The 115,343-nt window shown below is 40.4% G+C and carries 113 protein-coding genes, 8 tRNA genes, 1 other RNA gene, 5 pseudogenes and 1 riboswitch (2 of these 128 only partly in view); of the genes and pseudogenes, 64 read left to right on the top strand and 63 right to left on the bottom strand.

The window, feature by feature from the left end; translation table 11 throughout:
* The 3 genes from lysA to MST16_RS05005 form a co-directional block, all read right to left on the bottom strand.
* Positions 1–3: the 5' portion of a diaminopimelate decarboxylase gene (gene lysA / locus MST16_RS05015; RefSeq protein WP_180009987.1), read on the bottom strand. It extends 1,242 nt beyond the left edge of the window; the window shows 3 of its 1,245 coding nt (coding positions 1–3); the start codon lies at positions 1–3; its stop codon lies beyond the left edge, outside the window.
* Positions 4–27: 24 nt separating this feature from the next.
* Positions 28–237: a lipoprotein gene (locus tag MST16_RS05010; protein ID WP_372491094.1), complete on the bottom strand. Its 210-nt coding sequence runs from the start codon at positions 235–237 to the stop codon at positions 28–30.
* Positions 238–579: 342 nt separating this feature from the next.
* On the bottom strand, positions 580–1,983 hold the full coding sequence (locus tag MST16_RS05005) for an amino acid permease (RefSeq protein ID WP_180009988.1): 1,404 nt from the start codon (positions 1,981–1,983) through the stop codon (positions 580–582).
* A gap of 330 nt (positions 1,984–2,313) precedes the next feature.
* On the opposite strand from MST16_RS05005, the gene MST16_RS05000 reads away from it, so the two are divergent.
* Positions 2,314–3,669, top strand: a complete 1,356-nt coding sequence (locus MST16_RS05000; RefSeq protein ID WP_180009989.1) for a sodium:alanine symporter family protein — start codon at positions 2,314–2,316, stop codon at positions 3,667–3,669.
* A 243-nt stretch (positions 3,670–3,912) separates the two neighbouring features.
* Here the strand turns inward: MST16_RS05000 and MST16_RS04995 are convergent.
* Positions 3,913–4,269 (bottom strand): annotated as a pseudogene (locus tag MST16_RS04995) (hypothetical protein); the annotation flags it as partial.
* Between the two features lie 185 nt (positions 4,270–4,454).
* Here MST16_RS04995 and radA point away from each other — a divergent pair.
* The 6 genes from radA to MST16_RS04965 all read left to right on the top strand — a co-directional run bounded on the left by radA (position 4,455) and on the right by MST16_RS04965 (position 10,221).
* On the top strand, positions 4,455–5,843 hold the full coding sequence (gene radA, locus MST16_RS04990) for a DNA repair protein RadA (protein WP_180003350.1): 1,389 nt from the start codon (positions 4,455–4,457) through the stop codon (positions 5,841–5,843).
* 123 nt (positions 5,844–5,966) lie between these two features.
* Positions 5,967–6,968 carry a Tim44 domain-containing protein gene (locus MST16_RS04985; protein WP_180020733.1) on the top strand — a complete coding sequence of 334 codons (1,002 nt, stop codon included), beginning with the start codon at positions 5,967–5,969 and terminating at the stop codon, positions 6,966–6,968.
* A 202-nt stretch (positions 6,969–7,170) separates the two neighbouring features.
* Positions 7,171–7,518, top strand: coding sequence for a hypothetical protein (locus tag MST16_RS04980; RefSeq protein ID WP_180003354.1), 348 nt, complete (start codon positions 7,171–7,173; stop codon positions 7,516–7,518).
* Between the two features lies 1 nt (position 7,519).
* A complete protein-coding gene (locus MST16_RS04975) occupies positions 7,520–9,271 on the top strand; it encodes a PepSY domain-containing protein (protein WP_180009991.1) in 1,752 nt (583 codons plus the stop codon).
* Positions 9,268–9,606 (top strand): DUF3325 domain-containing protein, encoded by a 339-nt coding sequence (locus tag MST16_RS04970; protein ID WP_180009992.1) that lies wholly within the window; start codon positions 9,268–9,270, stop codon positions 9,604–9,606. The genes MST16_RS04975 and MST16_RS04970 overlap by 4 nt, the downstream gene beginning before the upstream one ends.
* A gap of 102 nt (positions 9,607–9,708) precedes the next feature.
* Positions 9,709–10,221, top strand: coding sequence for a tetratricopeptide repeat protein (locus tag MST16_RS04965; protein WP_180008352.1), 513 nt, complete (start codon positions 9,709–9,711; stop codon positions 10,219–10,221).
* A 64-nt stretch (positions 10,222–10,285) separates the two neighbouring features.
* Here the strand turns inward: MST16_RS04965 and MST16_RS04960 are convergent, their stop codons facing one another.
* The 3 genes from MST16_RS04960 to MST16_RS04950 form a co-directional block, all read right to left on the bottom strand.
* The gene (locus MST16_RS04960; RefSeq protein ID WP_180009993.1) at positions 10,286–10,810 is read right to left on the bottom strand and encodes a cysteine peptidase family C39 domain-containing protein; all 525 of its coding nucleotides are present in this window, start codon (positions 10,808–10,810) and stop codon (positions 10,286–10,288) included.
* Between the two features lie 65 nt (positions 10,811–10,875).
* Complete coding sequence (locus MST16_RS04955) at positions 10,876–11,823, bottom strand: DUF4424 family protein (RefSeq protein ID WP_180009994.1); 948 nt, start codon at positions 11,821–11,823, stop codon at positions 10,876–10,878.
* A gap of 34 nt (positions 11,824–11,857) precedes the next feature.
* Positions 11,858–12,160 carry a hypothetical protein gene (locus MST16_RS04950; RefSeq protein ID WP_111883908.1) on the bottom strand — a complete coding sequence of 101 codons (303 nt, stop codon included), beginning with the start codon at positions 12,158–12,160 and terminating at the stop codon, positions 11,858–11,860.
* A gap of 236 nt (positions 12,161–12,396) precedes the next feature.
* Here MST16_RS04950 and ahcY point away from each other — a divergent pair, with 236 nt between their 5' ends.
* From ahcY to MST16_RS04915, 7 genes are all read left to right on the top strand, one after another.
* Positions 12,397–13,779 carry an adenosylhomocysteinase gene (gene ahcY / locus MST16_RS04945; RefSeq protein ID WP_180009995.1) on the top strand — a complete coding sequence of 461 codons (1,383 nt, stop codon included), beginning with the start codon at positions 12,397–12,399 and terminating at the stop codon, positions 13,777–13,779.
* Between the two features lie 231 nt (positions 13,780–14,010).
* Entirely contained in the window at positions 14,011–14,847 is an 837-nt protein-coding gene (gene metF, locus MST16_RS04940; RefSeq protein WP_168378282.1) for a methylenetetrahydrofolate reductase [NAD(P)H], read from the top strand.
* A 32-nt stretch (positions 14,848–14,879) separates the two neighbouring features.
* Positions 14,880–15,593, top strand: a complete 714-nt coding sequence (locus MST16_RS04935) for a 16S rRNA (uracil(1498)-N(3))-methyltransferase (protein ID WP_180009996.1) — start codon at positions 14,880–14,882, stop codon at positions 15,591–15,593.
* A 183-nt stretch (positions 15,594–15,776) separates the two neighbouring features.
* Entirely contained in the window at positions 15,777–18,653 is a 2,877-nt protein-coding gene (locus tag MST16_RS04930; RefSeq protein ID WP_180009997.1) for an EAL domain-containing protein, read from the top strand.
* Positions 18,654–18,793: 140 nt separating this feature from the next.
* Positions 18,794–21,073, top strand: a complete 2,280-nt coding sequence (locus MST16_RS04925; protein ID WP_078192090.1) for an NADP-dependent malic enzyme — start codon at positions 18,794–18,796, stop codon at positions 21,071–21,073.
* Positions 21,074–21,154: 81 nt separating this feature from the next.
* Positions 21,155–22,390, top strand: coding sequence for a multifunctional CCA addition/repair protein (locus MST16_RS04920; protein ID WP_180009998.1), 1,236 nt, complete (start codon positions 21,155–21,157; stop codon positions 22,388–22,390).
* A gap of 170 nt (positions 22,391–22,560) precedes the next feature.
* Positions 22,561–22,767: a hypothetical protein gene (locus MST16_RS04915; protein ID WP_180009999.1), complete on the top strand. Its 207-nt coding sequence runs from the start codon at positions 22,561–22,563 to the stop codon at positions 22,765–22,767.
* A 272-nt stretch (positions 22,768–23,039) separates the two neighbouring features.
* Here MST16_RS04915 and epmA read toward each other — a convergent pair whose 3' ends face one another.
* The 6 genes from epmA to greB all read right to left on the bottom strand — a co-directional run bounded on the left by epmA (position 23,040) and on the right by greB (position 27,105).
* Positions 23,040–24,008, bottom strand: a complete 969-nt coding sequence (gene epmA, locus MST16_RS04910) for an EF-P lysine aminoacylase EpmA (protein ID WP_373683919.1) — start codon at positions 24,006–24,008, stop codon at positions 23,040–23,042.
* A gap of 5 nt (positions 24,009–24,013) precedes the next feature.
* Positions 24,014–25,081 (bottom strand): 4-phosphoerythronate dehydrogenase, encoded by a 1,068-nt coding sequence (locus MST16_RS04905; RefSeq protein ID WP_180010001.1) that lies wholly within the window; start codon positions 25,079–25,081, stop codon positions 24,014–24,016.
* A gap of 115 nt (positions 25,082–25,196) precedes the next feature.
* Positions 25,197–25,949: a class II aldolase/adducin family protein gene (locus MST16_RS04900; RefSeq protein ID WP_180008378.1), complete on the bottom strand. Its 753-nt coding sequence runs from the start codon at positions 25,947–25,949 to the stop codon at positions 25,197–25,199.
* A gap of 166 nt (positions 25,950–26,115) precedes the next feature.
* Positions 26,116–26,205 (bottom strand) — tRNA-Ser (locus MST16_RS04895).
* 229 nt (positions 26,206–26,434) lie between these two features.
* A tRNA-Ser gene (locus MST16_RS04890) sits at positions 26,435–26,524 on the bottom strand.
* Positions 26,525–26,610: 86 nt separating this feature from the next.
* Positions 26,611–27,105 (bottom strand): transcription elongation factor GreB, encoded by a 495-nt coding sequence (greB, locus tag MST16_RS04885; protein WP_180008380.1) that lies wholly within the window; start codon positions 27,103–27,105, stop codon positions 26,611–26,613.
* Between the two features lie 365 nt (positions 27,106–27,470).
* On the opposite strand from greB, the gene MST16_RS04880 reads away from it, so the two are divergent.
* A complete protein-coding gene (locus MST16_RS04880; protein ID WP_180008382.1) occupies positions 27,471–28,583 on the top strand; it encodes a transglycosylase SLT domain-containing protein in 1,113 nt (370 codons plus the stop codon).
* 76 nt (positions 28,584–28,659) lie between these two features.
* Here the strand turns inward: MST16_RS04880 and MST16_RS04875 are convergent, their stop codons facing one another.
* Both MST16_RS04875 and ttcA read right to left on the bottom strand, forming a co-directional pair.
* A complete protein-coding gene (locus MST16_RS04875; RefSeq protein ID WP_078190434.1) occupies positions 28,660–29,043 on the bottom strand; it encodes an SCP2 sterol-binding domain-containing protein in 384 nt (127 codons plus the stop codon).
* A 222-nt stretch (positions 29,044–29,265) separates the two neighbouring features.
* Positions 29,266–30,195: a tRNA 2-thiocytidine(32) synthetase TtcA gene (gene ttcA, locus MST16_RS04870; RefSeq protein WP_168378304.1), complete on the bottom strand. Its 930-nt coding sequence runs from the start codon at positions 30,193–30,195 to the stop codon at positions 29,266–29,268.
* A gap of 500 nt (positions 30,196–30,695) precedes the next feature.
* Between ttcA and MST16_RS04865 the strand changes: the two genes are divergently transcribed.
* Both MST16_RS04865 and htpX read left to right on the top strand, forming a co-directional pair.
* Positions 30,696–31,559 carry a lytic transglycosylase domain-containing protein gene (locus MST16_RS04865; RefSeq protein ID WP_180007505.1) on the top strand — a complete coding sequence of 288 codons (864 nt, stop codon included), beginning with the start codon at positions 30,696–30,698 and terminating at the stop codon, positions 31,557–31,559.
* A 133-nt stretch (positions 31,560–31,692) separates the two neighbouring features.
* Positions 31,693–32,598, top strand: a complete 906-nt coding sequence (gene htpX / locus MST16_RS04860) for a protease HtpX (protein WP_078190437.1) — start codon at positions 31,693–31,695, stop codon at positions 32,596–32,598.
* A gap of 149 nt (positions 32,599–32,747) precedes the next feature.
* Here htpX and MST16_RS04855 read toward each other — a convergent pair whose 3' ends face one another.
* The 3 genes from MST16_RS04855 to MST16_RS04845 form a co-directional block, all read right to left on the bottom strand.
* Positions 32,748–33,338, bottom strand: coding sequence for a DUF4112 domain-containing protein (locus tag MST16_RS04855; RefSeq protein WP_111883898.1), 591 nt, complete (start codon positions 33,336–33,338; stop codon positions 32,748–32,750).
* 80 nt (positions 33,339–33,418) lie between these two features.
* Positions 33,419–34,762 (bottom strand): magnesium transporter, encoded by a 1,344-nt coding sequence (gene mgtE / locus MST16_RS04850; RefSeq protein WP_180010002.1) that lies wholly within the window; start codon positions 34,760–34,762, stop codon positions 33,419–33,421.
* 232 nt (positions 34,763–34,994) lie between these two features.
* Positions 34,995–38,096 carry a multidrug efflux RND transporter permease subunit gene (locus MST16_RS04845; protein ID WP_180010003.1) on the bottom strand — a complete coding sequence of 1,034 codons (3,102 nt, stop codon included), beginning with the start codon at positions 38,094–38,096 and terminating at the stop codon, positions 34,995–34,997.
* Between the two features lie 276 nt (positions 38,097–38,372).
* On the opposite strand from MST16_RS04845, the gene MST16_RS04840 reads away from it, so the two are divergent.
* Positions 38,373–39,560: a glycerophosphodiester phosphodiesterase family protein gene (locus MST16_RS04840; protein ID WP_180010004.1), complete on the top strand. Its 1,188-nt coding sequence runs from the start codon at positions 38,373–38,375 to the stop codon at positions 39,558–39,560.
* A gap of 158 nt (positions 39,561–39,718) precedes the next feature.
* Here MST16_RS04840 and MST16_RS04835 read toward each other — a convergent pair.
* Positions 39,719–39,862: pseudogene (locus tag MST16_RS04835) on the bottom strand (hypothetical protein); the annotation flags it as partial.
* Between the two features lie 138 nt (positions 39,863–40,000).
* Positions 40,001–40,732 (bottom strand): annotated as a pseudogene (locus MST16_RS04830) (MBL fold metallo-hydrolase); the annotation flags it as partial.
* A gap of 372 nt (positions 40,733–41,104) precedes the next feature.
* On the opposite strand from MST16_RS04830, the gene MST16_RS04825 reads away from it, so the two are divergent.
* Positions 41,105–41,479, top strand: coding sequence for a diacylglycerol kinase (locus tag MST16_RS04825; protein WP_078191329.1), 375 nt, complete (start codon positions 41,105–41,107; stop codon positions 41,477–41,479).
* Between the two features lie 140 nt (positions 41,480–41,619).
* On the opposite strand, the gene MST16_RS04820 is transcribed toward MST16_RS04825, so the two are convergent.
* Entirely contained in the window at positions 41,620–43,224 is a 1,605-nt protein-coding gene (locus MST16_RS04820) for an isocitrate lyase (RefSeq protein WP_168378085.1), read from the bottom strand.
* 684 nt (positions 43,225–43,908) lie between these two features.
* On the opposite strand from MST16_RS04820, the gene MST16_RS04815 reads away from it, so the two are divergent.
* From MST16_RS04815 to MST16_RS04800, 4 genes are all read left to right on the top strand, one after another.
* Positions 43,909–44,901: a LysR family transcriptional regulator gene (locus MST16_RS04815; RefSeq protein WP_078191331.1), complete on the top strand. Its 993-nt coding sequence runs from the start codon at positions 43,909–43,911 to the stop codon at positions 44,899–44,901.
* A 129-nt stretch (positions 44,902–45,030) separates the two neighbouring features.
* A complete protein-coding gene (locus tag MST16_RS04810; protein ID WP_078191332.1) occupies positions 45,031–46,359 on the top strand; it encodes a hemolysin family protein in 1,329 nt (442 codons plus the stop codon).
* A gap of 54 nt (positions 46,360–46,413) precedes the next feature.
* Positions 46,414–46,692 carry a hypothetical protein gene (locus MST16_RS04805; protein ID WP_078191333.1) on the top strand — a complete coding sequence of 93 codons (279 nt, stop codon included), beginning with the start codon at positions 46,414–46,416 and terminating at the stop codon, positions 46,690–46,692.
* 267 nt (positions 46,693–46,959) lie between these two features.
* On the top strand, positions 46,960–48,294 hold the full coding sequence (locus MST16_RS04800) for a CitMHS family transporter (RefSeq protein ID WP_180010005.1): 1,335 nt from the start codon (positions 46,960–46,962) through the stop codon (positions 48,292–48,294).
* 102 nt (positions 48,295–48,396) lie between these two features.
* Here MST16_RS04800 and MST16_RS04795 read toward each other — a convergent pair whose 3' ends face one another.
* A complete protein-coding gene (locus MST16_RS04795; RefSeq protein WP_180010006.1) occupies positions 48,397–48,903 on the bottom strand; it encodes a hypothetical protein in 507 nt (168 codons plus the stop codon).
* Between the two features lie 195 nt (positions 48,904–49,098).
* Between MST16_RS04795 and MST16_RS04790 the strand changes: the two genes are divergently transcribed.
* The 3 genes from MST16_RS04790 to MST16_RS04780 all read left to right on the top strand — a co-directional run bounded on the left by MST16_RS04790 (position 49,099) and on the right by MST16_RS04780 (position 50,677).
* Positions 49,099–49,833 (top strand): hypothetical protein, encoded by a 735-nt coding sequence (locus MST16_RS04790; RefSeq protein WP_180010007.1) that lies wholly within the window; start codon positions 49,099–49,101, stop codon positions 49,831–49,833.
* 169 nt (positions 49,834–50,002) lie between these two features.
* Positions 50,003–50,088, top strand: a tRNA-Leu gene (locus MST16_RS04785).
* 88 nt (positions 50,089–50,176) lie between these two features.
* Positions 50,177–50,677: a hypothetical protein gene (locus MST16_RS04780; RefSeq protein ID WP_180010008.1), complete on the top strand. Its 501-nt coding sequence runs from the start codon at positions 50,177–50,179 to the stop codon at positions 50,675–50,677.
* A gap of 227 nt (positions 50,678–50,904) precedes the next feature.
* On the opposite strand, the gene MST16_RS04775 is transcribed toward MST16_RS04780, so the two are convergent.
* The 4 genes from MST16_RS04775 to rlmE form a co-directional block, all read right to left on the bottom strand.
* The gene (locus tag MST16_RS04775; RefSeq protein ID WP_078191338.1) at positions 50,905–51,219 is read right to left on the bottom strand and encodes a DUF5713 family protein; all 315 of its coding nucleotides are present in this window, start codon (positions 51,217–51,219) and stop codon (positions 50,905–50,907) included.
* Between the two features lie 87 nt (positions 51,220–51,306).
* Positions 51,307–52,161, bottom strand: a complete 855-nt coding sequence (folP, locus tag MST16_RS04770; protein ID WP_218946127.1) for a dihydropteroate synthase — start codon at positions 52,159–52,161, stop codon at positions 51,307–51,309.
* 112 nt (positions 52,162–52,273) lie between these two features.
* Positions 52,274–54,172: an ATP-dependent zinc metalloprotease FtsH gene (ftsH, locus tag MST16_RS04765; protein WP_078191443.1), complete on the bottom strand. Its 1,899-nt coding sequence runs from the start codon at positions 54,170–54,172 to the stop codon at positions 52,274–52,276.
* Between the two features lie 136 nt (positions 54,173–54,308).
* Positions 54,309–54,959, bottom strand: coding sequence for a 23S rRNA (uridine(2552)-2'-O)-methyltransferase RlmE (gene rlmE / locus MST16_RS04760; RefSeq protein ID WP_078192159.1), 651 nt, complete (start codon positions 54,957–54,959; stop codon positions 54,309–54,311).
* 195 nt (positions 54,960–55,154) lie between these two features.
* Here rlmE and MST16_RS04755 point away from each other — a divergent pair, with 195 nt between their 5' ends.
* Together MST16_RS04755 and MST16_RS04750 are read left to right on the top strand one after the other, a co-directional pair.
* Positions 55,155–55,478, top strand: a complete 324-nt coding sequence (locus tag MST16_RS04755) for a YhbY family RNA-binding protein (RefSeq protein ID WP_078191340.1) — start codon at positions 55,155–55,157, stop codon at positions 55,476–55,478.
* 6 nt (positions 55,479–55,484) lie between these two features.
* Positions 55,485–56,024 (top strand): DOMON-like domain-containing protein, encoded by a 540-nt coding sequence (locus tag MST16_RS04750; protein ID WP_180010009.1) that lies wholly within the window; start codon positions 55,485–55,487, stop codon positions 56,022–56,024.
* A gap of 238 nt (positions 56,025–56,262) precedes the next feature.
* Here MST16_RS04750 and MST16_RS04745 read toward each other — a convergent pair whose 3' ends face one another.
* A complete protein-coding gene (locus MST16_RS04745) occupies positions 56,263–56,748 on the bottom strand; it encodes a hypothetical protein (RefSeq protein ID WP_168378092.1) in 486 nt (161 codons plus the stop codon).
* A 309-nt stretch (positions 56,749–57,057) separates the two neighbouring features.
* Between MST16_RS04745 and carA the strand changes: the two genes are divergently transcribed.
* The 4 genes from carA to MST16_RS04725 all read left to right on the top strand — a co-directional run bounded on the left by carA (position 57,058) and on the right by MST16_RS04725 (position 62,627).
* Positions 57,058–58,200 (top strand): glutamine-hydrolyzing carbamoyl-phosphate synthase small subunit, encoded by a 1,143-nt coding sequence (carA, locus tag MST16_RS04740; protein WP_168378093.1) that lies wholly within the window; start codon positions 57,058–57,060, stop codon positions 58,198–58,200.
* A 13-nt stretch (positions 58,201–58,213) separates the two neighbouring features.
* Entirely contained in the window at positions 58,214–61,444 is a 3,231-nt protein-coding gene (gene carB, locus MST16_RS04735; protein WP_180010010.1) for a carbamoyl-phosphate synthase large subunit, read from the top strand.
* A gap of 107 nt (positions 61,445–61,551) precedes the next feature.
* Entirely contained in the window at positions 61,552–62,028 is a 477-nt protein-coding gene (gene greA, locus MST16_RS04730; RefSeq protein ID WP_180010011.1) for a transcription elongation factor GreA, read from the top strand.
* A gap of 293 nt (positions 62,029–62,321) precedes the next feature.
* Positions 62,322–62,627, top strand: a complete 306-nt coding sequence (locus tag MST16_RS04725; protein ID WP_180136461.1) for an IS630 transposase-related protein — start codon at positions 62,322–62,324, stop codon at positions 62,625–62,627.
* A 175-nt stretch (positions 62,628–62,802) separates the two neighbouring features.
* On the opposite strand, the gene istB is transcribed toward MST16_RS04725, so the two are convergent.
* Together istB and istA are read right to left on the bottom strand one after the other, a co-directional pair.
* The gene (istB, locus tag MST16_RS04720; RefSeq protein WP_001053379.1) at positions 62,803–63,576 is read right to left on the bottom strand and encodes an IS21-like element ISAba8 family helper ATPase IstB; all 774 of its coding nucleotides are present in this window, start codon (positions 63,574–63,576) and stop codon (positions 62,803–62,805) included.
* Complete coding sequence (gene istA / locus MST16_RS04715) at positions 63,576–64,595, bottom strand: IS21-like element ISAba8 family transposase (RefSeq protein WP_180008621.1); 1,020 nt, start codon at positions 64,593–64,595, stop codon at positions 63,576–63,578. The genes istB and istA overlap by 1 nt, the downstream gene beginning before the upstream one ends.
* A 51-nt stretch (positions 64,596–64,646) precedes the next feature.
* Between istA and MST16_RS04710 the strand changes: the two genes are divergently transcribed.
* The 3 genes and pseudogenes from MST16_RS04710 (at position 64,647) to MST16_RS04700 (ending at position 66,633) form a co-directional block, all read left to right on the top strand.
* Entirely contained in the window at positions 64,647–65,120 is a 474-nt protein-coding gene (locus MST16_RS04710) for a transposase (protein ID WP_180136634.1), read from the top strand.
* Between the two features lie 17 nt (positions 65,121–65,137).
* Positions 65,138–65,932: pseudogene (locus tag MST16_RS04705) on the top strand (class I SAM-dependent methyltransferase); the annotation flags it as partial.
* A gap of 74 nt (positions 65,933–66,006) precedes the next feature.
* Positions 66,007–66,633, top strand: coding sequence for a CatB-related O-acetyltransferase (locus tag MST16_RS04700; RefSeq protein WP_180012495.1), 627 nt, complete (start codon positions 66,007–66,009; stop codon positions 66,631–66,633).
* On the opposite strand, the gene MST16_RS04695 is transcribed toward MST16_RS04700, so the two are convergent.
* The 9 genes and pseudogenes from MST16_RS04695 to MST16_RS04655 form a co-directional block, all read right to left on the bottom strand.
* On the bottom strand, positions 66,630–67,133 hold the full coding sequence (locus tag MST16_RS04695) for a hypothetical protein (RefSeq protein WP_180012497.1): 504 nt from the start codon (positions 67,131–67,133) through the stop codon (positions 66,630–66,632). The genes MST16_RS04700 and MST16_RS04695 overlap by 4 nt on opposite strands.
* A 40-nt stretch (positions 67,134–67,173) precedes the next feature.
* Positions 67,174–67,659: a transposase gene (locus MST16_RS04690; RefSeq protein WP_227554803.1), complete on the bottom strand. Its 486-nt coding sequence runs from the start codon at positions 67,657–67,659 to the stop codon at positions 67,174–67,176.
* A gap of 47 nt (positions 67,660–67,706) precedes the next feature.
* Complete coding sequence (locus tag MST16_RS04685) at positions 67,707–68,012, bottom strand: IS630 transposase-related protein (protein WP_180136461.1); 306 nt, start codon at positions 68,010–68,012, stop codon at positions 67,707–67,709.
* 32 nt (positions 68,013–68,044) lie between these two features.
* Positions 68,045–68,479, bottom strand: a complete 435-nt coding sequence (locus MST16_RS04680) for a transposase family protein (protein WP_257245682.1) — start codon at positions 68,477–68,479, stop codon at positions 68,045–68,047.
* Positions 68,427–68,822, bottom strand: a complete 396-nt coding sequence (locus tag MST16_RS04675; protein WP_257245633.1) for a transposase family protein — start codon at positions 68,820–68,822, stop codon at positions 68,427–68,429. Before MST16_RS04675 ends, MST16_RS04680 begins: the two co-directional genes overlap by 53 nt.
* Before the next feature lie 43 nt (positions 68,823–68,865).
* Entirely contained in the window at positions 68,866–69,123 is a 258-nt protein-coding gene (locus MST16_RS04670; protein WP_257245680.1) for a hypothetical protein, read from the bottom strand.
* 18 nt (positions 69,124–69,141) lie between these two features.
* Positions 69,142–69,681, bottom strand: a complete 540-nt coding sequence (locus MST16_RS04665) for an IS630 family transposase (protein WP_257245703.1) — start codon at positions 69,679–69,681, stop codon at positions 69,142–69,144.
* Positions 69,682–69,697: 16 nt separating this feature from the next.
* Positions 69,698–70,153, bottom strand: coding sequence for a helix-turn-helix domain-containing protein (locus MST16_RS04660; protein WP_004973749.1), 456 nt, complete (start codon positions 70,151–70,153; stop codon positions 69,698–69,700).
* 53 nt (positions 70,154–70,206) lie between these two features.
* A pseudogene (locus MST16_RS04655) lies at positions 70,207–70,938 on the bottom strand (P-loop NTPase fold protein); the annotation flags it as partial.
* A 161-nt stretch (positions 70,939–71,099) separates the two neighbouring features.
* On the opposite strand from MST16_RS04655, the gene MST16_RS04650 reads away from it, so the two are divergent.
* The gene (locus tag MST16_RS04650) at positions 71,100–71,678 is read left to right on the top strand and encodes a hypothetical protein (protein WP_180011572.1); all 579 of its coding nucleotides are present in this window, start codon (positions 71,100–71,102) and stop codon (positions 71,676–71,678) included.
* Between the two features lie 445 nt (positions 71,679–72,123).
* Here MST16_RS04650 and MST16_RS04645 read toward each other — a convergent pair.
* The 4 genes from MST16_RS04645 to coaD all read right to left on the bottom strand — a co-directional run bounded on the left by MST16_RS04645 (position 72,124) and on the right by coaD (position 73,436).
* Positions 72,124–72,200: transfer RNA gene (locus MST16_RS04645), tRNA-Met, on the bottom strand.
* Positions 72,201–72,273: 73 nt separating this feature from the next.
* Positions 72,274–72,653, bottom strand: an RNA gene (gene rnpB / locus MST16_RS04640) — RNase P RNA component class A.
* A 26-nt stretch (positions 72,654–72,679) separates the two neighbouring features.
* Positions 72,680–72,943, bottom strand: coding sequence for a YfhL family 4Fe-4S dicluster ferredoxin (locus tag MST16_RS04635; protein ID WP_078191349.1), 264 nt, complete (start codon positions 72,941–72,943; stop codon positions 72,680–72,682).
* A gap of 1 nt (position 72,944) precedes the next feature.
* Positions 72,945–73,436 carry a pantetheine-phosphate adenylyltransferase gene (gene coaD / locus MST16_RS04630; protein WP_078191350.1) on the bottom strand — a complete coding sequence of 164 codons (492 nt, stop codon included), beginning with the start codon at positions 73,434–73,436 and terminating at the stop codon, positions 72,945–72,947.
* 137 nt (positions 73,437–73,573) lie between these two features.
* On the opposite strand from coaD, the gene smpB reads away from it, so the two are divergent.
* A complete protein-coding gene (smpB, locus tag MST16_RS04625; protein WP_078191351.1) occupies positions 73,574–74,047 on the top strand; it encodes an SsrA-binding protein SmpB in 474 nt (157 codons plus the stop codon).
* A 40-nt stretch (positions 74,048–74,087) separates the two neighbouring features.
* Here the strand turns inward: smpB and MST16_RS04620 are convergent, their stop codons facing one another.
* The 9 genes from MST16_RS04620 to rluD all read right to left on the bottom strand — a co-directional run bounded on the left by MST16_RS04620 (position 74,088) and on the right by rluD (position 82,086).
* Entirely contained in the window at positions 74,088–74,696 is a 609-nt protein-coding gene (locus MST16_RS04620) for a hypothetical protein (protein ID WP_180011566.1), read from the bottom strand.
* A 3-nt stretch (positions 74,697–74,699) separates the two neighbouring features.
* Positions 74,700–75,374 carry a hypothetical protein gene (locus MST16_RS04615; protein WP_180011564.1) on the bottom strand — a complete coding sequence of 225 codons (675 nt, stop codon included), beginning with the start codon at positions 75,372–75,374 and terminating at the stop codon, positions 74,700–74,702.
* 23 nt (positions 75,375–75,397) lie between these two features.
* A complete protein-coding gene (locus tag MST16_RS04610; protein ID WP_180011563.1) occupies positions 75,398–76,192 on the bottom strand; it encodes a PD-(D/E)XK nuclease family protein in 795 nt (264 codons plus the stop codon).
* A gap of 27 nt (positions 76,193–76,219) precedes the next feature.
* Positions 76,220–76,942: a hypothetical protein gene (locus MST16_RS04605; protein WP_180007597.1), complete on the bottom strand. Its 723-nt coding sequence runs from the start codon at positions 76,940–76,942 to the stop codon at positions 76,220–76,222.
* Positions 76,942–78,018, bottom strand: coding sequence for a YafY family protein (locus MST16_RS04600; RefSeq protein WP_180011561.1), 1,077 nt, complete (start codon positions 78,016–78,018; stop codon positions 76,942–76,944). Before MST16_RS04600 ends, MST16_RS04605 begins: the two co-directional genes overlap by 1 nt.
* Positions 78,019–78,094: 76 nt before the next feature.
* Positions 78,095–79,423, bottom strand: a complete 1,329-nt coding sequence (locus tag MST16_RS04595; protein ID WP_180011559.1) for a hypothetical protein — start codon at positions 79,421–79,423, stop codon at positions 78,095–78,097.
* Between the two features lie 233 nt (positions 79,424–79,656).
* Positions 79,657–80,208 carry a flavodoxin family protein gene (locus tag MST16_RS04590; protein WP_180011557.1) on the bottom strand — a complete coding sequence of 184 codons (552 nt, stop codon included), beginning with the start codon at positions 80,206–80,208 and terminating at the stop codon, positions 79,657–79,659.
* A gap of 40 nt (positions 80,209–80,248) precedes the next feature.
* Entirely contained in the window at positions 80,249–80,989 is a 741-nt protein-coding gene (gene pgeF, locus MST16_RS04585) for a peptidoglycan editing factor PgeF (protein ID WP_180011555.1), read from the bottom strand.
* A gap of 44 nt (positions 80,990–81,033) precedes the next feature.
* Positions 81,034–82,086: a 23S rRNA pseudouridine(1911/1915/1917) synthase RluD gene (gene rluD / locus MST16_RS04580; RefSeq protein WP_078191355.1), complete on the bottom strand. Its 1,053-nt coding sequence runs from the start codon at positions 82,084–82,086 to the stop codon at positions 81,034–81,036.
* A gap of 71 nt (positions 82,087–82,157) precedes the next feature.
* On the opposite strand from rluD, the gene MST16_RS04575 reads away from it, so the two are divergent.
* Complete coding sequence (locus tag MST16_RS04575; protein WP_078191356.1) at positions 82,158–83,150, top strand: outer membrane protein assembly factor BamD; 993 nt, start codon at positions 82,158–82,160, stop codon at positions 83,148–83,150.
* A gap of 212 nt (positions 83,151–83,362) precedes the next feature.
* Positions 83,363–85,291 carry a DNA primase gene (locus MST16_RS04570; protein ID WP_180011553.1) on the top strand — a complete coding sequence of 643 codons (1,929 nt, stop codon included), beginning with the start codon at positions 83,363–83,365 and terminating at the stop codon, positions 85,289–85,291.
* 51 nt (positions 85,292–85,342) lie between these two features.
* On the opposite strand, the gene hemA is transcribed toward MST16_RS04570, so the two are convergent.
* Positions 85,343–86,629: a glutamyl-tRNA reductase gene (gene hemA, locus MST16_RS04565; protein ID WP_180011551.1), complete on the bottom strand. Its 1,287-nt coding sequence runs from the start codon at positions 86,627–86,629 to the stop codon at positions 85,343–85,345.
* Positions 86,630–86,707: 78 nt separating this feature from the next.
* Between hemA and MST16_RS04560 the strand changes: the two genes are divergently transcribed.
* The 11 genes from MST16_RS04560 (at position 86,708) to panD (ending at position 92,849) form a co-directional block, all read left to right on the top strand.
* Positions 86,708–88,420 (top strand): hypothetical protein, encoded by a 1,713-nt coding sequence (locus MST16_RS04560; protein WP_180005451.1) that lies wholly within the window; start codon positions 86,708–86,710, stop codon positions 88,418–88,420.
* A gap of 9 nt (positions 88,421–88,429) precedes the next feature.
* On the top strand, positions 88,430–89,008 hold the full coding sequence (gene lolB, locus MST16_RS04555) for a lipoprotein insertase outer membrane protein LolB (RefSeq protein WP_180005450.1): 579 nt from the start codon (positions 88,430–88,432) through the stop codon (positions 89,006–89,008).
* 28 nt (positions 89,009–89,036) lie between these two features.
* Positions 89,037–89,876 carry a 4-(cytidine 5'-diphospho)-2-C-methyl-D-erythritol kinase gene (gene ispE / locus MST16_RS04550; protein ID WP_180011570.1) on the top strand — a complete coding sequence of 280 codons (840 nt, stop codon included), beginning with the start codon at positions 89,037–89,039 and terminating at the stop codon, positions 89,874–89,876.
* 3 nt (positions 89,877–89,879) lie between these two features.
* Positions 89,880–89,954 (top strand) — tRNA-Gln (locus tag MST16_RS04545).
* Positions 89,955–89,992: 38 nt separating this feature from the next.
* A tRNA-Gln gene (locus MST16_RS04540) sits at positions 89,993–90,067 on the top strand.
* A gap of 28 nt (positions 90,068–90,095) precedes the next feature.
* Positions 90,096–90,170: transfer RNA gene (locus tag MST16_RS04535), tRNA-Gln, on the top strand.
* A 91-nt stretch (positions 90,171–90,261) separates the two neighbouring features.
* Positions 90,262–90,336 (top strand) — tRNA-Gln (locus tag MST16_RS04530).
* Between the two features lie 37 nt (positions 90,337–90,373).
* Entirely contained in the window at positions 90,374–91,327 is a 954-nt protein-coding gene (locus tag MST16_RS04525) for a ribose-phosphate pyrophosphokinase (RefSeq protein WP_078191360.1), read from the top strand.
* Positions 91,328–91,425: 98 nt separating this feature from the next.
* Positions 91,426–91,722 (top strand): 50S ribosomal protein L25, encoded by a 297-nt coding sequence (rplY, locus tag MST16_RS04520; RefSeq protein ID WP_180005449.1) that lies wholly within the window; start codon positions 91,426–91,428, stop codon positions 91,720–91,722.
* 20 nt (positions 91,723–91,742) lie between these two features.
* A complete protein-coding gene (gene pth / locus MST16_RS04515) occupies positions 91,743–92,318 on the top strand; it encodes an aminoacyl-tRNA hydrolase (protein ID WP_180011549.1) in 576 nt (191 codons plus the stop codon).
* Positions 92,319–92,468: 150 nt separating this feature from the next.
* The gene (gene panD / locus MST16_RS04510) at positions 92,469–92,849 is read left to right on the top strand and encodes an aspartate 1-decarboxylase (RefSeq protein ID WP_078192181.1); all 381 of its coding nucleotides are present in this window, start codon (positions 92,469–92,471) and stop codon (positions 92,847–92,849) included.
* 135 nt (positions 92,850–92,984) lie between these two features.
* Here the strand turns inward: panD and MST16_RS04505 are convergent, their stop codons facing one another.
* Together MST16_RS04505 and MST16_RS04500 are read right to left on the bottom strand one after the other, a co-directional pair.
* Positions 92,985–93,596 (bottom strand): GDYXXLXY domain-containing protein, encoded by a 612-nt coding sequence (locus tag MST16_RS04505; protein ID WP_180011548.1) that lies wholly within the window; start codon positions 93,594–93,596, stop codon positions 92,985–92,987.
* Complete coding sequence (locus tag MST16_RS04500) at positions 93,596–95,437, bottom strand: DUF2157 domain-containing protein (protein ID WP_180011546.1); 1,842 nt, start codon at positions 95,435–95,437, stop codon at positions 93,596–93,598. The genes MST16_RS04505 and MST16_RS04500 overlap by 1 nt, the downstream gene beginning before the upstream one ends.
* Before the next feature lie 170 nt (positions 95,438–95,607).
* A riboswitch (FMN riboswitch) is annotated at positions 95,608–95,761 on the top strand.
* Positions 95,762–95,864: 103 nt separating this feature from the next.
* On the opposite strand from MST16_RS04500, the gene ribB reads away from it, so the two are divergent.
* A complete protein-coding gene (gene ribB, locus MST16_RS04495) occupies positions 95,865–96,524 on the top strand; it encodes a 3,4-dihydroxy-2-butanone-4-phosphate synthase (RefSeq protein WP_168378108.1) in 660 nt (219 codons plus the stop codon).
* 87 nt (positions 96,525–96,611) lie between these two features.
* On the opposite strand, the gene MST16_RS04490 is transcribed toward ribB, so the two are convergent.
* Together MST16_RS04490 and MST16_RS04485 are read right to left on the bottom strand one after the other, a co-directional pair.
* Complete coding sequence (locus MST16_RS04490) at positions 96,612–97,223, bottom strand: LysE family translocator (RefSeq protein ID WP_180011544.1); 612 nt, start codon at positions 97,221–97,223, stop codon at positions 96,612–96,614.
* A 63-nt stretch (positions 97,224–97,286) separates the two neighbouring features.
* Positions 97,287–97,775, bottom strand: coding sequence for a DUF1289 domain-containing protein (locus MST16_RS04485; protein ID WP_111885315.1), 489 nt, complete (start codon positions 97,773–97,775; stop codon positions 97,287–97,289).
* A gap of 189 nt (positions 97,776–97,964) precedes the next feature.
* Between MST16_RS04485 and MST16_RS04480 the strand changes: the two genes are divergently transcribed.
* From MST16_RS04480 to MST16_RS04460, 5 genes are all read left to right on the top strand, one after another.
* Positions 97,965–98,897, top strand: coding sequence for a rhodanese-related sulfurtransferase (locus MST16_RS04480; RefSeq protein WP_180011542.1), 933 nt, complete (start codon positions 97,965–97,967; stop codon positions 98,895–98,897).
* Positions 98,898–99,091: 194 nt separating this feature from the next.
* Entirely contained in the window at positions 99,092–99,388 is a 297-nt protein-coding gene (locus MST16_RS04475) for a hypothetical protein (protein WP_180011540.1), read from the top strand.
* 362 nt (positions 99,389–99,750) lie between these two features.
* Positions 99,751–100,362, top strand: a complete 612-nt coding sequence (locus MST16_RS04470) for a DedA family protein (RefSeq protein ID WP_180011538.1) — start codon at positions 99,751–99,753, stop codon at positions 100,360–100,362.
* Between the two features lie 21 nt (positions 100,363–100,383).
* Positions 100,384–100,794, top strand: coding sequence for an ABZJ_00895 family protein (locus MST16_RS04465; RefSeq protein WP_180011536.1), 411 nt, complete (start codon positions 100,384–100,386; stop codon positions 100,792–100,794).
* Between the two features lie 123 nt (positions 100,795–100,917).
* Positions 100,918–101,334: an ABZJ_00895 family protein gene (locus MST16_RS04460; protein ID WP_078192190.1), complete on the top strand. Its 417-nt coding sequence runs from the start codon at positions 100,918–100,920 to the stop codon at positions 101,332–101,334.
* 80 nt (positions 101,335–101,414) lie between these two features.
* Here MST16_RS04460 and MST16_RS04455 read toward each other — a convergent pair whose 3' ends face one another.
* Positions 101,415–101,939 carry a YecA family protein gene (locus tag MST16_RS04455; RefSeq protein ID WP_078191372.1) on the bottom strand — a complete coding sequence of 175 codons (525 nt, stop codon included), beginning with the start codon at positions 101,937–101,939 and terminating at the stop codon, positions 101,415–101,417.
* Between the two features lie 67 nt (positions 101,940–102,006).
* On the bottom strand, positions 102,007–102,216 hold the full coding sequence (locus tag MST16_RS04450) for a PA3496 family putative envelope integrity protein (RefSeq protein ID WP_078191373.1): 210 nt from the start codon (positions 102,214–102,216) through the stop codon (positions 102,007–102,009).
* 399 nt (positions 102,217–102,615) lie between these two features.
* On the opposite strand from MST16_RS04450, the gene rpoD reads away from it, so the two are divergent.
* The 6 genes from rpoD to MST16_RS04420 all read left to right on the top strand — a co-directional run bounded on the left by rpoD (position 102,616) and on the right by MST16_RS04420 (position 109,198).
* A complete protein-coding gene (gene rpoD, locus MST16_RS04445; protein WP_078192191.1) occupies positions 102,616–104,505 on the top strand; it encodes an RNA polymerase sigma factor RpoD in 1,890 nt (629 codons plus the stop codon).
* A 127-nt stretch (positions 104,506–104,632) separates the two neighbouring features.
* Positions 104,633–104,920 (top strand): YbeD family protein, encoded by a 288-nt coding sequence (locus MST16_RS04440; protein WP_078191448.1) that lies wholly within the window; start codon positions 104,633–104,635, stop codon positions 104,918–104,920.
* A 157-nt stretch (positions 104,921–105,077) separates the two neighbouring features.
* Positions 105,078–105,737: a lipoyl(octanoyl) transferase LipB gene (lipB, locus tag MST16_RS04435; RefSeq protein ID WP_168378112.1), complete on the top strand. Its 660-nt coding sequence runs from the start codon at positions 105,078–105,080 to the stop codon at positions 105,735–105,737.
* Positions 105,738–105,813: 76 nt separating this feature from the next.
* Positions 105,814–106,347, top strand: a complete 534-nt coding sequence (locus MST16_RS04430) for a hypothetical protein (protein ID WP_180011534.1) — start codon at positions 105,814–105,816, stop codon at positions 106,345–106,347.
* 3 nt (positions 106,348–106,350) lie between these two features.
* A complete protein-coding gene (locus MST16_RS04425; RefSeq protein ID WP_180011532.1) occupies positions 106,351–107,535 on the top strand; it encodes an iron-containing alcohol dehydrogenase in 1,185 nt (394 codons plus the stop codon).
* Positions 107,536–107,800: 265 nt separating this feature from the next.
* Entirely contained in the window at positions 107,801–109,198 is a 1,398-nt protein-coding gene (locus MST16_RS04420) for an APC family permease (protein ID WP_180011530.1), read from the top strand.
* A 64-nt stretch (positions 109,199–109,262) separates the two neighbouring features.
* Here the strand turns inward: MST16_RS04420 and MST16_RS04415 are convergent, their stop codons facing one another.
* The 3 genes from MST16_RS04415 to MST16_RS04405 form a co-directional block, all read right to left on the bottom strand.
* On the bottom strand, positions 109,263–109,901 hold the full coding sequence (locus MST16_RS04415) for a hypothetical protein (RefSeq protein WP_180011528.1): 639 nt from the start codon (positions 109,899–109,901) through the stop codon (positions 109,263–109,265).
* Entirely contained in the window at positions 109,879–110,691 is an 813-nt protein-coding gene (locus tag MST16_RS04410; RefSeq protein ID WP_180011526.1) for a DUF6502 family protein, read from the bottom strand. Before MST16_RS04410 ends, MST16_RS04415 begins: the two co-directional genes overlap by 23 nt.
* A gap of 66 nt (positions 110,692–110,757) precedes the next feature.
* Positions 110,758–111,954, bottom strand: a complete 1,197-nt coding sequence (locus MST16_RS04405) for a cupin-like domain-containing protein (RefSeq protein ID WP_180011524.1) — start codon at positions 111,952–111,954, stop codon at positions 110,758–110,760.
* Between the two features lie 152 nt (positions 111,955–112,106).
* Between MST16_RS04405 and MST16_RS04400 the strand changes: the two genes are divergently transcribed.
* Positions 112,107–112,502, top strand: a complete 396-nt coding sequence (locus tag MST16_RS04400; protein WP_180011522.1) for a hypothetical protein — start codon at positions 112,107–112,109, stop codon at positions 112,500–112,502.
* Between the two features lie 70 nt (positions 112,503–112,572).
* Positions 112,573–114,180 carry a PT dipeptide repeat lipoprotein gene (locus tag MST16_RS04395; RefSeq protein WP_180092498.1) on the top strand — a complete coding sequence of 536 codons (1,608 nt, stop codon included), beginning with the start codon at positions 112,573–112,575 and terminating at the stop codon, positions 114,178–114,180.
* 56 nt (positions 114,181–114,236) lie between these two features.
* Here the strand turns inward: MST16_RS04395 and MST16_RS04390 are convergent, their stop codons facing one another.
* Both MST16_RS04390 and MST16_RS04385 read right to left on the bottom strand, forming a co-directional pair.
* On the bottom strand, positions 114,237–115,097 hold the full coding sequence (locus MST16_RS04390) for an IS982 family transposase (RefSeq protein WP_257245678.1): 861 nt from the start codon (positions 115,095–115,097) through the stop codon (positions 114,237–114,239).
* A 171-nt stretch (positions 115,098–115,268) separates the two neighbouring features.
* A protein-coding gene (locus tag MST16_RS04385) for a hypothetical protein (protein WP_218946185.1) crosses the window boundary here: on the bottom strand, positions 115,269–115,343 show its end. It continues 426 nt past the right edge of the window; 75 of the gene's 501 nt are visible here — the last part of the coding sequence; the start codon falls outside the window, past its right edge; the stop codon is at positions 115,269–115,271.

The raw sequence follows: 115,343 nt of genomic DNA, 5'->3' as shown, positions 1-115,343 counted from the left end.
CATGAAAGTATCCTTTCTATAAAAGCATTAAGGTGTAGGGTTAGAATTTGAAGATTCCGATTCAGTTGCAACAGGAGCCGCTTGTTTTTCCTGCTTTTGCTGTGCAGGCGTATCTGGATAAATCAGATATTTTGCGCGCTTATCTGCATTTGCATCTGAAGGTAAATGCAATGCACCAGACTGACCACAAGCGGTCAGCAGCACAGCACTTGCTAATACAATAATTTTATAATTCATAAAACGATACATAAACGTACCTAATGAAAAGATTTTTCCGAGTATAACGTGATCAACCCGCGGATAAAAGAAAAGCCCTGTAATTCCAAGTGAGCTTTTTGCCATTCTGCACTAAATTTAAGCAAAATTTGATGGTGCTGTTTTCAATCCTTATTTGTCTTTATTTCTAGCTCGATCAGGCTATTGATTTCACTGAAATAGCATATCAATTTGAATGCTGTTTAATACAAATCGAAACGCTAATAAACAGTCTGTTTTAACTTAAAATAAATCCATATCCAAATAAAAAGCTGCCCCTCAGGAGCAGCTATTTATGTTTTTACATCAGATCAAAAATGTAAATTAATGGTGCTTTTTCTTATAAAAACCGAAATAGCCAATAATCAATATGATGAACCAAATCGGGCTCACCATGAGCGCTTTCATGGTATCTGCTTCTAGCGACAAGACATAAATCATGCCGATGAAGAAGATAATCACGAGCCAACAGGTATATAAACCACCCGGTAGTTTAAAGGTTGATTTCGCATGCAACTCAGGACGAGTTTTATAGTAAACGATATAACTCCAGATAATCATGAGCCATACGCAGATAAATAAAATCGTCGACAGTGTAGTTGCTAAAGTGAAGGCTTCAACCGTGTTCGGTACGAAATACTGTAATGCCGCACCCAACAGTAAACAAACTGCCGAGAAATACAACGCATTTGCCGGAACTGCACGTGAGTTTAGACGGCCAAACGCTTTTGGACCTTGCTCTTCACGAGATAAACCAAACAACATACGTGAAGTCGAGAACACACCACTATTCATCGATGACATAACTGATGACAACACCACCAAGTTCATAATAATCGCAGCAGCAGCAATACCGGCTTGGCTAAACAAGTTCACGAATGGTGAAATGCTTGGGTCAATGGCATTCCATGGCGTAACGGACATCACAATCACAAGTGCCAGCACATAGAAAATAATGATACGAATCGGAATCGAGTTCACAGCTTTAGGCAAGTTGTGTTCTGGATCTTTGGTTTCTGCTGCCGTAGTACCCACGAGTTCTACGCCGACAAAGGCAAAAATGGCGATTTGGAAACCTGCCAAGAAGCCAGTTACTCCTGTTGGGAATAGACCACCATGTGACCATAAATGTGTGAATGATGCGATTTCACCTGTCGATGAGGTAAAACCGGTAAAGATCATCCAAAGACCGACACCAATGAGCACCACGATTGCAATAATCTTAATCAGTGCAAACCAAAACTCTAATTCACCAAAAAGTTTAACCGTAACAAGGTTTAAACCCATGATAAAAACAATGGCGGCAACACTGATCATCACCCCTTCTTCGGGCGAGAACGGGTTACCTCCATTAAAGAATTGCAGGTAATAAATGATGGCCGATAAATCAGCAATCCCTATAGTGATCCAGCACAGCCAATAGGTCCAACCCACAAAATAACCTGCCCACGGGCCGATTAAGTCGGTTGCAAAATCGATAAAAGATTTATATTCAAGATTTGATAGTAATAACTCGCCTAATGCACGCATGACGAGGAAAACCATAAAACCAATAATCATATAGATAATAAGGATGGACGGACCAGCTAAACTGATGGTCTTTCCTGACCCCATAAATAAACCTGTACCAATCGCACCACCAATCGCAATCAATTGCAGGTGTCGGTTGGACAGGCTTCGTTTCAAATCGCCGCTATCGGCGTGCGATCCATGACTCTCATTTGACATTATTTAATTCAACTTCGCGTTCCAATTGCGACAAATTAACGTAAAAGTTTCAGAAAATACAAAATTATTTTTCATCATCTATATTTTCGGATTAAGTGACAAAGTTAATTTATTTTTCTTATATATAAAAATCTTAACCTCTATCCCAAATTCAAAGCGACAAACAAAACAACAATTTACTTGTAAAAACTTCAATTCTATGCAAAAAATATTTTCCCAACGATAAAAAATTTATGCCAAAAATCATGGAAGTTTCTAACAATGGCATATCAATTGCTACAGATATCAAAAATGTAGCATTCACTCAGGACCGATAAGAAGAAAGATACTATGCAAGATCTACACACACTCATGAATACACTCAGCGGTTGGGTCTGGGGCCCATACATGTTGGTCCTCATTGTCGGAACAGGTGTATTCCTCACCTTCCGTTTACTATTCTGGCAATTCCGCATGTTGCCTTTAGCATTTAAACAAGTGTTTGGAAGGCATGAACATGCCAAATCACATGAAGGCGATATTTCACATTTTGCCTCACTTATGACTGCTTTATCTGCAACCATCGGTACAGGTAATATCGCAGGCGTTGCAACAGCCTGCGTCCTTGGTGGCCCCGGTGCAGTATTTTGGATGTGGATGACAGCCCTCTTTGGTATGGCAACCAAATATGGTGAAGGCGTACTCGCAGTCAAATATCGCGTAAAAAATGAAAATGGCGAAATGAGCGGCGGTCCAATGTACTACATTGAACGTGGACTGAAGTGGAAATGGCTCGCTGTCATTTTTGCCCTCTTTGGTACTTTAGCCTCTTTCGGCATTGGCAGTTCAGTACAGTCCAATACGGTTGCCCTCGCTGTTGAAAATAGTCTCGGACTTGAAACGTGGATTACAGGTATTGTTATTACTATTCTGTCTGCTTTAGTAATTCTCGGCGGAATTAAATCCATCTCTAAAGCATCCTCTTATATCGTACCTATTATGGCTGTCGGTTATGTATTGGGTGGCTTAATGATTATTTTCACCAACCTTGAATTGGTGATCCCTGCACTAAAAATGATCTTTAGCTATGCATTTACGGGCGAAGCTGCTGCGGGTGGTGCGATTGGTGCGGCTATTCGTTATGGTGTTGCCCGTGGTGTTTTCTCTAACGAAGCAGGTATGGGTTCTGCACCTATTGCCGCGGCTGCTGCGAAAACGGATCACCCTGCACGTCAAGGTTTAGTTTCAATGACAGGTACATTTATCGATACGATTATCGTGTGTTCTATCACCGGGATTGTTTTGGTCATGGGCTTTATTATGGCAGGCAACAGTTTTGGCGACCAAACTGGTGCAGTTTTAACTATCAGCGTATTTGATAAATTATTACCGGGTTTTGGCGGCTTGATCGTCACCTTCGGGATTATTTTCTTTGCATACTCAACCATTTTAGGTTGGAGTTACTATGGTGAAAAATGCTGTACTTACTTACTTGGTGAAAAGTTTGTCTTGATTTACCGTTTGATTTACATCGCTTCAGTCTTTGTAGGCTGTGTGGCGACTCTTGATCTTGTGTGGTTATTTGCCGATACCTTTAACGGTTTGATGGCTGTACCAAACTTAATTGCGCTGTTGTTACTTTCTGGTGTTATTGCCAAAGAATCGAAGGACTTTATTGCACGTCGTAAATCAGGTGAACTGTACTAATCCTTTCACGCTACTAAACAAAAAGCCACGTGAATTCACGTGGCTTTTTTATTCGGACTGATAATCGATATTTACTTATTGAATCGTACCGATTTGACCATCATCAAATTTGTCGTTTTTCGTGTTGCTTTCATTGGATTCATCCTTTTGATCTGACTCAGCATCTTCAATAAAGCCTTCGCCAAATTGGTCACCAAACTCATTTTCAGCATATTCAGAATCTACAGCACTGGCTTCCATCAGATCCGCTTCGATTTCTAAGGCAATTTCCAAGGATAAAGAAAAGAACAATACCCCCTGAATTTTCATGTTCCCTTGTTCATCTTCAAGATATTCACTGAGAGTTTTATATGCAGGGCTGCTTTCATCAAAAGGTACGTCAAGGTATAAATCACCTGTATAGCTATCGATCAAAGACTCACCTTCTAGCCCCATACAAGGGAAATACTCGAGATTTTGCAGGTCAAACCAGTGCATAACGTCATTACGTACCGTATTTTTCTCAGGATGTTGATGATCATATTCTTCAAAATGCACAAATAACACATCACGATTTTTTTCACGTGCAATGGCATCGATATGTCGTAATAGTTCAGTCATGTGGTGACCCATTTCAAAAAATATAATGCGCTATTATAAAGTGCTTACTATATAAAAGTGCAGCTATTGAAAATAAAACGACATCAATTGACCTTCAACAGTCATTTCATGCGATAAAAACTTGGTTTTTCGATGTATTCACCGCTATGCTGTGACTCAATTTGAGTTTGTGCACAGTAAATATTATGGCGAAAGCAAAAAGTGTCTATCGATGTGAACAATGTGGTGCTGATCATCCCAAATGGGCCGGTCAATGTACCGAATGTGGTGAATGGAATTCATTAGTCGAAGTCAATATTGCACCCGCCGTTACACACCGTGCACAGCCTAAAATGGGCGGTGGCTATGCAGGTCAAGCCGCTGCTGTGACCACCTTAAATCAAGTTTCTGTTTCGCATGAAACCCGAATGGCAACAGGTATTGGTGAATTTGACCGTGTACTCGGTGGTGGACTGGTCACAGGTTCAGTTGTGCTGATTGGTGGTGACCCCGGCATTGGTAAATCCACTATTTTGCTACAAACCGCAACCTATATGGCGGCGAGTAAAAGTTCTGCCTTATATGTCACAGGTGAGGAATCTTTGTCTCAGGTGGCGCTACGTGCCCAGCGCCTAGATTTGCCGACCGATCAACTTAAAGTCATGGCAGAAACCTGTGTCGAGCGTATTTGCGAAGTATTGGCACATGAACGCCCTGCCGTGGCCATTTTAGATTCGATCCAAACCCTATACACCGAAACACTCCAGTCTGCGCCGGGCGGTGTTTCCCAAATTCGTGAATCGGCTGCACTCCTGACCCGCTTTGCCAAAAATAGTGGCACTGCACTGTTTATTGTCGGTCACGTAACAAAAGAAGGTTCTTTGGCCGGCCCTCGCGTGCTTGAGCACATGGTCGATTGTGTTTTGTATTTTGAAGGTCAGTCTGACTCTCGCTTCCGTATGATTCGTGCGGTGAAAAACCGTTTTGGTGCGGTCAACGAGCTTGGGGTATTTGGCATGACTGATAAAGGTCTGCGTGAAGTATCAAACCCATCCGCTATTTTCCTTAGTCGTTATGATGAAGCCATTCCGGGTTCCATTGTCATGATTAGCCGTGAAGGTACACGCCCACTTTTGGTTGAAGTTCAGGCTTTGGTAGATGATGCGCACGGACAACCTCGGCGCGTGGCCTTAGGTTTAGAACAAAACCGTTTAAACATGCTTTTAGCCGTTATGCACCGTCATGGTGGCGTACAAACCGCAGGACAAGATGTCTATGTCAATGTCGTCGGTGGCTTAAAAATCACGGAAACCGGTTCTGACCTTGCGGTACTTTTAGCCTGTGCCTCTAGCTTAAGAGCTAAAGCCCTGCCACAGCATTTGGCGGTATTTGGCGAAGTCGGACTTTCAGGCGAAATCCGTCCTGTACCCAATGGACAGGAACGACTCAAAGAAGCCATTAAGCATGGTTTTAAAACCATTATTTTACCTCGTGGTAATGCACCGCAAAAACCCATTTCAGGTGTAGAGATTATTTCTGTCGCACGTTTACATGAGGCGTTGAGTCAGGCAATTACGCTGACCGATGAGTCTTAGTCACGTTGATTAGTTTATTTTGAATGAATTTTCAATTTTTTACCGATGTTCTATTGAAATTCAATACAAATGGCGGCATAACTAGATGGCTATTTTAACTTTATATAGATATAGGAAAATTTGATGGAAGTTCGACAGCGTGGTTTGATGACTGCTCTTTTAACAGCAGCCCTTTTGGTAGCGCCGATTGCAGAAGCGAAACGTGCCGGTGGTGGTAAAAGCCATGGTATGAGCCGTCAAGCTGCTCCAACTCAGTCTTATCAGCAACCTCGTCAATCTGCTCCTGTTCAACAGCCTGCAACTGCTGGCGCTCCAGCAAAATCTGGCTCGAATGTGGGCGGAATGGTTGCTGCTGGTGTGGCTGGTGCTGCTATTGGTGCAGTCGCTGCAAATGCGATGGCCGATGACAATAACGGTCAAGCAGCTTCTGAAGCGCAAGCACAACAACAGGAAGAGAAAGGTGGTATTCCAGGCTGGATCTGGATTTTACTTGCCGCTGCTGTTGCCTTCTTCATTTTCCGTAAGATGGGCGCAAAAAAAAAACTAGCCACTAACAATCCGTATGCGCCAAACAGCGGTGCAAACAATGCACCGTTTGGCCAACAAAATGCTGCACCTCGTGCAGGCAATGACAATACGAATATTTTTGGTAATTCTGTAGGCGGTAATTCAGCAGCTTCAAATGCTCCATTTGGTGCAGCTGCAGCAACGAACGCGCCTTTTGGTGCTGCCTATACCAACAGCGGCAATCAATTGCCTGATGGTACAGAGCCAGCAACATTTTTACGTGTTGCACGTCAGCGTTTTAACCACATTCAATCGATGAATACGGCAAGCAACATTTCTGAAATTCAGCGTTACTTAACGCCTGATCTTTACCAGTCTATGTATAACGACATTATGGCGAATAAAGATGAAGACGTTGCTGAGTTTTCTAACTTAAATGCTATGGTGGTCGATTCTGCTAACGAAAATGGTCAATACGTTGTAAGTGTGCGTTTTACAGGTACTGTAAGTGAAGACTTAAATAGCCTGCCACAGCCTTTTGCTGAAGTATGGCATTTTGTTAAACCTGCGGGTTCTGATCAAGACTGGTTAGTTGCAGGCATTCAACAAGAGCAATAATGTAGACACATAAGCATTCTTGCATTCTAAAATAGCGACTTCGGTCGCTATTTTTTCGCCTTTAATTCCCCTCTTTTTAAATCCATTTCTACTCAGCATGCTGAAAAATCAATAATTTTGTGAATACATTATTCTAATTATTAATAATAATTGTTATCATTTAGATTAACTTTAATACAATTCCCAAGCGCTTAAGTATTTTATGAATAGCTCACCACCTGAGGCACTCGTGACACCCCTCACATCTGCGCTGCCTAAAACGCGTAAAGACACCCCCTCTCTATTGACCTATCGATTGATGATTTTCTATCGCTTTGCCCTCGCTTTAGTGGGCGGATATGTTGTAGCGATGCTATCTGCCATCGTAATCGCAGATGTATTTAGCGAAGACCGTGGAAGTGCAGCCATGAGTGCAACTTTAATTTCATTTATCCTGTGGAGCTGTGCATTTATTTGGGTCTTTATGGTGAATAAAACCCTCAAAGCAACTTTAGGCATTGTGATCCCTGCGGTGTGTTTGTATGCCATTTACATGATGATGGGAAGCTAAAATGCGTGTTGATGCAAAAGTAGAGGGGCCTCGCCAGTCCATGTCTTGGCTGCATACATGGGCTAGCCTAATCTTAGGTTGGTTGCTGTATGCTATTTTCCTGACCGGAACCCTGAGCTTCTTTAAAAATGAAATCAATGTTTGGATGACACCTGAGCTGCATCAATCTGTTCCAGCCAGTTCACAAGTCCAACAAACTGAAGTCGCACTGAATTATTTACAGCAAAATCATCCGAATGCAGGTGCTTGGAATATTTTGCTGCCAAATACGCGTCAAAATGCCACATTAATTACCGTTCGTGAACAAGGTGAAGACCCTCGCGCACGCCGTGGTGGTAAACAAATCTACATTGATAGTGCTACAGGTGAAGTGCTTGAGCCGCGCGATACGCGTGGTGGTAATTTTCTCTATCGTTTCCATTTCGAACTTTATGGTATGCCACGTATGTGGACGCGATGGTTTGTCGGGATAGCGACACTGTTGATGTTAGTTGCCATCATTAGTGGTGTGATTACTCATAAAAAAATCTTTAAAGATTTCTTTACCTTCCGTTCAGGTAAAGGACAACGTTCTTGGCTCGATGCACATAATGCAACCGCAGTATTTGCGCTTCCCTTCCACATCATGATCACCTTTAGTGGCCTGTTGCTGCTGTTATTTACAATCATGCCTTGGGGGATTGAGCGTATTTATGAAAACCGGGGACAATTTTTACAAGAACAAAATCGTGCCCTAGTTCAAGAAAATAAACCTGAAGGACGTGAATCTGCCCAAGGACGCGAAGAACGTGGCGAACGCCCACAGCAAGCCCGTGCCAATTCTGCACAAAACCAAGGCGAAAATCGTGCTGAGAGCCGTGGTGAAGGTCGAGGAGATCGTCGCTCTAAACGTGAAGAGCAACCTAACGTTGCTGCGCCGTTGACCAACTTAGCGCCAATCGTGACTGCGGTTCAGGCTGAATGGAAAACTAATCCTATTAGCACCGTTAGCATCATTGCACCGAATACAGACCAAGCTAAAATTGAGCTACGTGCCTTACATGGTGAAAGTGTCGCATATCGTAATGTCTATGCAAGCAAACAATTTGATGGCGTAACAGGCAAAGACTTAACTGACGAAAGTGCCAAGTTAAAGCACCCTTCTGTACCGATGGGTATTTACAATGTAGTGACTACGCTGCATGAAGCACGCGGTGTAGATTTAGCACTACGTTGGCTGCTGTTTATTTCAGGGATTGTAGGCACCCTGATGGTCGCTACAGGTCTCATTCTGTGGTGTGTAAAACGTGCGCCGCAACAGCAAAAACAAGGCTTTAAATCATTTGGCTACCGCACGGTTGAAGTGACCAATATTGCAGCGATTATTGGTTTACCCATTGCCTGCGCAGCATTTTTCTATGCCAACCGTTTTATTCCCGCACAGCTTGAAAACCGTTCGGAATTAGAAATTCGTAGTTTCTTTATTGTTTGGCTACTGACGCTCGTTTATGCGATTTTCCGTACGCACCGTCAAGCGTGGCTAGAACTTTTAGCTTTTGCCACAGCAATTTTTGCCTTACTGCCGATTGTAAACTTCATGACTGGTGGTCAACCGCTTTGGAATACCATGGTAAATGGCCAATGGATGATTGCATCCTTTGATCTTGCAATGTGGCTTTTGGCTATCTTGTTTGCCTATTCATTTTACAAAGTGAAAAAGCATAAAGGACTGCCTGTTAAAAAAGCACGTGGCACAAAGGAGGTTGAAGCATGATGTTCTTTCTCCTGATTTGGGCACTGAGTAGCTTAGGTTTTTTTGCCTTGGCAAGCAGCATGTCTAAACATCAAAAGCAGTTTTACAGCAAAGAGTTAAGTGTGGGCCAAACACGGTTAGCCACGCTAGTCGGCTGGGCGCTATTGATCATCGCCTTGATAATTTGCCTCTCTCTTGGCACGCCGAGCAATAACATCAGTTATTGGTTTGGCGCGCTGACTATTGCGGCTTTATTTGTCGGGCTATGTATTAGTTATATCGCTGAATATTTTTGGAAAATTATTGGTGCATTGGTTGTCGTATTTGTATTGTCAGCTGTGTTATTGAAATTTTAATTCATTAGACAAGCTTCTCTAAACATTGAAAGCCAATCTTCGGATTGGCTTTTTTCATGCCAACCGATTAGGCTATGCCTATTCTGCTCTTTTGGATTACACATGTCTGAACTTTCGATCTCTCCTGCTTTATATAACCGTGCCATGGCAGGCAATAAAGATGCTCAATTTGAACTGGCTGAAATTTATATGCAAAGTGAAAATGATGAGCATGTTGAACTTGCAGAAGAATGGGCACTCAAAGCAGCTCAGTTAGGTCATGTAGAAGCAATGTATTGGCTGGGTGAAGGCTATGCAGTCTATGCCAAAGATATGCTCGAAGAAGATCCGGAAGAATCTAAAACCTATTTTGAACATGCGCACCGCTGGTTAGAACAAGCGGCGAAGCATGACCATCCTGCTGCTATTTTAGAATTGGCCAATTTTTACCGTCGCGGCGATGTGGTGGAAAAAGATGTCGCTAAATCCATTGAACTGGTTGAACAATCTGCAAAATTAGGTGAAGTTCAGGCCATGCGTGATTTGGCTTTTATTTATGCCAATGGATTAGGCATCGACGCCGATGAAGAAAAAGCAGATTTTTGGAATGAAAAAGCCAATATGGCTGAGCAATAATCCAATTATTTTCTAAAAAATAAAGCCCATCTCATGATGGGCTTTTTTCATTCAACAATATGGCTCAGCTCGCCACATAATCATTTACATCCACAATAATGACTTGTCGGCAAATGCCTTCCGCACCACGCTGCTGTTCAAATACGTCTGCTGGCATGGCATCAAAGCTGTCAAAGAAACTGATCTCTGTCTCATCAATGTCATACACCAAGGAATGATTCCCCACGCCTTCTAGGGTGTCGTAATAGACAATCACAAACTGATTTTGTTCAAAAGCCTGCTGGATTTGTGCATAGCCAATTGCAGGTAATACAAGCAGTTCCAATTGGTCTGCTTCTGCATAGCTGCGTTTTTCACTGTCCTGCAGTTCAGGATCATGCTCTGTGTAAAACTTTACTTGAAAGCCAAACTTTTTTAGCCCTACGGCTAAACCAATAGTTGTTGTGCCATGGCCAGCTTCATAAGCGCAAACTTCGATGAGCTGCTGAATGTCTGCATCTATACCTAAGTGCTGCAGCAACATCCACACTGCATAAATGCCGCCATTGGCTTCTAAATTTGCCAACTCATCAGGTATTTCCATCGACATATATCAAAACTCAAAATTGCTTATGGACGATGATAAACAAATCGCAGCAGTTTTGCCTGCAAGTTTTAATCCAGACCTGATTTCACATGCACAAAAATAATGTCCAAATCTTGTTTGGGCACAAAATTCTTTTCAACCATTTGAAACTGCGTAGCGCTGATTTTCTTCACTTTACCTGCCCAGCAAAAAGAAACCAACTCTCCTGCATCACGCTCGATAGTCAGTTTAAAATCTTGAATAGGCTTTGCCCAATTGGCACCAGTTTTTAAGATATAGCCCAGCGCTTGAAATGGTGCATGCTGTGATTTAGCCTTTCTGAGTCCTGCCTTAAAGTTTTGATCCATACAATAACTTTTATTATATTCATCAGGATATAAAGCCACAGACCCACCCACCAGCGGTGCATATTGATGCTGTACACGTGTGAGCGCATTGGCTTTAAACGTTTGCTTCCAACTGTAAATCACCTGAGACGACCATGAAATGGTTTCATTCGGATCTTTGGGCAATACTTTTTGCAGCGCTACATTTTTACAGCGTCTGAGTTTTGTTTCGAAAGTTTCATATTCAACATCTTGCCTGCTCCACGGATTCAGCATGTTTTTTTCCGTAAACCCGCATTGCTTAAAACTCTCCGTCATATCAATCGGGGCTGTTTTCGCATTTTTTTGAATAAAAGTGCGCACGTGCATTTCAGGCTGAATCGTTTTTCCATTCACTTGAACTTTAAAACTTTTGAGCAGCTTTTCTGTATTGGCAAAATCAGATTCAAAGAAGTTTTCTACTTTTGGCAACGGAAATAAGACCGTTTCAGTGACATCTTTATTGCTTAAATTTTTAAACTGGTAATCAACCTTAATAATTTTTTTACTAATAAACAGGTCTTCACTGAACATTTGAATATCTTTATTTTTCAGGTATTGCACACCGCCTGTTGCCACGTAGCCTGTTGAATCGTTGGCATATGTTAGTGCTGAAAAACACAAGCATATGAATGCAGTTAATTTTTTCATTATTAGCTTCCAATTTTTTATATTTAAAATTGCACTAGAATATCATCGACCATTTTTCAGGAATATACTCAGAAATTAGCCCTATCCCGATAATTATAAGGGCAATGATGCCAATCAAAATAATAAAACTCACTGCTTTTATGACTACTCTAAGGGTTAAATTTAAGCCTTTCGTATAATTTTCAATAAAGCCTGAAAATTTAAATAAGGATAAAACCCCAATCAAAATTAAAGGCAGAAAAAAAATATCTTGTGGTGAAAAGTCGCCTCGCCTTGCTGAGACAGCTTGTGAAGATACGAGTAAAACTAGGAAAATATTAAATTTTAATATATTCATGATATGTACGTTATTATCTTTTTATTATCAGATTATTCATCTACATATTAACCAATTTTTGATTGGAACTCACTCTATTTCCAAGTACAATACTGCCCTAGTCGAGGGATGCTGCGACTTTCTTATAGGCACTAAATATAAGATCGCTAGGCTCGACGATTCGGTTGGACACTCGTTCCAATCAACAACGGCATCCGCGAACTGAATGATCAATTGTTTTTATTAAGGAGATCGTGATGAACGCGGTTAATGCTTCATTTACAGATTACAAAGTTGCCAATATTTCACTAGCTGACTACGGCCGTAAAGAAATCAAACTTGCTGAAGCAGAAATGCCAGCGCTTATTGGCCTTCGTAAACGCTATGCAGCGGCTAAACCGCTTGCTGGCGCGAAAATCCTAGGCTGTATCCACATGACCATTCAAACTGCAGTTTTAATTGAAACTCTAGTTGAATTGGGCGCAGAAGTTCGCTGGACTTCGTGCAACATCTTCTCTACTCAAGACCACGCTGCTGCTGCAATCGCTGCTGCGGGTATTCCAGTATTTGCTTGGAAAGGCGAAACTGAAGAAGAATACATGTGGTGTCTTGAACAGCAAATCAATGTAAACGGCACACCTTGGGATGCCAACATGATTCTGGACGATGGCGGTGACTTAACTGCACTTGTTCACGAAAAATACCCAGAAGTAATTGCTAAAATCCACGGTATTACTGAAGAAACCACTACAGGTGTTCAACGTCTTTACGAAATGCACCGCGACGGTACTTTAAAAGTTCCTGCAATCAACGTAAACGACTCTGTAACTAAGTCTAAAAACGACAACAAATACGGTTGCCGTCACTCTCTAAATGATGCCATCAAACGTGGTACAGATATGCTTTTATCTGGCCGCCGTGCGCTTGTGATCGGTTATGGCGACGTAGGTAAAGGTTCTGCTCAATCACTTCGTCAAGAAGGCATGATTGTACGTGTAACTGAAGTTGACCCTATCTGTGCAATGCAAGCATGCATGGACGGTTTCGAAGTTGTTGCTCCGTATAAAAATGGCATTCAAACGGGTAAGAAAGAAGACATCAACCTTGACCTTCTTCAAAATACTGACTTGATCGTAACAACAACTGGTAACTACCACGTATGTGACGCTGCAATGCTTGATTCATTAAAAGCTGGCGCTGTAGTTTGTAACATCGGTCATTTCGATACTGAAATCGACACAAATTACTTACGTGGTTATAAGTGGGTTGAAGTTAAGCCACAAGTTCACCAAGTGTATCGTTCAGAAAATGAAAATGATTACCTTATTCTTCTTTCAGAAGGCCGCTTAGTGAACCTTGGTAATGCAACAGGTCACCCTTCACGTATTATGGATGGTTCTTTTGCTAACCAAGTGTTGGGGCAAATGCACTTGTTCGCTGAAAAATTTGCTGATCTTCCTGAAGATCAAAAACAAGCTGCAATCCGCGTAGAACTTATTCCTAAGAAATTAGACGAAGAAGTTGCTGCTGCAATGGTTGCTGGTTTCGGCGGCGTATTAACGACTTTGACTCAAGAACAAGCGGATTACCTCGGTGTTCAAGTTGAAGGCCCGTTCAAAGCTGAGGCTTATAAATACTAAGTTTTATAAATACCTCTCCCTAACCCTCTCCTGAGCGTGCTTCAAGCACTGCTTTGAAGCTCAGCGCAAGAGAGGGAACTCTTCATTGTGAAAGCAAATTTGTTGTTAACTCCAAATAACTATTACTTTCATAATGGAAGTCCCTTCTCTTGCGCCATATATGGCTCAGGGAGAAGGTTAGGATGAGGGGATTTTTTTAAATAAAAGTATTTATAAAAAAAGGATTTGAACATGTCAAAACAGATTCCTATTTCCTTTGAGTTCTTCCCGACCAAAACTGATGCGGGCGCGGAAAAACTTAAAGTTGTACACCAAGAACTACAATTATTAAATCCTGAATTTTTCTCTGTAACATACGGTGCAGGCGGTTCTACCCGTGAACGTACTTTGTCTACATTGAACGACTTCAACGGTAAAGGCACACCTGTTGCCCCTCACCTGTCTTGTATTGGTGACAGCAAAGAACGTATTGCCGAATTGCTGGATTTGTATAAGTCACAAGGCATTGACCGTATTGTTGCGCTGCGCGGTGACTTGCCCTCTGGTCAGGTGGGCTTAGGCGAATTGCCTTATGCAACAGATCTTGTGCGTTTCATCCGTGAACATACTGGTGATCATTTCAAAATTGAAGTTGCAGCATACCCAGAAATGCACCCGCAAGCAGACAGCTTTGATCTCGACATCAAACGTTTCTGCGACAAAGCCAATGCTGGCGCTAATGCAGCACTCACCCAGTTCTTCTTTAATCCAGATGCCTATTTCTACTTTGTAGAGCGCATTCAAAAAGAAGGCGTGAACATTCCTGTCGCTCCAGGCATTATGCCGATTACCAATGCAAGCAATTTAATTCGTTTTGCTGATGGTACAGGTGCAGAAATTCCTCGCTGGATTCGCAAACAGCTTGCGACTTATGGCGACGACACAGCGTCAATCAAAGCCTTTGGTCATGAAGTGATTGTGAAACTTTGCGAACGCCTGATTGCTGGTGGTGCGCCAAGCCTGCACTTCTACACCATGAACACCACTGACCCTACACGTCAACTTGTGAAAGACCTCGGTCTTGCATAAGACATTTCGACCTTTTTGAGAGTAAAACTTTAATGCCACGTTTTTATATTGAAGCTGATTTAACTGTTGATACGACTGTTGAATTAACGGAAACAGTGTTTCATCACTGGGTAAAAGTTTTACGTGCTCAAGTAGGCGAAACAGCCACTTTGTTCAATGGGCAAGGTGGCGAATACCATGTTGAATTGGTTGAAGTCGCTAAAAAGTCAGCTGCCGTCCAAGTTTTGCAATTCAATCCAAGCAATCGCACACCACATTTTACAGCGCTCTTGGGTCAAGTGATGAGCAAAGGCGACCGCATGGATTATGCGATTCAAAAAGCGGTGGAACTCGGTGTTTCTGAAATTCAACTACTCACTTCAGAACGTTGTGAAATGCGTTTGAAGTACGATCGTGATCAAAAGAAACTCGACCATTGGCAAGGCATTGCTATTGCAGCTTGCGAACAGTGTGGTCTCAACATTGTCCCTAAAGTACTTGCGCCACTTTCCCTTGAAAAATGGTTGGAGAGTAATCTGCCGACAACCAAGTTGGTACTCGCACCCAATAAAGATGAAGTTGATGTATTAGCAGATGCTGACCCGTACTTTGCCTTACTGATTGGCCCTGAAGGTGGCTTGAGCGAAGCCGAGATCAGCGCCGCAAATGAGAAAGGTTTTGTGAACTGGTGTATCGGTGAACGTGTCCTTCGCACAGAAACTGCACCTGTAGTTGCACTTTCAATTTTAAATTATAAATTTATTTAATTTTTACTCGATAGTTCATCTGAAAGCATCAATGATGGCATCCTTGATATTGCTTTTTATTTGTAACGCAATTACCCTAGAGTCAATAAAAACAAATGATTTGTTACTAAGAATAAACAAATACTCTCAGGAACAATACAAATACAACGATCTAAATTTGGTTAAGGCAGGGTTTTTATATTCATGACGTATAAACAAGATGAATATATCAAGCAGTACAATCATACTGCTCAAATTGCGAACACGATTCGCCATAGCCGCTATTTTTTAGTCAGTATCCTGATTATTTGCTTATATATTTTTTCGATATATCAAATTTTTTATAAATCACCATCTTTGTATTTCAATATTTGGTTTATTTTTACCGAAGTTTTTGTCAGTTTATGCTGGCTGATCAGCACCGTTTATTTTAAACCTGAACAATATTCACTGATGATTGCGCATCGTTGGCTACAATTTCAGTGTTTTTCTGTCGGCACACTGATTGCGAGCGGTATTTTTTTAATTTTTTATTATTTACCTGCGACCAATCAAAGCTTTGAACCAATTCAAGCCCTGACACTCTCTGCCCTACTCTTGATCGTGACGCAAACCTTTGGTTTGACCTATTTGACGCAAAAACTTAATTATTTCTGTTTAGCCTTTATCCCGTCTATCGTGCCCTATCTGATTGCACAGTTCTTTTTCTTAGATGGTTCAAATCACTTATTTAGCCTGAGTATTAATTTTGGGCTCATTGTGATTCTAATGTGCGCCATGACGTCATATCGCATTCATCGTCGTGTATCGACTTTACATGCTAAAAATAACCTACTGGTCGATAGTGCCAAGCAACAAGTCAAATGGACTGATGAACTGTGTCAGCAGCTCCAAGATGAAGTCAACAAATCACGAGACATCGAATTACAGCTACAACTGGGTAACCAAATCCTTGAACAGAAAGTTAAAGAGCGGACCTTCGACATTGAGCAAATGAACAAGGATTTAGAAAACCAACAAGCCAATTTAGTCCTTGCGCATGAAATCGCCGGTTTACGTCCTTGGGATTGGAACATCAAAGACCGTAAAATCGTTGTCACCAACTATAAGCAAGAAAAAACCCTTAGACATTCGAAAGAGCATCAGCAACAGTTACAACATGTGATCCATCCTGATGATATCCCACATTTTAAATCAGCGATGATTCAACATCTACGTGGATTTAAAGACCGTTATGAGGCCACCTATCGGATTCAAAACAGTCAAGGAAAATGGAGTTGGGTACATGATATAGGGCGAGTCATTCAACGCGATCCAGATAACCGCAAGCCATTGCGCATGGTCGGTATTCGACGTGATATCCATCAAGAACGGACATCTCAGGAACGTTTAAAACTTGCAGCCAGTGTACTCGAACAAGCTGCTGAAGGGATTTTCATTTTAAATGAAGAGCTGTGCTATATCGAAGTCAATCCGTTTTACGAACAATTAACCGGATTTAACTACGACCAAATTATTGGCAAACATCTTTTTGATATCACAGCGAATTACAAATCAATTCAACGCAGTATGCACTACTCGATCATTAAACAAGTGCTGAAAATTGGTGAATATGATGGTGAATTGCACGAAAAATTTCTTTCAGGTAAAGAACTGACGCTGTGGATGCATATTAATGCCATTACCGATGATCAAAACCGCGTCACCCATTATATCGGGATTGTTTCAGACTTAACCGAACGTAAATTGCAAGAACAACGTTTATCTTATTTAGAAAACTATGACACCTTAACAGATTTACCTAACCGTTTTTATTACAACTATCAACTGCACCAATATTTAGTTTCGCAGCAAGATTCGATTAAACAGTTGGCCGTTATTCGTTTAAACATCGACCGTTTCCGTCCATTAAATGAATATCTCAGCAACAATGGTGGTGACGAACTGTTACGCCAAGTCGCACAGCGTTTACGTCTAACCAATACCGAAGCTCTGTTTGTCGCACACTTAAATGGCGATGATTTTGCGATAGTGTATGAAATTTCACACATCCGCCCTTCTGTGCAAGAGCATTGTGAACGCATCAATAAAGCCTTTAGCATTCCATTTAATATTTTTGGTCAAGATCATGTCATCACTTTATCGATGGGCGTCGCGTTCTACCCTGAGCATGGCCGTCAGCTAGATTATCTAAATAATTGTGCAGAACAAGCGCTGAGCGAAGCAAAAAATTTGGGTGGCAATACCACACGTTATTATTCCAATGAAAATACCGCATTATTAGAGCAAGGGATCTTCTTGGAACGAGACTTGCGTAAAGCCATTCAAAATAATGAGTTGGTGGTGTATTACCAACCGAAGATCAATTTCCGTGATAAAAATATTTATGGTTTTGAAGCCTTAGTACGTTGGAATCATCCTGAAAAAGGCTTAATACCGCCGGGCTTATTTATTCCTTTAGCAGAACAAACCAGTTTAATTTCGGATATCGGGCGTTTTGTCCTGCAAAAAACCGCGCAGCAAATTCGCTTTTGGAATAATTTGGGTTATCAAAATATTTGTGTATCCGTCAATATTGTTGCACAGCAACTGCGCCGTGGACAATTATTAAATGATTTAGATGAAGCGATAGATGCCAATCAAATTGATGGTGCCAGTCTGGAACTGGAAATTACTGAATCCTCTTTGGTCGAAAATCTAGATTCAGTACGTGAACTGTTGAATGAAATCAAAAAACGTAAAATCAATATTTCACTTGATGACTTTGGTACGGGCTACTCATCACTGTCCTATTTAGCTGATTTCCCAATTGATATCTTAAAAATAGACCGCAGTTTTATCTCTAAAATTGGTGAAAATAAACAATTGGCCATCGTCAGTGCCATGATTGCCATGGGCAAAGCGATGGGCATGACGGTAGTCGCTGAAGGGATTGAAACTGAACAACAGTTACAGTACCTACAAGACTTAGAATGTGACATTGCTCAAGGCTATTTTTTCTCTAAGCCATTGCCACAAGAAGAGGCAACCGTGTTCCTAGAAAATAATATCTCTTCACCTGCTTATACATACTTAATATAAGTCACTATGCCTGAGCTATAAGATTGTCTGAAAAAGACGCGACTTCGACTGTCCCAACTGTGCAACTAATGTTATATTCAAGCGGATAAAGCAAGCATTTCAGCTTTATATTGGATAAACAAAACACAATCGAGATACAGATGGACGATCAATCTTTAAAACAGCAGGCTTTGTATTATCACGAATTTCCAACTCCGGGGAAAATCAGCGTTACACCAAGCAAACAATTGGTCAACCAACACGATTTAGCCCTCGCATACTCGCCAGGTGTCGCTGCACCTTGTTTAGAAATTGAACGCGACCCATCTACTGCTGCACTTTACACAGCGCGCGGTAATCTTGTTGCTGTAGTCAGTAACGGTACAGCCGTACTGGGCTTAGGTAACATTGGTCCTCTAGCGTCAAAACCTGTTATGGAAGGTAAAGGCGTTCTATTCAAAAAATTCGCTGGTGTTGATGTTTTTGACATTGAAATTGCTGAAAATGATCCAGACAAAATCGTAGATATCGTTGCAGCATTAGAACCTACTTTCGGTGGTATCAACCTTGAAGACATCAAGGCCCCAGAGTGTTTCTACATCGAGCAAAAACTTCGTGAACGCATGAATATTCCTGTGTTCCATGATGACCAACACGGTACATCGATCATTGTGGGTTCTGCATTACTGAATGCACTTCAACTCAATGGCAAAAAAATTGAAGAAATCAAAATTGTCGCTTCTGGCGCAGGTGCTGCTGCCCTTTCATGTTTGAACTTACTTTGCGCACTTGGCGTAAAAAAAGAAAACATCGTTGTGGCAGATTCACGCGGTTTATTGACCACTAAACGTGAAGGCTTGGATGAGTCTAAAAAAGCATACGTTCAAGACATCGAAGGCTCTCAGCTTGCTGATGTAATGGAAGGTGCGGACATGTTCCTCGGTCTTTCTGCAGCAGGTATTTTGACCAAAGAAATGGTTAAAGTCATGGCGAAAGATCCGATCATCTTTGCCCTTGCTAACCCAGACCCTGAAATTCTTCCTGAACATGCACATGAAGCACGTCCAGACGTGATTATGGCAACTGGTCGTTCAGACTATCCAAACCAAGTGAACAATGCGCTTTGCTTCCCTTATATCTTCCGTGGTGCACTCGATGTTGGTGCTACAACAATTAATGAAGAGATGAAGATTGCTTGTGTACATGCGATTGCTCGCATGGCACATGTCGAAGCTGATGCTGCATCGTATGGTGAAAAATCTGCTTCATTTGGTCGTGATTACCTCATTCCCCGCCCATTAGATCAACGTTTGATTCTTGAGATTGCACCTGCAATTGCACAAGCAGCGATGGATTCAGGTGTTGCAACTCGTCCAATTCAAGACTTCTCTGCGTATCGTCAACGTTTGTCTGAGTTTGTTTATAACTCTGCATTCATGATGAAACCAATTTTTGCGCAAGCAAAAACTGATCCAAAACGCATTGCCTATGCTGAAGGTGAAGATTTACGTGTACTTCGCGCAGTACAAATTGCAGTTGATGAAGGTTTAGCAAAACCAATCCTTGTCGGTCGTCCTGCAGTCATTGAAGCAAACATTAAGAAATTAGGCCTTCGCCTTGAAGACGGCGTGAATATCACTATCGTCGATCAAGAGAAAAACCCTGATTATGATAAGTTTGCAGATGATTACTACAGCATCATGCAGCGTAAAGGCGTAACGCCTGAATACGCTCAGCGTGAAGCACGTCGTCGTTCAACACTTATCGCGGCAATGTTGGTTCGTCATGGTGTAGCTGACGGTATGTTATGTGGTACTTATTCTAGCTATGACATTCACTTAGACTTTGTCAGCAATGTGATTGGACTAAAAGAAGGCCGCAATAACTTCTTTACGCTGAATGCATTGATGCTTGAAGACCGTAACTTGTTTATTGCTGATACTTACATTAACCGTAATCCAACAGCTGAACAGTTGGCTGAAATGACTATTTTAGCGGCTGAAGAAGTACGCCGTTTTGGTATTACGCCGCGTGTAGCATTGCTTTCTCACTCAAGTTTCGGTTCTGACCAAAATGATCCTAGCGCACAAAAAATGCGTAAGGTTTATGATATTTTGTCAGAAATTGCACCAGAACTTGAAGTTGAAGGTGAAATGCATGGTGATGCCGCACTGGATGAAAATATTCGTCATTTCGCATACCCGAACTCACGTTTTAAAGGTTCTGCGAACTTGCTGATTATGCCTAATCTGGATGCAGCGAACATTTCGTTCAACTTGTTGAAATCAACTTCAGGTAGTAACGTGACGATTGGCCCAATTCTTTTGGGTGCTGCAAAACCCGTTCATATTTTAACGCCAACAGCGACAACTCGCCGTTTAGTGAATATGACTGCATTGACTGTTGCAGAGATTCAAGAAAACGAAAAATTAGCACTCTAATTTAGTTGACCTGAACACACTTTGTGACTTGAGAAAACCTCTGTTCTGTAGCATGATTGCTCTAAGAATAGAGGTTTTTTCATGCAAGTTTATTTAGTAGGCGGTGCAGTTCGAGATCACTTGCTCGGGCACCCCTATCACGAAAAAGATTATGTCGTTGTCGGTGCAACGCCGGAACAATTACTTGCTCAAGGTTATCAACCTGTGGGTAAAGATTTCCCTGTTTTTCTTCATCCAGAGACCAAAGACGAATATGCCTTAGCCCGTACAGAACGTAAGTCTGGACATGGTTATCATGGCTTTGAATTTTATACCGACGTCAATGTCACACTCGAGCAAGATCTCATTCGACGCGACCTCACGATCAATGCGATAGCGATGGATGATGCAGGTAATGTCTATGACCCCTATGGCGGTCAACGTGATCTAGAACAGCGTGTCCTTCGCCACGTGTCTGATGCCTTCGTCGAAGATCCATTAAGGGTTTTGCGTATTGCACGTTTTGCGGCACGTTATAAAGCTTTAGGTTTTAAAGTGGCTGATGAAACATTGGAACTGATGCAAGAGCTTGCCAAATCTGGCGAGCTTGAAGCCCTTACACCTGAACGTGTATGGAAGGAAACGTCTCGTGCATTAATGGAAGACCACGCAGATGAATATTTTGAGGTATTAAGAGCCTGTGGCGCTTTAAAAGTCTTGTTCCCTGAAATTGATGCGTTATACGGTATTCCACAACGTCCTGAATATCATCCTGAAATTGATTGTGGTATTCATACCATGATGTCGCTACAACAAGCGTGTCGTGCAAATTATTCTTTGGATGTTCGTTTTGCTGTACTGGTACACGACTTGGGTAAAGCACTCACTCCAGTAGATGAGTTACCGCGCCATATCATGCATGAAGAGCGTGGGGTAAAACCTGTTACCGAAATCTGTGACCGTATGCGAGTTCCCACCAATACCAAACAATTGGCCATCTCAGTGTGTAAAGAGCATTTAAAATGCCATCAAGCCTTGAGTTTAAAACCAGGTACCTTGTGGCGCCTGTTACAACGTATGGATGTGCTACGCCGTCCTGAACGCGTAGAGGCCTTTGTACAAGCCTGTGAATGTGATTCACGTGGTCGTTTAGGTTTAGAGGATCGCGCCTATCCACAAGCTCAATACGTTTTAGATGCCATGCAAGTGGTTCGTAATATTAAAGCTGCCGACCTTCCACCTGATGTATCGGGGCCGGATATTGGTGAAATGTTGATTGAACGACGTATTCAAGCCATTGCTGCACTTAAAACCAGTCAATATGCAGTCGAAGCTTAATTAGAGCACCTTCGGGTGCTTTTTTAATTTACCTTTTCTATATTCTTAAAACTTTAACTTTTGCAATATTTCACCTTGCCCTTTCAGATATAGATATGCTTTGAAAAATATCTGCACTCACATCAAGGCTCATTCATCTATGCTCTAAGGAAAACCATCGAGCTGACAATATGCATCCCCAAATTCGCCCACCACAACTCCAAGAAAATCTCATAAATATTCATCAACTTACACTCCAATTGGGTTATGAAATACCACTAGAGCGACTACAACAGCATTGGCAGTTGACTCATTTGAATAAGTATTATCAAACCTTAGTGATAGCGGCTAATGACCGCGTCATTGATTATGCAGATTTTATCCAACAATACAGTTAGGAGTTTGAGGAATGAATAATTCGGATTTAGGCTTTTGTCATTGATGTGAGTTATCGCGATCAAGGTTTAAGGCGATGGTTCATGCAAGCCATTGAGCAAAGCGCACGGCGATAAGATCTAAAACGTATTTTACTCAATAGTGGGAATCGTTCAGAACGATATGCCGCACATGCCTATTATCAAAATTTAGGGTTTGAAGCCTATATGGTTTGGATTTTACTAAATATTTAAATTGATCGGCCAATTTTACCATCAGCCGATCCGGACATTTTTTAAGAAATATCGGCTGGGAAACTAATGACTTTTTCAAGTTTTAACTGATTCGTTGCCACCATTAGCAATCGATCAATGCCTAAGGCTATACCTGCACACTCACTCATATGCGGTAATGCAGCAAGCAAATATTCATCAATCGGCATCACATGCAACCCAAGTTTAGCCCGCTCTGCATTATCTGCCTCAAAACGACTGCGTAAAACATCCGCATCAATCAGTTCATCATAAGCATTCGCTAACTCTAAACCTTCGATATACAGCTCAAATCGTGCTGCAACCAACTCCCCATCTTCGTCCACACGGGTTTTCGCCAAAGAAGCCATTTCAGGTGGAAAATCTGTAAGGAACACTGGCGTATCAAAACCGAGGCTCGGCTCAACATAATGCGAAAACAATAAATCGATATAGCCTAAACGGTCTTCACCCAAATCTAAGCTTAGCCCCACACGACGACAGCAATCTTTTAGATCTTGTAAAGAAGCTTGTAACGGGTTCAAATCCAAACGATCCATAAAGGCATGCTTATAGCTCAAAATAGTCGGACGAATTTCACCAAAGCGTTGTTTCAAGGTTACATTCAGTAAATCCGTCACTTCAAACATCAAGTCTTTTAAGCTAAAACCCGGACGGTACCATTCCAACATGGTGAATTCACTGTTGTGTTTACGTCCATGTTCATCATCACGGAAAACTTTACAGATTTGGTAGATAGGCCCACTGCCACTTGCCAACAGACGCTTCATGGCAAATTCAGGTGAAGTTTGCAAATAATGCGTTTGCTTTTGACCATTCACATGACGCTGAGCTTGTACCGATGCTAAATGCACATCGGTGACACCCGCTTGTGAAAGTACAGGTGTTTCTACTTCAAGAACATCACGTGCCGCAAAAAACTGGCGAATTTGAGCATACATCGTGGCACGTGCACGAAGTGCAGTGAGTTCACAACTCGGTTGAAAGTTCATTTGGCTCATGCTGCTGGGCCTCCATGTGCAGCCCATTCACGGCGTAAAGGATAGGTTTTACGTAAATAATCAAAGGCTTTTTGATCCACCTTGCCGTCTTTTAGGCAAGCACGTAAGTTGGCATCATCACGAGCGATATCATAAATATCTTTTAAGTAACGCTGTAATACCGTCTTTAAGTCAGCACTAGTAAAATACTGCTCACAAACGGGTAACTGACTTTCAAAAGCTTTATTTATCGGTTGATTGAAAGTTTGACAGAATGCTTCATAGATCATCTGTGTGCCACGTGCTTTACCTTCCAAGCTGTAGCCTGCAATATGGGGTGTCACCACGTAAATTAAATCCAACAACGCTGCTGAAATCTCTGGCTCATGTTCAAAAACATCTAAGACCACTTTACGCTGAGTTTGTTGAATATCGGCAATTAAGGCAGCTTCTTCGACCACTGGCCCACGCGCGGAATTAATCAAAATCGCTGAAGGCTTCATAGCGGCAAGTGCAGCAGCATTAATTAAATGACAGGTTGGATATTCCCCCACTTTAGTTAGTGGCACATGGATACTAATCGCATCTGCATTTTTTAACAGTTCTGCAAATTTAACTTGTTTCACCTGATCAGATTGCACAAATGGATCATAGCCAATGACATTCCAACCGAATAATTCTGCCATGACGGCTAAACGTGAACCGACATTACCTAAGCCAACGATGCCCAAGGTAAATTGTTCATTTGCATTCAACAATTCAGGTTTAACGTAGAGCAATGCAGTAATCACATATTCAGCAACCGCTTGTGCATTACAACCTGCGGCATTTGACCAAGCAATGCCCTGCTTTTCTAGAGCGGTAATATCTAAATGATCTGTTCCAATCGTAGCACTACCGACAAATTTGAGTGCGGTCTGTTGAATTAATTCTGCATTTACCTGAGTCACTGATCGTACCAATAATGCATCGGCTTCTTTGACATCTGCATGGGTCAATGTTCGACCTGCCGCTTGCTTTATTTCACCAAATTCGGCAAAAAAATACTCAGTAAATGCCAGATTTTCATCTGCAACGATTTTCATAGTTCATCTCATAGTTCCACTATGAACATGATAACGCGTTGCTCAAGCCATGACTATTCTTCTGCACATAAGGCATAGCGCCTATACTCTATGAGCTAGATGATTGAAAATTATATTATCTGCAATAATCTGACTGCTGATCGTCAATTAAGGACAAGGCCGCCTGCCAAGCCGCTTGAATAATGGGCTCGGCCATCGGATTTTCAAACTGCTGCAACGTATGTTCACAAACCTTCGGACTTGGATAATGCAATGTAGCACTCGACAATGCTTTTACTTGAATTTGACAAGCTCGTTCTAAAAAGTAAATTTCATGAAATGCCCGTGCCACACTATCACCAGTCGCAAGCAAACCGTGATTACGTAAAATCATACAGCGATAATGCCTCATATCCTGTACCAATCTTTCACGCTCTTCAGTTGAAAAGGCTATGCCCTCATATTCATGATAAGCAATGTTCTGATAGAACTTTAACGCATGTTGTGAGATTGGCAATAATCCATGTTCCTGTGCAGAAACTGCCACGCCATCCGCAGTATGCGTATGAATCACGCAATTAATATTTGCACGCGCATGATGTAAGGCAGAATGAATCACAAAGCCTGCTACATTCACCATCTTCCCTGCATCATAGGTTTCAACAATTTTACCTTCATGATCAATTTTGACCAAATCCGAAGCCGTCATTTTGTCAAAGGTCACACCATAACGATTAATCAGAAAATGCTCCGGTTCATGACTTAAACGTAAGCTGATATGGGTATCAATTAAGTCGGTCATTTTATAATAAGCCACCAAGCGATACAGAGCCGCCAATTGACAACGCGCTTGCCATTCCAGTTCATGAATAAGCTCTGGTTTTTGCATGGGTGAATTCCTTTTCTAAATCGATTGATCTTGTTTTCTGTTTATTGTGAATAATTAATAGCATGTCATATCCATGCTGTATATCAGCTTCGCCTGTAGAAAAAAACTATTCAAAAAATTTAGGCAATAAAAAACCCCAATGTTTTACATTGGGGTTTTTTGAATATGGCGGAAGCGGTGAGATTCGAACTCACGGAGGACTCGCGCCCTCGTCGGTTTTCAAGACCGGTGCATTAAACCGCTCTGCCACGCTTCCATGGCCGCTATCATATAAATAAAAATTCAGCTTGGCAAATTATTTTGCTTTATTTTGAACACTTGGCGAATCGTTCATACAAAATTTAGGCGATTCGAAAATTTTGGATTAGGTCAGAAAAATTGAAGGTGAATAAATATGTATTAAATTGAGATCATAGCTAATTGCATTGCCTAAATTTACACATATAAAAAAACCCTGATGTTAAAAACATCAGGGTTTTTGAATTTGGCGGAAGCGGTGAGATTCGAACTCACGGAGGACTCGCGCCCTCGTCGGTTTTCAAGACCGGTGCATTAAACCGCTCTGCCACGCTTCCATGGCCGCCATCATATAAACAAAATTCAGCAATGGCAAATTATTTTGTAAAAAATACGTCTAATTGAACAAAATAAAAGCAGTTTGTTATTTTTCAGTACTTTCGCCCATTTCATAACGAATTGAATTGATATACCAACATTTTTTTCCCAATGGAGTTAGGACTTCGACCTCATCATCCACTTGCTTCGACAGGAGTGCTCGAGCCATAGGTGAATCAATTGAGATATGCTGCGGATGATGATCATAAATTTCATCTACCCCCACGATTCTTAGTGTTTTTTGTTCGCCGTCTTCATTTTCAATTTCGACCCACGCCCCAAAATAGACTTTCCCTTTTTGTTCGGGTGAATAATCGATAATACGAAGCTCTTCCAAACGTTTTCCCAAATAGCGTACACGTCGGTCAATTTTGCGTAACAATTGCTTATTATATTGATAATCCGCGTTTTCCGAACGGTCGCCAAGACTGGCCGCCCAGTTCACTTTTTTGGTAATTTCAGGTCGTTCTTCATGCCATAAATGTTGAAGTTCAGCGACCAATAAATCGTGTCCACCACGGGTAATTAAGTTAGATTTCATGATGATTTTTCGGCCTTGAGCAAGCGCTGATTTTTACAAAACATGCCTATTTTATCCTCCATTTCTACACAGGCAAAGTATATAAAATTTATTCGCAAACAAAATCAATTATTTATGTTACATATTTTAATATTTTTTCGTACAAAATTTGACAAGTATTTTTTTGCTTATTATTATGCGCACATCTTTCAGGCTTGTTTAATTTTTATCCAGTGTAGATTTTCTACATATTTCCCGAAAACCCCTAGTCATTTTTGAATGACGTCATGACTGCCCAACCCTTATTGAATTTATCAAACTTGAAAAAGTCTGAGGCGTGTTTGCCTTTGCTTTTTAGGGCATAAATTACTTGTAGCGGAGACAACATGCACAGTAGTTCAACTTCTGGGTCGAGGCTTTGCCTTAACTCTTTTAACTCTCTCCCATTTAAAGCGCTTGCACTTAGTACTGTCTTAATTCCTTTTCACAGTATTAATGCCAGCAAAACAGCTCATCAATATGATGCTGTCGTCAACAGTAATAAACTCACTGTTGTTGCCGTTGCCAATCCTGACATTGTTTTTCAGGATGGTAAACATCGACATGGTTTTGGTTACGACCTTGCACGTAACTATGCAGAAAGTTTAAATGTCCAATTAGATTTTAAAACAGTGAATGACAATGCCACTGCTTTAAAAATGGTTGCCAAAGGTCAAGCCAATTTTGCTATGACCACTGCCGAAATGAGTACCATTGAAGCCAAGCATTTGACGTCATTTTCAGCCAGTTGTGGTGATACCGTTTCTTTGAAAAAGAATGGTTTAAACAGCAACTTAAACTGGGTATTTAAAAATGCAGACGATCCACTCAGCCAAACCGCGAGTGGCTTTATTTGCCGTGCCAAACAAAATGGCGCAATTGGACAGTTGGCATCATTCTACAACCGTAATGTGGTCAAACAAGATTCTTGGAATGTGATTCAACGTGATTTAAGTAAACGTATGCCGATCTATAAGGCAAGTTTTAAAAACACGGCCAAGCAATACGACCTAGACTGGCATTTATTGGCAGCAATTGGTTATCAAGAGTCTTACCTCAAACCTGACTCGGTATCCCCAACGGGTGTTCGTGGCATTATGATGCTGACCAACAGTACAGCAAAAGCCATGGGTGTGAGCAACCGTACAGATGCGACTCAAAGCATTCAAGGTGGTGCAAAGTACTATGACCAAATGTTAAACCGTTATAGTAACATTCCGTACCCTGATCGTAATTGGTATGCCTTAGTGGCTTATAACATGGGTCCTGGTGCTGTAAGTCAGATTCAAAAGCGCATCCAGTCTCAGGGTAAAAACCCGAATAAGTGGGTGAATTTATATGCTTATCTAGACCGTAACAAGGCCAGCAATGGTCGTTATCGTCAAGCTGTGCAATATGTCACGCGTATTCGTGCTTATTTGGAACATATTAAAACCACACCACAACTGGTGAATATCTAATATGTGTCCATCTAACATTTACATGTGAGCGCACAAAAAAAAGCTTACCTTCGGGTAAGCTTTTTTCGTTTTGGACTTAAGCAGTTTGCTCAAGTACTTTTTTGAATAAATCTTTTTGTTCAGTACTTGGTTTTGCTGTTTGTAATGCCATCAATTGTGACATATCACCTTGTACTTTAATTTTGCCCGTCATAAACGCTTGCATCGCTGCAGCCATATCAAACTCAAGGAATACTTTACGTAACGTTTCAGCATCCATGTTCAACGTTGTTTTCGCGTTTGAAGATAAACCTTTTTTAATTGCACCACCGTCTAATGACAATTCAGTATTGCCTGCAGCGTCAGCAACTACAAGGTTAATTGCAAGATTAGCCAATGCAGGTGGTAAGTTTAAATCACCAGCTTGAGCTGTCAGAGTTTCTACAGTTGAAAACCAATCATCAGTTAAAAAAGCAGGCATGATCTTTCCTCAATTTATTTTGTTCGTGTGTGTTGCCGTTCCGGACAACATCAGTGCAAGCATATTTTGCTTGAGGCTTGTTATAGCATGATCATTTGCGAAAAGGCTAAAGTTTTTTGTACGCACCGTTCAATATTTAACTGTTTAACAACAAAATGAGAAAAATCATAAGCATAAAAAAGGCATTCCGTAGAATGCCTTTTGCGTGATGAAGTTTTCGGCTTAATCTGCCATAAAACCTAAGTTCACCATATTAATGCGTTTGCTTTCAGGCTCACCTTCTTCAGTTGAACAACTTTCGCTATTTTTGAAGTCAAATTCGCGTTGTTCATCCAAGGCTTCAAAGTCGAATAACTCACGGTCTGCCAGTTGTGAAGGCGATACATTTTGCAATGCGCCAAAAATACTGTGTAAACGTTTTGGAAATTCTTTATCCCAAGTACGCAGCATGTCATTTAACATTGCACGTTGTAAGTTTTCCTGTGAACCACACAAGTTACATGGGATAATTGGGAACTTACGCATTTCTGCATACTTGATGATATCTTTTTCTTCCACATAAGCCAGTGGACGAATCAAAATGTTCTTTTTATCAGAAGACAATAATTTCGGTGGCATGGCTTTTAAGCTGCCGCCATGGAACAAGTTCAAGAAGAACGTCGCCAAAATATCATCACGATGATGACCTAAAGCCACTTTCGTCGCCCCAATTTCTTGAGCAAAGCCGTATAACGAACCACGACGTAAACGTGAGCATACTGCACAATACGTTTTACCTTCTGGGGTTAAACGTTTAGTAATGCTGTAGGTATCTTTTTCTAAGATGTAATACGGAATTTTGTTTTCTTCTAAATAACGTGGCAATACTTCTTCAGGGAAACCCGGTTGTTTTTGGTCAAGGTTGACCGCAACCACATCAAAATTAATCGGTGCAATACGCTTAAACTGCAACAAAATGTCGAGCAAGGTATAACTGTCTTTACCGCCTGAAATACAGACCATCACCTTGTCGCCCTCTTCGATCATTTTAAAATCACGAATGGCATGACCGACCTGACGGCGTAGCTTTTTCAATAAACGATAATACGCAGAGCTAGTTGGTAGTTCTGGTTTGAAATTAAATCCTTGTTCGGACTCAACTGGCGAGAACATAGACGAGTTAAACCTAAAAAAAAATACCGCGCAATTTTATCCGATTCGCAGACTTCTCGCATCAAAAGAATGTAATTTCCGAAAAAAGTAAAAATACTGTCATGATCACGTCATCCTTAGCGCATTATTTTATACGGTCGAGTTCATTTTTTAGGCGAAACGCTTATCTTTTGGACTTTTCCACAGTTGTCCACAAAAGCTGTGGATAACTTTGTGGATTTTAAATGACTTGACAAGGTGAGCTGCCCTTATTTTAAGGCTTCTATTTAAATTGATCATTTTTTGATCAATTTATTATCCCTTACTTATCAATGTTTTAGATGTGTCAAGTTATGCTCATTAAAAAAAAATAAATATTTTTTTTGATTATTGAATCATCAAAATGACTTGATTTTTACAAAGTAAAGAAGAAATCAGCCCTCGAAGCCTTTTCATCTGATTTTTTTTTGATAAACTCTATTTTAACTGTTTGGGGACAAAATTTTTTTCTTCACAATAAAATGAAAAACAATACTTGGACTTTGGGGCTGTTATTAAGTGGAAGTGTGGCTATCAGTTTAGCTGCACCGAGCATTTTTGCCGGCCAAACGATCTATCAATTACGTGAAAGTAACGGCACAACGCTACTAACCAATAAACAAGGCCGCTATAGCAATCTGAAAGTCGAGAAAAAAACCTACTATCCGGACAGTAATATCCATAGTTATAGTAACTGGGGCTCAAATGAAGCGTCTGTGTTACCAAGTTATAGCCGTAATAAAAATGCCTTTGACAATATTATTAAACAAGCCGCGGCCCAGCATGGTGTATCCGAAGGTCTAATCAAAGCGGTGATGCATACCGAATCAGGTTTTAACACCAATGCACGCTCGCCTGTCGGTGCGCAAGGTTTAATGCAACTCATGCCTGCTACTGCACGTCGCTTCAATGTATCAAATGCCTATGATCCACATCAGAACATTATGGCTGGTGCGCGCTATTTATCTTGGCTGCTGAAACGTTTTAATGGTAACACCTCACTTGCCTTAGCAGGTTATAACGCAGGTGAAGGCAATGTCGCAAAATATGGTGGCATCCCTCCTTTTCGTGAAACTCAAGACTATGTCCGCCGTGTCACTAGCCGCTACAGCAACCTATATGCTGGTAGTTTAAGTGTCTCGGGTTCGAGTAGTTCAAATAGCACTTCAAATAGTGGTCGGATTATTGCCAGTTCGGACAATTATCATGCCGCTGCCCCTACTGTAGCCAAGTCTCCAGCACGTCAAATTATTCAAACGGACAATGGTAGTTTTACCGATGCACCTTCAGGTTCATTTGCGACAGCAAATGCTTCTGCCTCAGCGCGCATTTATTTCAATGAATAAAATCACTGATTTTGTAAAATTGCATCTGTTTTACTAATTTTTCCTTGAAATTTTAAGACTTTCACCTCATATTGAGTTTAATGATTTTTATTTGTAAATCAGATCATTTTTCTATAATAAGAGGATTTACCCAATGATGCGGATTGGTTTGTTCTTGCTGACCAACCTCGCGGTACTGGTTGTAGCTGGCATAATCTTGTCACTCTTCGGTGTCGGTAGTTACCACGGTGCAGGCGGCTTAAACTTAGGCAACTTGCTCGTTATCTGTTTTGTGTTCGGTATGGTGGGTTCGATGATCTCACTATTCATGTCAAAATGGATGGCGAAAAAAACCACGGGTACAGAGCTGATTGACCCTAATGCACCACGTAGCCAAGCTGAAGCATGGTTACTCAACGAAGTTGCGCAACTAGCACAACGTTCTGGTATCAAAATGCCAGAAGTGGGTATTTTCCCATCGTACCAGTCAAATGCCTTTGCAACAGGCTGGAACAAAAATGATGCTTTAGTGGCGGTTTCTACCGGTCTACTGGAGCGTATGAACAAAGATGAACTCCGTGCCGTACTCGCTCACGAAATTGGTCACGTAGCCAATGGTGACATGGTGACCCTTGCTTTGGTGCAAGGTGTAGTCAACGCCTTTGTCATGTTCTTTGCACGTGTAGCAGGTGACTTTATCGACCGTAATGTCTTCGGTCGTGAAGATGGTGAAGCACCGGGTATCGCATACTTCGTCATTACGATTGTATTAGATATTGTCTTTGGTATCGCAGCGTCTGCCATTGTGATGTGGTTCTCTCGCTACCGTGAATACCGTGCCGATGAAGCTGGTGCGCGTTTAGCAGGTAAACAAGCGATGATTTCTGCCCTGTTACGTTTACAAGCAGAATCTGAAATGCCAGATCAAATGCCAAAAGAAATGAAAGCCTTTGCTATTTCTGCGGGTCAAGAACAAGGTTTCAGCTTAGCTGCATTGTTCCAAACACACCCAACGATTGAACAACGTGTTGCGGCTTTACAACAATTAGATTGCCCATAATTCAGCATCTGATGTAAGTCGTAAAAAAGCCTCCCTATGGAGGCTTTTTTATTGAGTCTAATTTTTCTCAGAGCGTTTACCGTTTTATCAATCACTTTTCAGTTGAATAGCCTTTCATTGATCGCGCTCAAGCAACAGTGCATTTCTCTCTACAATACCCCATTGGCCTTTAACCATTGCCAAAGCAATGAACCACCCATATAAATTGCAAAGATAAACACCAATAAGAAAATCATCCCGAGTATATCTGGGATATGGATCCATATCCATGCAACCACAGGGTTGCGCCAAAAAGCAGATTGCTGTTGTTTCTGTTCTAATTTTTCATGTAAAAACGGATGTACCACATGTTGATCTGTACTGATTTGATATTCTTCACGAATGTGCGTATGTACAACATCTAAAGCTTTACGGCTCGGTCGAATAAACACATCAAAGATCGTCCCTGCAACAGGAATAAACCCCACGACAGCATCTATAACTGCGAGTTTCATCACACCATTTAATTTGGCTTGTGGTACGCCAATCTGTTTGGCTTTATAGACGGCATAACAGGTCAAGACAAATCCTGCGATATCACCAGCTACGGGAATGGTACTCAACGCTGCGTCCGCACCTACCCCTTGTCGAGTAAATGGAATCCGAACCACGGAGTCCATCATATTGGCAAACTTTGCGAGATCGCGTTCAAGACGAATGACTTCTTGCTTTGACATTTTTTGTTTTAATGGTTCAGTCATGTTTTATCCAATAAAAACCGTGTAAATCACTGAGATTAAAACATATTAGAAGTCTTCAATCTGTAGCAAAATGCTAATCTCTATAAATTGAGCAATTGTGAAGCAATCATCAAATACACCACCACGCCTGTCGCATCACAAATCGAGGTCACCAAGGGTGCAGATGCACTTGCAGGATCGAGCTTCAACTTATTGAGTACAAAGGGCAAACTCATGCCAATTAAACAACCGAGCAATACGATACCCATCATACTTAAAGCCAAGACCAAAGCGACGGTTGCATCACCACGGTAGTAGCCTAAAATCGATACAGCAATGGCCATGGTTCCACCGAGGCAAAGCGCGACGAGCGTCTCCCGACCCAATAAATAAAACCAATCACGAATTTTTACATCCCCAGTGGCAAGCGCTCGCACCATTAAGGTTGCAGACTGTGAACCTGCATTGCCTCCACTTCCGACCAATAAGGGTAAGAAAAAAACCAAGACGATATGTGCGGCAATGATGTCTTCATAATATGAAATGCCTAATCCGGACAATAAGCTGCCAAAGACCAATGTCACCAACCAGAACACCCGCTTTTGATACAACTTTAAAATCGGTGCTTTATTAATGCTCATACCTGGTTCGGTACTCACCGCACTGGCTTTTAAAAAGTCTTCAGTGGTTTCAGCCTGTACCACATCCATCGCATCATCATAGGTGACAATCCCCATCAAACGCTGGGCATGATCCACAATCGGCAAGGCCATAAAATCATATTCTGCCAATTTTCGCGCAATGCTTTCTTGATCTTCATCTATCCAGCCGGTCACCACATCTTTGGTCATCACCTGTTGAATCCGTGCATCACGATCGGCCTGCAAAATTTGCCGCAGTGAAATCACCCCTTCTAATTGAGACTGATCATTGGTGACATAAATTAAATACAGGGTTTCACGGTCATGCGGTTCATGGCGTAAGGTCTCTATAGCTTGTTGCATGGTAAAGTCAGCAGGCATACTGACATAGTCTGAACTCATGATTGCACCTGCAGACTCTTCTGCATATGCAGATAACGCCTTTAGATGCTCTTGGGTATCTTGATCAAGTTGTTGATAAATCCGATCTTGTTCTGCATCAGTTAAACTTTTATATAAGTCCGTTGCATCATCAGAATGCATATCATCAAATAGTTCAATTTGTAGACGCAGTGGATAACGTGAAATCAGCTGTCGCTGTGACTCAAAAGGGAAAAACTCAAATACCAAGCCTTGATGGTCTAAACCTGAAAGTAACTCGATTTGATCTTCGATTGGAAATTGCTGAATTAAACGAGCCTGATCAGCGTAGTTCAGAGGCTGTAAAGCGAAAACTGCTGCTGCATAATTTTGTTGTTGCAGCAAAGCGGAAATTTCACGCTGTCTTTGTATTAAATCCGCCATTCAACTCACTCTTATTTTAATCTTTCTATGTAGAGCACATTTTGAAGGATAAACTAAAGAGTTTCAAATCTCTTCAATATATTCTCGGTGAACGTTCTTTGCGAAAATTCTCTGTGAACATTCCCTGTCGAAAGTTTGGTGACATAAATTTGGCGACATAAAAAGCCACCGCGATGTACTCAAGCTTTCACGGTGGCTTTTACTAGAGCTATACACTGTGCGTGAATTATTTCTAAGTTTCAGACACCGGTTTGATTTTAAAAATAGAGCGGACCATCACATACATAAACGGAATAAAAATCAGCACCAAGACCGTACCGAATATTACCCCACCGAGTACGCTTACCCCAATCTCTTGACGACTGGCTGCACCTGCGCCAAAAGCAAGAACTAAAGGAACCACCCCTGCACCAAAAGCCAAAGAGGTCATCAAAATAGGACGTAAACGTAGTGCTGCGCCTTCCATTGCAGCCTCGATTACATGTTTGCCTTTTTCTTGTGCCATCGCTGCAAACTCTACAAGCAAGATCGCATTTTTACAGGACAGACCGATGGTCGTCAGCAAGGCAATTTGGAAATAGATGTCATTTGGAAAACCGGTCATGTAGCTAAACAAAATATTACCGCCTATCCCGAGTGGAATCGCACTCATGACTGCGGTCGGAATGCTCCAACTTTCATATAGGGCGGCAAGACAGAGGAAAATAAATCCAATCGAGACCAAATACAGCCAAATCGCTTGATGACTTGATTTTTGCTCTTCAAAAGATAAACCACTCCATGCCACATCCACGCCAGGCACCTGATCGACTAAAGCTTTAACATCCCGCATGGCTTGGCCACTTGAGACATTTTTGGCTGTATCCGCTTCCATTTGTAATGCGGTGTATCCCATAAAGCGATTGACGACTTCAGGGCCGCCACTCCAGCCAATGGTTGAAAAATTACTAAATGGAATCATTTCATTTTGGTCATTACGTACATGCCAATAAGCCAAATCTTCTGGTTTAGAACGGAATTCGGCATCTGCCTGCATCATGACGCGTTTAATACGTCCACGGTCAATGAAATCGTTAATATAACTCCCGCCCCATGCACTACTCATGGTGCTATTAATCGCATTTTGCGTTAAACCCATAGCCATCGCTTGTTTTTGATCAATATCAACTTTCAGTTCAGCTTTGTCTGGGTTAGAGCGTTTGTCTAAATTTTCGAAACTACTGAATTGTGCGGATTTCTGTTGCAAGCTTTTAAATTGCTCATCGAGATAAGCACGACCCTCACCATTCATATCTCGCAGCCAAAACTCCAGACCATCGGTTTGCCCAAGACCGCTGACTGAAGACGGCATGCTGACATTGATTTGTGCATTGTTGAACTTTTTAAAATGTTTCATAGCACGTTCACGAATCGCTTGCGCTGAATTGTATTGTCCTGAACGTTCATCCCAATGCTTCAGTGCAATAAAGCCTTGCCCTAAGTTTTGACCCGTACCAGAAAAATTTCGTCCATAACGAATCATCACCAAATCAATATTTTGCTTTTCTTCAGTCAAAAAGTACTGCCGAATTTGTTCACCGATCTCACGACTTTTCGACATCGGTGCACCTTCTTGTAATTTAAGTTGCACACTCAAAATGCCCTGGTCTTCACTAGGAATAAAACTGGTCGGCAAAGCACGATAAAACAAAGCAAATACCGTAATGAGCCCCGCAAACAAAACCACCGTCCATAAGCGATAACGAACCGTGGCTTGTGCAAGTGCTAGATATTTGGTTTTTAAAGTCTCTAATTTGGTGTTAAACCAAATCGCCCAGCGCTGTGGTTTCGGATTGGGTTTTAAAATTAAGGCACATAATGCAGGGGTTAAAATCAGCGCAACCATCAGTGACAAGCCCATTGCAGCCACAAGTGTTATGGAAAATTGTCTATAGATCACGCCCGTTGAGCCACCAAAGAACGCCATGGGAATAAATACAGCGGTCAATACCAAAGTAATCCCGATTAATGCCCCGCTAATTTCATGCATCGACTCGATGGCCGCTTGTTTTGCTGTTAACTGTTGTTCATGCATTAAACGTTCGACGTTTTCCACCACAACAATCGCATCATCGACCAACAGACCGATGGCCAGTACCAATGCAAACAAGGTGAGCGTATTAATGGTCATGCCCAAAGCATATAAAATCGCTAAAGTCCCTAGAATCACCACAGGCACGGTAATCGCAGGTATCAGCGTTGCTCGCCAATTTTGTAAGAAGATAAACATCACCAAAACCACCAAGAAAACGGCTTCGAATAATGTTTTCACCACCTCTTTAATCGATTCTTGTACAAATGGCGTGTTATCCCGTGGATAAACAATTTTATAACCGGCTGGTAATTGCTTCGCTAACTGTTCAATTTCTTGCTTAATTAAGGCTGAGGTTTCAAGTGCATTCGCCCCAGAAGCCAATGAGATCCCCATCCCTGAAGATGGATACCCGTTAATGGTATTCACCCCTGAATAATTTTCCGCACCCAATTCAACACGTGCAACATCTTTTAAATAGACAAAACTGCCGTTTCGTGCAGATTTAACAATAATATTTTCAAATTCTTCAACTGACTTTAAACGTGAACCTGAAGTGACTTTTGCATTGAGATATTGATCCGAAACACTGGGCAATTCACCTACGGCTCCGGCTGCAACCTGCGTATTTTGTGATTCAACAGCCGCACGGATATCACTGGGCATAAGGCTATATTGCTTTAACTTCAGTGGGTTGAGCCAAATGCGCATGGCAAATTGCGAACCAAAAACATCGACTTCACCAATACCCTCAATTCGAGCAATGTCCTGTTCTAGATGAGTCATCATATAGTCACCAAGTTCGATATTCGAACTCTTGCCAGTCTCATCATAGAGGCCGATAACCATATGGGTATCACCCAAAGATTTATAGACATTTACCCCTTGGCGCTGCACATCTTCAGGCAGCCGATTGATTACTCCATTTATGGCATTTTGTACTTGTACTTGAGCGGTATCTGGGTCAGTGCCATTTTCAAAACTGATGCTGATCCGGCTTCGACCTGAAGAGTCGCTGCTTGAACTAAAATATAAAAGATGATCAATTCCTTTAATTTGTTGCTCAAGAACTTGTGTGACACTTTCCTCGACTGTTTCTGCTGACGCACCGCTATAACTTGCACTAACCGTTATTCGTGGTGGTGCAATATCTGGATAGCGCTCTACCGGTAAATTGAGCACAGCAAATAGCCCGAGCGCCATGACGATGATCGCCAAGACACCTGCAAAAATCGGTCGATAAATAAAAAACTTAGACAGCATCAGTCCATGTCACTTTTCAATTAATGAAATAAAATATGTTGATTGATTTTTTCAAAAAATCTTATTGATAATCAATCACAATGTGCTTGATTACAAGCCTAGACTACATAAAAACCTTGCTTGAAGCGAAATATGTAGAAAATATGGAGAGCCTCCACTTCAGCTATTTTAGTAAATTTATGTGACAAAACCGCCTCTGTCATGAAGTCTTAGCCACTGCCCTGCAATGTATGCCTGCAACTTCATTCATTTAAATAAAAAGATGCCGAGGCAGCCATGCAAAAACAATTAACAAAACAGTTAAATCTAGCCATAACAAGCAAAGTGAAATCCTCATGGGGCGTGTCTTCACTGCTCCTTTTTAGCGTTTTTGGTTTATCTGCATGTAATTCGGATGACGATAAAACCCATGTCACCAAGCCCCCTATTTTGCCTGATACAGGTTTTGTCATTGTTGGGCATCGTGGTGCCAGTGCTTTGCGACCCGAGCATACCCTTGCCGCATATCAAAAAGCGATTGATGATGGTGCGGATTTTATCGAACCCGATTTAGTGCCAACCAAGGATGGCTATCTGGTTGCGCGCCATGAAAGTGAAATTTCAGGGACAACCAATATTAGTACGCTGTCACAATTTGCGGATCGAAAAACCACCAAAAAAATCGATGGTATCGACTATACAGGATGGTTTACGGAAGACTTTAATTTGAATGAACTGACTCAAAATGTAAAAGCACGTGAGCGTATTGCTCAATATCGCCCTAATAACACTCAATATAATGATCAATACAGCATCCCAACGCTCGAACAAATCATTGAACTTGCCGAAGCTCATTATAAAAAAACTGGAAAAATTGTTGGTTTATATATTGAAACCAAGCATCCCACATTTTTCCAACAGCAAAATCTAGCCATGGAAGATCGTTTACTCACAACGCTTGCCAAATACAGTTATACACGTGATATCGCGCCTGTATATTTACAGTCCTTTGAAACCACCAATCTTAAATACTTACGTGATCAACTCACGCAAAAGAAAACCCTCAAACATGGCAAAATTATTCAATTATTAGATAGCCCAACTGCCATACCGGGTGACTTACAGCAACAAAACTCACCTCAAAATTATGCAAGTTTAGCCACTGCAGATGGCCTAAAATCAGTGGCAAAATATGCAGATGGTGTAGGTCCAAGTAAAACCTATATTTTTTCAAACACTGAATTTAAACAAACCAGTTTTGTCAAAGATGCCCATGCTGCTGGTTTGAAAGTCCATCCTTATACACTCAGACATGAAAATGGTTTTTTACCTGACTATTTAAAATGTAACTCAGTGGCGACCGAACGTTGTGATACAGGTGCGGCTAAAGAATTTGAAAACTTCTATAAAGCTGGTGTAGATGGTGTATTTGCCGATGATCCAGGACTGGCACGTAAAACCTTAACGCAACTGCAAAAGCCCTAATTTTCCTAAAATGAAAAAAGACGCCGAGGCGTCTTTTTTATTGTTCAATGGAAACCTTAAAGCGGGTTTGCCAAATATTCTGCGGCTGACTGCGTTGCCACTGGCTGAGGTGCTGGAGCTGTCGGAGCTGTCGGAGCTGTCGGAGCTGTCGGAGCTGTCGAAGCTGTCGGAGCTGTCGGAGCTGTCGGAGCTGTCGGAGCTGTCGGAGCTGTCGGAGCTGTCGGAGCTGTCGGAGCTGTCGGAGCTGTCGGAGCTGTCGGAGCTGTCGGAGCTGTCGGAGCTGTCGGAGCTGTCGGAGCTGTCGGAGCTAAATTTAGCGGGTTCCAACGGAACTGACCATCATTCATTTCACTTATTTTACCAATACCGGGAAATGGTAAATGTGCAAATGCAACAAAGGTTTGCTCTTGAGCAAAACGTTTAAAAATTGCTAAACGAGTTTCACTGGCTTTGACCGGATCGACATCAAAATCGACAGATAATTTGGGTTGTTCAAACTGTAAATGATAGGAATGAACCACATCGCCGAGGATAGCAAAACTTTTAGCTTGCGATTTTAAGATAAAAGAATAATGCCCCGGTGTATGTCCAATACTCGGTAGTACTTCTAATCCATTAATCACCGAACCAACGCTAAAAGTCTTAAAACTCCGCATGGTTTGATAAGGCGCAATCGCAGCTTTAATTTTCGCAACAGTTGCTAAATAACCTTCACGCTTTTCAGCAGCTAAAGTGTCGACGGTGCTTTCACTTAACCAATACTGACTTTCTTGTTCATTGACGTAGATCGTTGCATTTGGAAACACAGCCTTACCTTGTTTCGCAATGCCACATGCATGATCAGGATGTAAATGGGTTAAGAAAACACTGCGTACGCGATTAAGCTTATAGCCAGCTGCTTCAATATTTTGTGCAATAGATCCTAAGTTCGGACCAAAACAACTGGCTGCACCACTATCAACAAGACTGATGCCACCTTGTCCATCATCAATCAGATAGGCATTGACACTGGTTTGTATGCCTTTGCTCTGATCAACCGCAAGCTTTTGAAATAAGGCACTGACTTCTTCTGGAGTTAAATTTTGTTTAAATAAATCAGGACTTAATTCGAGTGTCCCATCTTTTAAAGCAATGACTTTATATGCACCCACTTGGAAAGGATAAAATCCCATGGGCTGTGTCACATTCGTTTTGATTTCCGTTTGAATAACTGCCGGCTCTGCACTGACAAACTGGCTGGTTAAAAGTGTTGCTGCAAGCACAGCAAAACTAAAGTTTTTCATTGTTGACCTATATCACTTTTATTATTTCATGCAATGAAGCAAAGGCTTCAAAATTAAAAATTTTAAACGCCTGTATTGTGCCTGAAATTCAGGCAAATTTTAAGTCCAATACATGATAAACATAGCACTAACTTGATACAGACTTATGTAAATCATCCTAAACGTTTAGGCCTCATAAAATAAAAACTGAATGCAAGAAAACTTTAAGCTTGGCATGCTATATTTTCGCCAGTTTTTAAATCTATACGTCTGTACAGTACTATGAGTGAAATTTCCCCGTTTAAAGGTAAATCTGGACTTAAACGAATTTTAAATGCAACGCAATATTCCCTCGATGGATTCAAAGCTGCTTATCAAAATGAAGCAGCATTTCGACAAATTGTCTGGATGAATATGGTGCTTATTCCCACCAGTTGTTTTCTCGATGTCAGTCGTGCTGAACATGCGCTTATGGTGGTGGTGTGTTTATTTGCCTTGATTGTTGAGTTATTCAATTCTGCCATTGAAGCCGTTGTCGACCGGGTATCTTTAGACAAGCATCCACTTTCTAAAATTGCCAAAGATATGGGAAGTGCAGCTCAATTTGTCGCTTTAGCAATTATTTTTTTTACTTGGTTAATTATCCTTTTGCCTTAAATAAAGGCTGTCTCACTCTATTTGCAGGGTTATGCCCTGCTTTTTTATATCGACACACTTTAATAAATGGATTTAAGAAGATTTTAAAGCCATAAAAAAACCCAGCTTTCGCTGGGCTTTTTTTCGAATCAGTTCAATGCTTAGTGAGCAGCGAATTGGTTCATTGTGTTTTTCGCATCGTCACCCGCTTTAAGCGCGTTGTCACCAGCGAAGATTTCTTTGTGGTCGTCACCGATGTCAGAACCAGCCATTGCTTGGTGTTTAACACAAGAAATCGTACCGCGGATTTCTTTACGTTGAACGCCAGCTACATAAGCAAGCATACCTTGGTCGCCGAAGTAACCTTGAGCAAGCTCGTGAGTAGAAAGAGCAGCTGTATGGTAAGTCGGAAGTGTGATCAAGTGATGGAACACGCCCGCTTCACGAGAAGCATCAGCTTGGAACGTACGAACTTTTTCGTCAGCTTCAGCAGCTAATTCAGAGTTATCGTATTCAGCGCTCATTAGTTTAGCACGGTCGTAAGCAGAAACGTCTTTACCTTCAGCAACCCAACGGTCGTAAGCTTGTTGACGGAAGTTTAAAGTCCAGTTGAATGAAGGCGAGTTGTTATAAACAAGTTTCGCATTTGGAACTGTTTCTTTAACACGGTTAACCATGTGAGCGATTTCTTCAACGTTTGGAGTCGCAGTTTCGATCCAAAGAAGGTCAGCACCATTTTGAAGGCTAGATACACAGTCAAGTACAACGCGGTCAATTTGCGTGTCTGGACGGAACTGGTACAAGCCAGAAGCAAGACGTTTTGGACGGTGAAGTTTACCGTTACGCTTGATTAGGATTTCGTCTTCTTGAGCTTCTGAAATGTCAATTTCAGTTGTGTCTAAGTAGCTGATGTATTGAGAAGCGATGTCGCCTGGCTCTTTAACCACTGGGATTTTTTGAGTCAAGTCAGCGCCTTCAGAGTCAGTACGAGCAACGATGATACCGTCATCAAGACCCATTTCTAAGAATGCATAGCGAAGAGCGTGGATTTTCGCGATGAAGTCTTCGTGTGGAACTGTAACTTTACCAGCTTGGTGACCACATTGTTTAGCGTCAGATACTTGGTTTTCGATTTGTAGTGCACAAGCACCCGCTTCGATCATTTTCTTAGCTAGTAAGTAAGTCGCTTCTTCGTTACCGAAACCAGCGTCGATGTCCGCAATAATTGGCACAACGTGAGTTTGGAAACCGTCGATTTGAGCAGTGATTTCAGCAGCTTTAGCAGTATCACCAGCTTCGTTTGCTTTTTTAAGCGCACGGAACAAGTCGTTTAATTCTTTCGCGTCAGCTTGGCGAAGGAAAGTGTAGATTTCTTCGATCAATGCAGGAACTGAAGTTTTTTCGTGCATAGATTGGTCAGGAAGTGGACCGAATTCTGAACGAAGAGCTGCAACCATCCAACCAGAAAGGTAGATATAACGACGTTCAGTTGTACCGAAGTATTTTTTGTTCGCAATCATTTTTTGTTGTGCGATAAAACCGTGCCAGCAACCTAATGATTGAGTGTATTTGCTAGAATCAGCATCATAAGCAGCCATATCACGACGCATAATAGCAGCTGTATATTTCGCAATGTCTAAACCAGTTTTGAAACGGTTTTGCATTTGCATACGTGCAGCATCTTCTGGGCTAATATCGCGCCAAGTGCTTCCGAATTTTGCTTTTAATTCACGGATTGCATCAATCGCTGTTAAGTATGTAGACATGATATGTTCCTGTAATAATATTAGGATTTTTCTGCAACGTAAGGCTAAAATCATACCCTCGAATGATTGTTCAGATTTAGAACACTTCGTTGCGATAGACACAGAGTAGATTGACTAAAAAAATTAATCCAATATTCTGCATTAATTTTCGGTATTTATTTAAAAAATATGTAGATTAAAGTCGTATTATAATAATTAACCAATATTCATAAGCATTTGTATTTAAATACTTTTATTAATATATTTTGCTAATTTTCTTGTCTATTTTTCAAACATTTTGATGAATTATTCTTCATTAGACTTAAGTCGACTGAGCATTCACTTTTAAAAAAAACAGCATTTTTTACGCCATTTTTGCCCAAATTTACCGAGCTAAATACTCGGTTATTCCGTCTTCAAATGATCATACAAATGAGATATTTCATCTAATTTTTTTGTTTTATGAATATCACTTCGCATAAACAAGATTGCTCCGTATTTTTATTTCATTTACTTAAAAATATCGGTCTAAACAGGTAATAAGTATTTAAGATAATATATGCTGGCACTTCAGCAAATTTGTCTTAAAACTGCCGATTTTTAGTACAAAAGTACACGTCATTTTTTCATCCATTTTTTACACAAGCCTTAGTAGTTATGGCATAATCAGATAAATTTCATGATTTTATTGTCGGTATTTATTTTATGAATCTGGAGCGGGTCGATCTCAATCTATTAATTTATCTTGATGTACTACTTCGTGAAAAAAATGTGACTCGTGCTGCCGAGCAACTGGGTGTAACTCAGCCTGCGATGAGTAATATTTTACGTCGTCTACGCAACTTATTTAATGATCCACTTCTTATTCGTTCTTCAGAAGGTATGACACCTACAGAACGTGCACTTGAATTACAGCCACGTATCCGTGATGCACTTTCTGACCTTTCGATGATTTTGGAACCCCGTACCGAGTTCCGACCTTACACTTCAAATCGTGTCTTCCGCATCATGACTTCAGATTATGCTGAAGCAACACTGGTACCGCGCCTAGTAAAAGCTTTGCGCTCCGAAGCACCCAATGTGGTTCTGGATTTTTTAACGCCTAGTGATGTGTCTTATCGAGATATGGAACAAGGTAAAGTCGACTTGGCGATTAACCGCTTTAATGAAATTCCGCAAAGTTTCCACCAAGTTTTGGTCTGGCGTGACAGTTTTTCATGCCTTTTAAATGCCAAGCACCCTGCTGCAAATAATTTAAACCTGAAAAGCTATCTAGATGCACAACACATTTGGGTATCTAAAACAGGTATGGGTGTCGGTTTTGGTGTCAATCCTGAAAAACAAGCGGGTCTAGGTTGGATTGATCAAGCCTTAGAACGTATTGGCCAAAAACGTAAAATTTCAGTTTTCACCCGTCATTATCAAATGCCAGGCTTATTGGCCTCGAATGTTGACTTGGTTGCGACTCTGCCAAGCCGTATTGCTCGCCTTCAAGCCAAAAGTCAAAACCTGTTACTTCGCGATCCACCATTCTATATTCCTGAATTTGAATTAAAAATGGCGTGGTGTCCTTTACTTCATCATCACCCTGCTCATCGCTGGTTGCGTCAACTTATTTTGTATGTTGCACGTCAAATGATTGAAGAAGAAAACCGCGAATACTTAATGAATAACTCTCAGTTTTCACAGTATCAGTAATTAACTCTTTAATTCCTTATTAATTCAAACGTATACTGTCACTATATAGGTAGTAGTTAAGACTACTACCTTGCCCATTTTTGTGTTAGAAATACAGAAAAATAGAATGAATCACAAACAGGTGTATTCGTGAGCCTTTTCCAAAATATTGTCATTATTATTCTCCTGATCGTCGGTGCGGGTTTTCTATCCTTAACAGAAATTGCCCTTGCGGGTGCACGAAAAGTAAAGCTTAAAATTTTGGCTGAATCTGGAGATTCACGTGCACAACGTGTGCTTGACTTACAAGCCAACTCAGCAGACTTTTTCGCCGCATCACAAATTGGCTTAAATGCCGTGGCAATTCTTGGCGGTATTTTGGGTGAAGGTGCATTTCGTCCTTATTTCATAACCTTAGTGACCCGTTTTTATCAGGGCCCGTGGACTGAAACCATAGGATTCACCCTGTCGTTTACCTTAGTCACCTCCTTATTCATTCTATTTGCTGATTTGATGCCAAAACGTTTGGCGATGATCGCACCTGAAAAAATTGCCGTCGCTGTTGTAGACCCGATTCAAATCTTTATTAAGGTATGTAAGCCAATGGCGTGGGTGATTAATGCCATTGCCAATTTGTTGTTTCGTTTATTCAAAGTGAATACAACACGTGATGACAATATTACCTTTGACGATATTTCAGCCGTGATGGATGCCGGTGCTCAAGCTGGTGTGTTACAAAAACAAGAACACCACTTTATTGAAAACGTATTTGAGCTGGAAGAACGTAACGTCCCTTCAAGTATGACTACACGTGAAAACGTGGTGTACTTTACCCTAAAAGAATCAGAAGCCAGTATTCGTCAAAAACTCGCCGAATTTCCATATTCGAAGTTTTTGGTCTGTAGTGAAAATATTGATGACGTGATTGGCTATGTAGATGCCAAAGATATTTTGGTTCGTATCCTCAACAATCAGTCACTTCTACAGCTCAATGAAAATACTATTCGTAATGTCCTCACGATTCCAGATACATTAACACTGTCTGAATTACTCGATCGCTTTCGTTCAACCAAAGAAAAATTTGCCGTAGTAATTAACGAATACGCGTTGGTTGTCGGCGTTATTACGCTCTCCGACATTATGATTACCGTGATGGGCGACTGGGTAACACCGATTGAAGCAGAACAACAAATTATTAAACGTGATGCGGATTCTTGGCTTATCGATGGCAGTACACCAATTGAAGATTTAAAGCATGCCCTCGCTTTAGATGAAATGCCGGATGAAGAAAACTATGAAACCCTTGCGGGCTTTATGATGTTTAAACTGCGTAAAATTCCACGTCCAGCTGACTTTGTTACTTATCATGGCTACAAATTTGAAGTTGTGGATGTAGACCACTTTAAAATTGACCAATTATTAGTGACCCGCTTACAACAGGCTGAAACTGAACTTGATACACCAGAAGAATCGGATTAATTCGATTCTTCTTTTTTCTAAAACAATAAAATATAAATACGATGGAATACGAAGATGTCTTTTTCACTTAAAGCGATTTTGACTTGCTTTAGTTTTTATACTGGGGCTTATCTGATCTATTATTTTTTCAAAGCTCATCCACAACCTTTATTTCTATTGCTCGGTGTTGCACTGATCGTCACTGCTTGGTTTTTAACACCTTATCCCTATGAACGCGGTCGACAACAATATGACGAAACCATGCGTTTTGGTCTGTTCTTTTATAATCCCTTAATTTTTTGGTTCCGATTTTTTAGTTGGCCGATTCGGACGCTACTGTCTATTTTTGCTTAAGCGCACTTATTGTGATTAAACTGTATAGGCACAGCATTTACAGTTCTCTACAGATGTTGAATAAATGTAAACAGAACACTTTTTTTGAATAAAAATTAAAATAAATCAAAAAATCCCTCTTCCCTAATACCTTCATTATTAATGACTATTTCTCATCAAAATAGTGATGTATTTCACATTTTATCACCTTTGTTTTGACTGATGAAATTTCTCTTTATGCTCTGCCCTTGGATTTAAAAACAGCTTTATATTTCAAAGGAATGAACCATGTTAACCGTACTCGGTTTGGGCATGATCTTGTGCTTTATGTATTTGATCATGTCGAAACGCTTAAGCCCACTTGTCGCACTGACTTTAATTCCCCTACTTTTTGCCTTGATTGCGTGGTTACTTGGTTTTTATTTTGACAGCTTGTCACACATACAAATAAATGAAATTGGCGACATGATGATTGAAGGTGTAAAAAAACTTGCACCGACTGGCATCATGCTGCTTTTTGCGATTCTGTATTTTGCCATCATGATTGATACCGGATTGTTCGACCCTTCGGTGAAATTTATTTTAAAAATGGTCAAAGGTGATCCCTTAAAAGTCGTTCTTGGAACCATTACCCTGACGTTAATTGTCTCTTTGGATGGAGATGGTTCTACAACATATATGATCTGTGTTGCGGCCATGCTGCCACTCTATAAGCGCTTAGGTATGAGCCCATTGATTATGGCATGTTTGATTATGCTCTCTAGTGGAATTATGAATCTTACACCTTGGGGTGGGCCTACTGCCCGCGCCGCCAGCGCGCTTCATGTCGACCCAAGTGATGTATTTGTTCCGATGGTTTTACCGATGTTATTTGCCATCGGCTGGTTGTACTTCTTAGGAACGATGTATGGTCGCATGGAAAGAAAGCGTCTAGGAATTGTCCAATTGGATATCAGCCATGGTGAAAACATTCAAATCTCAGATAATCCAGAAGCCAACCGCGCAGATCTACGTTGGTTTAATGCACTGTTAACCGTCGTTCTGATGATTTGTCTGGTTTTTAGTATTTTACCTATGCCTATTTTATTCATGGTGGCTTTATGTATTGCGCTAGTCGTCAACTACAAAAATGTCGACTTGCAGAAAAAGTTAATCGCACATCATGCAGGTAGTGCTTTAAACGTGGTCGGTATTATTTTTGCTGCAGGTATTTTTACCGGAATTTTAGCTGGCACAGGCATGGTAGAAGCCATGTCCAAACAACTTGTGGCAATTATCCCTGAAAGTATGGGTCCCTATTTAGCACCGATTACCGCTGTCATCAGTATGCCGATGACTTTCTTTATGTCGAATGATGCTTTCTATTTTGGGGTTTTGCCGATTCTTTCTGATGCTGCCGCTCATTATGGAATTGAACCTGTAGAAATGGCACGTGCCTCTATCGTAGGGCAACCTGTACACCTACTCTCTCCACTTGTTCCTTCGACCTATTTACTCTGTGGACTTGCAGGTATCGAGTTTGGACAACATCAGAAATTTACCATTATCTGGGCTGTAATCACGTGTTTTGTCATGTTAGCAGCAGGTCTGATCTTTGGAATGTTTCCGTTTTTTCGAGCTTAACTTAAAAAGTTAAAGATAAAAAAAGCACCATCAGGTGCTTTTTTTATGCTTAACAATACTGAACTAGCCAGTGTTTTACACTCACAGGTTCATTTGTAGTGATTAATGCTTTGAAATTAATGCTTCTAGAACTGCTTCATAATGAATACGAATGTCATCTTCTAAAATTTTATAGACATTGTCGAATTGCACCATTGGCCAGCCTTCTTTCCAAAATGGGAAAATATTATGCAGGTCATGAGTCACCGTTGCGTTTTCACGTACAATCGCTTGTGCAACTTGCGACAATACTTGTGCAGTTTCAGCACCATCAATCGCTAAATAATCGATACCACGAACTTTCAAAATACGGATACGATCTTTTTTGTAGCGGATTTTTTTACTTTGGCCTTCATTTAAGCCTAAAGCCAAAGTCACAGCTTCAACAAATTTATCTTCAAATGCTTGATTTAATTTTACCAAAGCTTGTTTGTGTGCTTCTTGACGACCAGCTTTTCCCCCACTACGAATCACTTCATTTGCTTCAGTATTTAAAACATCTGATTTCATCGACTGAAGAATGTCTAGAATTTCGATATCGCTTAATGTTTCAGGAGAATGATCAGTCATAAACTGCCTATAAAAACTTAATATTCAATAATCATGTATTTTCGCATAAAAGCAGCATGAAAACTGCGACCTTCGCTATAGAAATTGCGTTTTCTCTTATAATGTTCAGATATACAACATGATTTAGAAAAAAATTCTGTCAAAAATATCGAAATCAACTATATTACTTTCACGCTTTAATACTAACGTCACAATATGGCTCAAAAGAAACAGGCTGCGCTTTACCTTCAACAACTGAAACAGCAATATCCAGCAGCCTTTAAACATAATTATTTATTTTATAGCCAACTGAAAACTCAAGGCATTTTAGACGAACTCAAAGAGCTTATTCCTTGGGTTTTGGCGGCGATGATTTTTATTTCTTTGAGCATGAGTATTGGACATGCAGTGCAACTGTATTTTCCAGAAATGAGTGAGTTTCGATCTCATGGTATTGCTGTACTGAGTATTATGCTGTTTTTCATGCTGGTTGTACCCTTAGTCATCAAGCAAATCAAGCACAGTTCAATGTCACTGTATCAAAGTTTGAAGAATACGCCGTTCAGACTTGCGATCGTGATTTTATTACAGTTACTCAATATCGCCTTTTTACAAAGCACCTTTGTTCAATCTGTATTGTTCTTTTTCGCCATGAGTTTCGGCTTTGTGCGTTTTTATAAAGAAAATCTTTTCAAAGGTGGAAGTAACACGCAAGAATACTATTTTCTGCAAGAAACACGTCGTATTGCTTATTGGTCGTATAAACAAATGCTTAAAGCAAAATTACGTTTGACACTCAGTAATCCAAATCAAGCAAACTACAAGCGGTTATCTGAGCGCTTTACACAGTTCCAAAATTTGCACATACAAATACTACATCAGGAAAATCAGCTATGTAAAAAGCTAAAGCACCAAAATGTTGAACATTATCTTGATGAGTTAATGAAATAAGTCGGCGTTAATGAAGTGCAATAATCTTTCAATCACTGCTCAAAAAGTCATTCAATACATCACTAGTTTTGAATATTTTCAACTTATATGCACGAATTGATTGATTTTAAAACAAACACTATCAAATACACTTGCCAAGCTCCATTTCGTCCTCTATTATTGCGCACATGCCCGAGTGGTGAAATCGGTAGACACAGGGGATTTAAAATCCCCCGCCCACAAAGCGTGCCAGTTCGAGTCTGGCCTCGGGCACCATTCTTATACTTCTAAGATTGGTGCAATAAAAGATCCAGCAATTTGCTGGTTTTTTTATGCCTAAAATTTATAAATCTATTATTATTCAATGCCAATACCTTCAGATTTTGATCCCCCTGCACTACAACTCAAGCATCCCGATGCCTTTTATCAACGGCTGCTGTTTGCGCATTTTAAAATTATCAATCTAACGCCCACTGCACCCGTTTTAATCTTTAGCTTTTGCCTGATACTTTTTATCTCACTTGGCAGCGCAGTACTTGGCCAGATGCTTTCGACGGCATTTTCAATTCACGACCCAAACATGGCGTTTAATCTTGGTATATTGATTATTCTTCCTTTGATCTATTGCTATGTCTGGTATGCACATTATCAACCACGTTTTAGCAGCAAGTCCGCAGTTCAACGCCTGCAAATACAACTGTATCTCCTTGGCGGATTCACACTTATCCTCGCTATTAACTTTAAATATCTACAAACAGATGTATTAAACCTCATCAGTCTCTGCGGACTTTTTTTCAGTCTGTTTTTATGTGTATTTACTGAATTATTTTATAAACCTGAAAGCAGCGCCATTGAACGAGTATAACTACAAAAGCTTCGCCAACTGGCATATTGGTCTTATCAACAATCCTTAAAACAAAAAGTGCATCAAACGTATTTCTACGCCCTTCATCTACAAGCCATGCAAGAAGAACAGAAACTATCAACATCCATCAAATCATCGTTTAAAGATTTTATAGACAATGCTGAATAATTTTTTAAATCCCTAGACACAAAAAAGCCCTGTCACTACAGGGCTTTTTTAAAGTTCAATTACCATTCTCGGTTAGCAACCAACTCTTCCATTTCAATATCCATATGGCCTTCATCTTGCAGCACCATCATCATGGCTTCTGCAATATAATCTGCAGCCGTATCATCCAAAGACGAATCTAAATCTTCAAATTGAGGTTTCATCTTATTGAGCTGTGCAACCGTTTCATTGGCAAAATGGTAGATATCAGTTGAACTTAAATCTGCTTTTGCAATTTTCTTCGCAAATTGAACAACCAATAACTTCACCTCTGCAACCAACACATCTGGGTAATATTCATCATCAAACATGGGTAGCAGTAAATCTGCAAACATACGAAACTCTATCACAAAACATTCAGGGCGCTTATATAACACAAATACTACAATTCACCAAATTTATTGGGATTCAGTATTTTCAAATCACACTGCATTCTGCATGGCTTGCCAAACACGTATCGCATCTACTGTTGCTTTGACGTCATGTGCGCGAACCATACATGCACCTTGTTGAATGCTGAGTAGATGCGCTGCAACCGAGCCTACAGCGCGATTTTGTGCATCTGCACCGCCAAGTGCTTCACCGATAAAACGCTTACGAGATAATGCCGACAGGATCGGATAGCCCATGTCATTCAATTGATAGAATTGCTGTAAAAGCTTTAAGTTTTGCTGCGCATTTTTAGCAAAACCAAAACCCGGATCAATCATAATATTTTCTGCACGCACGCCTGCGTCCAATGCATTTTGCACGCGTTGCTTTAATTCATCAATGACATCAGCCACAACATCTTGATACTGATCTAGATTATTCATCGTGGTGGGTTCGCCGCGCATATGCATAATGATCACTGGAATATCCAGTTTTGCAGCGGTTTCTAAGGCATTCGGCCGAGTTAATGCACGTACATCATTCCAGATATGCGCACCTGCCTGAACCGCTGCCTCAATCACCTCAGGTTGTGAGGTATCGATAGAAATCACTACATTGTGTTTAGATAAGGCTTCAACGACGGGTACGACCCGTCGAATTTCTTCTTCAACCTCAACAACAGATGCACCCGGACGTGTTGACTCACCACCGACATCAATCACTGTCGCACCATCCGCAATCATTTGTAAGGCATGTGCTATAGCTTGGTCTTTACCATTGTGTTTGCCACCATCACTAAAAGAGTCCGGTGTGACATTTAAAATTCCCATCACATGTGGCTCTGACAAATCTAATTGCAAATTACCACAGTTTAAAATTTTATTCGGCAAAGACACCAACTTCATATTACACATCCCAGATTTTGCTATGCTTATTTTAACGCTAAGTTTGCTCAGCATTTCGCTCACATGCATTTATTTTCATATAAAAAAACCACCCGAAGGTGGTTTTAAATTTTTATGCTTTTGGCAATGACGGTAATGGTGGTGGAACATCTGGACCATCCGTTGGTGTTACATCAATCACTGGATTTTCAGCGATGTACACTTTTGGTGGTTGTGGTTCACGACCTTCCATAATGTCACGGATTTGATCACGATCAATGGTTTCCCATTCAAGTAATGCTTTCACCATGGCATGCGCAATATCCTTGTTATTTTCAAGAATGTCGCGAGCAACTTTATATTGTTCATCTAAAATACGGCGAACTTCACGGTCAACTTCAAGCTGCGTTGCTTCGGAAATCACACGACTTCCTAAACCACCCATGAATGACTGCTGTGAGTCATCTTCGTAAACCATGACGCCCATTTTATCGGACATACCGTATTTAGTAACCATTGCACGTGCCATTTTTGTTGCACGTTCAAAGTCATTTGAAGCACCAGTCGACATTTGGTTAATGAAGACTTCTTCTGCAATACGACCACCAAACAAAATTGAAAGTTCATTCAACATTTTGTCTTTGTAATGGCTGGTTTGGTCATGTTCAGGCAACTGCCAAGTCACACCAAGTGCCCAACCACGCGGCATAATTGTCACTTTATGCACAGGGTCTGTACCCGGCAAGATTTCAGCAACAATCGCATGACCTGCTTCATGATAAGCCGTCGCACGACGTTCTTCTTCGCGAATCACCATCGATTTACGTTCAGGACCCATGTAAAGCTTATCTTTTGCATCTTCAAAGTCATGCATATCGACCGTATTCTTGTTACGACGTGCAGCAAACAGTGCCGCTTCGTTTACAAGGTTAGCCAACTGAGCACCTGAGAAGCCCGGTGTACCACGTGCCAAGACTTTGACATCTACACCAGTCACAGAAGGTAATTTTTTCAAATGTACATTCAGGATTTGCTCACGACCTTTAATATCAGGTAGAGACACCATCACTTGACGGTCAAAACGACCTGGACGAAGTAAAGCTTTATCCAATACGTCAGCACGGTTTGTTGCAGCAATGACGATAATACCTTCGTTGCCTTCAAAACCATCCATTTCAACCAACATTTGGTTTAATGTTTGCTCACGCTCATCATTACCACCACCTGTACCTGAACCACGGTGACGACCAACGGCATCGATCTCATCGATGAAAATGATACATGGTGCATGACGCTTTGCTTGTTCAAACATGTCACGGACACGAGACGCACCCACACCCACGAACATTTCAACAAAGTCAGAACCCGAAATACTAAAGAACGGTACTTTCGCTTCACCCGCAATCGCTTTAGCAAGTAAAGTTTTACCTGTACCCGGAGGACCAACCATGAGCACGCCTTTCGGAATGCTTGCACCAAGTCGTTTGAACTTAGATGGATCTTTTAGGAAGTCAACGATTTCAACAACTTCTTGTTTAGCTTCATCACAGCCCGCAACATCAGTAAATGTCACTTTGATTTGGTCTTCAGACAGCATTTTTGCTTTTGACTTACCAAAACTCATTGGGCCATTCTTACCACCAGCTCCACCACCCATGTTGCGCATAAAGAACATGAATAACAGAATGATTAAAAGAACAGGAAAACTTGCAATCAGAAGTTGCATCAAAATACTTTGACGCTGTGGCGCTGTACCTTCAACAACAACATTGTTCTTGATTAGGTTCGGCATAAGTTCAGGATCTTGAACCGCAGGACGGATACTTTCAAACTCAGAACCGTTTGATTTTTCGCCACGAATTCTTTCGCCATCAATGGTGACTTGTTTAATCTGACCCGCATTTACGGCTGCCACGAACTCAGAATAGTTCATCGCGGTCGGTTGATTGCGGTCACTGACGTTGCTGAAGATTAAAACCAGCACGCCTAGGATAACCAGCCACAACACGGCATTCTTAAAAAGATCGCTCAAAGCTTTATTCCCATTTCTATCTAATTCGTTCAATCCCATTTACATGGGTGACTCTAATACTTACGCTGCAGAGTAGCTTCGCAATAATTTAAAAACGTACAAAATGCACAATTTTTAACGAGTTGGCAAGTAAACTTTACTTGAAAGCTTTCTTACGTCCCTGCCCGATTAAAAACACTTCTTTAGATCGAGCACGTGAAGCCGCCGGTTTTGCTGTTTTCAGCACATCAAATGTGTCTACAACTTGCTTACGGTATTCATCAAATCCAACACCTTGGAACACTTTAACAACAAACTGTCCATTTGGTCCAAGAACCTTTTGAGCAAAGTCGATTGCTAATTCACAAAGATAGATCTGACGCGGTTGATCTACAGCCTTATTACCTGATGTATTGGGGGCCATATCTGAAATTACAACGTCTACAGTACGTCCATCTAAAATTTTTAACAATTCATCGAACACTTCTTGTTCACGAAAGTCACCTTGCAAGAAGGTCACATCGGGTAAAGCATCCATGGGTAAAATATCAGAAGCAATAACCAAACCTTTGTCACCAACAAGTTTACCGGCAATTTGCGACCAACTACCTGGTGCAGCACCTAAGTCGACAACGGTCATGCCTGGCTTGATCAATTTGTATTTTTCTTGAATTTCAAGCAATTTATAAGCGGCACGCGCACGATACCCTTCCTTTTGTGCTTTTTTCACAAAGGGGTCATCAAGATGCTCACGCATCCAGTCACGACTACTTTTGGATAATTTCTGGTTAGTAATGCGGGTAGCCATAACTCTCTAAATAAAAAAAACTTCTCAGTCTTGATTGTACGTGAAATTCAGCACTTTTGCAGTAGACATGTGTATCTAAAAAGCATCTTAAATCATGTTTTTTTCAATAATCTTCATCGAGAAAATGCCGATTAAATACAGCGCTTCAACTTTGATTTTGCTATACTAGGTCGTTTTTAAAATTAGGTTATATTTATGGCGGCTTTATCTATTCAAGAACGTAAACGCTTACGTCAAATTGGTCACACCCTAAACCCAGTTGTAATGGTTGCGGACAAAGGCTTATCAGAAAGCGTTGTTGAAGAATTAAACCGTGCGTTAAACGACCATGAGTTAATTAAAGTGAAAGTTGTGGCAGAAGACCGTGAAGCTCGTGCTGCAATGATTACTGAAATTGCGACTGTTTCAGGTTCTGAAGTTGTTCAAACGATTGGTAAGATTGCTTTGATTTACCGCAAAGCGGCAAAACAAAATGCAAAACTGTCTAACCTTGTTCGCTACGCACACCTGTCTAACTAAGCATTTATGGCAAGTTTCGAACTCAGCGCTTTTGATCGTCGCTTTCAGGCTGTATCAGTCGTAGGTGCTATCGAACAACAAAGCCCATATACTTTAAATGTGGGTTATTGGATTCGAGACCCAAACCAACTGATTCAATGGCCAGAATTGGTATCAGCTCACCCACGAATCGATTTTTTGTGGGAACAGACCTGCTTAGAAGTTTTTATTGGTGTACACAATGAAGACTTTTATCGTGAAATCAACCTCTCCCCTTCACAAGCTTGGCAGGCTTACCAGTTTGAAGAATATCGCTATCCAGAAGATATGCCGCCACAAGCTGCTTACGATATTGAACTGAATCAGTTGAAACGGACGCACTATGGCTTAAATGTCAGTCTTGATCTGACAGAATTTATGCTGAAGTACAAACTTAAATGGGAAGATCTCTATATTGGTCTAACTGCAGTACTGAAAACCCCTCAAGGTGAACAGTACTATGCCATGCAGCATAGTAGTCCAAATGCTGACTTTCACAACAAGCGTGATTGGCTACATCAGTTCTAAACCATTTGATGTTTTGATCTTCGATAAAAAGCAAAAGTACGATCTTTTGCTTTTTTATTGCCTGTTTATTTTAAATAAGTATTTTGGACTTAAATGTACCATTCACAATAAGGGAGCCATTAATGACTCCCTTTTGCATATTTAGCGTTAAATTGAAGTTTAATTCGCTCTCACCGAATCCAGCTCCCTGGAATGACTAGACTTAGCTCAAGCGTTTTAAAATTCATGTCATTCACAATTAACTTTTAAGATCTGTGGTTTGATCCGTAACTTCAGCTTTCACTGGTGAAACTTTTTTCCACGCTTCCAAAGTATGTTCCTTAGAACGCTTAAATGTTTCTGTTAGATGATCTTTGTGCTTTCCTGAAATTTGGGTCACATCTTCTTTCAGCTCTTTTCCAAGTTTTGAAAGATCATCAATAACAGTATTAAACTCAGTTTTCACAAATTCTTTGAGTTCGCTAAAATCTTTTTGCGATGAACCAAACTGAACTTTTAACTGATCAAGTTTATTCAATACATCTTGCTTCAACTGACGCAATTGATCTTGCACACTGGCATTCAACTGCTTTGCCTCTGCTCCGATCTTTCCTTTGCTTTCAGTGACCGCTTCTGTGGCTTGAACACTTGCCTCTTTTGCAACTTGTTCAAGCTTTTCAGCACCTTCGATAACGACTTCTTTCAGGGAGGTTTTAGCCGCTGTTTGTTTTTGTTGTGTTGCCATGACTTTGTACCTATAGTTTTTGCTGACCGACCCACATTAGCGCTTTTTGATAAATTTTAATTTATGATTTGTCTGACAATAATTAATTGCTTACATTTTTCTAAGATTTTGCAAAACCAAACTTTATTCTAAAATGCAAGCGCTTTATCTGCTTTATTCCTGATATTTACGATGGACTTTCAGTGGCTTTCTGCGTATAATGCCGTGTTAAGTTCAAGCGAGCAGATGTAAGGAGGGTAGGTTTTTAAGCAGCCTTCCTTTTTTTTCGTCTTCTCGCTTTTTTACAGCCTAAATTTCAGGAGCTTTGGTTTGAGCACCCCAGCAATTTTAGCCCTTGCCGACGGAACTATCTTTAAAGGTACTTCTATTGGCGCATCGGGTAGTACGACTGGTGAAGTCGTTTTTAATACAGCAATGACTGGCTATCAAGAAATTTTGACTGACCCTAGTTATGCACAACAACTTGTGACACTAACTTACCCACATATCGGTAACACAGGTTGTAATGATGAAGACGCTGAGTCAGGTCGAATTCATAAAGTATGGGCTAACGGATTGATCATTCGTGACCTACCTTTATTGCATAGCAACTTCCGTGCTGAGCAATCACTTGGTGATTACCTTGAACAACACAATGTTGTTGCTATTGCAGACATCGATACACGTAAATTAACGCGTATTCTGCGAGCAAAAGGTGCACAAAATGGTTGTATCCTTGCTGGCGAAAACATTACAGAAGAAGAAGCTTTAGCTAAAGCACGCGCTTTTGGTGGTTTAAATGGTTTAGACCTTGCAAAAGAATGCTGTGACCCTGAAGGCTTTGAATGGACTGAAGGTTCTTGGACATTAGGTAAAGGTTTCTCTCAGCCTGAAGCTAAATTCCATGTTGTTGCATACGATTACGGTGTCAAAACCAACATCTTACGTATGCTCGCAGACCGCGGTTGTAAATTGACTGTCGTGCCTGCGCAAACTCCTGCTGCTGACGTACTTGCATTGAATCCAGATGGCGTGTTCTTATCGAACGGCCCCGGCGATCCAGCTGCATGTGACTACGCAATTGAAGCTGTAAAAACAATTGTAGAAGATGCTCGCAATGTACCAGTATTTGGTATTTGCTTGGGTCACCAAATTCTTGCACTTGCTTCAGGTGCAAAAACTGTGAAAATGCCTCACGGCCACCACGGTGCCAACCATCCTGTTCAAAACATGGAAACTGGTATTGTGATGATTACTTCGCAAAACCATGGCTTCGCAGTCGATGCAGAAACATTACCTGCAAACTTGAAAGCTACGCACAAATCACTGTTCGACCAAACCCTACAAGGGATTCACCGTACAGATAAACCTGCGTTCAGTTTCCAAGGTCACCCCGAAGCAAGCCCTGGTCCACATGACTGCGCACCATTGTTCGATCATTTCATCGAACTTATCGAAGCATCTAAGAAGTAATTAAGGAAGCATCATGGCTAAACGTACAGACATTAAAAGCATCTTAATTATTGGTGCTGGTCCGATTGTCATCGGTCAAGCATGTGAGTTTGACTACTCAGGTGCTCAAGCATGTAAAGCCCTTCGTGAAGAAGGCTACCGTGTTATTTTGGTAAACTCTAACCCAGCAACCATTATGACTGACCCTGCTATGGCAGACGCAACTTACATCGAGCCAATCACTTGGCAAACTGTAGCTGCAATCATTGAGAAAGAACGCCCAGACGCAGTTCTTCCTACAATGGGTGGTCAAACAGCATTGAACTGTGCACTTGCACTCGATGCCAACGGTATTTTAGAAAAATACAATGTTGAATTGATTGGCGCGACGAAAGAAGCAATCGAAAAAGCGGAAGACCGTAAACTTTTCGATATCGCAATGCGTAAAATCGGTTTGGAATGTCCTCGTGCTGATGTTGCAGAAGACATGGAACATGCTTTGGAAATCCAAGCACGTTTCGGCTTTCCTGTGATTATCCGTCCATCATTCACGATGGGTGGTTCAGGCGGCGGTATCGCATACAACCGTGAAGAGTTCATTGAAATCTGTGAACGTGGTTTCGACCTCTCTCCTACTCACCAACTATTGATCGATGAATCTTTAATTGGTTGGAAAGAGTACGAAATGGAAGTTGTTCGTGACAAAAACGACAACTGTATCATTGTATGTACAATCGAAAACTTTGATCCAATGGGCGTGCACACAGGTGACTCAATCACTGTTGCTCCTGCGCAAACATTGACAGACAAAGAATTCCAACTTTTACGTAATGCATCTTTAGCTGTACTTCGTGAAATTGGTGTTGAAACTGGCGGTTCGAACGTTCAGTTCGGTATCAACCCGAAAGACGGCCGTATGGTTGTGATCGAGATGAACCCACGTGTTTCTCGTTCATCTGCCCTTGCTTCTAAAGCAACTGGTTTCCCAATTGCGAAAATCGCGGCGAAATTGGCTGTCGGTTATACCCTTGATGAGTTGAAAAACGACATCACTGGCGGTACAACCCCTGCATCTTTCGAACCTGCGATCGACTATGTTGTAACGAAAATTCCTCGTTTCAACTTCGAGAAATTCCCGCAAGCTGACGCAACTTTGACGACTCAGATGAAATCTGTGGGTGAAGTCATGGCGATTGGCCGTAACTTCCAAGAGTCAGTACAAAAAGCGCTTCGTGGTCTTGAAGTCGGTGCTGCTGGCTTTGATGAAAAAATCGAAGTGGGTACTGAAGGCGCGAAAGAAAAAATCCTTCAAGAACTTAAAGTACCTGGTCCTGAGCGTATTTGGTACGTGGGCGATGCATTCCGTCATGGCTTTACACTTGATGAAGTGTTCGCTGCGACCAACATCGACCGTTGGTTCTTGATCCAAATCGAAGACATCATCAAAACTGAAAACCAAATCAAATCTTTAGGTTTCGGTGACTTAGACGCTGACAATATCCGTTCGTTCAAACGTAAAGGTTTATCTGACCTTCGTATTGCGAAATTGATGGGTATTTCACAAAAACAATTCCGTAAACACCGTTGGAACTTGGGCGTAACCCCTGTTTACAAACGTGTAGATACATGTGCTGCAGAATTCGAATCTGATACAGCTTACATGTATTCAACTTACGATGAAGAATGTGAAGCGAATCCGTCTACTCGCGACAAGATCATGGTCATCGGTGGTGGTCCTAACCGTATTGGTCAAGGTATCGAATTCGATTACTGCTGTGTACACGCTGCCCTTGCAATGCGTGATGACGGTTATGAAACTATCATGGTGAACTGTAACCCTGAAACAGTTTCTACGGATTACGACACATCAGATCGTTTGTACTTCGAACCAATCACATTGGAAGATGTACTTGAAATCGTACGTATCGAGAAACCTAAAGGCATTATCGTTCAGTACGGTGGTCAAACTCCGCTTAAATTGGCTCGTGCTTTAGAAGAAGCTGGTGCGCCAATTATCGGTACATCACCTGATGCAATTGACCGTGCAGAAGACCGTGAACGTTTCCAACAAATGATTCAACGTCTACAACTTCGTCAACCAAACAACAGCATCGTAAAATCTGCTGAAGAAGGTATGGCTGAAGCTGCGAAAGTTGGCTACCCACTTGTGGTACGTCCTTCTTACGTATTGGGTGGTCGTGCGATGGAAATCGTATATAACGACGAAGAATTGAAACGCTACTTACGTGATGCGGTTCAAGCATCTAACGAAGCGCCTGTTCTTCTTGACCACTTCCTCGATGACGCGATCGAAGTTGACGTAGACTGCGTATCTGACGGTAAAGACGTTGTGATTGGCGGTATCATGCAGCACATCGAACAAGCTGGTATTCACTCTGGTGACTCTGCATGTTCTATTCCTCCTTACTCTTTGTCTAAAGAGATTCAGGACGAAATGCGTCGTCAAACCATCGCAATGGCGAAAGAACTTGGCGTTATTGGTTTGATGAACGTACAGTTTGCTGTTAAAGGTAATGACGTTTACATCCTAGAAGTGAACCCACGTGCATCACGTACTGTTCCATTCGTATCTAAGTGCATTGGTGAATCTTTAGCGAAAGTTGCTGCGCGTTGTATGGCTGGTCAATCTTTAGAATCTCAAGGATTCACTACAGAGATTATTCCTGAACACTTCTCTGTAAAAGAAGCAGTGTTCCCATTCAACAAATTCCCTGGTGTTGACCCAATTCTTGGCCCTGAGATGAAATCTACAGGCGAAGTGATGGGTGTAGGTAAAACATTTGGTGAAGCGTTCTATAAAGCTGTGTTAGGCTCTAATGACCGTTTACCAGGCCTACCAACGGAAGGCGAAGTAAAACATGCATTCTTATCTGTTCGTCATTCTGACAAGCCTCGTGCTGTTGGTATTGCGAAACAGTTAACAGATCTTGGCTTCAAAGTCATCGCTACTGGCGGTACTTATGATGTGATTAAAGATGCTGGTATTGAATGTGAACGTGTGAACAAAGTGACTGAAGGCCGTCCTAATATCGTAGACCGCTTGAAAAATGGCGAAGTTCACCTCATTATCAATACAACTGAAGGCAAACAGGCTCAAGAAGATTCATTCTCGATCCGTCGCTCTGCATTACAAGGTAAAGTGTATTACACAACTACCCTTAACGGTGCTGATGCAGTATGCCAAGCTTTAGCAATCAAATTGCCAATGGATGTATACCGCTTACAAGACCTTACTAAAGGTTAATTAAGTTACCGAGAAGTCCCGCCACCTCTCGGTGGCGGGCTTTTTTTCATTTCTAGGTCAGTAAAAATTTTACTGATTTTTTCTTTTTACAAACATGAGGGACAACAATGCAACGTTATCCTATGACTCCTGAAGGCAAAGTAGCCTTAGAGAAAGAATTACATCAACTGAAAACTGTTGAACGTCCACGTATTACTGCAGCAATTGCTGAAGCGCGTGAACATGGGGATTTGAAAGAAAACGCTGAATACCACGCTGCTCGTGAGCAACAAGGTTTCTGTGAAGGCCGTATCCAAGATATCGAAGGTAAATTGGGTGCTTGCCAAGTGATTGATGTTAAATCACTTGAGCAAAATGGCCGTGTGGTTTTCGGTGTGACAGTGACCATTGAAAACTTAGATACTGAAGAACAAAAGACTTATAAAATCGTTGGTGATGACGAAGCAGATTTTAAAATCAACAAAATCTCTGTGAACTCTCCAATTGCGCGTGGTCTTTTGGGTAAAAACGAAGGCGACGATGTAAAAATCAACACACCACAAGGTGAAGTTGAGTACGAAGTTTCTAAAGTTGAATATCTTTAATTCATTAAGATAAGCAATTTTAAGCCCCTCTTTTGAGGGGTTTTTTATTGTTCTATGTTTTTGCTTAGCCCAATGTATGCTATCGAATGACCAAAATGTACGTTCAGCACTAATAGTCGACTGAATACGTCATTGTTCAAATGGCTTATTTCATTAAAGTATTATCTAAAACAAAAAGAGTCATAACACACGATGAAATTTGGACATGCAAGCCGAACAGCACAAGCTGCTGCTGCCATTCGCGCAAATCATTATCTATAGCCAAATCCTAAAAACTATAGAACAATAGAGATATGGGATATTCAAAAGATTTTAAAGACAAAGTCATAGAAATTATGATTCGAGATGAAATGTCTGTGCGAAAAGCAGCACAGCATTTTAACATCTGTATACAAACGATTCAGAACTGGAAAAAGTCCACTACAAACAAACCTATTCCTGGCCGTCCAGTTAAAATTAGCAGAGAGCAAATATTGAAGGATGTTGAACAATATCCTGATGATTATCAGTATGAGCGAGCTGAACGTTTAGGAGTAAGCACTCATGCGGTATTTAATGCATTACATGCCGCAGGAATATCGCGTAAAAAAAGACGTTAAAGCATCCTAAAGCAGATCAAAATCAACGTCAGCAATTTCAAAATCTCATAGAGTGTTTAGAAGGGAAATTGCCTCTGATTTACATAGATGAAAGTGGTTTTTGTCAACGGCATTCTAAAATTGACCCCTTTTACCTTTCAAATGGCAAAGTAAAATTGACCCCTTTGATCTCGTATTAAGTTTCAACCTGGGGCTGAATCCCAATTCTTTTTTTATCCTTCAAACGATAACTCTCACCCGATATTTGTACCACATGACAGTGATGCAATAACCGATCTAACATCGCAGCGGTCAACGTGACATCATCTGCAAAGGATTTGGACCACTGGCTAAAGGGTAAGTTACTCGTCAATATCGTACTGCCTTTTTCATAACGCTTGGCAATCACGTTAAAGAACAGATTCGCTTCTTCACGTCCAAACGGTAAATAACCAATTTCATCGATAATCAGTAACTTTGGTCCCAGTACCGCACGTTGCATATAGGTTTTCAGTTTACCTTGCTGATAGGCTGTACTCAGTTGCAGCATGAGATCGGCGGCGGTAATGAACTTGATCTTAATGTTGTTCATGATGGCCTTATAGCCTAATGCCATAGATAAGTGCGTTTTTCCTACTCCGCTAGCCCCGAGAAACACCACATTTTCTGCTCTAGCAATAAAGCTCAGATTGAACAGTTCAATCACCTGTGATTTAGGGGCCCCTAGGGCATAATTAAAATCATAGTCTTCCAGGGTTTTGACTTGAGGCAGGCCTGAGAGTTTCATCAGTACCTGCTGACTGCGCTGTTGCCTGGCAGCATATTCATGCGTCAAGATCGCTTCAACAAAGTCGGCATAACTTCCATCTTGACCTAATGTTTGTTGTGCATGATGTGACCATTGTGATGCGATGGCAGGCAGATTGAGCTTTTGGCAAAGTTGCTCTATACGGTCGTATTGCAGATTCATCAGGAAACTCCCAGCAACTGGTCATATACCGATAAGGGATGCTGCAAACTCTCGTAGGGCATGACATGCTGTGCTGCTGCAACAGGTACAGTGCCAGAACCCGTATCTGATTGCGGTAATGGCGTAAATTTTTGCTGCTCCTGTTGCAGTCGAACAGCCGGTTTTTCTTGCGTGGTGGCATGAATCCGCTGATTGGCGGTTTCATGCAGCCACCGGCCAATGAGGGCATTGGCGACATCAACATCTAACAGTAAACCCGAAGTCTTCAGGCTTGCTTTCAATGGCACAATAAAGCTTGATTTGAGGTATCCATTAAAGCGTTCAACTTTGCCTTTGGTCTGTGCACGGTAGGGCTTACATACGCGAGGACGAAAGCTGTATTTCTTGGCGCAGTCGAGCAGTTTGGGATTCCATTTATGCTGCCCCTCCTGATAGGCATCCCGTTCAATCATGATCGTTTTAGCGTTATCAAACAGTATTTCCTGAGGTACTCCTGCAAAGAACTGAAATGCATTTTCTAGACCATCGATCCATGCATCGGTACGTTCATGATCATAAAATTTCACGAAAGTCGCTCTGGAATACCCTAATGTTGCGACAAAAGCTTTTAAAGTCGTGTTGTTACGTCGAATCGTGGTGAAATCCACTTGCATTTGTTGGCCAGGTTGGGTTTCAAAACGAATGATCGGTTCCGGTTGAGCAACTGGTTTTAATGTTGCAAGATATTCCCTCAAGATCCTGATCTTTCCTGGATATCCCAACCTTAAAATTTCCTGGTAGAGCACGACAGCAGGAATCCATTCAGGATGAGCTGCGTTTACACGTTGGAGTAAATAGGGTTTATATGGGTCAAGGATACTTATTCTAGGCTGTATACGCTGATACTGAGGTGTGGTGTTTTGCCGTAAATATTTACGTACGGTATTTCTGGATAGCCCCAGTTCACGACTAATGGCTTTAATAGATTTACCTTGTTGATGAAGTATTTGGATTGTCACTGCTTGCTCCAAAGTTAACATGTTGAGCAGTCCAAAATGACCGCTATATTAACCAAGGGGGTCAGTTTTTAAATGCCATTAGGGGGTCATTTTTACACTGCCGCTAACAGTTTTCAAAGTGAAAGTACCAGAACTCATAGTTATAGCCTTCAAGGAACACGTGCTGAAGGTGAATTTAACTGGCAGTTGAAGAATTGCAGTAATGCGATCGGTGCAATTATCGAAAATAGATTGTTGACAGTTGGTGTGTTTAATTGTTCTGTGAATACAGAAGTATTTGAATGTTGGATTGAACAGGATTTATTACCTAAGTTGAAAGAAAGCAGTGTTTTGATTATGGACAATGCGACCTTTCACAAAGGGAAAAGACTTCAGGAGTTGATACGTTGTGCAGGCCATTACATTGTGTGGCTTCCTAAATATAGTCCAGATTTAAATCCAATAGAAAATATGTGGTCACGAGTCAAGGCGATTCGAACTAAGTTTAGAGTTAAAGATATTGATAAATTATTTAAAGATTACTGTAATGATTTATTTGGTATTTAGCTATATATGCGAACCAACCTGTTTTTTCCGACCCTTATGCCTTTCATTTCACCAGTCCAATTTGGCGTCGACTACTTTCAAATCGTGCATGTATAAAAGCGTTGAATAGCAAAATACCCAATCAAACGTTTGGATTACTGACTGCACAGGTGGTGGCACGTTCACGCTATGCCGAAGATCAATTAGAAAAGGCAGTACAACAAGGAATTAAACAATATGTGCTGATTGGTGCAGGTTTAGATTCTTTTGTCCTCCGATTAGCGCAGAAATACTCAGATATTAAAATTTTTGAGGTTGATCACCCAGATACTCAAACATTAAAAATACGAAGTTTACAGAAACTCGGACATATTCCAGACCATGTTGAGTTTATTTCTATTGATTTTGAAAAAGAAAATTTAGCGCATGCCTTAAAACGGAGTTCTTATGATACAAAGCAACCAACTTTCTTTTCTTGGCTTGGAACGACGCACTATTTAAAACCAGAAACAACTATGAGCACCTTGCAAACCATTGCCGAATTTGCAGCCACAGGTAGCGAATTGGTTTTAGATTATTCTATTCCCTATCAAGATTTAACTGGTATAGAGCGTGTCGGATCATTTGCTGTTTCCAAATTTACCTATTTTTTAAGTGAACCCATTATTGGGACATTTCACAGTGATGAGTTACACCGTGCCGTGACAAAACTGGGTTATGTGGTCTTAGAAGATTTATCTGCACATGACATTACTCAGCGCTATTTTGCAAATCGTAAAGATCGAATACGGCATACTCAAGCCACGCATTTGCTGCATTTAAAACGAGCTTAAGTATTTATCTATAGTCGACATTTATAGTGAGTCAGCTAAAATAGTCACGCGAATCATTATTGCTATTAAACCTTATGTCTGAAAAATTGATTAATTCACCTGTCAATCATTGGTGTGAGTTTGAGTTCATCTCTAAAACAGTGAAGAACCCAAATATTCACATCAAAGGTAATTATTCATATTATTCTGCATATTGGGATCAGGGTTTTGAGCGCTGTGTGGTGCGTTATCTGCATGATAAACCTGCAACAGCTGAGAAGCCGATAGACCAGCTACATATCGGTAATTTTGTCTGCTTTGGCGCAGAATGCGTGATTATGATGGGTGGCAACCAATTACACCGTACCGACTGGATTTCTGCTTTTCCGTTTGATACACGCAGTTTCGTGCCTGCTGGCGATACGATTATTGGTGATGGCTGCTGGATCGGCTCACGTGCCATGATTATGCAAGGCGTTACACTCGGTGAAGGTGCTGTGGTGGCTACAGGCGCTGTGGTAACTAAAGATGTACCACCTTATGCTGTTGTCGGCGGCGTGCCTGCTCAAATTATTAAATATCGTTTCCCTCTGGAAGATATCGAAAAACTACTTTCACTTAAGCTCTATGATTTAGATGAAAAGCAGTTTTTAAAGATGCGGGAAAAATTGCAGACGGATGATTTGCAAGGATTATTAAATCATTTTAGAAACAAAAGTTAGATGCCCCGCTTAATATAATTTTCCCAATCCGAAGCAAATTCACTAGAGTGCGTAAAATTAATAATAGAGAAGTTTTCCAAACCTTCTCTCAGGTAATGCTCTTTTGTAGTTTTATCTTGTGATTTCTCTGAATCATTATAAGCAGCAATCACTTTATTCAATAATGGGTTATCAACTTTAAGTTCTCTGATCAAAATCAACTTGTACCACTCACTGTTTGTTATTTCATCATAACGACCACTCCATGTAGAAAGACCATGCTTACGTGCAAATACATAGACATCTCCTCTTAAATCATTGATTAATTTATCAGTGATTTTCTCTAAGAAGGTTTTAAAATTACATTCTTTGATAGAGCCTATCAAAAACATTATTAAAATTAGATTTTTCGAATTACTTTCAGTTCGAAGTAACGCATATTGATTAATACGTTTTACTAATTCTCGGCTATTTAATTTGAGATGCAATTGTAAATACAGTAGATTTCTTTCATAAGTCATTTTTCACTCAGCTCTAAGTTATAAATTCCAGCAATTATAGCTAAATACCAAATAAATCATTACAGTAATCTTTAAATAATTTATCAATATCTTTAACTCTAAACTTAGTTCGAATCGCCTTGACTCGTGACCACATATTTTCTATTGGATTTAAATCTGGACTATATTTAGGAAGCCACACAATGTAATGGCCTGCACAACGTATCAACTCCTGAAGTCTTTTCCCTTTGTGAAAGGTCGCATTGTCCATAATCAAAACACTGCTTTCTTTCAACTTAGGTAATAAATCCTGTTCAATCCAACATTCAAATACTTCTGTATTCACAGAACAATTAAACACACCAACTGTCAACAATCTATTTTCGATAATTGCACCGATCGCATTACTGCAATTCTTCAACTGCCAGTTAAATTCACCTTCAGCACGTGTTCCTTGAAGGCTATAACTATGAGTTCTGGTACTTTCACTTTGAAAACCACTTTCATCTATGTAAATCAGAGGCAATTTCCCTTCTAAACACTCTATGAGATTTTGAAATTGCTGACGTTGATTTTGATCTGCTTTAGGATGCTTTAACGTCTTTTTTTACGCGATATTCCTGCGGCATGTAATGCATTAAATACCGCATGAGTGCTTACTCCTAAACGTTCAGCTCGCTCATACTGATAATCATCAGGATATTGTTCAACATCCTTCAATATTTGCTCTCTGCTAATTTTAACTGGACGGCCAGGAATAGGTTTGTTTGTAGTGGACTTTTTCCAGTTCTGAATCGTTTGTATACAGATGTTAAAATGCTGTGCTGCTTTTCGCACAGACATTTCATCTCGAATCATAATTTCTATGACTTTGTCTTTAAAATCTTTTGAATATCCCATATCTCTATTGTTCTATAGTTTTTAGGATTTGGCTATAGATTGAATCTCAATGCTAGTCTTTTGCCTCGATTGCGATATCGCTCAGCAAGAATTTTGAAGGTTTTCAAACTGCCAAATACATGCTCAATTCCAATTCTTCTTTTATTGATTTCCTGATTATAGATTTTTAGTTCGGAATCCAGTTTACAGCGCTTCTTTGCTTTTAATGGCAACAAGCTATTTGGATACACTGTATAAATTCCCTGATAACCCTTATCCGCAAGGATAAATGCACCTGCAGGAATCTGATTCAAGTTACGTTTGAAGAGTTCGAAATCATGTACGGCACCACGACTCGTACATAAACTCAGGATTTTTTGAGTTTGATAATGAATGATGGCCTGTACTTTGAAAGTGTGGGTCTTTTTCTTGCCGCTATAGCTTTTCTTCTGTTTTTTTAGGCCTTTGGATTGGAATTTCTGTGGCATCCACGATCACAACATTCCAATCGATGCCTTCGCCCTCGGGTAAATCTTTGGGTAAATTAAAGAGATTGGACCGAATCAGGCAGTCTTCAACATGATGGACAATTCTTGAGGCTGTGGGCTCTGAAACCCCGTAGCTCGTCGCAACGTGAAATAAGGTTCGGTATTCCCGCCAATAGCTTAGACAGAGCAGAACCTGGTCTTCCAGGCTTAACTTGGGCGGTCTGCCTTTGGCAGGGACATGTTTCTTCAATTGCTCAACCATCAAATAGAAAGTTGACCATGAGATGCCTGTGTATCGCTTGAACTGAGGATCAGAAAGCTTGTTTGAATCGATGTATTTCATCCGCAGATTATGCACGAATGCTAAGAAATCCGGAGTGCAAATATTAACCAAAAAGAAGATCGTTTTTTGATTTATGAAAGAGATCTAATAAACAATAATAAAGTTCTGTTAGCTCATCTACTAACTTAAGTTCTCCAATTTTAAATAGCTGTTCTTTTATAATAAGCTCAAAGTTTTCAGTATCTTTTGCATGTTTTAATTCGATCGTAAAATCAATAAACTTTGTTAAATATTCTTCACCAAGACTTTCATCATAACCATAGTTATGGCATATCACTTTCGAAAATTGAGTTTTATCCATGACCAATATAAGTTGTCATTAAAAAGTAAACATGTATTCTTTTCCGAATTGGTTTGATACTTTCTCCACCCATTGCTCTATTTTATCAGCTGTCATGACTTGAAAATCTCGCCAATAATATTTCATCTGCTTCCATACCATCTCGATTCGATTTAACTCAGGGCTATAAGCTGGAATAAAATACAGATTCGTCGAAAAGTTAGTTTTAAGTAGCTCTCTGTAATCAGCCATCTTTTTACTTCTATGAATCGAGGCATTATCAACAATAAGAACCAATGGAAGGTTATACGTCTGTTTAACTTGTTGAGCTATTCCAGTTAAATAGGCATAAAACCAAGTGCTTGTAACTGACTCTTGTAAACAACTTGTCACCAGTTTCCCCGTTGAAAGCAAACACCCCATGACATTAACTCGTTTTAATCTTATTGCATCAACCGCATGAACATTACCTATCTTTGTCCACGCATAGCGGTTATCAGGTGTAGATGAAAACCCTGTTTCATCAACATAACCTAATATAATTTCACCACGTGCCGCTTGCTCTCGTAATTCTTCAATCTGCTGTGTTGCTTGTTCAAATACAATCGGATCTCTTTTTTTTCAAGCTATGACGGGTACGCTTGAAGACCATACCTGAATCACGTAAAAACTTACGAATGGTTTCAACAGACACGGACACTTCGTATTCTTCATGTAGTTTGACTCGGATTTGTTCTGCATTGAGTGGACTTGTATTGACCCAATCTAAGATTTTCGCCTGATAGTCTGAGATCAATGTATTGGGTCGACCTGAGCGATGACCTTCTTTAATCGATTCAAACTCATACAATTCCCAACGTCGGCGTTGTAGCCTTATGGTTTCTGGGATACGTTCTTGTAGAGTGGCAACTTCTGCAACACTTTTACCTTCGGAAAGCCAGAGAATAGTTTGGGCACGTTGTCTTTCACGCCAATGTTTTGCATGTTTGGCCAGAAAAATGAGTCGTTCTCGCTGTTCTAAACTAAGTGGTACAGAAACAATCCGAGGCATGTGTGAACATCTGTTAACTAAAAAAACCTTTTCGCATGATTAGTTATTTTTGTCAACTTAAAAACAATTTTAGGAATATCAAAGAAATGTTTAATCCTTTCAATTAATCGTATCGCAAAATCAGGCCGACAACGATCTAACCCATCAATAATAAAAACTAAAGGTTTATCTAATTTTCCAGCTAATTCAGCAAGTTCTCTCTTAAAGTCATGAATTGTTTGTTTCTCAACTTGATGATTCTCTATTTTCTTTTCGATTTTCTCCTTAACTTTTGCAGCTATTTCCTCACTTGCTGTGTCATACAACTCTTTTCCTTCTTCATATACCTCTTTAAATGCTTCTCCAGCTCCACCCAAGCCAATCCAATGCATCCCCGCTTTAGCCGCAATTATTGGTATGACAGCCGCCAGCGATATTAATACTGAAGCAGTCTTAGCATTAAAATCTTTAATTTCATCATCATCAATTTCTTCTGATTCTTTAAAAGTTTGACTTATTTCAGCGGCAATCGTTAAAAATGGATCTTCCAAATAATCATTAGCAAATGCATCCAAATAGATCACGTTATGCTGAGTATCATCTAAATGTTTCGCCCAGTGACGAACAAACCACGTTTTTCCCTCACCCCATCGTGCATCCAAAGCAAGAACAGCTCCGCAATTTAAGCGATCGACGTAATTTGTAAGTTGCTCTCCTAAGCGACGGCGATCCCAAAGATCGCCTTCCCATGCAGTTTCAATATTCTCAAAATTATCTTTAGCCCAGTTCAATTGGTTATCTATCATTTCTATTTATATTCATCAAGTTAACTATGTATTGAGTATAGCAGTAGCGCTATAAATTAACATTTAACCCATGAGCATCTCGTAACTTGTCATAGCCTTTTCCTCAAATTCAGACTATAAAGAACTCATAAAATAAAAAGACCCACTTTTCAGGATGAATGATGACGAGAACCACTCAATTCTCAGGCATATTTATACTTGCCCTGCTGGCAGCAGTCGTCGCAACTTTTTGCGATGCGATTCATGTCTATACAAAAACACTTAGTTATCCCAACCCATTATTTTTCCATCAGGCTTGGTGGGTATTCCCCGGCTTTTTTATTGCCTTTGCTTTCATGGCATTTAGCTATATTCAACTTACACAACTACTTAAACACTATGTGATGACTCAGCTCAGTTGTCATCATGACGGCACTGCGCCCCTCGTCGAGAGCCTAATACTATTTGCCATCGTCTACATACTCAGCGGATTTGGTAATTTTCATCCCGAAGCACTTTGTTGGATTTTTTACCTGAGCTTTTTTATTCGCTGGCTATTTAGCTATGAGCGTACATGGCTACTGATATTGGCCATCATGCTTGCCATTGGTGGCATGTTCTTTGAAGGACTATTGGCTGAGTTTACTTTAGTTAAATATCGCCATGAAGATATTTACAATGTGCCGTATTGGCTCGGTGGCGTATATATGCATGGCGCATTTGCCTTACGTGCAGGTATGCGTCGTTTTGTCTATCGATGATATTTAAGATCTGATGTTACGCCTTTAAAATAATGACGTATTTTTTTAAAAAATGATTTTTAAGCCTATTCGACGGAGTCTTACATCTAGGGTTTAAATAAAGGGATTAGCCTTCAGCTGGAGGTACTCTTACGAAACGTTGTTTCTCATTCGGCAAAATGAGAAGCGTGCTTCGCAAGGAAACCATATTGCGGTGCAATGCACCTCACCGACAAAACTCGTTCACTAGCGTCAAATTATTCAAAGTATCGCAAAAAATATTTTTGAATAGATATAGTCTTGTCTCAAACACTTGCGGATGACCTTACCGCGTATCGTTCTTTTATTTGAATCAAATAGCGCTTCTGATATTACTGCTTAACATCAGTTATGATGATAAAACTTTCGATTTTAAAACGTCGAAACAAAAAAAGACCACTCAATCGGAGTGGTCTTTTTTTGAATATGGTGGCTATGACGAGACTTGAACTTGTGACCCCCGCATTATGAGTGCGGTGCTCTAACCAACTGAGCTACATAGCCTTAAACTGTGCGCGCATTATGGAGGGATATTTAAATATCGTCAAGCCCATAATGCGCGTATTTGATCAAAATTTGTTGAAGTGAACCGATAAGCCGGGTTCTGTCGAGGACGATCATTCCTCTAGGCGTACAATCACTCATACGCTCAAGCGACCTACCCGGATCCAGCATGGGCCATGCCTAAAGGATCCCTATTTGGTCTTGCTTCCGGTGGGGTTTACCATGCCGTGAACTGTTACCAGACACGCGGTGCGCTCTTACCGCACCCTTTCACCCTTACCTCCGATTTCGATTACTCGAAACCATAATGAAGGCGGTCTACTCTCTGCTGCACTTTCCGTCGGCTCACACCGCCCAGGCGTTACCTGGCACCTTGCCCTATGAAGCCCGGACTTTCCTCCCCTGCTTTAGTCACGGAGACCTATACACAGCAGCGATCGTCTGGTTCACTTCGGGGCGCATTCTAACAAATCTGACAACTAATTGCTTGATGTTTTTTGAGCAGTTAGTTTTTCGTACTTTTGTTGAAGCTGTTCCTGAGTTTCAGGATGTGCCGGATCCAATGGAATACAATCCACTGGACAGAACAACTGACACTGCGGTTTATCGTGATGCCCAACGCATTCCGTACACAAATCAGGGTTAATCTCATAAATGAGCTCCCCCATGAAAATCGCCTCATTGGGGCATACAGGTTCACAGACATCGCAGTTGATGCATTCATCAGTGATATATAAAGACACTCTACCAACCTTGCTGTTGTTTACGCTTAAAGGCTTCCACAACAGCTTGTGGTACAAACTGAGTGACATCACCATTTAAACGTGCAATTTCACGCACGAGCGTAGATGAAATAAACGAATATTGCTCTGATGGGGTTAAGAACACCGCTTCAAATTTACTATCCAAACGGCGATTCATATTTGCCAATTGAAATTCATATTCAAAATCTGAAACTGCACGTAAACCACGTAATACGGCTGTTGCTTTTTGCTCGTTAAAGAAGTTGACCAACAGCCCATCAAAACCTACAAACTCAACATTTGACAAATGACTTAAAGACTCTTGCGCTAGTGCAACACGTTCTTCCAGACTAAACACAGGGTTTTTGTGATGTCCAATTGCAATTGCCACGACAACTTCGTCAAACATGCGTGATGCACGTGTCACTAAGTCGATATGACCATTAGTAATTGGATCGAATGTGCCCGGATAAATTACACGAGTTTTAGACATCCAGTTGTACTCTGTTATTTTGTAGACGGGTATTTTAACAAAATCTTGATTTATAGGTGAAGTCAGCTTGTAAATTTAAAAACTTCATCTTATTCAAAGTTCGGGTACAATAGTGCTAAGTTTGGAAGTTTTTGATTATGACGAAAGCAGTAGTTAAAAAAAATAGTAGCAGTACGATTGCCCTAAATAAGCGTGCGCGTCACGATTATTTCATTGAAGAAAAATTTGAAGCGGGTCTTTCATTACAAGGCTGGGAAGTCAAATCAATGCGTGCGGGTCGTATGACTATCGTAGAGAGCTATATTACGTTTAAAAATGGTGAAGCATTTTTATTCGGCGCTCAAGTGCAACCTTTACTGAGTGCTTCGACACATGTGGTGCCTGAAGCAACACGTACACGTAAATTATTGCTGAACCGCCGTGAAATTGAAAAACTACAAGGTGCGATTAACCAAAAAGGTTATTCATGTGTGCCTTTGGCATGTTACTGGAAAGGTCCTCATGCCAAACTTGAAATCGCCCTAGTAAAAGGTAAGCAGCTTCACGACAAGCGTGCAACGGAAAAAGACCGTGATTGGCAGCGCGATAAAGCCCGTATTTTTCATAAATAAGTTCAATAAAAAAACCTCCAAAATGGAGGTTTTTTTATGGTTAAGCGTCCTCACTTATCCATCTTCCACGAAGGGTACCTATTTTTGCGGAAGGGTGGATTATGCTTTTATCAGGATTTACAAGCCGTACCGAGCCTTGAGGTAAACCATAATAAAGTTCAATACTTCTTTGAATTTTTCTTACTCTTGCGTCACTTCTTGCTGCTCGTTGTCGCATAGCACCATGACGGTCAATGGTTTTTTTCTTAGCAATATTTATTTCTGCTGTAAGGTGATCAAAGACAACTGCCTCTTTATCAACTTCTACATCAACAGCATTCAATACCTCTTGCTCACCAATTTCTAATAAGGCTTCGAAAGTTTCAAGTTCACCATTTTCTTCCCAGTTACCCGTAAAGTATTCCCAAGAGTCATCTTCAAATGCACCTGTCAATTTATAAGCAAACTCTTCCTCTAAACCATCCTGATAACGATATTGAATTAAACCCGAAGCGACCTGTTCCTCTAATGAAAGGTGCAACTCAATTTTTCCTGAAAAGTAACGCCCATATTCAGTCGATTTACCTTCAAATAATAAAAATATTCTGTCATCTTTACTTGTTAATTTTACTGAACTAGATGGATAATTTTCCCAAAAAATTTCATTCATAATCTACACAACACCAATTGCTTCATTGTTAAATTTATTTTTCGCAGATGTTACAATTGCGTCGAAATACGGATGTGCTTGCTGTAATTTTTTTAATGCGATTTCAAAAGGTTCTAAAGCATCTTCAATTGTTTCATTTTTATAATTTTCAATTAGTTTTTCTGGATCAATTCCATCAATAATTAAGTACCAACTTCCTTGCTTTGCATTATATTTAAAGCCAAATTCTTCAATTTGCTGATACATTTGATTACTTTCACTCGCAAAATCCTTCCAATCTTTTACCGTACATTTTATAAAATTTTCTCTCCAAGGATAAAAATTGAAAACCAACTTCTCTTTATCATTTTTTAGTAAAGCCGTTAAAAACCATTCCGTCGAATCTCCACCAGTTTCATCACTTTCATAGCCTAAAAAGTATCTCGCATAAAACTGCTGGTGTTTAAAGGTATCACCATTTGTTACTCGCCATTTTTCAGGTGCAAATTGGCTATAACAGTTATCATAAAAATTAAATACTCCCTCCCATTTATCTTCAAAATCGTCGATAAAATTATGTATTTTACTGTCTAAAGCTGCACATATTTTTTCAGAAATTTCACCTTCTAATAGTTTTTTTGCATCCTCCAAATATTCAATATTCTTGATGATAAGTTCCACTGCTTGCATATTGTTCATTTGATTCTCCTAATTTCAATTTTTTAAAACATTTTTGTATGATCAGCAAACTGGCTTAATAGCCATAGGCTTCGATTATTTAAGTTCTGACTATTGGCATATTTTTTAAATGCTTTAGCCATTCTTCCCCATGAAAGCCCACGTAACCCCTCAGCATTATCTAAATAATCTGTTGGTAGCTTTCCATCTTTTGTTAAATAAACGATTAACCAAGGTCTTCCTGCAGCTTTTTTCTTTGCAATTCCTCTATAACGCTCTAATTGCTGAAAACTCTCATTTGCATGAATTTTTATTTCAATAAATAATAGAAACTCTAGAGCATCAATTTCTATATCCACTCTACTTTCTAAATTACCTAACGGACAACATTCTTCGATAGTAGAATAAAATTCTGATTGAAAATCACAAAAAGGAGCTTCTAACAGTTTCAAAAATTGTAATAGTATCTTATTACCTTGACCATGATCACCACTACAATCTAGAAACCATTTCAAAACCTTTGAATTACGAACTTCATCACTGCCTAAACCTGAATTTTTCCAGACATTTAGTAATAAGCCTGCTTCTCTAGCTTCTAGAACAGGAAATAAGGCTTTCTTATAGGCATCAAAAAACCTGCTTAAATTCAAATGATCAACACTGATGACTTTTTCAGGTGTTGGTATATCAAGACTTATCTTTTGCCAAGCTTTAAAAAAAGCTTCTAACTGTTTCGAACAATTCTGTTCTTTAGCAGAAACTATTTCAGTTTCCATTAAACATACACTATGTGTTAAAAAATTCTCAGAGGAATTTTTCGCTATATCCTGAAATTCCAATTATACCCCCAACATTCTAAATCGTTTTTAAATTAATAATTTTGCCTTCTTTTCAATTAAATCAAATATATCTAAAGCCTGATATATTTTTTTAAAGGCATCTTTAACAGGATCCAGTGAACCTATAAATTCTTTATTCTCAAAATCCGTAGCGACTTGAACTGGATCAAGAGTTTCAATAATTAAATACCAATAACCTTCACTTTCATTTAATTTAAAACCAAATGTTGTGAGCTCACCGTATTGCTGAATAAGTTCATTCCTCTTTTTTTTCCAACTCCTTGCTTTTGAAATGCATGTTTGTTGATCATTCTTGTATATCATGTTTTTATTTAAATGAAATTGAATACAAACAAAACCATTTGTATGATTAAAAAAATTTACCGTTGGTAAACGATTTCCGTTATTTGCAAAATAATCATCCAAATAAACTTCTTTTTTATCATGATTCTGAATCGTTAACTTAAAAAATGCATAGCACTCATCTATATTTAAATGTTGGTGATTTGTTTGAATATTACTCCCCAAAATCGGAGAAAACCAAATTTCTTTATACTCAAAGTTTGCGCAGACATCCCATCTAACCGTATGCCAGCGCACATCAGGGTATCGTTTATTTTGATCATTACGGATCAACTGTTCTATTGCTAAATATAAATTTTCACTAAGCACTTCTTCTATCAAATAACATGAGTTTACTAATTCAGATAAATGAAGAAGTTGGTTAATCATAGATATTTTTGAAGACATTACTCATAATCTCCAAAATTTAATTGGTTAAAAACTTCATGCTTTTCAGCTGCTCTCATTATCCGATCCGCAACTTCCTCCTTTAATTCATCGGGTCCTATAATTTGTATATACTCAGCATTTTGAATTAACCAATCCATACGGCTCATTGTAAAAATACAACTTGTATTTAATTCATAATAACCTTCATCTATTTTTACTATAGATTGACAATCACCCAAAGGATTACGCGTCAGCTCATCCAATAATATTTCTTGAAACACAAAAAAAATGTCAATTTCTTCACGGTTAAAATAGGCATCTTCAAACTCGCGTTTTTCAATTAAATCATCTAAATCATATGCATCTATATCAATTGCTATTTTCTCAGGAACTATTTCTAAAAATTCAAAATTTAAAATATTAAATGTTCTTAATACACTTTTTTTAGAATCTATTTTACTTGCCATCAAATATGGTTTTTGCCCAAATTGGACAATTCCTTGTGGCTTTAACGTATAGTTTCCTATTTGCTGCGTACCTTCTTTTCGATATTTTGCTTTAAGCCAAACATCACCTTGTAATAATGCTTTATAAACTAACTGTTGAATTTCGATATGATGTTGCGCTTTCTCTATCTCCCCATATCCATCAGGAATAAATCGCACACGCTTATTCCAGCCATTCAATTTTGTATTTTGCTGAAGTTGCAATTCAGCAGACTGAAAAAAACCCTCAACTTTTGTATAAATTTCATCAGGCAGACTATGATGTAAATATTCATTTGCCATAACCAAAATAAGTGCTAGCTCTTTAGACATTGGCTCTATACACGCATCTTGGCTGAGCTGATAAGTTGCAGGTTGATTTCCTTTGCCCACTTTTAAAATAAGTTCTCCAGAAATTAAAAGTTCTGGTAATAAATCAAGATCTCTCCGTATAGCTTTTATTAATGAAAGTTCATCAATACATTCTGAATAGTTACTACTGACTTTTTTCTTTAATGTAGATATAGAAACCTGTTCTTGAGGAAATCTCGGAATTATCTTATATAAAGCTAATATTCTATTTATCAATTTAGATTGTATTTTTTTCATTGTACTCAGATATGCTCATCAAGTTAAAAATGAGCATATCAACTTTGTGAGACAAATGATGTCTCACAAATAATTTTTAGCAGAATTTCAACCCACCAAAACAGTTTGTTCGAACTTCCTGATTCCCCAAGACCTGATTTTTTAAAGTTAAATTGGCCGCACCGGCATTGCTGAGGTTAATTGAACCGACATTTTTATAAATCGGTAGACCAAATGCTGCACCAACAGCAGAACCTAAGGGAATATAAATCGGTTCATTGGTTAAAATTTGCGATACTTTTTGTGCAACTTGTGGCAAGACGCCTGAAATATCTACTTCAGATGTTGGATTTAATTTGCCAATATTAATCGGGTCTTTAAATGACATCCACCAACCTGTACGTGCAATATCATCTGCATTGGCATCTGGCCAACTGATATCTTGAGATTGAAGCGATAAATAACCTGCTGTGCCATTTAATGGAATGTTATGAATCATATTTAAGGCTTGCTCAAAGGTAATGTTCATTTTCAAACCATCAATTGATGAACCCGAATCCATAAAGAACTGCGCCCCTTCTACCCATAACAAATTACGGTCAAGTTTGACCTGCAAACTACCACTATCACGGTTGAGTTGAATCGACGGTACAGTCGCACTGATATTTTTGGCAACGGCTTGAGTTTGTCGTTTTCCGTTGATGGTAATTTCAGGGACGGTAAACGGCACATTCATTGAAGGAATTTTTAATCCTTGACTATTTTCAGGTTGGCTGACAAAGCTACGATCATTGTTCCAAATCGTATTAATCACCAAGTTACCGGATAAAGTCTCGCCACTGCTATCCCCAAAGATCGCGGCTTGGGTCTTTGCTGTCCCTGTAGTCGGTGCAATTTTCATATAACCGCTCAGTGACTTAATCCCGTCTGTCGGCACACCCGTGTTTTGAATACCAGTGGTCAGTAAACCTGTAATTGATTCAGCACTGACACGAAAGCCTTTAACTTCGCGTAAAGCGGCTTGTTTAGGGTTTTTAATTGCAAATTCAATAAATGGATTTTTTAGTTTGGCACTTGTTGACGCTCGATCACCATTAAAGACGGGATTACCATTGGCATCGGTCAACGTTACATTACCACTCAGCGCTAGATGACGAATATCAATATCACAGCCATTTGACCCATTTACCCCACCACAGCCGAGTTGCAAACTTTTGACATTGACGTTCAAATCCATGACGGCATCTAAACTGAGTTTGTAGAAACCAATATTTTCATCGACCATTTGTTGGTTGACCAAAATAGGATCGGTATAGGACATATTCATCAATGCCGCACCATTGATGGCAGACAATTCTTCATCGGCTAATCCCACCAAGCCTTCTGCTGCAAAAACAACGTCAGAAACACATAAGGTCAATGCCATTACTATTGTTTAATCCTTTTTAATATTTACCACTCATCCAGAGTGAAATTTATGAGAAGATTAAATCAATAGCTTTGGCGCAAATGAATGGTAATATGTGACTCACATCACATATTAGTTATACGAAATGCCAATTTTCACAGATTTTAGGCCAATAAAAAACCCCAGTAATATTTCCATCACTAGGGTTTTCAAAGATTTATAAATGATAGTTCAAATAATTTATTTACAAATTAATTAACTTTATTTAACAACAACCCCAGATATTCACCAAACCAAATGGCGGTTTCTAAATCGCCCGTAGGTGGAGTGACTTCAACAGGCGCATTATCAGATTGTGTCATCAAACCTAAAAAGCTCGACATCCGATTTAAATCTGTTGTGCTCCGTCCAGTTGGCATCAATGGAAGACCACTCCACAACATGCCGTGCTGCATGGCAAATAAATTAATTTGCTGCAATACTGCCAATTTATCACCACTTAAGCCGCCACCATTGGTAAAACCAGCAGCCAACTTGCCTTGCCATGTCCGTGCTAACCAGCGTTTAGATGATTGCTCCATGAATAATTTCATTGCCGCACTCATACTACCCATATACGTTGGGCAACCAAAGACTATGGCATCTGCGCTGTCCAACACATCCCAATCCACATGCTCTACATTCATGAGATGGACTTTTACACCGGCTTTTTCTGCACCTTGTACAATGAAATTCGCCACTTTGGCAGTGTGCCCATAGGGGCTGTGGTAAACAACAGCAAGAGATTTAGCAGTCAAAGACATAACATTTAAAAGTCGATAGATTCAGTCAAGTTTAGCATTTTCAAAGCATAAAGACGAATGTTGCCATACGTCCTGTTTTCGCTTCGCGGCGATAAGAAAAATATTCTTCAGCTTGCAAAAAGGTACATTGGTCGCCACCTGTTACGGCTTTAACCCCATGTAATGCAAGAATATAACGCGCTATCGCATAAAGATCAGCATAATATTTACCTTCCTTTATACCAGCTTTAAATGCACTTTCAAGTTCTGGATATTTGGAACAAAAGGCAGCTTTGACTTCTGCACCAATTTCAAAACTCTCTTGGCAAATGGCTGCCCCCAACCACGCCCATGTTGGCTGAGTATGCATGGCTGCAATGGTGTTTTCCACAATACCATTAGCCAGGCCCTTCCAACCTGCATGCAGATTGGCAACTTCAGTCCCATCAGCATTACCCAAAACCACGGGTAAGCAGTCTGCGGTCATCATCATCAGGGCATGATGTTTAGACTGCGTGACCATACCATCGCCTTGGGGTGCAACAAAGTTGATCTGTTCATCAATGCGATGGCATAGCGTACTGTGGGTTTGGTTCATCCAACTGATTTTATTCACGCCATATTCAGCAAAGTCTTTGAGCAATTGCATCCGGTGCTTTTGCACACGCGCTGCATCATCTCCTACATGCAATGCCAGATTAAATCCTGCCAGTTCAGGTTGTTCAGCGGGTTGCGTCTGATCATGATGAACTCGAGTTTGTCCCACAAAAACACCCTGTGGAAGTCCCTGAACAAATTGCATGTTGTCGTCCTTTTCTATCTATGGCGTGTAAATCAGGTTAAAACTTAATAAGCTTTGTTTTCGCTACGTAATACTTCAACCAATTGATTAAAGTCTTCAGGCCATGGTGCTTCAAACATCATGTCTTCTCCTGTACGTGGATGAACGAGACCCAATTTAACCGCGTGTAACGCTTGACGTTTAAAGCCACGTAAAGTGTCATCTAATAACATCGACGCGCCTGCAGGCATACGTACACGTGGTACATACACTTGATCGCCCACAAGACCATGACCGATATAAGTGAAATGCACACGAATTTGATGGGTACGACCCGTTTCTAAACGTGCTTGAACGCGGGTAAAGTTTTGGAAACGTTCTTTCACATTATAGTGAGTCACTGCATCTTTACCGCCCGGCAAGACAGCCATTTTAATGCGATCAACAGGATGACGTTTAATTGGCTCATCCACTGTACCGCCAGCAATAATGTTGCCATATACGATCAAATCGTAAATACGGTAAACCGATTTCTTCGCCAATTGCTTACTTAAAGAAAATTGGGATTCGAGGTTTTTCGCAACAACCAACAAACCTGAGGTGTCTTTATCAATACGATGCACCAAACCTGCACGGGTCAACTCTGAAGATTTTGGGTAGTGATGCAAAATTGCATTCACCAATGTCCCTGTACTGTTTCCAGCGCCTGGATGAACAACCATACCGACGGGTTTATTAATCACCATAATATCGTCATCTTCATAGACAATATTGAGTGGAATATCTTCAGGTAAGCTACGGGTTTGTGCCTCTAACTCGACGTCTAAAGTCAGTAACTCTGTGCCTTCGCATTTGTACTTTGGTTTCACAGTGTTACCATTGACCAACAAATGGCCCTCTTTGAGCCACTGTTTTAGCTTTTCACGAGAAAAATCAGTCCAAACCAGTGCTGAAACCTGATCAATACGTTGTCCTAAATAGCTTTCATCCAATTGAAATTGCAACGATAAACGTGTTGCAGTTGAGTCTGAAGTATGGTTATCTGCATCCTCAGAATCTTCAAGTAAATTGAAATCAGTTTCAGGGAAATTAGAATTGGAAGATTGTGCTTGACTCATTTGCTCATTCAGACAAAAGTGGTTTAATAGTTCAATTGTAGCTCATTGCCCGTATTAACAGAGGAATTTTTATGTCGCTACCAAAATATAAAATGACAATGCTTGCTCTAACAATAGGCATTGCATCGGCAATGGTAGGCTGTAGCAGTAATCCAAAGAAAGAAGTGGTCGACACAGGTCCACAATCAAGCGAACAGATTTATATCGAAAAAGCACAAAAAGCGCTTGAACGTAACCAATATACAGATGCAGCAAAACACCTTGAAGCTCTAGAGACCTACTACCCTACAGGTAACTATGCGCAGCAAGCACAACTTGAACTATTGTATGTAAAGTTTCAGCAAAAAGACTATGAAGGTGCGATTGCACTTGCAGACCGTTTTATTCGTATGAACCCACAACATCCGCAAGTTGATTATGCGTACTACGTGCGTGGTGTTTCAAATATGGAGCAAAACTACAATGGTTTGCTTCGCTATACCTCTTTAAAGCAATCACATCGTGATGTGAGCTATCTCAAAGTGGCTTATCAAAACTTTGTCGACTTTATTCGTCGCTATCCATCAAGCGAATATGCAGTCGATGCCGCACAACGTATGAAGTTCATCAGTCAAGAATTGGCTGAAAGCGAAATGAATGCGGCGCGTTTTAATGTAAAACGTAAAGCATGGTTAGCTGCTGTTGAACGTTCACTTTGGGTGATCGAACATTATCCTCAAGCACCACAAGTTCCAGAAGCTCTAGCGACTGTAGCCTATGGTTATGACAAACTTGGTGATAAAACCACGTCTCAGCAATACATAGACGTGCTTAAACTGAACTATCCAAAACTTGTGAAGTCAGACGGTACAGTCAATATGCGTGCTGCACGTAGTGAAGGCAGCTTCCTTAACCGTGCAACCTTAGGTATTTTCGGTAAAGAAGCACAAACGATGTCTGAGCAAACCTCTACAGACGCAGTTGAAACTGATGAAGAAAAGCGTAGTTTAACCAATCGTTTAAGCTTTGGCTTATTGGATCGTCCTCATAGCGAAAAAACTGAGTCGTCAGAATCAGCTGAATAATTTAGTCGCAACGAAGGTCGATTTTTCACAAAGGGCAAGTTAGAATACTTGCCCTTTTATCTTTTCAGGATCTACAGATTCGGTTAGATTAAAAGGTATACAATAGTTCAATGGACGATGCTGTACTGCATCTCCACCTGAACTTACAGCATTGCTGATTTCAACATATTTCACGAACTGCCCAAATTCAATAGATAGACAGATAAAACAGCATGGCCATTCCTCAACATACAATTGATCAAATTTTAGATCGCACCGATATTGTCGATGTGATTGGTCAATTTGTGAAATTGAAAAAGACTGGACGCACCTACTCAGGATGCTGCCCATTCCATCAGGAAAAATCGCCATCTTTCCATGTCTATCGTGATAAACAATATTTTCACTGCTTTGGTTGTCAGGCCAATGGTAATGCCATCCGTTTTTTAATGGATATTGGTAGTCGTAACTTTATCGAAGTGATGAAGGATTTATCAAGCCAAACGGGTATTGAACTACCGAAAGACAATAACGATTCCAATAAACTCAAATATAAACGCGAATCTAAACCCAAACCTGTACAAAAACCTGCAATCGAAGCAAAAGCTCTGCCGCCAAAAACAGGCGAAACCGACACAACTCCTGCTGCAGTAAATTTCGAACACGACCCATTTGCTGAGTTTCAAAATAACGAAGATGCCTTTTATGGGAACGATCCGTTTGCTCACTTTGACCAAGTTGCCAATGGTTTTGAAGATGTGCCGCAAGACGGAAACTTATATGACTTGCTGGAAAATGTCGCACAGTTTTATGAGCAACAACTTCCGCTCAGTCCAATTGGGCAAGCTTATTTTAAACAACGGGGTCTCAGTGCAGACACCATCGCCTATTGGCGTTTAGGCTATGCCCCTGAAGATTGGCAACATCTGGAAAAAGCCTTTCCACAAGATATCGAAGGACTCAAACTTCTCGGTTTGATTCGAACCAGTGACAGTGGTCGTGACTTTGACCTACTGCGCGAGCGGGTGATTTTCCCGATTCGAGATGCGAAAGGTCGTGTGGTCGGTTTTGGTGGTCGTGCCCTAAATGATGAAATCAAACCGAAGTATATCAACTCTCCAGACTCTGAAGTTTTCCATAAAAACCAGTTACTTTATGGTTTATATGAAGGCCGTAAACAAAAAGCCCAAGACTGGTTAATGGTCGAAGGTTATATGGATGTCATTGCCCTTCAGCAATATGGCATTCATGGCGCTGTAGCAACTCTTGGGACAGCCAGTAATACAGAACATTTAAACATTTTATTTAAGCAAAATAGCCGTATTACCATTGCATTTGATGGTGATGCCGCAGGTCAAAAAGCAGCTCGTCGTACGCTCGAAATTGCACTGCCATTACTGAATGATGGACGTGAACTTAAATTCTTTGTTTTGCCAAATGACCACGACCCAGATTCACTGATCCGCCGTGAAGGTATTGAAAATTTTCGACGTTTACTGGACACCTCACCGCTACTTTCTGAGTTTGTTTTTGCACATTTAACGCAAAATCATAATGTTGCTTCGCCTGAAGGTAAAAGTCAGGTGATGGGCGAACTGAGACAACTGACTGAACTGTTGCCGAAAGGTGGTTCATATCGTTATTTGCTACAGCAATATTTCCGTGAAAAATTAGGGTTTAGCCGAAAGTGGCAGCCTCAAGTCAATAATGATGCATCATTGAGCTTTAGTACAAAAATTGATGCCGAAGAATATGTGATTGCGATTTTAATCAATCATCCTTATCTCTACATTCATTTTGAGCCTTTACGCGCCTTAGTTTCACAAGATCTCTTGCTTTATCACGTTTTAAATATTTTCAATGTGATTTTTGATGAATTGCCTGATGACCCAGAGTTATCGACCTATTATGTACTCGGTGCATGTGCAGCTCATCATCATGAATTACAACATATTTTAGAGCATGCCAATATCAGTGACTATACGTCATCACCTGAACAGGCAGATAAACTTGCAGCAGATTTATCGACAAAATTGCAATATCAATTCTTACAACTCAAGATCAAGTCGAATAAGTTTTCTAGCCTTGCTGAAATGCGTAATTTAAAACAACGTATTTATGATATTGATAAAAAAAGATCGCTCACCCTCCTTGAAGATTAAGTTTTAACTTCAAGTTCAAGCTGTGAACGACATGCTATTCAATGAATCAGCTTATTTATTTTTTGGTTTACGGCGATTTTCAGCCACATTAACTAAATTTTGTTCTAACATTTCAAAATAAGCAGGGTCTTCCGCCATTGCTGCATTTCGCAGCACGATAGAAGTTGGATGCAGCAACTTTTGGGTTAAACGATGTGACATTTCTTGCATAATCTTCGCAGCATCTTCGCCCTTTTGTAGACGATTCAGCGCCAAAGCCAGTTCTTCTTGACGCAATGACTCACCATGTTCACGGTATGCATGAATCGTCGAGCCAGCCAAATTCACTTTTTGCTGCGTGATTAAATCTGTCGCAAGCTGATTGACCATGACTTCGGCTTCAACTGCCGCCTGACGACGCTGAGCCAAATTTTCTTCAATGACAGTTTGCAGGTCATCGACACCATATAAATAAACGCCATCTAGACTTTCAACTTTGGCTTCAATATCTCGTGGTACAGCCAAATCAACCAATAGCATTTGTTTATAACGACGTTTTTTCAGTGCTGCTTTGACATCCGCAAAATAAATCACTTGATGCAAGCTTCCGGTACAACTTGAAATTACATCTGCACGATGTAAATTGTCTGCCAAATCTGCAAAATCAATAATTTCAACTTCTACACGATGAGCAATCTCTTGCGATAAAGCTTCGGCACGGGCACGTGTACGGTTACAGATAATAATTCTGCCCACACCCATTTCGGCCAAATGCTTCGCAACCAAGCTATTCATTTCACCAGCAGCAACAATCATGACCGTCAATTTTTCAGGTTGACTAAAGACCTGTAAAGCGAGCTGAGCAACAGCATAGCCCATCGATACCGCATGACTTCCGACTGCTGTTTCAGAACGCACTCGTTTTGCCGCATAAAAGGCATATTCAAAAATACGGTTTAAATTTGGGGAGACAGTTTCGGCATCTTTGGCTAATGACAAAGCCGTTTTAACTTGACCTAAGATTTGAGGCTCACCAAGCATGAGCGAATCCAAGCCGCTAGCCACACGCATGAGGTGTGTCACCGCCTGTGCATTTTCATAACGATACACATGATTTGACAATTGCTTTACATCGATACCATTTGATTGGGCGAGCCAATTCAATACCATGTCTGCATTTTCAGACATCGCATAGACTTCGGTACGATTACATGTAGACACCACCACCATGTCATTGAGTTCAGGCGTATGGCTTTGCTGTTCAAGCAGTGCAGTTAACTTTTCAGGGTTAAATGCAATCTGTTCACGCAGCTCTACAGAAGCGGTTTGATGGTTGACACCCAATGCAAAGAAAGACATATCAGATCATCATTTCGCTAAATTTATGCTATTGTGCAACATCGGTGTCATAAAAAGCATTACTTGGATCAAGAAAAATTGCGTCTAACAAATAGCCGACTGAACGGCCAGACAATAAAGCAGTATTCTACCACATTCTTACTTGTTGGTAGCATGGCTTCTACTGCCCCAATTCGGGCCGTGGGAGAAGTTTACCATGCAAATTCAGGATATGATGCAATTAAACAAAGTATGATTGCAGAATTTGCCTTAGCTTATAACGACATTCCAACCGCGCTTCATAATTACACCGTGCTTGCAATCAAAAGTAAATCCACCATGGTCAAACAGCGTGCTTTAAACGTTGCTATTGAGCAAAATGATTTACAAGCAGCCTTAGATATTGCTACACATTGGGTTGTGCAAGAACCTGAAGATGTACCAGCATTATTTTATTTATCACATATTGCTTTGAAAGCCCATGAATATGAGCTTGCCGCCGAAACACTTGATAAAATTTTAACCATTGACCCAAATGCAGATTTAGAACAAATTTTGGCGGGTATTTCCCCTGAGTCAGAGGAAGATCGTGCTTATCTGATCCAAGCACTGACCGCCAGCAAAGAAAAAACCAATCCCTCTATTTTGGTCTTAGTCGCAGGTTTACAAGCTCAAAATGGTGCCTTTGCTGATGCCTTAGACACCATTAATTTAGCACTGAAAAAACGCCCGAAAGTGACTGGCTATATCTTAATGAAAGCCAATTTACTTATGTCGTTAGGTGATGAAGAAGAAACCTTAAAATGGTTCGAAAAATCCAGCCGTAAACACCGCAACAATATGGAAGTTCGCTTAGCAGAAGCAAAATATTTAATTAAAATCAATCAGTCAGAATTAGGTCTAGAAAAACTCGAAGATATACTAAAGAAATGGCCATCTGCTGAAGAACCGCTATTTATGGCAGGTTTAACCAGTATTGACTTAGAGCTTTATGAAAAAGCCGAAAAGTATTTGGTGGAGTTACGCTATTCGAGCAAATACCAAAATGAGGCGTATTACTATCTCGCGGTAAATGCTGAACGCAAACAACATTATGAAACAGCGAAAGCCTATTATCGCCTTGTAGATGGTAGTCTTTATACGGTTTCACGTCGCAATATGATCAGCATTTTTAGCCAGCAAAATAAGCTGCATGATGCACTGCGCTTTTTAACCCAAGAGCGGGTTAATTATCCTCAACATGCCAGTTTTTTATATCTTGCTCAGGCAGATATTTTAAAACGCATGAACAATAAAAAAGCAGCAGTCCGTTTACTTGATGAAGCGGTAAAAAACTTACCTGAAGATCCAGAGCTCATTTATGCCGAAGTTCTATTGCTCGACGCCCATCAAGATAAAGATAGACTCGACCAATTACTAAAACAATTACTTGAAATTGAACCCAATAGCCCGACTTATTTAAATGCATATGCCTATACTTTGGCGGTACAAAATAGACGCTTAGATGAAGCCCGAAAGTACGTCGAACATGCCTTAGAATATGCTCCTGAGCAAGCCTCAATTTTAGATACGTTCGGTTATATTTGCTATTTGCAAAATGATTTTAGTACCTCTGCATCGGTTTTGGCCAAAGCGTATGAACTGAGTAATAGCTTAAAAATTGGCATTCGCTATGCACGATCCGTCTTCATGCAAGGTGATATGAATAAATTTGACGCGTTGTTACAACAACTCCAACAAAAACATCCGAATGATCCGCAATTAGAGCAACTACATTCGTTATTGTTACCCCAACCCATGAAAAAGAGTTAGAAAGAGTTTATGCAAGTATCTTCAAAATTTGGGGTATCTGCCCTGACCTGCTGCGCTTTATTTTTTACCGGTTGTCAGCAATATGTTAAAACACCCGATCAACCCAGCCCTGAAGAAGTCGCTGCAAATCAATTCAACTTACAAGGTAAGATTGGTGTGCGCACGCCACAACAGTCAGGAAGTGCTTTTTTTACTTGGGTTCAAGACCGCAATGAATATGATATCGAACTGAGTGGCATATTAGGTGTTGGAAAAACTCAAATCAGCGGTAAACCCGGTCAAGTTCAGTTAAACAGTGCAAAAACCGGTTTAATTGAAGCAGAAACACCTGAAGAATTACTGGAACGTGCTACTGGTTGGCAAGCTCCCATTACCCACCTCGTCGACTGGGTACAGGCGCGCCCTGCAACCACACAAGCAAAAATTCAACGCGATACTGCACAGCGCCCACAACAGATTATTGAAGATGGTTGGACGGTTGACCTAAGCTATAACGAGACTGCGACGGTACCGAACAAGTTAATTTTAAAACAAGCACTTGAATCCGGTCAGGAAAACCGTATTACAATGGTGATTCAAAATCGTTAATTTGCCTAAAAGCTGAGCTATGACTTCTGTGATTCGTGTACCTTCTCCTGCAAAACTCAATTTGTTTTTGCACATTACTGGCCGACGTCCTAATGGATATCACGAATTGCAGACGATTTTTCAGCTCATCGATTTATCTGATTGGATGGAATTTCACCCACTTGCAAATTCTGCTGATGAAAATTTTATTCAAATTGAGGGCTTAAACAGCGTCAATCTAGAGCAAAATTTAATTTATCGTGCTGCTCAAATACTCAAACCGTTTGCTAAAGCACTGACTGCACAAAAAATCCACATCGAAAAAAATATTCCGATGGGTGCAGGGCTCGGTGGTGGTTCATCCAATGCAGCAACAACCCTTATTGTGCTCAATCAACTGTGGAAATGTGGTCTAAATACTGAACAACTAGCAGAACTCGGCTTACAACTTGGGGCAGATGTTCCCGTGTTTGTACATGGTCTAAATGCATGGGCTGAAGGCATCGGTGAACACTTAACATTCATAGATTTAGCTCAAAAACAGTACATTGTGCTGAAACCTGACTGTTTTATCAGCACTCAACTGCTTTTTTCACAAAAAACGTTGACAAGAGACTCAAAGCCCACTAAATTTTGCGGCTATCAGGAAACGCCATCTGATTTTGGAAATAACTTTGAGCCTGTGGCACGAAGCTTATATCCCGAAGTCGATGAAGCAATGCAGTACTTAGATCAGTTCGGTGCCGCAAAGCTTACAGGTACAGGTGCTTGTGTATTTACTGAAGTGACTGAAAATATGAATATTGATGACATATTGAAAAATGCACCATGTAAATCTTACTTGGTTCGCAGTTTACAAGAATCACCATTACGTCATTTTGAAGTTTGATATAGGGGCGTCGCCAAGTGGTAAGGCACCGGGTTTTGATCTCGGCATCCGTTGGTTCGAATCCAGCCGCCCCTGCCATCATTTTTCACCTGTAGATGTAATTGCTGTAAAGTATTAGGGGCGTCGCCAAGTGGTAAGGCACCGGGTTTTGATCTCGGCATCCGTTGGTTCGAATCCAGCCGCCCCTGCCATTTACTTTATTCGCTATTTCATCAATTTAGGGGCGTCGCCAAGTGGTAAGGCACCGGGTTTTGATCTCGGCATCCGTTGGTTCGAATCCAGCCGCCCCTGCCATTAACTTCAAAAAAGACAGAGCATAATTTGCAGTATCTTTGTTGTTTCAACTTGACAAAATACCGCAAAAATATTAAAGTTCTGCCGCATTAGGGGCGTCGCCAAGTGGTAAGGCACCGGGTTTTGATCTCGGCATCCGTTGGTTCGAATCCAGCCGCCCCTGCCATCTAATTCCCTAATTTGCCAACCGCCAAGGGTGCTTCATGCCCAATCTTGTCGTTTTTAGTGGATCTGCACATCCACAATTCGCCCAAAAAGTCGTTAGCCACCTTCACATCCCTCTAGGTGCTGCATCTGTAGGTCAATTTTCTGACGGTGAAATCGCTGTCGAAATTACTGAAAATGTTCGTGGTAAAGACGTATTCATCGTACAACCAACTTGTGCCCCAACTAACGATAACCTTATGGAAATCTTAGTTATGGCTGATGCTTTGCGTCGTGCAAGTGCTGGTCGTATCACTGCTGTCATTCCTTACTTTGGTTATGCTCGTCAAGATCGTCGTCCACGTTCAAGCCGTGTGCCAATTACAGCAAAAGTTGTTGCAGATATGCTCACAACTGTTGGTATTGACCGCGTTGTCATGATCGACCTTCATGCTGACCAAATCCAAGGTTTCTTCGATATTCCTGTAGACAACATCTACGGTACTCCTGCGCTTTTAGCAGATCTTCGTCAACAGTCACACGACAACTTAATGGTTGTTTCTCCTGACGTTGGTGGTGTAGTACGTGCGCGTGCTGTTGCTAAGCAAATGGGTGATATCGATCTTGCGATCATCGACAAACGCCGTCAAAAAGCGAATGAATCTCAAGTAATGCACTTGATCGGTGACGTTAAAGGCCGTGACTGTGTCATCGTTGATGATATGGTGGATACAGCAGGTACATTGTGTAAAGCTGCTGACGCACTAAAAACTTTTGGTGCTCGCAAAGTTGTTGCTTACGCAACTCACCCAGTACTTTCTGGTAAAGCTTTAGAAAACTTGAAAAACTCTGTGATTGACGAATTGGTTGTAACAGACACCATTCCGCTTTCAGAAGAAGCTCAAGCTCTTGGTAAGATTCGCCAAGTTTCAGTTGCAAGTATGGTTGCTGAAACAATTCGTCGTATTAACAACGAAGAATCTATTAGCGCAATGTTCGATTCTTATCTATAATATAGCGCTAAATTTAAAAGCCCTGCCTTTTGGTGGGGCTTTCTATCACTAGACTGGTCGAAGGTCTAGTCAATTAAACTTAAATAGGAATGTCTATCATGGCAAACTTCGTATTAAATGCAGTAGCACGTGAAGAAGCAGTACAAGGGAAAGGTTCGAGCCGCCGCCTTCGTCTTCAAAATAAAGTACCAGCAATCATCTACGGTGGTGCAGCTGAACCTGTAGCAGTTACTTTAGAACTTCGCGAACTTGTTAAAGCTTTAGAAAACAACGCTTTCTTTGAAGAAATTGTTGAAATCAACATCGACGGTAAAGCTGAAAGCGTTAAAATCCAAGCTTTACAACGTCACCCAGCTAAAAACACTCCTATGCACGCTGACTTCAAACGCGCATAAGTGTTAAATGGTGTAAATGAGTGAGTAAACTTTCACTGATTGTTGGTTTGGGTAACCCAGGTTCTGAGTATGCCCAAACCCGCCATAATGCAGGCTTCTGGTTTGTAGAACGCCTTGCAGAACAATATGGCATCCAACTCAAAGCTGATCCTAAATATAAAGGCATCAGTGGTCGTGGTAATATCGAAGGTCAAGACGTTCGTCTACTGTTACCTACAACCTTTATGAACCTCTCTGGTCAAAGTGTTGTTCCCTTCGCCAAATTCTATCAAATTGCTCCCGAAGCAATGCTTATCGCACACGATGAACTTGATATGAACCCTGGTGTCATTCGCCTGAAAACTGGCGGTGGTCATGGTGGTCATAATGGTTTACGCGATATCGTCCCGCATATTGGTCCAAATTTCCATCGTTTACGTATTGGTATTGGTCATCCTGGTTCTAAAGAACGTGTCTCAGGCCATGTCTTAGGTAAAGCACCAAGTAGTGAACAAGGCTTAATGGATGATGCTATTGCACATGCCTTATCACGTACTAAATTGTTGGTAAGTGGTGAGATTCCGCAAGCCATGAACCAGATCAACGCTTACAAATAGAACTGACAATTCCACAAATTGTTGAACAATACTTATTGCCATCTGAATGATTTCAGAGCAAAATGCGCTTGCATTTGACTGCTCACCCAGCATTCAAGAGATTGTTCCACCATAAGATACGATCTTAGGTCTACCAAGGAGACGCTAGCCATGCTATCTCGTTTATTAAAAGCTAAAATCCACCGTTGCGTCGTTACACAAGCAGAATTACATTATGAAGGTTCTTGTGCAATTGACGGTATTCTTCTAGATTTAGCCGGTATCCGTGAATATGAAGAAATTCATATGTGGAACGTGACTAATGGTAAGCGTTTTACCACTTACGCCATTCGTGGTGAAGAAGGTTCTGGCATTATCTCTGTAAATGGCGGTGCTGCTCACCAAGCAGATATTGGCGACTTGATGATTATCGCAACTTTTGGCGATTTCACAGAAGCTGAAGCAAATGCACATAAGCCACGTTTAGTCTACGCGAACCCAAACAACACTGTGAACCACACAGCGAACTGTATTCCAGTTCAAGTTGCATAAGTTAAAGCATTTAAAGATTCTAAAAAGCCCGCAATTTTGCGGGCTTTTTTATGGCTGAAATATGCATTATTGATTACGAAAATTCAGTATTAGACGCATATCACTACATACAACTCAACAGCTCAATTTATTTGTCTACCCTGCTCTCGGGCCCTTCCACCATGCTTGATTTTGTTTACAATCAAAGGGCTGTAAATGCTCTCCGACCAACCCCACCAACAAAGGCTGACCATTTTCTTGTACCTTTAGCTCTGCATATTGCGCATCGCGATAGCACGCTTCCAAGCCTTCAGCAAATAAAAAACTGCTCGCAGCGGGATATAAACCCTCAAATCTATTGTCAGGATTTTTGAGCACCAGTTTTGTAGATGAGCTTGGATACTGCACTAATAACTTTGGATTGAAACTGGTTCGAATCACTCTACGCTGTGCATCAAGCTGCACATAACTCACAATACTTTTTTGATCTACAAAATAGTCACGGTGTACATTTTCTTCTTTGTTCGCTTTGGCAGCCTGCCCATTAGCAGATTGCTCTTCAGAAGGCTGACCACCAAAATAGAGCTGATAATTCAAGGCCATATAATCCCCTTGAATCAAAGAGCGCGGATCGACAGGTTGCAACTTTACATAAATACTCTGACTGTTTGCCAAATGCCATTCATGCCGTGCAATCATCAGTACAAATAAAAGAATACTGAGTACAGCCAAACCAATAGGAAGCATTTTTTTATTGAGTATGTTCATCACACATCTCCCCCTTGTTTAAGCTGTATCGCAGATAACATCTTGGTGATACCAAGCAACAATAGACCAGAAATCAAAATCGTTAAACTTTTCAATAAAAAACTCAGACCCAAATTGTAATACAGCATCCATAAGCTAAAAATGATCAACAAGATGCTCAAGGCTTTAACCAAAGATTGCTGATAGACCTGCGCCCATGCCAATAAAACCAATAACAAGAAAATTCCAAAATAGCCCATCGCAATCAGCACAAGGCCCAATAACAGTAACGGCCATTTTTCGCTCCCCACCTGTTTTTGCTGATTTGCGATGTAAAGGCCAAGCCAAACCACAGGCAGCAGGTAACCGACACACAGGTCAAGAACACCATTTTGGGTCTGTTCAAACTGTAGAATGTTATTTGACAACGTCTGCAACACCACACCCGCCAATACGATGCATAACATCCATAACACAATGCTTTTTCGATACATCGAGTGCAACCAAGCTGTTGCACTCCCGAGCAAGAAAATCAGTAGAATATAATTCAATCCAGTCACAGCTAAGATGACATGTTCATCGCTCATAAAAAGATCGGCATCAAATAGTGTGACCACTGCAAGGCAGTATCCTGCAATGAGTTGAATAAAAACAATAAACCAATGCATTCGACTAAATAAACAGAGCAATATAACGCCAATTTGCAACAATAAAATAAACCCAATGCTATCGGTCAAGCTCTCTGTATGAATGAAGACCGCAGATTGGCCACATACCCATAAGCAGTAAGCAAATTGGCGACTAAAGATACTTTTAGCTCGTCGAATCAACCACCAAGCCACAGCTACAAAAACTAAGCCCATGACGATCGAAAACGCCTTCCAATAGGTCAGCAATAAGCTCGATAAAATAATGCCTGCCAACCATGCCCCAATCGCTAAAGGAATAACCGCAAATTTAGTCTGTGGCAGAAATTTCATCAGTGCCCAACTGATCACCGCAAACCAAGCAAATATCAGCAAAGCAAAAACCAGCAATCCTGCAATCGAATCAGATAAAATATGTTCTGCCCATTGGAAAATCAAAATACTGAAACTCGCAGCAAGACCCGCGGCTTGTAAACTGGTTTCTAATGCACGATGTTGTCGATAAAAATAGATAATCAGATAAATTGGAAGCAACGATGCAAAAATTAAATATTGCCATTGATACTGATCTACCCCATTTCCACAGTATAAAAACATGCAATACATCGACATTAGTGTAATGAATGCAATAAATACAAAGCGCAGTGCAGCATAATATTTCAAACACAAGGTCACACATATTGCCGTCAATATATTCATACAAAGTAAATACCACCATGAATGATCAACGATTAAATAGCTTTGTTTAAAATATAAAAATAATGCCAATTGACTGATCAAACACAGTAACGCAAAGACTCCGATATTCGATCGATATAACCAAGGTAAAAGCAGCAAAACCCAAACTAAAAATAACAGATAACTGTCTGCACCTGTTTGATAGACCTGCCCGATCACAGCCAAACACAATCCAAGCAACAAACCGCTTAAAGTATCTAAACTTTGCTGAATCCAAACACGACTTGCAAAATATACACTCGTCACAGCACTAAGTACTAACAGCAACATTGGAATTGCCAATTGAATAAATTTGGGTAACATCAACCAGTTTGCCGCGATCAAATACACGAAACTGGCAGCTATCAGTGCAACACCGATCACTTGCAGATACCGAATGACCTGTACATCTTGGAACAGATCTGTTGAAAACTCTTGATCTAACTGTGAACGATGCAGCTTTATATTCTGCTGCTGAGAATGCTGAGGAGCGGTCATTTTTTATCATTATGCAATCATGGTTGATTTATCGGCACGATAGCATGCTTTGACACACTTTATATAAATGCTTACAAATCCAATCTTATAAATTTACTTATCTAAAATTTTGCAAATGATTCTAAGCAATAATCCCCCATCATCACTCAAACAGGTCTATACTCAAGACACATCGCTTCAGGGCGGGGTGAAATTCCCCACCGGTGGTAAATTTGCTGGGTTGAAAGCCCTACAAAAAGCCCACGAGCCAATCGTTTAAACGCGATTCGCAGATCAGGTGCAATACCTGAGCCGACGGTATAGTCCGGATGAAAGAAGACGACGTCACATCTCTATATCATTGATCATTTTCAATATATATCGTAACGCCACTATTTCACATGTCCTGAAATGTTCAACCGTATCTAAAATTTACGCGAGCGTTTCAATGTCTAGTTTAATTCAACCCGAAATTTTCTTTTCTGCCCTTCCACCTGCAGAACAGCGCATGCTGCAAGCCTTAGAAGACATTCGTCAAGGTAAACCAGTTTTAGTCATGGACGATTTTGACCGTGAAAATGAAGCCGACCTGATTGTTGCTGCAGAAACACTGACTGTAGAAACCATGGCACGTATGATTCGTGACGGTTCAGGAATTGTCTGCCTGTGTTTAACCGATGCTCAAGCCAATCATTTAGAACTTCCACCCATGGTGTCTGATAACTCTAGCCATTTTAAAACTGCCTTTACCGTCACCATTGAAGCTGCGGAAGGTGTTACTACTGGAGTTTCAGCAAAAGACCGAACAACTACAGTCAAAGCCGCAATTAAAGATGGTGCTGTTGCGGGTGACTTAAACCGTCCGGGTCATGTTTTTCCTTTACGGGCGCGTGAAGGCGGCGTATTGACCCGTCGTGGACATACTGAAGGCACCATTGATTTGGCCCGTCTAGCCGGTTTAAAACCTGCAGGTGTTTTGTGTGAATTAACCAACCCAGACGGTACAATGGCGAATGGCGTACAAGTTTTAGCGTATGCACAAACCCATCATTTGACTGTACTCACCATTGAAGAAATTGTGCAATATCGTTTACAGCACAATCTCTAGTGCGAATTAATTAAAGCTCTACACATTCATAAAAAGGCTGATTGAATCAGCCTTTTTTATTTTTTACTGCACATTTCAAGTTAAGAATTAAACCGTGAATATGCTATAGATCCCGTAGATGGCAACTACCACTAAAATCAGCCCACACAGTGCCAATAATTTTTTATACCAGCGTGATTTCGACAATCGATGAAAAGACAAATACACCAAAGACAAGGTCGCAAAATCTAAAACGATCCAACTGAGGGTCAACACAATTAAACTCAGATCAAGATGAGGAGTAATTCCTACAAACTGCGGAAAAAATGAAGCAAAGAAAATAATATCCTTAGGATTTGAAATCCCCACGATCAGTCCTTGCTTAAAGCCCCCTTGAGCTGCTTTTAACTGCAGAGATTGCTCAGTGGGCTGTGTCATCACTTCTTTTAAAATATCAAACCCAATATAAGCAATATATATACAACCCAGTATTTTAATGCCATCGAGCCAGTGCGCATTCACATTTAAAATGCCTTTTAAAATACACACTGACAGCACAATCAAAATCAGTGACGCAAAATTTGTCCCGACAATGGTTTGAAATGCCTTTTTATATCCGCCTTGTAAACCTGCACTCGCGACCAACAGCATGACAGGTCCAGGTGTTGCAATCATTACGATGACTGCCACACAATATAAAAAGTACTCCGAATAATTCACGCTGAGATTCCTTCACTTATTTTTTTTACATCACGATAAATTTCATAAATAAAAAAAGAGGACTTAGTCCTCTTCATCCATGTTTTGCAATAAATGCAAGCGAATGGCATCTGCTCTTAAAAATGCCAAATCATAGCTGGCTGTGGCGAGTGCTAAAACACGACGCTCAAATTCATCCCACAACGGTCGCACCTGTTTGTAATGTATCCCGAGTCCACTTTCATCTGTGAAATGACGGTTTTTTTCGCAGAGCTTGAGTGCGTGATACAGTTTACGGCCTTTACTTGCATCTGGACGTAAGCGAACTCGCTTAGACAAAACAAAGCCTTCGACATGAACGATATCTGCTTGCGGCAACATCGGTATTAAAATTTGATCTAACTGCGCATCTAAACGACACCAAATGGCCGTGTGTTGCTCGGCTGTATAGGTATTCCATTTTATGACTTCATGGTTAAAGCGGCGGCAACCACGGCAGACTGAATCACCAAATACCGTAGAACAACGCCCTGCACATGGGGTCAACGAGGCAATTCGACGATCAGTACTCAAAACCGGCTCCATTCAATCAATATTTATGGGATAGAAACAACTCGGCATGACTATACACGCTAAAACTGCTGAAATGAAGCCATGATGAAATGTGTGGCTAAAAGCCACCGCATTACTCGCTTATTCATCCAAATCGCGGTAGAATGTGCGCCTTAATTTTTATCCTGTTTTATTCATTTGGAGTACTCCATGAACGCTACTGTAGAACAGCTTGCACCTGTAGAACAGCAAGCGACCTCTGGTTGGGTTGTTGCCGCACTTTATCAATTCAAAGAAGTTCAAGATCCTGCTGATCTTCAACAACGTCTTTTAGACTTGGTAAAAACCATCAACCTTTGCGGTACTCTAATTGTGGCAGGTGAAGGTATTAACGGTACAGTTGCTGGTGACCGTAAATCTGTAGATATCATCCATCAGTTCCTTCTCAACGAAGGATTCAATGCGATGGAATACAAAGAATCGCATAGCGCGGATAAACCATTCCGTAAAATGAAGATCAAACTGAAAAAAGAAATCGTGACTTTAGGTGTGGAAGTGAAACCACGTGATTTAGTCGGTCACTATCTTGATCCTAAAGAATGGAATGAACTAATTGCACGTGATGACGTAATCCTAATTGATACACGTAACGACTATGAATACAAAGCAGGTACATTTAAGGGTGCGATTGACCCGAAAACTGAGACTTTCCGTGAATTCCCTGAATACGTGAAAAAAGAGCTTGAGCAGCATAAAGATAAGAAAATTGCCATGTTCTGTACAGGCGGTATTCGCTGTGAAAAATCAACCTCACTTTTACTTCAAGAAGGCTTTAATGAGGTTTATCACCTTAAAGGCGGTATCTTAAAATATTTAGAAGAAACCCCTGTTGAAGAAAGCATGTGGGAAGGTGAATGTTTCGTATTTGACGGTCGTACTGCTGTCACTCACGGTATGGAAGAAGGCGAAAATATCAAATGTCACGCATGCGGTTGGCCACTGGCTCCTGCTGAAGTTGAACTTCCGAGCTACGAACACGGCGTATCATGCAAATACTGTATCGACAAAACCACTGAACAGCAAAAAGCAGGCTTCCGTATGCGTCAATCACAAATTGTGGCAGCAAAACGTAAGCGTCTCTAAGCAAAATTTGTTGTAACGATATATAAATAAAAGCCCTATTTTTAGGGCTTTTTTTACGCATTCTCAACAGTGACTTAATTTTTTTGACAAAATAACTATATCTGGTTATTTACGAGAATCAGTTCGCGCATTTATGCTTATTCTGATCAATTGATCCGAGAAAATCCTTATAGATAATTGAAAAGGAAAGCATTATGCCAAAATTAATCAACTCTCCTATTGCAACCTCAAGGCGCCTTGCTTTACCCGCTCCACGTGTAAAAGAAAGTGTTGCAGAATTAAAACACCTCCTTAACCAACAGTCGCATATTTTGATAGTCAGTATTGCCACATGCATTGGTGCAATTTTTGCCTTATTTATTGCTTATACTTTGCACTTACAACCCACTCTGCTCAACATTCTTGGACTTTGTGCGATTCCATTTGCTTTATCTCTGAGCTTACGCCAAGTCTATATTCACACCCTGTTAAATATGGAACATGATGATTAATTTGCGCAACTTGCAAAGCTACTTATTGCAACTTTGTCCTACGCTGTTCAGTATATAAAACGATTTTTAAGGCTGCTAAAGCTCCGAAATCTAAATAAAATCCAAACTGAACAGCGTACACTCAATACTATAAAAACTATGATCCAAGCCTTTCAATTATTCAACCTTAAATCATTCAGCATTGCTTAATGCCATCACGTATTCATACTTTTCCTTCTAATTCAGCCTACGTGCTACTTAATACAAGATGAACTCAATATTTGTTGTTTTACTTAGGTGATTTCAGGAATATTTAAAACGGAACTTTACCCACTGCGCTTTTCAACATAGGATAAATACACCTTTTCTCTGCCTTAGCTACCATGACTTTAACTGAATGGATCATTTCAATCATGGAACAATTGGGTTATGTCGGTATTGCCCTACTCATGTTCCTTGACAATGTCTTCCCCCCAATCCCCTCAGAAATCATTATGCCCTCGGCTGGCTATTCTGCCTCCCAAGGTCAACTACTGCTCATTGGTGTCATTATTTCAGGTTGTGTCGGCTCTTTACTGGCGGCTGCATTGCTATATTGGATTGGTTATAAATTTAAGCATGAATCCATCTTTCACTTCGTCGATCGCTATGGAAAGTATTTATTTATCAAATCGGCAGATATAAAAAAATCTCTAGCATGGTTTGAGCAATACGGTCACCGCATTGTATTTTTCGGCCGGATGATTCCAGCTGTGCGTTCTCTCATTAGTATTCCTGCTGGAATGAGCCGCATGCCATTTTGGAAGTTTATGTTTTATAGTGGTTTAGGTACGATTATTTGGACCACCTTTTTAGCCTGTGTGGGCTTTTATTTAGGTGAAAATCAGCAGTTAATGCAGCAAATATTTAGTAAAGTTAGCCATGTGATTATTCTGATCACAGTCATCATTATTGCTTGGATTTTGTACCGTCGACATCAACGTCGACCTCGTTAATTTTTTGTTTTTGGGGCTTAAATGAAACACTATCTCCTACACTTTGCTGCTGTTTATAGCATCGCCTTGGTGCTTTTGATTACCGTATTAATTTTTGGATTAAATCTAGGTGGTATTACATTAATTCCTACATTGGTGGCATGTGCATTAATCAGCGTTGGGCATTTTGTAAAGAAAGAACAACGCGTGCCTAGCAACCATGAAAAGATTCAACTGGTTTGGGGCTCCAGTGCCGTTGCAATCATCATTGGTAGCTTTTTTGTGCTGTTCTTGGTGCTGATGAATCCCAATGCCGAAAGCATTATGAAGTCTGTGGATCATGCAGGCATTGGGCTAACTGCTGTAATTATGCTCTGCATGGTCGCCATTCATGGCACGATATTTCATATTGCCTACGGTTGGTATGCAGACTACTGCGCTAAAAAATTATAAATTTTTTTAACTTATTCCGTTAGAATTTGAATCAATACCCTTCACTGAAACTTAAAATTGAGTGAAGAAACTTCGGGCAAGCTATACTCGCTCTTTATAAAACGAAAACATGAACATTAAATAATGAAAAAATACATCATCACATTTAGCATTGCTTATGCCCTCGCCATGGTCGCTGTCGCAGCCATAGAGTCTTTCTTTGATTTACCCGGTGGTTCATCCATTACCTGTCTCATCGTGGGCGGTTTTGCTGCGGCATCCAGCTTTGTTAAAGACCATCAGCGAGTGCCAAATAAGTTAGAAAAGCGAACTTTGATTTGGAGCTGTATTTTAGCTTCGGTTCTCATCAGTGTCGTTGCTACAGTCATTTGTCTCTTGATCTTCCCTGAAACCCAAGCCTTTATTCAAATGGCGCTAACGCAATTACCCGCTTGGGTCTGGCTGCTTGCTATCAGCTTTACCTTATTCATCCATTATCTCATGTTGGCTTTATCTTTTGGATGGATGGCAAAGAGCTTCTTAAAAGCCAAACGTAGTTAAGCCTTTAGACTAACTTTGAATTGAAAAGGTATAGCGCTAAAAAAAGCACCCCAAGGTGCTTTTTTTAAATTTCGTCGAAATTAATTTGGTGTGTGATACATCAAATATAATTCGTTCAAATTGGTTGGGATTTCTTCTGCAAGTTCATCCATCAACTGACCATTACGACGGAAAGATTCCATTTGTGGATCTTCTTCATCAATGCCGCTGAACACCATGATTGGCAAAGTTAAATCAACCAATTGTTCTTCAAACTCGTCGGTGAACCATGCATCTTCGTTTAGGAACATGGCATCAACGAAGCCAACACTCCAGTCACCAAGACTTGATTCAACATCGGCTTCTTCAATTTCAAATGGAAATTCAATACCATCTTCATTGGCAAGATTCTGACGAATCGATTCGAGCCATGCTTTTACTTGTGCAATAATTTCAGCAGGTACTTTTTTCTGATTGTTATCAAAAAGTTCGTCTAGCCATTTATCAAAAGCTGGGCCTACTGCAATTGCACATAAAAAACCATGAGTCGCTGCAAAATCTAGACCATGCTCGTTGTCATCGCCGTCTAAATAGTCACTCAAAAGGTCTAAATCTAAAGCACTCATTTCAAATCCAGAGTTAGAAACTTAATGCGTAAGCATAGCATTTTCAAGCGCTATGCTAAATCGCTATTTAGTCTTCTTCGTCATCAAAATCATCGTCATCGTCGATGTCGTAATCAAAATCTTTAAGCTCACGTTCAAGACGGCGCTGAGCCAGAAGGTCATCAATAAGTCGGCGCTTTTCTAACGATTCTTTCGCGCTAGTTTTTGCACTGGCCTCATCGAAATTCACATCATCATCACCGTAGTTATCATCTAGTTCAAAATCTGTAGAAGACACCAAAACTACCTCATAATGAAAAAAATTGAAGGGGTCTAGCCGCTATTTATATGGGATATAAAATATTGTCAAGTTTTATTTGTTTTTTTAACAACTAAACTTTAAAAATAGGTCTTTTTTTCTTACCAAAACCTGTGGCATGATATAATCCACCCTGCGTCCTTCATTTTTATGACAGTCAAAGATGACCCATAAAATAATCGATGCATGGGATGAACTTGAAAACAACAATTTCAGCCCCACCTAAATTACTGAATTTAAATTTTTAATATCTCATTGGACAGCTTGATGCTGTACCGTCCTAATGGGATAAGCCAGCTATTCACAAGATTTAATGAGACGATCGTGCTAAAATGCACGGTTTTTTACTGCCACAGATTCAACGAAGAGTAAGCAAAGATGAGCGATATGACTTCCCCTACTTCTCAAGTAGCGGCTCTGATTAGCCGAGGCAAAGAGCAAGGTTACCTAACTTTCGCCGAGGTTAACGATCATCTCCCGGACTCAATCACCGAAAGTGAACAGATTGAAGACATCATTCAGATGTTGAATGACGTGGGTATTCCGGTACATGATCGTGCACCAGAAACTGACGATACAATGTTTGAAGGTGGCAGCGAAGCGACTGACGAAGTTGCTGAAGAAGAAGCCGCTGCTGTACTTGCATCTGTTGAAAATGAGCCCGGTCGCACCACTGACCCTGTGCGTATGTATATGCGCGAAATGGGTACAGTTGAACTTTTAACACGTGAAGGCGAAATTAGCATTGCAAAACGCATCGAAGAAGGTATTCGTGACGTTTTACATTCTATTGCTTATTGGCCAAATGCAGTCGAAGTTGTATTGCAAGAATATAAAGATTATGAAGCGGGTGAACGCCGTTTAGCTGATATTCTTTCTGGTTATTTAGATCCAGAATCTGACGAAGCCATCCCAGAAGTGATCGATGAAGATGATTCTGAGATCGATGAAGATGAAGCGTCAACCAACAAGCCAACTAAAGATGTCAAACTTGATGATGACGATGAAGAAGAAGAGTCTGAAGGTGATGATGATTCTGAAGGCGAATCTGGTCCAGATCCTGAAATTGCTAAAGCACGTTTCACTGAGCTTGAACAAGCATGGTTAGTCACTAAAGCTGCAATTGAAAAACATGGTCGTAACAGTAAAGAAGCTGCTGCTGCACTTGAAGCACTTGCAACTGTGTTCATGATGTTCAAATTCACACCACGTTTATTCGACATCATCTCTGATTTGATTCGTAATACCCATGACCAAATCCGTACTTCTGAACGTGAAGTTATGCGCTATGCAGTACGTCGTGGTCGTATGGACCGTACTCAATTCCGTACGTCTTTCCCAGGTCAAGAATCTAACTTTGCTTGGTTAGATGAACAAATTGCTAAAGCACCTGCAGAAATGAAAGGCTATCTTGAAAAAGTCCGCCCTGACGTTCTGGCTTTCCAACAAAAAATCGCTGACATCGAGAAAGAACTTGGTTTAGATGTTAAAGGCATCAAAGACATTTCTAAACGTATGTCGATTGGTGAAGCGAAAGCTCGCCGTGCGAAAAAGGAAATGGTTGAAGCTAACTTACGTTTGGTAATTTCGATTGCGAAAAAATACACCAACCGTGGTTTGCAATTCCTCGACTTGATCCAAGAAGGTAACATTGGCTTGATGAAAGCGGTGGATAAATTCGAGTATCGTCGTGGTTATAAATTCTCTACTTATGCAACTTGGTGGATTCGTCAGGCGATTACGCGTTCGATTGCTGACCAAGCACGTACTATTCGTATTCCAGTACACATGATCGAAACCATTAACAAGATCAACCGTGTATCTCGCCAACTTCTTCAAGAAATGGGTCGTGAACCTACACCAGAAGAATTAGGTGAACGTCTAGAAATGGACGAAGTGAAAGTTCGTAAAGTGCTTAAAATCGCGAAAGAACCAATTTCAATGGAAACACCAATTGGTGATGATGAAGATTCGCATCTTGGTGACTTCATTGAAGACGGTAATATCACCTCTCCTATTGACGCTGCAACGTCAGAAGGCTTAAAAGAAGCAACACGTGAAGTTCTTGAAAACTTGACTGAACGTGAAGCGAAAGTCTTGAAAATGCGTTTCGGTATCGATATGCCAACCGACCATACCTTGGAAGAAGTGGGTAAACAGTTTGACGTAACACGTGAACGTATTCGTCAGATTGAAGCGAAAGCATTGCGTAAATTACGTCATCCTTCACGCTCAGAACATCTGCGTTCATTCCTTGAGAATGATTAACCTATAACTAGGACAATGCAGGCTTGAATATGGGGTTTTCCGCCCCATATTATGAGCATGTAGCAAATGATTCCAAATACCTGCTCATTGCAGGTATTTTTAAATAATGAGGTGTCCCATGACTGATATGACTAATCGCGCTCCTTCACGTGAATTGCAAGAGCATCTTTGGGTCTTCCCTATGGACTACCCTATTAAATTGATTGGTAATGCAGGTGAAGAACTTCGCCTTGCAGTGAATGAAATTTTTGTTAAACATTTTCCTGATTTTGATGGCAGTAAAATGACTGTGACTCCATCTCGTACAGGTAAATATCATTCCATTACTGCTCAATTACGTTTCGAAGAGTTAGAACAAGTACATGCGGTCTATGCGGATTTAGCAGCTTGTAAACACATTCGTACCGCGCTGTAATTCTGTTGATTTAAATAAAAAAGCACGCTTTAGGGCGTGTTTTTTTATGTCTAAGTATAATAGTAATACCCTCAAGTATTCAGTATTTAACCCCCCTTTTGTACGTCTAATTCATTATAATCCATACATGACTTTGATAGAAAAGGACACGAAATACGTGACTGAAACTGTTCAAAAACCCGAATTAATTATTCGTCAATATAACCACCTGACCCCTTATGCAGACCGCTTTTTAGAGATGAAAACACTCACTGAACAGCGCGATGAAAACACACCTGATGAACTGTGGATTTTGCAACATCCCGATGTATTAACTCAGGGGCAAGCTGGCAAACCTGAACATATTTTGGTGCATAGTAACATCCCTGTGGTACAAACAGACCGTGGTGGGCAAGTCACTTGGCATGGGCCGGGTCAATTGGTGGCTTATTTCATGTTTGACCTAAACCGTTTGGGATGGAATGTTCGTACATTGGTTTCGTATGCCGAAACCCTCATGATCGATTTGCTGAACAAATATGGTATTCAAGCTTATGCCAAGCCTGATGCACCGGGTGTATATGTCAATGAACGAAAGATTGGTTCCTTGGGCTTTAAAATTCGTAAAGGCCGTTCATATCATGGTTTAGCACTGAATATTGATTGCGATTTATTTGGGTTTCATACCATCAATCCATGTGGCTATGCAGGATTGGAAATGGTGCGCATACAAGATTTAGTACAGGATTACCCTAAATTTGAAAACTTATGCGTCGATATCATTGATACTTTGAAAAACAGTGGTTACTTTAAAGACGTAACAGTCAAACAACTATAAAAGACTTTGCTTTCTCAAATAAAATAATTTAGAGTAAAAGCTCTAAATTTAATAATTATAGATAAGGGATGTACACGTGATTGCAACTAAATCCGTTAAACCCGCGCTCCAGCAGGCCTATGTCAAACTCATGATGGATGTGATTGGCAGAGGTCTGGTCATGGCGAGCCAGGTCGATGAAGAAATTAAACAAGAAGTTGCTAAATTTCCAGTTAATTTTATTTTATCTATGAATGTTTTTCCAAATGGTGCTGCATTTGTCGCGCAAGTCACGGAAGACCACCAACTCAAACTCCTCACACCCGGCACTCAAAAGCCTGACTTAACCATTACGTTTAAGCATTTGAATCATGCCTTTTTGGTCTTCTCATTTCAAGAAAGTACCGCACAAGCCTTTGCCAATGACCGCATGATCGCCGATGGTGATTTGTCTTATGCCATCCGACTGGTGCGTTGTCTCAACAAAATGGAAGCGTTAATTTTACCTAAATTGGTGGCTGAATTGGCTGTCAAAGAATATCCAACACATTTAAGCCTAAAAGAAAAACTGAGCGGTGCTGCAAATATTTATTTAAAAGTAGCCCAGTCTTATTTAAAACGGAGCGCATAACACATGGCTAAACCATATTACGAATTTTTCTGTCCTGTAAAAGTGATTGCTGGCCATGCTGCTTTAGAACACATCCCATTCGAACTGTCTACTTTCGGTGCTAAACGCCCCATGATCATTACTGACAAAGGCGTTCGTAGTAATCAATTACTTGCACCGATTGAAGCGGCATTTGAAAGTACCGAGACGGTGATTGGCTATATTTTTGATGATGTTCCGCCAGACTCAAGTCTAGAAACCGTACGTAAAGCGGCTCAACTTTACCGCGACAACCAATGTGATGCCATTATTGCCGTCGGTGGCGGTTCAGTGATTGATACCTCTAAAGCAACCAACATCTTGGTATCTGAAGGTGGTGATGACTTACTGAAATACTCAGGTGCGCACAACTTACCAAAACCTTTAAAACCATTTTTTGTGATTCCAACAACCTCAGGGACAGGTTCAGAAGTGACTATGGTCGCTGTGGTTTCTGACCCTGAAAAGAATGTTAAAATGGCTTTTGCATCGAATTATTTGATGCCACATGCAGCAATTCTTGACCCACGTATGACGCAAACTTTGCCACCTCATCTTACAGCAATGACAGCGATGGATGCGATGACGCATGCCATTGAAGCCTATACGTGCATGGCGGCGAACCCGATTTCAGATGCCTATGCAACTGCCGCAATCAAGAAAATTAGCAATAGCTTATTTGGTGTATTAGATAATACCAGCGATGCACATGGGCGCTTAGAACTTGCACAAGCTTCTACAATGGCAGGAATTGCATTTTCGAATTCGATGGTTGGATTAGTCCACTCATTGGGTCATGCTTTAGGTGCTGTTGCTCACCTGCCCCATGGATTATGCATGAATTTATTCTTGCCGTATGTGTTGGAATACAACAAAGAAGTGAATGGCGATAAGATTGCTGAATTGCTATTACCACTGGCTGGTCCTGATATTTATGCACAAACACCGGCCAACCTCCGCGCTGAAAAAGCCATTTCAACGCTTTTAGCCATGCGTGACCGCTTGTTTAGTTTGACCAAATTACCACGTACTTTGAGTGAAACAGGTAAAGTGACTGAAGCTCAATTAGATGAAGTGGCAGAGAAAGCACTGAATGATGGATCTATTATTTATAATCCTAAAGAAGCCAGCTTAGAAGACCTTAAAACTGTTCTAAAAAAAGCTTGGTAATTGCTGAAAAATAAGCGAATATAGCGAAAAATTAAGCCTGATGTTTTTTTAAACATCGGGCTTTTCACTTGCAGAACGCAATATCAGTTATTTTTTAATCAAACTGGCATAATTTCTGCTAAAAATAATTTCAAAGTTACTGACAAAATGTACCAATTTGGAGTAGATTGGCGCACTTTTGTTTTAAAACGTAGGGGGGATCGTTCGTCTCAAACGATCCTTAGAATATGACTGATCCTTGATCAACGATAAGAGGATAACGCCGTTGACAAATATCTCTGGGACTCAATCGGCAGCTAAACTGCAAAAAACGCTTGGACTCTGGCACATTATTATTATTGGTTTGGCTTACATCCAACCAATGACTCTATTTGATACTTTTGGTTTAGTATCTGAAGAAAGTCATAGACACGTGCCGACTTCTTACATTATTGCCCTTATTGCAATTCTGTTTACCTCGATTAGTTATGGTCATATGATCCGTCGCTACCCTTCTTCGGGTTCTGCGTATACCTATGCCCAAAAATCCATTCACCCGAACGTAGGTTTCATGGTCGGTTGGTCGTCATGGCTAGATTACCTGCTGTCTCCAATGGTGAATATTATTCTTGCAGTGATTTACCTTGAAGCACTATTTCCAACAGTAAACCACTGGGTATGGGTCATTGTGCTAACGGCATTCATGACTGGAATTAACTTACGCGGTGCGCGTTTTGTTGCTAACTTTAACAGCTTGATTGTACTTGTGCAGTTATTAGTAATTGGTATTTTCACGTGGATGGTCTACAGCAAGCTTCAAATGGGCTTCAATGCTGATGGCCCTATTTCTGCTGCAGAACGCTACCAATTATGGAGCCTTGAGCCATTCTGGAATGAGCTGACGTCTGTGGGTGCGCTGATTACAGGTGCAACATTACTGTGCTTCTCGTTCACTGGTTTTGACTCATTAAGTTCATTGGCAGAAGAAACCAAAGATACTGAGAAAACACTGCCGAAAGCGATTTTCTTAACTGCTTTAATCGCAGGGATTATCTTCATTATTAGTACCTACTTTATGCAGCTGTTCTTCCCTGCTGAGCCGGGTAACTATTTCAAGAATATTGCTGAAACACAGCCAGAGATACTCTTGCTCGTCGGCGGCTCACTGTTCCAATCCTATGTGTTAACTTTTGCGATTGTGACAGTAATGGCATCAGGTATTTCTGCACATGCTGGCGTATCACGTCTGATGTATGTAATGGGTCGTGATGGCGTCATTAACAAAAAGATTTTTGGTCATATTAGTCCGAAAAACTTCACACCATCGTACAACATCATGATCGTAGGTGCGGTTGCATTAACTGCGGGCTTTATGAATCTTGATATTGTCATTTCGATGATTAGTTTTGGTGCATTGACAGCCTTTACTTTCGTGAACTTATCTGTGATTTCACGTTATGCACTTCGTGATGGCCGCACAAAAACAGCCAAAGATATTTTTAGCTTCGTGGTTATTCCAATGCTTGGCTTTATCACTATCTTTGCGATGTGGTTAGAAATTGAAGAAACTGCATTGAAATATGGTTTGTGGTGGGCAATGTTCGGTATTTTATACCTTGGTTATAAAACTAAAGGTTTTAAACACCCTGCACCGCAACATAACGAATTTGATGATAAATTCTAATCAAGTTTATCTCTAAACAAAAAAGGCGCTTAAAGCGCCTTTTTTGTTATTCTAAATATACCAATTAAGGTTGTATGGCTTTTCTAGATTGCTGAAATTGAATTGAAATTTCTTCACACTTGTCTGGTGTATTGCCTTTTAATTCAACCGATGCTCCATCACCGTGTGACCATATACCATCTTCAACAGTCTCTAAATTTACAGCTGCTTCAAATATATGCTGTTGTTGTGGATAGAGTTTGATATCTATAGGTGTATCACATACTTGTTTTGGAAAATATGGTCTAACCTGCTCGAATAATTGCATGGTTAATGGCATATCACATTGCAAATGAATGGTGACTGGTACGCTATTGGTATTTTTTAAGATCAATTGAACATTTTGCGAATTAAGATCCACTTGGGCAGCAGGTATTTCTACATACGTTTTTGTGTCAATCGACTGACGATCAAATGGATTAAGGAAGGCTAATTTACGTTCCACGCCATAACAAGAATCCTGCACGGAAGCTGAAAACTCTAAATATCGTGTCCCCAAGATAATTGTTCCGCGGCCATCCCCTGCATGACCGATATCAATGATTGGATCACCTGTACCTTCAATTGTAACCCCACCACTTCGAAAAAACTCTATGTCACAACCCGCTAAAACGCTGATCAAGCCACAAAGGGTTAAAGTCTTAAAGTTTAATTTTCGTATCATGTTGATAAACTCCAAAGCGAAATACACGATTTGCTTCAGGATTCCCGTCATCCATTGCGCAACGCTCCGCGGCAAGTTTTAAAAGTTGTAGTGAGTATTTCTGCCAAAGCTCTAAGCTCATTTCATGTAATTTATTAATCGATTCTTCTGTTAATTCGTCAGCACAAATGGCTTGTTCTAAATAAGGTATTTCATCAGGATTCAATAAATTATGCAAACCCGCTTCTAAATGCGCTTGAACATTTCGCGTTAAAATTTTACGTGCTTCTAACTGCGAAGGATCAGGAATAAAACGACGTTGTTGTAAATACACCTGCCCATCTTTTTCAGTGGCAATTTCAAGCCTTATAAGCTCGTTGAGTACTGAACGCGGATGACGTTCTGTTGAAATTCTTTTCACCAGCATTTCAAAGCTATTTTCTGACTCACTGCTAAATGGTAAAGAATCCCCCCAACCTTCTGCTAACCATAAACCAATCACACGCGATGGCACACTAATCGGCTCTGAAACAGTCGCTTCGGTCAAATCCTTACCTTCAGAAATCACTTCTTTATAAGCTGTCACGTCTTTACGGTGCAGGCCAGAAAGTAAACTGATCGCGGAAATCGTCGGTTTTTGATCGATACGCTCTAACTCTTGTACAGCTTGTTGGAAAAAAACCGGTTTCAATGCAGCAGTAAACTCGGTATATCCCACACCTGAGCGAATCAGCCATTGGCTCAGCTCATTCATCAGCACCAATACTTGCTGTAAATTTTGATCTGCCTCATTAGTGAGAAGTTTGCTCATTGAATTGCCATGAAAATTAGACTGCATAAGTGAAATTTTCGCATTGTTTAATCTACTTCACAATTTTTATCTGATGAGATCTTGAGGATATTCAGTAAAAAAATGATTATTTACATTAAAATGCGTAAAAGAAACACTGATCGAGATATCTAAACTTTCAACACTATGCCACCAACCAATTGGGATAAATAAGGTTTCCCCTGGTTGCAAAATGCACTCGAACGGTGTCACATTTTCTAACAGTGGATAGGCTACTAGATCAGCCTTTGCGACGTCTGAAACCTGACTGAATACCCAATGATCGTTATACATATACGGCATTTGCCATGCAGGAATCAAAGTCACTTTTTTACGTCCATAGATTTGTGCCAACATATTATTGGTTAAGTCATAATGCAGTGGTGTAAATGTGCCTGCAGGGCCAAACCATAAAAAATGTCGATCTTTGATCTCTTTTTGACAATAACCTTTGGCGAAGTCACCTAGATCCTCACTTATCTTTTGCATGAACTGCTTATTTTGAGCGGCGTTATTCGCAGTTAAATAAATGTCATTGCTACGCTTAGTGGCTTTGATTTGTGCGACAAAATCTTGCATCAAAATAATGCGTTTCAACTGTACCGATTTTTTTTCAAAATCTTGATACTGCTCACGATGCATCTGGACTTCAACCAACTCATTTTCAAAATGCTGTGCAAAATATTTAGGACTCCATTTATGCAATGCAGGCCAATGTTGTATCCCACCTTTTAAAATGACCGGCCGCATCTGGCTATAATACTGCTCTAGAAATGTTGCAAAATCAGGTGTTTCTATGCAATCGATTGTGGATGGACTGTGGTCGTTCAATTGATTCAATTGACCCATCACCTGTAATAACCAGCGCTGTTTATTCTGCTGTTGCTGTACTTGCTTCAGTTTTTTAAAAATTACGTTATTGTTTACACGCTTTAAAAACTGAATGATCAAATGATTTGAAATATTTTTTTGCTTAATTTTTTCTAAAATTTCATCTGTCTCTAAGCCCTCAAGACTGTAGTCCAAAAGTTCATTTTGCAGCTGTTCTGAAAGTTGGTCTGCATCAGAAAATAAGTATTGATCCGCCCTTGGGCTTAATCCATGTGATTGTAAAATTAGACTTATTTTCTGTACATCGCAACCATTTTCAATATTTTCATTCAACCAATTTTGCCATTCCGTCGGTAAGGACTGATACCAATTTTTACTTTGCTTTAGATGTTCACTCTGGCTTTCTACATTCATTTTCACCACTCCACCCTCTTTACAAGTGAAGTATAAATGATCTATTTTAAAAATGCTAAATTTTCGCATTTTATAATTATTTAAACACCGTGAATGTTATGAATCCGTCAGATATCAAGCGGAATGACATAACAAAGTAAAGGAGAAAGTTCATGAAAATTCGTCATTTAGTCATCGTTAGCAGTCTGTCTTTAGCTTCAATATCAGTATATGCAGGTTTTGCCGATACCATGCGTGATTTAAGAAATACACTGAATCAATTTAATGAAACATCCAAAGAAGTATCGAATACCGCAAAAGAATGGACAGGTAGTCGGGCCACGACTAACTCAAATTATGCTGCAAATGGTTTCAGCATGGGACAGCAACTCAGACCTAAAATTAATAATCTACCGCTTTATAAAACTGCCGATAAATCGAGCCAAGTCATTAATAAACTGTCAAAAAATGCAGATATTATTTTTGCGGGAAACATGACTAAAACAGGTTTGATAGAAGTCACTACAGAACATGGCAATGGCTGGATTGAATCACACCTTGTTCAATAAATCTTGATTTTAAATGTTTATACAACCGCATCAGCCGTACATAACAACTTTACTCTATTGAGCACTAGTCATGAATAATAATCACAAAATCAGCATTATCGCTGCTGTATTTACGACATTGGTGGGCTGTGGTGGATCAAGCTCCAATGATGATGGCGCGACACCTACACCTACACCTACACCTACACCTACACCTACACCTACACCTACACCTACACCTACACCTACACCTACACCTACACCTACACCAACACCAACACCAACACCAACACCAACACCAACAACTGTAGCGGATAAATTCACAGGAGAATGGATTCAAGGGAATTCTGCCCTCGGTAACAATAATTGCGATTTACCACAAATTTCAATTCATAAAACCAGTGAAAACTCAGTCAGTGCAGTGAACGAAGAACTAAAATATGCAGTACACAATAGTTCAAGTAAAACTTGCAGCGGTGAATTTGTTTCCAAACGCTATCAATTACTTCATGACATGGTTATAAGTGAAATACAGCCGGCTGCAACACTAAATAACTTTGAATATCATTCGATTAAGTTTCAACCAGTCAGAGGTGGCGCGACTACCAACCGTGTCTTAACTTTTTTAAATAATCATTCTTTCTGCGTAATTAATGCGACGATTTCAAATCCAAGCTATATCATCATGCAACGTGGTCTAATTACTGACCCACTCAAGGACAGCCGCTGCTATACAAAAAATTCCAATGAATTCTTCACCAATTTAAAACCGAAAACCAAAATCACAACTGCAGACTTCAAGACTGAGAGCTTTATTAATACCACCGACACTGTGAACTTCTTGGCTCAGCTCAATACAATGGGACAAAGTGGTTATAAGTTAATTGGCTATGATTCTAAAACTTTGGACAATGGCAATGTTAATAGCTACATGAAACTTGCCAATGAAAATACGCGTTTCAATCATATTGTGGCAGATCGTACAGCACCCTCTACCGCTGACATTTATTTTACATGGCGTAATCAGTTAAACGAAAAAGGCAAATCAGGCTATCAATACCTGCATAGCGTCAGACCAACCAATGCCCTGAATTTCAAAGATTATTTTATTAAGAAGGAAAATGATACCGCAACATACACCTATGACAGCGGCTATGTTTCCCCACTCGTCGACCCAGTGCAACTGGAAACCATACTTAATACACTGGGTGCCCAAGGCTGCCGTATTATTCAGTTCAAAAACTATTTCACAGGTTTACGACCTGAAGTTCTGAACGGCAAACAAAATAGTCCTAAAGTTGCAACCTGTATAAATAGCAGCGCACACCATGGCACTTACAGCTATCGCTATAAAACTTACCCAACCGGCAGCAATAGTGTAGAACGCAGCATAAAATTACAGGAGATGATCGATGAGCAAGCTAAAGACGGTTACCGCTTAGTCAGCCGTGCTTTAGATATGAGTTCAACCACCAAAAACGGTATGCTGTTTATGAAAGACAGTGAAAACACCAATGTCGGTGAGTTTAAAGTCTTTAGCGAAACTGTCTTTGCAACGTCGACATTTAACGACGTCTTACTGAAACGTCTTCAGCAGCAAGGTCAATTGGGTTGGTTATACACCAGCGGTCAACTGCTGTTTGCAAATAATCCAAAACATCTGCAAACAGAGCTGAGTGACTTTAATCTAATTGATTAATTCACGAGGTAATTTGAGCTTTTAAAAGTACTTAACCTGAATCCTGCTTAAGCCAATCATTCCATTACTCGAATGGTTGGCTTGTTTTGATGGCATAACTGGTAAGCACATAGAGATGCATAAATTCCAGCTAAGTATCCTTCAATGCTTCTCGCTTTACTCGTCACCAAATGATATTTCCCTTTTAACAGGCTAAATAAAGTCTCTATTTTATTACGCTGCTTTAAGTGATATTCATCTGCTGTTGAGAGTTGTACAGATTTCATATTCTTTCGGTGATAGGTAATTAAATCAGTACTTTGTACTTTTAATCTACTCTTTAATTCCTGACTGATATAACCACGATCAGCATAGAGCTTGGCTTTTAATCCTTCTACCAACTGTTCAACCATTTTAATATCTGCTGTATGCCCATTTGATAAAGCTGTACTGACCATGTCTCCTGACTGATTCATGATTAAATGCAGCTTACAGCCAAAGAACCATCCCATTGAGCTTTTGCCGCGTGTTGCAATTGCTGCTAGAGATTTATGCCGTTGAATCCGCTGATTTTTACATACAGGTAGTGTGGTCGAATCGATCCATAAATACTGACTCTGACAGTCTTTCATTAAGGCAAAATGTAAAGCATGCAGTGCCAATTGATGTGCTCTGATGAGATGAACCATTCGTTGGTAACACGGTAAATATCGAAAGAGTTGACTATGATTGTGCTTTAATGAAAAGAAAAATGTTTTGAAGTTATTGAAATGAGAGCATTTATACCAAATTGCGATGAATACGATTTCTGAAATTTTCAATTGAGAAGACCGCATTCTCAAACGCTTGTTGTTGTGTTTTAAAAATTCCCAATAGCTTGCTTCAAATTTCTGAAAAAAGTCATCAACGATGCAGAAGAAATATGTAAAATCGAACATGGTGGCTGAAGGCTTAGGTTGTGTGGTAACTCCCTAATGGTTTTCAGTCACCTTTTTTTCAAGTTAATTTCTTATCCGCGATTCAGGTTACTTAAGCTTTTCTATGTCCTTGTTGTTTCGACATCAAGGACATTAATTATTGAAATGGATCAAAGCAATAATACACACCGATTATTTTAAGCGGCAGTTAAAACCCATCTTGGTATCTACTATATTTTTTTCATAACCTAAACTTTGAATAAATTG

The sequence above is a fragment of the Acinetobacter sp. YH16040_T genome (genome assembly GCF_024605785.1).
Lineage (GTDB): Bacteria > Pseudomonadota > Gammaproteobacteria > Pseudomonadales > Moraxellaceae > Acinetobacter > Acinetobacter amyesii.
This window is presented reverse-complemented; position numbering and strand designations above follow the sequence as displayed.

Coding starts and splice junctions, on each gene's coding strand:
- MST16_RS05010 (WP_372491094.1), bottom strand. CDS start 237: ATGAATTATAAAATTATTGTATTAGCAAGTGCTGTGCTGCTGACCGCT.
- MST16_RS05005 (WP_180009988.1), bottom strand. CDS start 1,983: ATGTCAAATGAGAGTCATGGATCGCACGCCGATAGCGGCGATTTGAAA.
- MST16_RS05000 (WP_180009989.1), top strand. CDS start 2,314: ATGCAAGATCTACACACACTCATGAATACACTCAGCGGTTGGGTCTGG.
- radA (WP_180003350.1), top strand. CDS start 4,455: ATGGCGAAAGCAAAAAGTGTCTATCGATGTGAACAATGTGGTGCTGAT.
- MST16_RS04985 (WP_180020733.1), top strand. CDS start 5,967: ATGGAAGTTCGACAGCGTGGTTTGATGACTGCTCTTTTAACAGCAGCC.
- MST16_RS04980 (WP_180003354.1), top strand. CDS start 7,171: ATGAATAGCTCACCACCTGAGGCACTCGTGACACCCCTCACATCTGCG.
- MST16_RS04975 (WP_180009991.1), top strand. CDS start 7,520: ATGCGTGTTGATGCAAAAGTAGAGGGGCCTCGCCAGTCCATGTCTTGG.
- MST16_RS04970 (WP_180009992.1), top strand. CDS start 9,268: ATGATGTTCTTTCTCCTGATTTGGGCACTGAGTAGCTTAGGTTTTTTT.
- MST16_RS04965 (WP_180008352.1), top strand. CDS start 9,709: ATGTCTGAACTTTCGATCTCTCCTGCTTTATATAACCGTGCCATGGCA.
- MST16_RS04960 (WP_180009993.1), bottom strand. CDS start 10,810: ATGTCGATGGAAATACCTGATGAGTTGGCAAATTTAGAAGCCAATGGC.
- MST16_RS04955 (WP_180009994.1), bottom strand. CDS start 11,823: ATGAAAAAATTAACTGCATTCATATGCTTGTGTTTTTCAGCACTAACA.
- MST16_RS04950 (WP_111883908.1), bottom strand. CDS start 12,160: ATGAATATATTAAAATTTAATATTTTCCTAGTTTTACTCGTATCTTCA.
- ahcY (WP_180009995.1), top strand. CDS start 12,397: ATGAACGCGGTTAATGCTTCATTTACAGATTACAAAGTTGCCAATATT.
- metF (WP_168378282.1), top strand. CDS start 14,011: ATGTCAAAACAGATTCCTATTTCCTTTGAGTTCTTCCCGACCAAAACT.
- MST16_RS04935 (WP_180009996.1), top strand. CDS start 14,880: ATGCCACGTTTTTATATTGAAGCTGATTTAACTGTTGATACGACTGTT.
- MST16_RS04930 (WP_180009997.1), top strand. CDS start 15,777: ATGACGTATAAACAAGATGAATATATCAAGCAGTACAATCATACTGCT.
- MST16_RS04925 (WP_078192090.1), top strand. CDS start 18,794: ATGGACGATCAATCTTTAAAACAGCAGGCTTTGTATTATCACGAATTT.
- MST16_RS04920 (WP_180009998.1), top strand. CDS start 21,155: ATGCAAGTTTATTTAGTAGGCGGTGCAGTTCGAGATCACTTGCTCGGG.
- MST16_RS04915 (WP_180009999.1), top strand. CDS start 22,561: ATGCATCCCCAAATTCGCCCACCACAACTCCAAGAAAATCTCATAAAT.
- epmA (WP_373683919.1), bottom strand. CDS start 24,008: ATGAACTTTCAACCGAGTTGTGAACTCACTGCACTTCGTGCACGTGCC.
- MST16_RS04905 (WP_180010001.1), bottom strand. CDS start 25,081: ATGAAAATCGTTGCAGATGAAAATCTGGCATTTACTGAGTATTTTTTT.
- MST16_RS04900 (WP_180008378.1), bottom strand. CDS start 25,949: ATGCAAAAACCAGAGCTTATTCATGAACTGGAATGGCAAGCGCGTTGT.
- greB (WP_180008380.1), bottom strand. CDS start 27,105: ATGAAATCTAACTTAATTACCCGTGGTGGACACGATTTATTGGTCGCT.
- MST16_RS04880 (WP_180008382.1), top strand. CDS start 27,471: ATGCACAGTAGTTCAACTTCTGGGTCGAGGCTTTGCCTTAACTCTTTT.
- MST16_RS04875 (WP_078190434.1), bottom strand. CDS start 29,043: ATGCCTGCTTTTTTAACTGATGATTGGTTTTCAACTGTAGAAACTCTG.
- ttcA (WP_168378304.1), bottom strand. CDS start 30,195: ATGTTCTCGCCAGTTGAGTCCGAACAAGGATTTAATTTCAAACCAGAA.
- MST16_RS04865 (WP_180007505.1), top strand. CDS start 30,696: ATGAAAAACAATACTTGGACTTTGGGGCTGTTATTAAGTGGAAGTGTG.
- htpX (WP_078190437.1), top strand. CDS start 31,693: ATGATGCGGATTGGTTTGTTCTTGCTGACCAACCTCGCGGTACTGGTT.
- MST16_RS04855 (WP_111883898.1), bottom strand. CDS start 33,338: ATGACTGAACCATTAAAACAAAAAATGTCAAAGCAAGAAGTCATTCGT.
- mgtE (WP_180010002.1), bottom strand. CDS start 34,762: ATGGCGGATTTAATACAAAGACAGCGTGAAATTTCCGCTTTGCTGCAA.
- MST16_RS04845 (WP_180010003.1), bottom strand. CDS start 38,096: ATGCTGTCTAAGTTTTTTATTTATCGACCGATTTTTGCAGGTGTCTTG.
- MST16_RS04840 (WP_180010004.1), top strand. CDS start 38,373: ATGCAAAAACAATTAACAAAACAGTTAAATCTAGCCATAACAAGCAAA.
- MST16_RS04825 (WP_078191329.1), top strand. CDS start 41,105: ATGAGTGAAATTTCCCCGTTTAAAGGTAAATCTGGACTTAAACGAATT.
- MST16_RS04820 (WP_168378085.1), bottom strand. CDS start 43,224: ATGTCTACATACTTAACAGCGATTGATGCAATCCGTGAATTAAAAGCA.
- MST16_RS04815 (WP_078191331.1), top strand. CDS start 43,909: ATGAATCTGGAGCGGGTCGATCTCAATCTATTAATTTATCTTGATGTA.
- MST16_RS04805 (WP_078191333.1), top strand. CDS start 46,414: ATGTCTTTTTCACTTAAAGCGATTTTGACTTGCTTTAGTTTTTATACT.
- MST16_RS04800 (WP_180010005.1), top strand. CDS start 46,960: ATGTTAACCGTACTCGGTTTGGGCATGATCTTGTGCTTTATGTATTTG.
- MST16_RS04795 (WP_180010006.1), bottom strand. CDS start 48,903: ATGACTGATCATTCTCCTGAAACATTAAGCGATATCGAAATTCTAGAC.
- MST16_RS04790 (WP_180010007.1), top strand. CDS start 49,099: ATGGCTCAAAAGAAACAGGCTGCGCTTTACCTTCAACAACTGAAACAG.
- MST16_RS04780 (WP_180010008.1), top strand. CDS start 50,177: ATGCCAATACCTTCAGATTTTGATCCCCCTGCACTACAACTCAAGCAT.
- MST16_RS04775 (WP_078191338.1), bottom strand. CDS start 51,219: ATGTTTGCAGATTTACTGCTACCCATGTTTGATGATGAATATTACCCA.
- folP (WP_218946127.1), bottom strand. CDS start 52,161: ATGAAGTTGGTGTCTTTGCCGAATAAAATTTTAAACTGTGGTAATTTG.
- rlmE (WP_078192159.1), bottom strand. CDS start 54,959: ATGGCTACCCGCATTACTAACCAGAAATTATCCAAAAGTAGTCGTGAC.
- MST16_RS04755 (WP_078191340.1), top strand. CDS start 55,155: ATGGCGGCTTTATCTATTCAAGAACGTAAACGCTTACGTCAAATTGGT.
- MST16_RS04750 (WP_180010009.1), top strand. CDS start 55,485: ATGGCAAGTTTCGAACTCAGCGCTTTTGATCGTCGCTTTCAGGCTGTA.
- MST16_RS04745 (WP_168378092.1), bottom strand. CDS start 56,748: ATGGCAACACAACAAAAACAAACAGCGGCTAAAACCTCCCTGAAAGAA.
- carB (WP_180010010.1), top strand. CDS start 58,214: ATGGCTAAACGTACAGACATTAAAAGCATCTTAATTATTGGTGCTGGT.
- greA (WP_180010011.1), top strand. CDS start 61,552: ATGCAACGTTATCCTATGACTCCTGAAGGCAAAGTAGCCTTAGAGAAA.
- MST16_RS04725 (WP_180136461.1), top strand. CDS start 62,322: ATGGGATATTCAAAAGATTTTAAAGACAAAGTCATAGAAATTATGATT.
- istB (WP_001053379.1), bottom strand. CDS start 63,576: ATGAATCTGCAATACGACCGTATAGAGCAACTTTGCCAAAAGCTCAAT.
- istA (WP_180008621.1), bottom strand. CDS start 64,595: ATGTTAACTTTGGAGCAAGCAGTGACAATCCAAATACTTCATCAACAA.
- MST16_RS04710 (WP_180136634.1), top strand. CDS start 64,647: ATGCCATTAGGGGGTCATTTTTACACTGCCGCTAACAGTTTTCAAAGT.
- MST16_RS04700 (WP_180012495.1), top strand. CDS start 66,007: ATGTCTGAAAAATTGATTAATTCACCTGTCAATCATTGGTGTGAGTTT.
- MST16_RS04695 (WP_180012497.1), bottom strand. CDS start 67,133: ATGACTTATGAAAGAAATCTACTGTATTTACAATTGCATCTCAAATTA.
- MST16_RS04685 (WP_180136461.1), bottom strand. CDS start 68,012: ATGGGATATTCAAAAGATTTTAAAGACAAAGTCATAGAAATTATGATT.
- MST16_RS04680 (WP_257245682.1), bottom strand. CDS start 68,479: ATGCCACAGAAATTCCAATCCAAAGGCCTAAAAAAACAGAAGAAAAGC.
- MST16_RS04675 (WP_257245633.1), bottom strand. CDS start 68,822: ATGAAATACATCGATTCAAACAAGCTTTCTGATCCTCAGTTCAAGCGA.
- MST16_RS04670 (WP_257245680.1), bottom strand. CDS start 69,123: ATGGATAAAACTCAATTTTCGAAAGTGATATGCCATAACTATGGTTAT.
- MST16_RS04660 (WP_004973749.1), bottom strand. CDS start 70,153: ATGCCTCGGATTGTTTCTGTACCACTTAGTTTAGAACAGCGAGAACGA.
- MST16_RS04650 (WP_180011572.1), top strand. CDS start 71,100: ATGACGAGAACCACTCAATTCTCAGGCATATTTATACTTGCCCTGCTG.
- coaD (WP_078191350.1), bottom strand. CDS start 73,436: ATGTCTAAAACTCGTGTAATTTATCCGGGCACATTCGATCCAATTACT.
- smpB (WP_078191351.1), top strand. CDS start 73,574: ATGACGAAAGCAGTAGTTAAAAAAAATAGTAGCAGTACGATTGCCCTA.
- MST16_RS04620 (WP_180011566.1), bottom strand. CDS start 74,696: ATGAATGAAATTTTTTGGGAAAATTATCCATCTAGTTCAGTAAAATTA.
- MST16_RS04615 (WP_180011564.1), bottom strand. CDS start 75,374: ATGAACAATATGCAAGCAGTGGAACTTATCATCAAGAATATTGAATAT.
- MST16_RS04605 (WP_180007597.1), bottom strand. CDS start 76,942: ATGTCTTCAAAAATATCTATGATTAACCAACTTCTTCATTTATCTGAA.
- MST16_RS04600 (WP_180011561.1), bottom strand. CDS start 78,018: ATGAAAAAAATACAATCTAAATTGATAAATAGAATATTAGCTTTATAT.
- MST16_RS04595 (WP_180011559.1), bottom strand. CDS start 79,423: ATGGCATTGACCTTATGTGTTTCTGACGTTGTTTTTGCAGCAGAAGGC.
- MST16_RS04590 (WP_180011557.1), bottom strand. CDS start 80,208: ATGTCTTTGACTGCTAAATCTCTTGCTGTTGTTTACCACAGCCCCTAT.
- pgeF (WP_180011555.1), bottom strand. CDS start 80,989: ATGCAATTTGTTCAGGGACTTCCACAGGGTGTTTTTGTGGGACAAACT.
- rluD (WP_078191355.1), bottom strand. CDS start 82,086: ATGAGTCAAGCACAATCTTCCAATTCTAATTTCCCTGAAACTGATTTC.
- MST16_RS04575 (WP_078191356.1), top strand. CDS start 82,158: ATGTCGCTACCAAAATATAAAATGACAATGCTTGCTCTAACAATAGGC.
- MST16_RS04570 (WP_180011553.1), top strand. CDS start 83,363: ATGGCCATTCCTCAACATACAATTGATCAAATTTTAGATCGCACCGAT.
- hemA (WP_180011551.1), bottom strand. CDS start 86,629: ATGTCTTTCTTTGCATTGGGTGTCAACCATCAAACCGCTTCTGTAGAG.
- lolB (WP_180005450.1), top strand. CDS start 88,430: ATGCAAGTATCTTCAAAATTTGGGGTATCTGCCCTGACCTGCTGCGCT.
- MST16_RS04525 (WP_078191360.1), top strand. CDS start 90,374: ATGCCCAATCTTGTCGTTTTTAGTGGATCTGCACATCCACAATTCGCC.
- rplY (WP_180005449.1), top strand. CDS start 91,426: ATGGCAAACTTCGTATTAAATGCAGTAGCACGTGAAGAAGCAGTACAA.
- panD (WP_078192181.1), top strand. CDS start 92,469: ATGCTATCTCGTTTATTAAAAGCTAAAATCCACCGTTGCGTCGTTACA.
- MST16_RS04505 (WP_180011548.1), bottom strand. CDS start 93,596: ATGAACATACTCAATAAAAAAATGCTTCCTATTGGTTTGGCTGTACTC.
- MST16_RS04500 (WP_180011546.1), bottom strand. CDS start 95,437: ATGACCGCTCCTCAGCATTCTCAGCAGCAGAATATAAAGCTGCATCGT.
- ribB (WP_168378108.1), top strand. CDS start 95,865: ATGTCTAGTTTAATTCAACCCGAAATTTTCTTTTCTGCCCTTCCACCT.
- MST16_RS04480 (WP_180011542.1), top strand. CDS start 97,965: ATGAACGCTACTGTAGAACAGCTTGCACCTGTAGAACAGCAAGCGACC.
- MST16_RS04475 (WP_180011540.1), top strand. CDS start 99,092: ATGCCAAAATTAATCAACTCTCCTATTGCAACCTCAAGGCGCCTTGCT.
- MST16_RS04470 (WP_180011538.1), top strand. CDS start 99,751: ATGACTTTAACTGAATGGATCATTTCAATCATGGAACAATTGGGTTAT.
- MST16_RS04465 (WP_180011536.1), top strand. CDS start 100,384: ATGAAACACTATCTCCTACACTTTGCTGCTGTTTATAGCATCGCCTTG.
- MST16_RS04460 (WP_078192190.1), top strand. CDS start 100,918: ATGAAAAAATACATCATCACATTTAGCATTGCTTATGCCCTCGCCATG.
- MST16_RS04455 (WP_078191372.1), bottom strand. CDS start 101,939: ATGAGTGCTTTAGATTTAGACCTTTTGAGTGACTATTTAGACGGCGAT.
- rpoD (WP_078192191.1), top strand. CDS start 102,616: ATGAGCGATATGACTTCCCCTACTTCTCAAGTAGCGGCTCTGATTAGC.
- MST16_RS04440 (WP_078191448.1), top strand. CDS start 104,633: ATGACTAATCGCGCTCCTTCACGTGAATTGCAAGAGCATCTTTGGGTC.
- MST16_RS04425 (WP_180011532.1), top strand. CDS start 106,351: ATGGCTAAACCATATTACGAATTTTTCTGTCCTGTAAAAGTGATTGCT.
- MST16_RS04415 (WP_180011528.1), bottom strand. CDS start 109,901: ATGATACGAAAATTAAACTTTAAGACTTTAACCCTTTGTGGCTTGATC.
- MST16_RS04410 (WP_180011526.1), bottom strand. CDS start 110,691: ATGAGCAAACTTCTCACTAATGAGGCAGATCAAAATTTACAGCAAGTA.
- MST16_RS04405 (WP_180011524.1), bottom strand. CDS start 111,954: ATGAATGTAGAAAGCCAGAGTGAACATCTAAAGCAAAGTAAAAATTGG.
- MST16_RS04400 (WP_180011522.1), top strand. CDS start 112,107: ATGAAAATTCGTCATTTAGTCATCGTTAGCAGTCTGTCTTTAGCTTCA.
- MST16_RS04395 (WP_180092498.1), top strand. CDS start 112,573: ATGAATAATAATCACAAAATCAGCATTATCGCTGCTGTATTTACGACA.
- MST16_RS04390 (WP_257245678.1), bottom strand. CDS start 115,097: ATGTTCGATTTTACATATTTCTTCTGCATCGTTGATGACTTTTTTCAG.